General features: G+C 57.0%; 86 protein-coding genes, 1 other RNA gene and 5 pseudogenes (2 of these 92 cut by a window edge). 50 read left to right on the top strand and 42 right to left on the bottom strand.

The features are described from left to right. Window positions 1–158: the 5' portion of a type II toxin-antitoxin system RatA family toxin gene (locus tag PSH84_RS08670; RefSeq protein ID WP_122569132.1), read on the bottom strand. 286 nt of this gene lie to the left of the window's left edge; the window shows 158 of its 444 coding nt (coding positions 1–158); its start codon is at window positions 156–158; the stop codon falls past the left edge of the window. A 7-nt stretch (window positions 159–165) separates the two neighbouring features. Next, window positions 166–1,569, bottom strand: coding sequence for a sodium-dependent transporter (locus PSH84_RS08665; RefSeq protein ID WP_122569176.1), 1,404 nt, complete (start codon window positions 1,567–1,569; stop codon window positions 166–168). 117 nt (window positions 1,570–1,686) lie between these two features. On the opposite strand from PSH84_RS08665, the gene smpB reads away from it, so the two are divergent. Beyond that, window positions 1,687–2,169, top strand: coding sequence for an SsrA-binding protein SmpB (gene smpB, locus PSH84_RS08660; RefSeq protein ID WP_003197663.1), 483 nt, complete (start codon window positions 1,687–1,689; stop codon window positions 2,167–2,169). A gap of 242 nt (window positions 2,170–2,411) precedes the next feature. Here smpB and PSH84_RS08655 read toward each other — a convergent pair whose 3' ends face one another. Then, window positions 2,412–3,179 (bottom strand): FCD domain-containing protein, encoded by a 768-nt coding sequence (locus tag PSH84_RS08655; protein ID WP_122569130.1) that lies wholly within the window; start codon window positions 3,177–3,179, stop codon window positions 2,412–2,414. 262 nt (window positions 3,180–3,441) lie between these two features. Between PSH84_RS08655 and PSH84_RS08650 the strand changes: the two genes are divergently transcribed. The 13 genes and pseudogenes from PSH84_RS08650 (at window position 3,442) to PSH84_RS08590 (ending at window position 18,333) form a co-directional block, all read left to right on the top strand. Next, window positions 3,442–5,136, top strand: coding sequence for a lactate permease LctP family transporter (locus PSH84_RS08650; RefSeq protein WP_122569129.1), 1,695 nt, complete (start codon window positions 3,442–3,444; stop codon window positions 5,134–5,136). A gap of 150 nt (window positions 5,137–5,286) precedes the next feature. Further along, complete coding sequence (locus tag PSH84_RS08645) at window positions 5,287–6,111, top strand: (Fe-S)-binding protein (RefSeq protein WP_122569128.1); 825 nt, start codon at window positions 5,287–5,289, stop codon at window positions 6,109–6,111. Then, a complete protein-coding gene (locus PSH84_RS08640; protein ID WP_305482648.1) occupies window positions 6,108–7,565 on the top strand; it encodes a LutB/LldF family L-lactate oxidation iron-sulfur protein in 1,458 nt (485 codons plus the stop codon). Before PSH84_RS08645 ends, PSH84_RS08640 begins: the two co-directional genes overlap by 4 nt. After that, window positions 7,562–8,233 carry a LutC/YkgG family protein gene (locus PSH84_RS08635; protein WP_122569126.1) on the top strand — a complete coding sequence of 224 codons (672 nt, stop codon included), beginning with the start codon at window positions 7,562–7,564 and terminating at the stop codon, window positions 8,231–8,233. The genes PSH84_RS08640 and PSH84_RS08635 overlap by 4 nt, the downstream gene beginning before the upstream one ends. Further along, window positions 8,230–11,097 carry an FAD-binding and (Fe-S)-binding domain-containing protein gene (locus PSH84_RS08630; protein ID WP_305482646.1) on the top strand — a complete coding sequence of 956 codons (2,868 nt, stop codon included), beginning with the start codon at window positions 8,230–8,232 and terminating at the stop codon, window positions 11,095–11,097. The genes PSH84_RS08635 and PSH84_RS08630 overlap by 4 nt, the downstream gene beginning before the upstream one ends. 99 nt (window positions 11,098–11,196) lie before the next feature. Further along, a complete protein-coding gene (locus PSH84_RS08625) occupies window positions 11,197–11,487 on the top strand; it encodes a PA2433 domain-containing protein (RefSeq protein ID WP_122569124.1) in 291 nt (96 codons plus the stop codon). 96 nt (window positions 11,488–11,583) lie between these two features. Next, window positions 11,584–11,980: a transfer-messenger RNA gene (gene ssrA / locus PSH84_RS08620) on the top strand. Between the two features lie 183 nt (window positions 11,981–12,163). Further along, window positions 12,164–13,419, top strand: a pseudogene (locus PSH84_RS08615) (integrase domain-containing protein). Window positions 13,420–13,831: 412 nt separating this feature from the next. Further along, a complete protein-coding gene (locus PSH84_RS08610) occupies window positions 13,832–15,226 on the top strand; it encodes a YfjI family protein (RefSeq protein WP_305482644.1) in 1,395 nt (464 codons plus the stop codon). After that, entirely contained in the window at window positions 15,210–15,539 is a 330-nt protein-coding gene (locus tag PSH84_RS08605) for a hypothetical protein (RefSeq protein ID WP_305482643.1), read from the top strand. The genes PSH84_RS08610 and PSH84_RS08605 overlap by 17 nt, the downstream gene beginning before the upstream one ends. A 536-nt stretch (window positions 15,540–16,075) precedes the next feature. Next, window positions 16,076–16,321 carry a hypothetical protein gene (locus PSH84_RS08600; protein WP_305482641.1) on the top strand — a complete coding sequence of 82 codons (246 nt, stop codon included), beginning with the start codon at window positions 16,076–16,078 and terminating at the stop codon, window positions 16,319–16,321. Between the two features lie 390 nt (window positions 16,322–16,711). Further along, window positions 16,712–17,359: a DUF6088 family protein gene (locus PSH84_RS08595; protein ID WP_305482639.1), complete on the top strand. Its 648-nt coding sequence runs from the start codon at window positions 16,712–16,714 to the stop codon at window positions 17,357–17,359. Further along, window positions 17,308–18,333 (top strand): nucleotidyl transferase AbiEii/AbiGii toxin family protein, encoded by a 1,026-nt coding sequence (locus PSH84_RS08590; protein ID WP_305482637.1) that lies wholly within the window; start codon window positions 17,308–17,310, stop codon window positions 18,331–18,333. Before PSH84_RS08595 ends, PSH84_RS08590 begins: the two co-directional genes overlap by 52 nt. A gap of 214 nt (window positions 18,334–18,547) precedes the next feature. On the opposite strand, the gene PSH84_RS08585 is transcribed toward PSH84_RS08590, so the two are convergent. After that, window positions 18,548–22,291, bottom strand: coding sequence for a hypothetical protein (locus PSH84_RS08585; RefSeq protein ID WP_305482636.1), 3,744 nt, complete (start codon window positions 22,289–22,291; stop codon window positions 18,548–18,550). A 1,103-nt stretch (window positions 22,292–23,394) separates the two neighbouring features. Between PSH84_RS08585 and PSH84_RS08580 the strand changes: the two genes are divergently transcribed. Both PSH84_RS08580 and PSH84_RS08575 read left to right on the top strand, forming a co-directional pair. Further along, complete coding sequence (locus PSH84_RS08580; protein WP_305482635.1) at window positions 23,395–24,291, top strand: DUF5677 domain-containing protein; 897 nt, start codon at window positions 23,395–23,397, stop codon at window positions 24,289–24,291. A 574-nt stretch (window positions 24,292–24,865) separates the two neighbouring features. Then, window positions 24,866–25,564: a nuclease-related domain-containing protein gene (locus PSH84_RS08575; protein ID WP_305482633.1), complete on the top strand. Its 699-nt coding sequence runs from the start codon at window positions 24,866–24,868 to the stop codon at window positions 25,562–25,564. 65 nt (window positions 25,565–25,629) lie between these two features. On the opposite strand, the gene PSH84_RS08570 is transcribed toward PSH84_RS08575, so the two are convergent. Continuing rightward, a complete protein-coding gene (locus PSH84_RS08570; RefSeq protein ID WP_305482631.1) occupies window positions 25,630–25,788 on the bottom strand; it encodes a hypothetical protein in 159 nt (52 codons plus the stop codon). 91 nt (window positions 25,789–25,879) lie between these two features. Here PSH84_RS08570 and PSH84_RS08565 point away from each other — a divergent pair, with 91 nt between their 5' ends. The 8 genes from PSH84_RS08565 (at window position 25,880) to PSH84_RS08530 (ending at window position 36,213) form a co-directional block, all read left to right on the top strand. Then, complete coding sequence (locus PSH84_RS08565; RefSeq protein WP_305482630.1) at window positions 25,880–27,247, top strand: hypothetical protein; 1,368 nt, start codon at window positions 25,880–25,882, stop codon at window positions 27,245–27,247. A 171-nt stretch (window positions 27,248–27,418) separates the two neighbouring features. Then, window positions 27,419–27,973: a hypothetical protein gene (locus PSH84_RS08560; protein WP_305482629.1), complete on the top strand. Its 555-nt coding sequence runs from the start codon at window positions 27,419–27,421 to the stop codon at window positions 27,971–27,973. Beyond that, on the top strand, window positions 27,930–28,727 hold the full coding sequence (locus PSH84_RS08555) for a HEPN domain-containing protein (protein ID WP_305482627.1): 798 nt from the start codon (window positions 27,930–27,932) through the stop codon (window positions 28,725–28,727). Before PSH84_RS08560 ends, PSH84_RS08555 begins: the two co-directional genes overlap by 44 nt. A gap of 1,209 nt (window positions 28,728–29,936) precedes the next feature. Beyond that, entirely contained in the window at window positions 29,937–30,800 is an 864-nt protein-coding gene (locus tag PSH84_RS08550) for an integrase domain-containing protein (protein WP_305482626.1), read from the top strand. Window positions 30,801–31,344: 544 nt separating this feature from the next. Beyond that, entirely contained in the window at window positions 31,345–33,174 is a 1,830-nt protein-coding gene (gene mobH, locus PSH84_RS08545; protein WP_305482625.1) for a MobH family relaxase, read from the top strand. 246 nt (window positions 33,175–33,420) lie between these two features. Beyond that, window positions 33,421–33,726, top strand: coding sequence for a hypothetical protein (locus PSH84_RS08540; RefSeq protein WP_305482623.1), 306 nt, complete (start codon window positions 33,421–33,423; stop codon window positions 33,724–33,726). A 718-nt stretch (window positions 33,727–34,444) separates the two neighbouring features. Continuing rightward, window positions 34,445–35,257, top strand: coding sequence for a HEPN domain-containing protein (locus tag PSH84_RS08535; RefSeq protein WP_305482621.1), 813 nt, complete (start codon window positions 34,445–34,447; stop codon window positions 35,255–35,257). A gap of 251 nt (window positions 35,258–35,508) precedes the next feature. Beyond that, the gene (locus tag PSH84_RS08530; protein ID WP_305483161.1) at window positions 35,509–36,213 is read left to right on the top strand and encodes a hypothetical protein; all 705 of its coding nucleotides are present in this window, start codon (window positions 35,509–35,511) and stop codon (window positions 36,211–36,213) included. Window positions 36,214–36,273: 60 nt separating this feature from the next. Here PSH84_RS08530 and PSH84_RS08525 read toward each other — a convergent pair whose 3' ends face one another. The 6 genes from PSH84_RS08525 to PSH84_RS08500 form a co-directional block, all read right to left on the bottom strand. Next, window positions 36,274–36,591: a hypothetical protein gene (locus PSH84_RS08525; RefSeq protein ID WP_305482620.1), complete on the bottom strand. Its 318-nt coding sequence runs from the start codon at window positions 36,589–36,591 to the stop codon at window positions 36,274–36,276. A gap of 203 nt (window positions 36,592–36,794) precedes the next feature. After that, window positions 36,795–37,886: a DUF4238 domain-containing protein gene (locus tag PSH84_RS08520; protein WP_305482619.1), complete on the bottom strand. Its 1,092-nt coding sequence runs from the start codon at window positions 37,884–37,886 to the stop codon at window positions 36,795–36,797. Between the two features lie 293 nt (window positions 37,887–38,179). Then, window positions 38,180–39,211, bottom strand: a complete 1,032-nt coding sequence (locus tag PSH84_RS08515) for a hypothetical protein (RefSeq protein WP_305482618.1) — start codon at window positions 39,209–39,211, stop codon at window positions 38,180–38,182. A 27-nt stretch (window positions 39,212–39,238) separates the two neighbouring features. Next, a complete protein-coding gene (locus PSH84_RS08510; RefSeq protein WP_305482617.1) occupies window positions 39,239–40,108 on the bottom strand; it encodes a hypothetical protein in 870 nt (289 codons plus the stop codon). A 97-nt stretch (window positions 40,109–40,205) separates the two neighbouring features. Beyond that, on the bottom strand, window positions 40,206–41,489 hold the full coding sequence (locus PSH84_RS08505; RefSeq protein WP_305482615.1) for an SMODS domain-containing nucleotidyltransferase: 1,284 nt from the start codon (window positions 41,487–41,489) through the stop codon (window positions 40,206–40,208). Next, complete coding sequence (locus PSH84_RS08500; protein WP_305482613.1) at window positions 41,482–42,102, bottom strand: SLATT domain-containing protein; 621 nt, start codon at window positions 42,100–42,102, stop codon at window positions 41,482–41,484. Before PSH84_RS08500 ends, PSH84_RS08505 begins: the two co-directional genes overlap by 8 nt. A 258-nt stretch (window positions 42,103–42,360) precedes the next feature. Here PSH84_RS08500 and PSH84_RS08495 point away from each other — a divergent pair, with 258 nt between their 5' ends. From PSH84_RS08495 to PSH84_RS08470, 6 genes and pseudogenes are all read left to right on the top strand, one after another. Further along, the gene (locus PSH84_RS08495) at window positions 42,361–42,540 is read left to right on the top strand and encodes a hypothetical protein (protein WP_305482612.1); all 180 of its coding nucleotides are present in this window, start codon (window positions 42,361–42,363) and stop codon (window positions 42,538–42,540) included. A gap of 82 nt (window positions 42,541–42,622) precedes the next feature. After that, on the top strand, window positions 42,623–43,501 hold the full coding sequence (locus PSH84_RS08490; protein ID WP_305482610.1) for an SMODS domain-containing nucleotidyltransferase: 879 nt from the start codon (window positions 42,623–42,625) through the stop codon (window positions 43,499–43,501). Continuing rightward, a complete protein-coding gene (locus tag PSH84_RS08485) occupies window positions 43,479–44,060 on the top strand; it encodes an SLATT domain-containing protein (protein WP_305482608.1) in 582 nt (193 codons plus the stop codon). The genes PSH84_RS08490 and PSH84_RS08485 overlap by 23 nt, the downstream gene beginning before the upstream one ends. A 392-nt stretch (window positions 44,061–44,452) precedes the next feature. Then, window positions 44,453–46,069, top strand: a complete 1,617-nt coding sequence (locus PSH84_RS08480) for a VPA1262 family N-terminal domain-containing protein (protein WP_305482607.1) — start codon at window positions 44,453–44,455, stop codon at window positions 46,067–46,069. After that, window positions 46,057–47,490, top strand: coding sequence for a hypothetical protein (locus PSH84_RS08475; protein ID WP_305482605.1), 1,434 nt, complete (start codon window positions 46,057–46,059; stop codon window positions 47,488–47,490). Before PSH84_RS08480 ends, PSH84_RS08475 begins: the two co-directional genes overlap by 13 nt. Window positions 47,491–48,527: 1,037 nt before the next feature. Next, a pseudogene (locus tag PSH84_RS08470) lies at window positions 48,528–49,058 on the top strand (tyrosine-type recombinase/integrase); the annotation flags it as partial. Between the two features lie 35 nt (window positions 49,059–49,093). Here the strand turns inward: PSH84_RS08470 and PSH84_RS08465 are convergent. The 9 genes from PSH84_RS08465 to PSH84_RS08425 form a co-directional block, all read right to left on the bottom strand. Then, complete coding sequence (locus PSH84_RS08465; protein WP_053178128.1) at window positions 49,094–49,378, bottom strand: helix-turn-helix domain-containing protein; 285 nt, start codon at window positions 49,376–49,378, stop codon at window positions 49,094–49,096. Continuing rightward, window positions 49,368–49,685: a type II toxin-antitoxin system RelE/ParE family toxin gene (locus PSH84_RS08460; RefSeq protein ID WP_077506678.1), complete on the bottom strand. Its 318-nt coding sequence runs from the start codon at window positions 49,683–49,685 to the stop codon at window positions 49,368–49,370. Before PSH84_RS08460 ends, PSH84_RS08465 begins: the two co-directional genes overlap by 11 nt. A gap of 156 nt (window positions 49,686–49,841) precedes the next feature. Further along, a complete protein-coding gene (locus PSH84_RS08455) occupies window positions 49,842–50,210 on the bottom strand; it encodes a RidA family protein (RefSeq protein ID WP_122569111.1) in 369 nt (122 codons plus the stop codon). A gap of 26 nt (window positions 50,211–50,236) precedes the next feature. Next, window positions 50,237–51,469 (bottom strand): D-amino acid dehydrogenase, encoded by a 1,233-nt coding sequence (locus PSH84_RS08450; protein ID WP_305482603.1) that lies wholly within the window; start codon window positions 51,467–51,469, stop codon window positions 50,237–50,239. After that, entirely contained in the window at window positions 51,469–52,896 is a 1,428-nt protein-coding gene (locus PSH84_RS08445; protein ID WP_305482602.1) for an amidase, read from the bottom strand. The genes PSH84_RS08450 and PSH84_RS08445 overlap by 1 nt, the downstream gene beginning before the upstream one ends. Window positions 52,897–52,900: 4 nt before the next feature. Then, window positions 52,901–53,584, bottom strand: a complete 684-nt coding sequence (locus PSH84_RS08440) for an amino acid ABC transporter permease (RefSeq protein WP_122569108.1) — start codon at window positions 53,582–53,584, stop codon at window positions 52,901–52,903. Beyond that, window positions 53,581–54,237: an amino acid ABC transporter permease gene (locus PSH84_RS08435; RefSeq protein WP_122569107.1), complete on the bottom strand. Its 657-nt coding sequence runs from the start codon at window positions 54,235–54,237 to the stop codon at window positions 53,581–53,583. The genes PSH84_RS08440 and PSH84_RS08435 overlap by 4 nt, the downstream gene beginning before the upstream one ends. Beyond that, a complete protein-coding gene (locus PSH84_RS08430) occupies window positions 54,237–55,025 on the bottom strand; it encodes an amino acid ABC transporter ATP-binding protein (protein ID WP_305482599.1) in 789 nt (262 codons plus the stop codon). Before PSH84_RS08430 ends, PSH84_RS08435 begins: the two co-directional genes overlap by 1 nt. Before the next feature lie 78 nt (window positions 55,026–55,103). Next, window positions 55,104–55,973, bottom strand: a complete 870-nt coding sequence (locus PSH84_RS08425) for a substrate-binding periplasmic protein (RefSeq protein ID WP_305482597.1) — start codon at window positions 55,971–55,973, stop codon at window positions 55,104–55,106. Window positions 55,974–56,131: 158 nt separating this feature from the next. On the opposite strand from PSH84_RS08425, the gene PSH84_RS08420 reads away from it, so the two are divergent. The 3 genes from PSH84_RS08420 (at window position 56,132) to PSH84_RS08410 (ending at window position 62,516) form a co-directional block, all read left to right on the top strand. Continuing rightward, window positions 56,132–57,160 carry a GlxA family transcriptional regulator gene (locus tag PSH84_RS08420; protein WP_305482595.1) on the top strand — a complete coding sequence of 343 codons (1,029 nt, stop codon included), beginning with the start codon at window positions 56,132–56,134 and terminating at the stop codon, window positions 57,158–57,160. A 407-nt stretch (window positions 57,161–57,567) separates the two neighbouring features. Beyond that, complete coding sequence (locus PSH84_RS08415) at window positions 57,568–60,813, top strand: DUF726 domain-containing protein (protein WP_305482594.1); 3,246 nt, start codon at window positions 57,568–57,570, stop codon at window positions 60,811–60,813. After that, window positions 60,813–62,516 carry a LeoA/HP0731 family dynamin-like GTPase gene (locus PSH84_RS08410; protein ID WP_305469636.1) on the top strand — a complete coding sequence of 568 codons (1,704 nt, stop codon included), beginning with the start codon at window positions 60,813–60,815 and terminating at the stop codon, window positions 62,514–62,516. Before PSH84_RS08415 ends, PSH84_RS08410 begins: the two co-directional genes overlap by 1 nt. 121 nt (window positions 62,517–62,637) lie before the next feature. On the opposite strand, the gene leuA is transcribed toward PSH84_RS08410, so the two are convergent. Further along, window positions 62,638–64,338 (bottom strand): 2-isopropylmalate synthase, encoded by a 1,701-nt coding sequence (gene leuA, locus PSH84_RS08405; protein WP_122569101.1) that lies wholly within the window; start codon window positions 64,336–64,338, stop codon window positions 62,638–62,640. A gap of 335 nt (window positions 64,339–64,673) precedes the next feature. Continuing rightward, window positions 64,674–66,155 (bottom strand): leucine-rich repeat domain-containing protein, encoded by a 1,482-nt coding sequence (locus tag PSH84_RS08400; RefSeq protein WP_305482592.1) that lies wholly within the window; start codon window positions 66,153–66,155, stop codon window positions 64,674–64,676. A gap of 426 nt (window positions 66,156–66,581) precedes the next feature. Between PSH84_RS08400 and PSH84_RS08395 the strand changes: the two genes are divergently transcribed. After that, window positions 66,582–66,854, top strand: a complete 273-nt coding sequence (locus PSH84_RS08395; RefSeq protein WP_305469631.1) for a hypothetical protein — start codon at window positions 66,582–66,584, stop codon at window positions 66,852–66,854. Between the two features lie 67 nt (window positions 66,855–66,921). Here PSH84_RS08395 and PSH84_RS08390 read toward each other — a convergent pair whose 3' ends face one another. From PSH84_RS08390 to PSH84_RS08365, 6 genes and pseudogenes are all read right to left on the bottom strand, one after another. Beyond that, the gene (locus tag PSH84_RS08390) at window positions 66,922–67,929 is read right to left on the bottom strand and encodes a tetratricopeptide repeat protein (RefSeq protein WP_305482590.1); all 1,008 of its coding nucleotides are present in this window, start codon (window positions 67,927–67,929) and stop codon (window positions 66,922–66,924) included. A gap of 195 nt (window positions 67,930–68,124) precedes the next feature. Continuing rightward, window positions 68,125–68,568 carry a hypothetical protein gene (locus PSH84_RS08385; protein WP_305482588.1) on the bottom strand — a complete coding sequence of 148 codons (444 nt, stop codon included), beginning with the start codon at window positions 68,566–68,568 and terminating at the stop codon, window positions 68,125–68,127. A 146-nt stretch (window positions 68,569–68,714) separates the two neighbouring features. Next, window positions 68,715–69,038, bottom strand: a complete 324-nt coding sequence (locus PSH84_RS08380) for a DUF6572 domain-containing protein (RefSeq protein WP_305482587.1) — start codon at window positions 69,036–69,038, stop codon at window positions 68,715–68,717. A gap of 9 nt (window positions 69,039–69,047) precedes the next feature. Continuing rightward, complete coding sequence (locus PSH84_RS08375) at window positions 69,048–76,502, bottom strand: two-partner secretion domain-containing protein (RefSeq protein WP_305482585.1); 7,455 nt, start codon at window positions 76,500–76,502, stop codon at window positions 69,048–69,050. A gap of 24 nt (window positions 76,503–76,526) precedes the next feature. Beyond that, window positions 76,527–78,176, bottom strand: coding sequence for a ShlB/FhaC/HecB family hemolysin secretion/activation protein (locus tag PSH84_RS08370; RefSeq protein WP_439800557.1), 1,650 nt, complete (start codon window positions 78,174–78,176; stop codon window positions 76,527–76,529). A 375-nt stretch (window positions 78,177–78,551) separates the two neighbouring features. After that, window positions 78,552–79,191: pseudogene (locus PSH84_RS08365) on the bottom strand (hypothetical protein). A gap of 371 nt (window positions 79,192–79,562) precedes the next feature. Here PSH84_RS08365 and katG point away from each other — a divergent pair. Continuing rightward, complete coding sequence (gene katG, locus PSH84_RS08360) at window positions 79,563–81,827, top strand: catalase/peroxidase HPI (protein ID WP_305482581.1); 2,265 nt, start codon at window positions 79,563–79,565, stop codon at window positions 81,825–81,827. A 97-nt stretch (window positions 81,828–81,924) separates the two neighbouring features. Here katG and PSH84_RS08355 read toward each other — a convergent pair whose 3' ends face one another. Beyond that, window positions 81,925–82,785: a phosphatase PAP2 family protein gene (locus PSH84_RS08355; protein ID WP_305482580.1), complete on the bottom strand. Its 861-nt coding sequence runs from the start codon at window positions 82,783–82,785 to the stop codon at window positions 81,925–81,927. Window positions 82,786–82,809: 24 nt separating this feature from the next. Next, window positions 82,810–83,481, bottom strand: coding sequence for a lipopolysaccharide core heptose(II)-phosphate phosphatase PmrG (pmrG, locus tag PSH84_RS08350; protein WP_436278755.1), 672 nt, complete (start codon window positions 83,479–83,481; stop codon window positions 82,810–82,812). A gap of 212 nt (window positions 83,482–83,693) precedes the next feature. Between pmrG and PSH84_RS28970 the strand changes: the two are divergent. The 11 genes and pseudogenes from PSH84_RS28970 to PSH84_RS08315 all read left to right on the top strand — a co-directional run. Continuing rightward, a pseudogene (locus PSH84_RS28970) lies at window positions 83,694–84,707 on the top strand (methyl-accepting chemotaxis protein); the annotation flags it as partial. A gap of 42 nt (window positions 84,708–84,749) precedes the next feature. After that, window positions 84,750–85,613, top strand: coding sequence for a methyl-accepting chemotaxis protein (locus PSH84_RS28965; RefSeq protein WP_409557442.1), 864 nt, complete (start codon window positions 84,750–84,752; stop codon window positions 85,611–85,613). A 789-nt stretch (window positions 85,614–86,402) separates the two neighbouring features. After that, window positions 86,403–88,940, top strand: coding sequence for a Tc toxin subunit A (locus PSH84_RS08340; protein ID WP_305482579.1), 2,538 nt, complete (start codon window positions 86,403–86,405; stop codon window positions 88,938–88,940). 35 nt (window positions 88,941–88,975) lie between these two features. Then, window positions 88,976–89,533, top strand: a pseudogene (locus PSH84_RS28960) (neuraminidase-like domain-containing protein); the annotation flags it as partial. Between the two features lie 130 nt (window positions 89,534–89,663). Next, on the top strand, window positions 89,664–90,068 hold the full coding sequence (locus tag PSH84_RS28955; protein WP_439800564.1) for a neuraminidase-like domain-containing protein: 405 nt from the start codon (window positions 89,664–89,666) through the stop codon (window positions 90,066–90,068). Beyond that, a complete protein-coding gene (locus tag PSH84_RS08335; protein ID WP_439800556.1) occupies window positions 89,962–93,207 on the top strand; it encodes a Tc toxin subunit A-related protein in 3,246 nt (1,081 codons plus the stop codon). Before PSH84_RS28955 ends, PSH84_RS08335 begins: the two co-directional genes overlap by 107 nt. After that, complete coding sequence (locus PSH84_RS28950) at window positions 93,182–93,514, top strand: Tc toxin subunit A-related protein (protein ID WP_439800555.1); 333 nt, start codon at window positions 93,182–93,184, stop codon at window positions 93,512–93,514. Before PSH84_RS08335 ends, PSH84_RS28950 begins: the two co-directional genes overlap by 26 nt. Further along, window positions 93,511–97,998 (top strand): SpvB/TcaC N-terminal domain-containing protein, encoded by a 4,488-nt coding sequence (locus PSH84_RS08330; protein ID WP_305482578.1) that lies wholly within the window; start codon window positions 93,511–93,513, stop codon window positions 97,996–97,998. Before PSH84_RS28950 ends, PSH84_RS08330 begins: the two co-directional genes overlap by 4 nt. Next, complete coding sequence (locus PSH84_RS08325) at window positions 97,995–99,545, top strand: RHS repeat domain-containing protein (RefSeq protein WP_305482577.1); 1,551 nt, start codon at window positions 97,995–97,997, stop codon at window positions 99,543–99,545. Before PSH84_RS08330 ends, PSH84_RS08325 begins: the two co-directional genes overlap by 4 nt. After that, the gene (locus tag PSH84_RS08320) at window positions 99,523–99,777 is read left to right on the top strand and encodes a hypothetical protein (protein ID WP_305482575.1); all 255 of its coding nucleotides are present in this window, start codon (window positions 99,523–99,525) and stop codon (window positions 99,775–99,777) included. The genes PSH84_RS08325 and PSH84_RS08320 overlap by 23 nt, the downstream gene beginning before the upstream one ends. Then, a complete protein-coding gene (locus PSH84_RS08315) occupies window positions 99,767–100,804 on the top strand; it encodes an RHS repeat-associated core domain-containing protein (RefSeq protein WP_305482573.1) in 1,038 nt (345 codons plus the stop codon). Before PSH84_RS08320 ends, PSH84_RS08315 begins: the two co-directional genes overlap by 11 nt. 119 nt (window positions 100,805–100,923) lie before the next feature. On the opposite strand, the gene PSH84_RS08310 is transcribed toward PSH84_RS08315, so the two are convergent. The 6 genes from PSH84_RS08310 to PSH84_RS08285 all read right to left on the bottom strand — a co-directional run bounded on the left by PSH84_RS08310 (window position 100,924) and on the right by PSH84_RS08285 (window position 105,884). Further along, window positions 100,924–101,346 (bottom strand): type II toxin-antitoxin system VapC family toxin, encoded by a 423-nt coding sequence (locus PSH84_RS08310; protein ID WP_305482572.1) that lies wholly within the window; start codon window positions 101,344–101,346, stop codon window positions 100,924–100,926. Beyond that, the gene (locus PSH84_RS08305; RefSeq protein WP_305469608.1) at window positions 101,343–101,588 is read right to left on the bottom strand and encodes a FitA-like ribbon-helix-helix domain-containing protein; all 246 of its coding nucleotides are present in this window, start codon (window positions 101,586–101,588) and stop codon (window positions 101,343–101,345) included. Before PSH84_RS08305 ends, PSH84_RS08310 begins: the two co-directional genes overlap by 4 nt. Window positions 101,589–101,669: 81 nt before the next feature. Continuing rightward, window positions 101,670–102,038, bottom strand: a complete 369-nt coding sequence (locus PSH84_RS08300) for a glyoxalase superfamily protein (RefSeq protein WP_003197565.1) — start codon at window positions 102,036–102,038, stop codon at window positions 101,670–101,672. A gap of 134 nt (window positions 102,039–102,172) precedes the next feature. Then, on the bottom strand, window positions 102,173–103,645 hold the full coding sequence (locus PSH84_RS08295; protein ID WP_305482570.1) for an N-acyl-D-amino-acid deacylase family protein: 1,473 nt from the start codon (window positions 103,643–103,645) through the stop codon (window positions 102,173–102,175). A gap of 1 nt (window position 103,646) precedes the next feature. Continuing rightward, the gene (locus PSH84_RS08290) at window positions 103,647–104,507 is read right to left on the bottom strand and encodes a MurR/RpiR family transcriptional regulator (protein ID WP_122569079.1); all 861 of its coding nucleotides are present in this window, start codon (window positions 104,505–104,507) and stop codon (window positions 103,647–103,649) included. A 27-nt stretch (window positions 104,508–104,534) separates the two neighbouring features. Then, complete coding sequence (locus PSH84_RS08285; RefSeq protein ID WP_305482568.1) at window positions 104,535–105,884, bottom strand: GntT/GntP/DsdX family permease; 1,350 nt, start codon at window positions 105,882–105,884, stop codon at window positions 104,535–104,537. Between the two features lie 312 nt (window positions 105,885–106,196). On the opposite strand from PSH84_RS08285, the gene PSH84_RS08280 reads away from it, so the two are divergent. After that, window positions 106,197–107,642, top strand: a complete 1,446-nt coding sequence (locus PSH84_RS08280) for a SulP family inorganic anion transporter (RefSeq protein WP_305482566.1) — start codon at window positions 106,197–106,199, stop codon at window positions 107,640–107,642. A 154-nt stretch (window positions 107,643–107,796) separates the two neighbouring features. Here PSH84_RS08280 and PSH84_RS08275 read toward each other — a convergent pair whose 3' ends face one another. From PSH84_RS08275 to mdaB, 3 genes are all read right to left on the bottom strand, one after another. Next, a complete protein-coding gene (locus PSH84_RS08275; protein WP_305482565.1) occupies window positions 107,797–108,690 on the bottom strand; it encodes an NAD-dependent epimerase/dehydratase family protein in 894 nt (297 codons plus the stop codon). A gap of 102 nt (window positions 108,691–108,792) precedes the next feature. Continuing rightward, the gene (locus PSH84_RS08270) at window positions 108,793–109,704 is read right to left on the bottom strand and encodes a LysR family transcriptional regulator (RefSeq protein WP_122564857.1); all 912 of its coding nucleotides are present in this window, start codon (window positions 109,702–109,704) and stop codon (window positions 108,793–108,795) included. A gap of 197 nt (window positions 109,705–109,901) precedes the next feature. Further along, window positions 109,902–110,492, bottom strand: a complete 591-nt coding sequence (gene mdaB / locus PSH84_RS08265; protein ID WP_122564858.1) for an NADPH:quinone oxidoreductase MdaB — start codon at window positions 110,490–110,492, stop codon at window positions 109,902–109,904. Between the two features lie 200 nt (window positions 110,493–110,692). Here mdaB and PSH84_RS08260 point away from each other — a divergent pair, with 200 nt between their 5' ends. Next, entirely contained in the window at window positions 110,693–111,007 is a 315-nt protein-coding gene (locus PSH84_RS08260; RefSeq protein WP_122564859.1) for a putative quinol monooxygenase, read from the top strand. Here the strand turns inward: PSH84_RS08260 and PSH84_RS08255 are convergent. Then, complete coding sequence (locus tag PSH84_RS08255; RefSeq protein WP_305482564.1) at window positions 110,997–111,761, bottom strand: sulfite exporter TauE/SafE family protein; 765 nt, start codon at window positions 111,759–111,761, stop codon at window positions 110,997–110,999. The two genes, PSH84_RS08260 and PSH84_RS08255, sit on opposite strands and share 11 nt — an antisense overlap. A gap of 216 nt (window positions 111,762–111,977) precedes the next feature. Here PSH84_RS08255 and PSH84_RS08250 point away from each other — a divergent pair, with 216 nt between their 5' ends. Next, window positions 111,978–112,859 carry a LysR substrate-binding domain-containing protein gene (locus PSH84_RS08250; protein ID WP_305482563.1) on the top strand — a complete coding sequence of 294 codons (882 nt, stop codon included), beginning with the start codon at window positions 111,978–111,980 and terminating at the stop codon, window positions 112,857–112,859. A gap of 97 nt (window positions 112,860–112,956) precedes the next feature. Beyond that, the gene (locus PSH84_RS08245) at window positions 112,957–113,301 is read left to right on the top strand and encodes a cupin domain-containing protein (protein ID WP_024781087.1); all 345 of its coding nucleotides are present in this window, start codon (window positions 112,957–112,959) and stop codon (window positions 113,299–113,301) included. A gap of 207 nt (window positions 113,302–113,508) precedes the next feature. Here PSH84_RS08245 and mmsB read toward each other — a convergent pair whose 3' ends face one another. Together mmsB and PSH84_RS08235 are read right to left on the bottom strand one after the other, a co-directional pair. Continuing rightward, window positions 113,509–114,396, bottom strand: a complete 888-nt coding sequence (mmsB, locus tag PSH84_RS08240) for a 3-hydroxyisobutyrate dehydrogenase (protein ID WP_122564862.1) — start codon at window positions 114,394–114,396, stop codon at window positions 113,509–113,511. Window positions 114,397–114,406: 10 nt separating this feature from the next. Continuing rightward, window positions 114,407–115,343: the 3' portion of a CoA-acylating methylmalonate-semialdehyde dehydrogenase gene (locus tag PSH84_RS08235; protein ID WP_305482561.1), read on the bottom strand. Its footprint extends 590 nt past the window's final position; 937 of the gene's 1,527 nt are visible here — the last part of the coding sequence; its start codon lies off the right edge, out of view; it ends in the stop codon at window positions 114,407–114,409.

Here is a 115,343-nt window from a genome sequence, read left to right as displayed (position 1 = left end):
TTGAGGCTGGCGCGCATATGGGTATCAGAACTCTCCAACACCTCGGCGGATGAGCACCACGGCAAAAACTCCGGATAGCTCGCCACATCGTTGACCAGGTCATACAGCGCCTGCGCCGGATAGGGCAGCAAGGCCGAACGTTGAATGTGTGTCGTCATGTAAGCGTCACTTCCACAGCTGAGCGGCAAACACTACGAGAATGCCGATGGGCGCCACGTAGCGCATCAAGAACAGGCTCAAGGCGAACAATACAGGGTTGCGCAGCGACAGTTCATCGCGCACAGCTTCACGCCCCATGATCCATCCTGCAAACACCACGAAACACAAACCACCCAGTGGCAACATGATCCGTGACGTGAAGAAATCAATCACGCCGAAGAAGTCCAGCCCCCCGGTTGCTCCCCACTGGTAGAGATGGAACAGCCCGTCTTCGTTCACGAAAAACTTTGCCTGCTTCCATATATTGAAGGAAAACACCGTGCCCAGGCCGACAAACCAGCAGGTGAAAGCCAACCAGAAAGTCACCCAGGCACGGCTGAGGCGGGTCCTTTCGACCAGATAGGCCACCATGGGCTCCAGCAGGGAAATGGCCGAACTCCAGGCCGCGATGGCCACCAGGAGGAAAAACACCACGCCCATCACTTGGCCGAACGCCATGCTGCCAAAGGCAAATGGCAGGCTGACAAACATCAGTCCTGGTCCTTCACTGGGGTTCAGGCCAGCGGCGAACACAATCGGAAACAATGCCACACCCGCCAGCAGCGACACGAAGGTGTCCAGCAGCGCGACGCCGACAACGGTTCGGGTCAGGGAGGCGTTCTTGGGCATGTAGGCGCCGTAGATCATGATCGAACCGACCCCGACGCTCAGGGAGAAGAACGCATGCCCCATGGCCGGCAGCAGCCCGTCCAGGACTTTCTCCGGCTGGAAGTCGAACATGAAATGCACGCCTTCCATGAAATGCCCGGTAGTCATGCTGTAGCCCAGCAATACCAGGATCATCACGAACAGCAACGGCATCATGATCCGCAGGCTGCGCTCAAGCCCGGCCACGACGCCCCGGGCAATCACCACCGCCGAGAGGACCATGAAAATCGTGTGCCAGAGGGTCAGCCTCCAGGGATCGGCGATCACGTTGCCGAAGTAGGCGCCGACCTGATCGGGCGTCACGCCTTGAAAATCCCCACGCCCCATGTCGATGATGTAGTCCAGCGACCAGCCGCCGACCACGCTGTAGAACGACAGGATCAGCAACGCCGTGATCATCCCGGCGAACGCGCCCCACGACCACTTGGGCGAATGCCCTGCCGCCACTGCCAGCACCTTCAAGGCGTTGGCCGGGCTCTGCCGGGCACGACGACCAATCAGGGTTTCGGCCAGCATCACCGGCGCACCGATGAGCGCAATGCACGCCAGGAACATCAATACAAAGGCGCCGCCACCGTAGACGCCGACCATGTAGGGAAATTTCCAGATACTGCCCAACCCCACCGCCGAACCGGTTGCAGCGAATATAAAGACCCAGCGGCTAGCCCAACTGCCGTGGACAGAAACCTTGTCTGTCGACATCGTGATCACGCCCAGCGTTCGAAAAAGAGGCCGCATTGTCCGGGATTCACTCAACGTGCTCAAGCACGCAGCTTCACCGTAGCCGACACGCACGCAACTGCCTATAATGCCGCCCCTATGGCTAAACAGAAGAAACACCCCACAGGGACCATCGCGCAAAACAAAAAGGCGCGACACGATTACTTCATCGAACAACGTTTCGAGGCTGGCATGGTCCTGGCCGGCTGGGAAGTAAAGAGCTTGCGTGCCGGCAAGGCGCAACTGGTCGACAGCTATGTGCTGCTCAAGGACGGCGAAGCCTGGCTGCTGGGCAGTCATTTTACGCCGCTGACCACCGCCAGCACCCATGTGATCGCCGACCCGACGCGCTCGCGCAAACTGCTGCTGAACAAACGCGAGCTGGAAAAACTCTTCGCGTCTGTGCAGCAGAAGGGCTACACCTGCGTCTGCACGTCACTGTACTGGAGCAAGCACTTGATCAAGTGCGAAATTGCCCTGGGCAAAGGCAAGAAGGAATACGACAAGCGCGATACCGAGCGCGAACGCGACGCTGGTCGCGAGTTGCAGCGCGCGGTGCGCAACAAGGGCAAGGAAGACTGATTCTTTCGCCTTGAGGCCGCTTTCGCGAGCAAGCCCGCTCCCACCCAGATCCCGGTAATACACATATCCTGTGTTCACTGAAGATCCAATGTGGGAGCGAGCTTGCTCGCGATGGCGTCGACACATCCAAAAATTGATGTGTCAGGCAGACCGCTATCGCGAGCAAGCTCGCTCCCACCCAGATCCCGGCAATACACATATCCTGTGTTCACTGAAGATCCAATGTGGGAGCGCGGGCACGATTACATCCCCTTGCGCCGCTCCGCCCGCGCCACCCGCTGCACTTCCTGGCGTACCTCTTCCAAGACCTCCTGCACGTACAAGATATGTCGGCTGGACACTTCCCGCGCCTGCTCGGCCTGCCCTTCCATAATGGCTTGATACAACTCTCGGTGCTGGCTGATCAGCATGTCGCGGGTTTCGCTGCGCTGTTTGTACATGCCACCGATGTTGGTCACCACGTTGCGCTTGAGCAGATCGAACAGCCCGCGAATGGTGTGCAGCAACACCGCGTTATGACTGGCCTCGGCAATCGCCAGATGGAACCGCGCATCCGCTGCGCCCTCCTCGGCCCGGCTGACTTCGTCGTGCCGCGAGTAGCAATCCTGCAGCTCATCGAAAGCCGCCGTCAGTCGCTCGCGATCCACATCCGTAGCTCGTAGCGCCGCGTAGTAGGCACAGGACGCTTCCAGCGTATGGCGGAACTCCAACAAATCCCGTTGCGCCTCAGGATTGCTTTCCAGCAGTTGCAGCAGCGGATCACTGAACGTCGAGCCCAGTGACTCCACCACATAGTTGCCGCCGCCCTGGCGACTGATCAACAAACCTTTGGCCGTCAGCTTCTGGATCGCCTCACGCAACGAAGGGCGTGACACGCCGAACTGCTCGGCCAGGGTCCGCTCGGCGGGCAGCCGCTCGCCCGACTTCAGCGTGCCCTCAAGGATCATGCCTTCAAGCCGCTCGACAATATCGTCAGACAAACGGCGCTGACGAATCTGATCAAACCCCATAACTCGATTCTCCGCGATCCCGACGACTCGCCGGGCTCTCTATTCTGGCCCATCCGGGCCGCGTCCACACCCACCAAAAGCCGTTTATGCCAACGGATCAGATGCCCTCTGCACCGCTTATTCGACGAAAGTTTCAGGGCGGCAAATTGACACACGACAACCAAGGCTTTTACCCTAGCCAACAGCGATTGTAAATTGGTATTACCAATTAACCAAAGCGCTGACCAGTGCCTGACCAACAACAATTAGGGGCCCACCCACTATGCAAACCTGGCAACAGCTCTACAGCCCGCTCGGCAGCCTCGGCTTGTCCGCACTCGCGGCCGTTATTCCCATCGTGTTTTTCTTCCTGGCCCTGGCGGTGTTTCGCCTCAAGGGGCACGTGGCCGGCAGCATCACCCTGGCCCTGGCGATTGCCGTGGCGATCTTTGCGTTCCAAATGCCCGCCGACATGGCCTTTGCCGCTGCCGGTTATGGTTTTGCCTATGGCTTGTGGCCCATCGCCTGGATCATCGTCGCCGCGGTGTTTCTCTACAAACTGACGGTCAAGAGCGGCCAGTTCGAAGTGATCCGCAGCTCGGTGCTGTCGATTACCGACGACCAACGCCTGCAAGTGCTGTTGATCGGCTTTTGCTTCGGCGCATTCCTGGAAGGTGCCGCCGGTTTCGGTGCGCCGGTGGCGATCACCGCCGCGCTGCTGGTCGGCCTGGGTTTCAACCCTCTGTACGCCGCCGGCTTGTGCCTGATCGCCAACACCGCCCCGGTGGCGTTCGGCGCGTTGGGTATCCCGATCATCGTGGCCGGCCAGGTCACCGGGATCGATGCGTTCAAGATCGGCGCCATGACCGGTCGCCAGTTGCCACTGCTGTCGCTGTTCGTGCCGTTCTGGTTGGTGTTCATGATGGACGGCCTGCGCGGCGTGCGGGAAACCTGGCCAGCAGCACTGGTGGCCGGTTTGAGCTTCGCCATCACCCAGTACTTCACCTCCAACTTCATCGGCCCCGAACTGCCGGACATCACCTCGGCCCTGGCCAGCCTGATTTCCCTGACCCTGTTTTTGAAAGTCTGGCAGCCCAAGCGCAGCGCAGGTGCCCAGATTGCTGGCGCCACTTCCAGCGCAACGGTCACCGCCAGCGTCGGCGGTTTCGGTCAGCCGCGCAGCACCGTGGTTTCGCCCTACAGCCTGGGGGAAATTATCAAGGCCTGGTCGCCGTTCCTGATCCTCACTGTGCTGGTAACAATCTGGACCCTGAAACCGTTCAAGGCGATGTTCGCCGCCGGCGGCTCCATGTACGGCTGGGTGTTCAACTTCGCCATCCCGCACCTGGACCAGATGGTGATCAAGGTCGCGCCGATCGTGGTCAATCCAACAGCCATCCCGGCGGTCTTCAAGCTTGATCCGATTTCCGCTACCGGCACGGCGATTTTCTTCTCGGCCTTGATCTCGATGCTGGTGTTGAAGATCAACCTTAAAACTGGTCTTACCACTTTAAAAGAGACCTTCTACGAACTGCGCTGGCCGATTCTGTCCATCGGCATGGTGCTGGCCTTCGCCTTCGTCACCAACTACTCGGGCATGTCCTCGACCATGGCACTGGTGCTGGCCGGCACGGGCGCGGCGTTCCCATTCTTCTCGCCGTTCCTGGGTTGGCTGGGCGTGTTCCTGACCGGTTCCGATACCTCGTCCAACGCGCTGTTCAGCTCGCTGCAAGCCACCACCGCGCACCAGATCGGCGTCAACGACACCTTGCTCGTCGCGGCGAACACCAGCGGCGGCGTGACCGGCAAGATGATTTCGCCACAATCGATCGCGGTGGCCTGCGCGGCGACCGGGCTGGTGGGCAAGGAATCGGATCTGTTCCGTTTCACCCTCAAACACAGCCTATTCTTTGCAACGATTGTCGGCCTGATCACGTTGGCCCAGGCCTACTGGTTTACCGGCATGCTGGTTCATTAAGTCCTACACGCGATACTGGAAAAACCGACGCCGAACCCTGATTCGGCGTCTGCTATTCACAACCGGGTCTGCAAGGCTGCTGAAAGATTTCCTGGCTATATTCAGCAGCCTCAGCGGACGGATAACCGGGACCACCCGGAGACACGCCTGATGAGCGAGCTTTTTTACAACGCCGTACCGAACGCGACCCGAGTCGCCCCGCCCTTGCCCGAGCCTCGGCAGTACCCCAGCGAAAAACCGCCACGGGTCTACCTGTTCGGAACGTGTGTGGTGGACCTGTTCTATCCCGAAGCCGGGATGGATGCCATTCACCTGCTGGAGCGCGAAGGGATCCGGGTGGAGTACCCACAAGGGCAAAGTTGCTGCGGCCAACCGGCCTACACCTCGGGGTACACCGAGCAGGCGCGGACGGTAGCTCGGGCGCAACTGGCCCTGTTTGCCGGCGATTATCCAGTGGTGGTGCCCTCGGGCTCCTGCGCAGGCATGCTGCGCGAGCATTACGCCGACCTGTTCAAGGATGAGCCCGACACGCTCAAACAGGTCCAGGCCCTGGCGGCCCGGACCTATGAATTGGCCGAATTCCTGCTGTTTGTCTGCAAAGTGCAGCTGCAGGACAGCGGCGAGCCGGTGAAAATTGCGTTGCACACGTCCTGCTCGGCACGGCGTGAAATGAATACCCACCTGCATGGCCGCGCGTTATTGGCACAGCTACGCAATGTGGAGCGCGTCGAACACAGCCACGAAAGCGAGTGCTGTGGCTTTGGTGGGACGTTCAGCGTTCGCATGCCGGATATTTCCGGCGCGATGGTGGCCGACAAGACCCGGGCGCTGAAGGAATCCGGTGCGCACAAGATCATCAGTGCCGACTGCGGTTGCTTGATGAACATCAACGGCGCGCTGGAAAAACAGCAGGAAGCGTTACGCGGCCAGCATCTGGCGAGCTTCCTCTGGCAGCGTAGCGGAGGTGTCGCATGAGCACGCCGACGCTGATCCCGACTGTAGATGTGCAGGAAGATTTTCGCGCCCGGGCCCACAAGGCTTTGGACGACACGCAACTGCGAAACAACTTTCGCAGCGCGATGGATTCACTGATGACCAAACGGGCAACGTCTTTCAGCGATGCCCACGAAAGAGAACACCTGCGAGTGCTCGGCAATGCCGTCCGCGCCCGCGCGTTATCCAAGCTGCCCGACCTGCTCGAGCAACTTGAAACCAACCTGACCCGCAACGGTGTGAACGTACACTGGGCGGAGACGGTGGACGAAGCCAATGGCATCGTCCTCTCGATCATCCGCGCTCACGAGGCGCGGCAAGTGATCAAGGGCAAATCGATGGTCAGCGAAGAGATGGAGATGAACCATTTCCTCGAGGCTCGGGACATTGAATGTCTCGAATCCGACATGGGGGAGTACATCGTCCAGCTCGATCACGAGAAGCCTTCACACATCATTATGCCGGCGATCCACAAGAACGCCGGTCAGGTCGCGTCCTTGTTCCACGACAAACTCGGCGTGGAGTACACCAAGGACGTTGACCAACTCATTCAGATCGGTCGCAAGGTATTGCGGCAGAAATTCTTCGAGGCCGACGTCGGCGTCTCGGGCGTCAACTTCGCCGTCGCCGAAACCGGCACGCTGTTGCTGGTGGAAAACGAAGGCAACGGGCGGATGTCCACCACCGTGCCGCCAGTGCACATCGCCGTGACCGGCATCGAAAAAGTCGTGGAGAACCTGCGCGATGTCGTGCCGCTACTGTCGCTGCTGACCCGTTCGGCCCTCGGCCAGCCCATCACCACCTACGTCAACATGATCTCCGGCCCGCGCAAGGCCAACGAACTGGACGGTCCCCAGGAAGTCCACCTGGTGCTGCTGGACAACGGTCGCAGCCAGGCGTTTGCCGACAGCGAATTGCGCCAGACCCTGAACTGCATCCGCTGCGGCGCTTGTATGAATCATTGCCCGGTCTATACCCGAATCGGCGGTCATGCCTACGGCGAGGTTTACCCGGGACCTATCGGAAAAATCATCACGCCGCACATGGTCGGCCTGGCCAAAGTCCCAGACCACCCCAGCGCCTCTTCGCTGTGCGGCGCCTGCGGTGAAGTGTGCCCGGTGAAAATCCCGATCCCCGCCCTGCTGCGGCGGCTGCGCGAAGAAAACGTCAAGGCACCGGACAGCCCGAACCAAGTAATGCGCGGCCAAGGCAGCAAATATTCAGCCAAGGAACGCTTCATCTGGAATGCCTGGGCCCGGCTCAACAGTTCGCCACGGTTGTACCGGCTGTTCGGTTTCCTCGCCACGCGCCTGCGTGCCCTGACACCGAAAAACGTCGGCCCATGGACCCAGAACCACAGCGCCCCCAAACCCGCCGCCCGCTCATTGCATGACCTGGCCAGCGAACACCTGAACCAGCAGGGAGACCGCCGATGAGCGCCAAAAACAATATCCTCGCCAAGCTGCGTAAAAGCCTGACGGGCACCACGCCGGTTGCCGACAACTTCGATGTCGAACTGGTGACGCAAACCTACCGCTACGCGCCCGAGGAACGCATCCCGCAATTGCGCAAGCTGATGGAAGCGGTGCACACCGAAATCCACCTGACATCCGGCGAAGGCTGGCCGGCCCTGCTGGCGCAATTGCTGCGCGACCGTCAACTGCCGAGTTTGCTCATCGCCCCGACCACAGCGCACGGGCAAAAAATCACACAGTTCTGGGCGAACAATCCGGACCTACCAACTCTCAAGGCCTACGACCGCCCGGTAGAAGAATGGAAAGCTGAGTTGTTCAATGATACCCCCGCCAGCCTGACCGGAACCCTCGGCGCCATCGCCGCCACCGGTAGCCTGATTCTCTGGCCGACCCGGGAAGAACCACGCCTGATGAGCCTGGTACCGCCCGTGCATTTCGCCCTGCTCAAGGCCAGTGAAATCCGCGACAACTTCTATGAAGTGCAACAGGAATTCGAATGGGCCCAAGGCATGCCCACCAACGCCCTGCTGGTGTCGGGCCCGTCGAAAACCGCCGACATCGAACAAGTCCTGGCCTATGGCGCCCATGGCCCTAAGGATCTGGTGGTTTTGATTCTGGAGGACCAATGACCCTTCCGGCCCCGTTCCTGCGCGATGTACAGCAACTGATCCCGCAAAAGCGACGTTTCGACGATCCTCTGTCGACCTTGGCCTTCGGCACCGACGCCAGTTTCTATCGGCTGATTCCGAAACTGGTGGTACGGGTCGAAAGCGAAGACGAAGTGGTCGCCCTGCTACAACTGGCCCAGCGCGATCAGGTGCCCGTCACCTTCCGTGCGGCTGGCACCAGCTTGTCTGGCCAAGCCATCAGCGACTCGGTGCTGATTGTGCTGGGGGATAACTGGAACGGTCGCGAGATTCGTCAGCAAGGCACGCAGATCCGTTTACAACCCGGCGTGATCGGCGCCCAGGCCAACGCCTGGCTGGCGCCGTTCGGGCGCAAGATCGGCCCTGATCCGGCCTCGATCAACGCCTGCAAAATCGGCGGCATCGTCGCCAACAACGCCAGCGGCATGTGCTGCGGCACGGCCCAGAATACCTATCACACCCTCGCCGGTATCCGCTTGGTCCTGGCCGATGGCACGCGCCTGGATACCGAAGACGACAGCAGCGTGGCGGCTTTTCGTACAAGCCATGGCGAACTGCTGGAACGCCTGGCGACCCTGGGTCGCGAGACCCGCGCCAATAGCGAATTGGCTGCGCGAATTCGCCACAAATACCGTCTGAAAAATACCACCGGCCTGTCACTCAATGCCCTGGTGGATTTCGACGAGCCTGTGGATATCTTGAGCCATCTGTTAGTGGGCTCCGAAGGCACCCTCGGCTTCATCAGCGCGGTGACCTACAACACCGTCATCGACCATCCGAACAAGGCTTCGGCGCTGATCGTCTTCCCGGATGTGGAAACCTGCTGCAATGCGGTCACCGTGCTGAAAAGCCAGCCTGTCTCAGCGGTAGAACTGCTGGACCGCCGCAGCCTGCGCTCGGTGCAGGACAAACCGGGCATGCCGGATTTCGTACAGCATTTGTCGATCAATGCCTGCGCCTTGCTGATCGAATCCCGCGCCGCTTCTTCGTCGCTGCTACAAGAACAACTGGCCCGGATCATGGCTTCGCTGGCCGGTTTCCCGGTGGAAAAACAGGTCGATTTTACCGAAGACCCACGGGAAAACGCCCGGCTCTGGGCGATCCGCAAGGACACTTTTCCAGCGGTGGGTGCGGTACGTAAAACCGGCACCACGGTGATCATCGAAGACGTGACCTTTCCGGTGGAGCAACTGGCCATTGGCGTGAATCGTCTGATCGAGCTGTTCGACAAACATCACTACGACGAAGCGATCCTTTTCGGACACGCGCTGGAAGGCAATCTGCACTTCGTCTTCACCCAAGGCTTCAACAACCCTGAAGAAGTCGCACGCTACCAGGCCTTCATGGACGACGTGGCGCAATTGGTGGCGGTGGAATTCGGCGGCTCGCTGAAAGCCGAACACGGCACCGGACGCAACATGGCACCGTTCGTCGAGCTGGAATGGGGCAGCGATGCCTATCAATTGATGTGGCAGCTCAAGCGCCTGCTCGATCCCAACGGGATCCTCAACCCGGATGTCGTGCTCAGTGAGGATCCGCAAATCCACCTCAAGCACCTCAAACCGCTGCCGGCCGCCGATGAGATTGTGGACAAGTGCATCGAGTGCGGTTTCTGCGAGCCGGTGTGTCCGTCCAAGGACCTGACCTTGAGCCCGCGCCAGCGCATCGTGATCTGGCGGGATATCCAAGCGAAGAAACGCGCCGGCACGGACACCACCGAGCTGGAACGTGCCTACCAATACCAGGGCATCGATACCTGCGCCGCCACGGGCCTGTGTGCACAACGTTGCCCGGTAGGCATCAATACCGGCGAGCTGGTGAAAAAACTGCGCAGCCGTGACGCGACGCAGACGAAAACCGCCAACTGGATTGAAGGAAATTTCGCCACCACGCTGCAAGGCGCACGCTTTGCCCTGCACGTCGCCAACGGTGCGCGCATGCTGCTGGGCGCCCCCCGCCTGGCAAAACTGTCGGCCTCGTTGACGCGCCTGTCCAAGGGCCAGGTGCCGCAGTGGACCAACGCCATGCCCCAGCCGGAAAAGGCCATTCGTTTCAGCCCTACCGTTTCGGACGCACGTCCGAGGGTGGTGTACCTGGCGGCGTGCGTGTCGCGGGTCATGGGCCCGGCGGCGGCGGACAAGGAGCAGATGTCGCTGTACGACAAGACCCGCGGCCTGCTGGAAAAGGCCGGCTATCAGGTGGTCTTTCCAGACAATGTGGACAATCTCTGCTGCGGCCAGCCTTTTGCTTCCAAAGGCTACACCGAACAAGCCGAGCACAAGCGTCAGGAACTGATCGGTGCCTTGCTGCACGCCAGTCGCGGCGGGCTCGACCCCATCTACTGTGACACCAGCCCGTGCACGCTGCGGTTGGTCCAGGATCTGGGTGACGTGCGACTGGATCTGTACGACCCGGTGCGCTTCATCCGTACCCATTTGATGGACCGCCTCGACTTCATCCCCCAGGAGGCGCCCGTCGCGGTGCACGTCACGTGCAGTACACAGCACCTCGGCGAAAGCCAGGCGTTGATCGACCTGGCGCGCAAGTGCAGTAAACAAGTGGTGATTCCGGAAGGTATCCATTGCTGTGGTTTCGCCGGCGACAAGGGCTTTACCACCCCCGAACTCAACGCCCATTCGTTGCGAACCCTCAAGGACGCGGTCCAAGATTGCACCGAGGGCATTTCCACCAGCCGCACCTGTGAGATCGGTCTTACACAACACGGCGCAATCGACTACCACGCACTGGTGTATCTGGTAGACCGTGTCACTCGCCCCAAACCCGCCAACGGTGAGGGCCTTGCGATGGGACTCGAAGAAAAATCGAATTCCTGCGCTTCGCTGTAGTCACTTGAATAGGCCCGGCTGCACTGGGCCATCCACCACCAACTCGGCCTGGCCGCGACTGTTCAGCGGCACCGAGACCCTACGTTCAAGGAGATACACATGAAGCGCACCGCACTTGCTGGCTTGTTCATTTCCGCTGCGATGTTGGCCTCTCCGGTGTTTGCAGATAGCCAGGCAGACCTTTGCCAGATCAATCTGCAAAAAATCAAGGATGCGAAAGTCAGCACCGAGCAGATGAGCGAAAGCATGAAAACCGATATCGACGCCACCGTCGGGCAGGCCACGGCCGAACAAGCCAAAGGCACCGAGGAAGGCAGCAAGAACTGCATCTCGCTGACCACCCAAGCTCTTCAGAAACTGCAGAACAACACCAAAGGCGATCAGCAGTAATGTCGCGTCCGGCCAACCTTCGGGTTGGCCTCAGACGCGGATTGGCGTACACTGCGAATGCCTGCCGCTCCTCCAGCTTCATGGAGCGACAGGTTCGGGGCCGTTTAGGATTCGACGCCGGTTGCGAAACTCTAGGTGCATGCCGAGTTGGTAACAGAACTCGTAAATCCACTGTTGCAACTTCTATAGTTGCCAATGACGAAAACTACGGCCAGGAATACGCTATCGCTGCGTAAGCAGCCTTAGATCCTGAGCTTCTGGTACCTTCGGGTCCAGCAATCATGAGGGGATGTCTGTAAACCCAAAGTGATTGTCATATAGAACAGAATCGCCGTGCAGTACGTTGTGGACGAAGCGGCTAAAACTTACACAACTCGCCCAAAGCACCCTGCCCGTCGGGTCGCTGAGGGTTAACTTAATAGACACGGCTACGCATGTAGTACCGACAGCGGAGTACTGGCGGACGGGGGTTCAAATCCCCCCGGCTCCACCATTTCATCATCTAAAGACGTCCACGGACGTCTTTTTTTGTGCCTGAAATCCAGTAAATACGGGGGTTTCAGGGCCATTGAGCTCCACAGCGCTTCAGGCTGATCCATTTTGAAATGTATTCCAAGGCGTATTCCAAGCCCGTGACTGGTAAATTTTGGAATACACAAACAGCGTTGGAGTACCCATGGGAGCCCGAGCCACACGCCTTTCAGACCTGAAAATCAAAGCCGCCAAGCCCAAGAACAAGGACTACACATTGACCGACGGCGACGGCCTTCAGTTACGAGTCCGAACCAACGGTTCGAGGCTTTGGAATTTCAACTACATCCATCCCGTGACCAAGAAACGGATCAACATGGGACTGGGGACGTTCCCGGAACTCAGCCTGGCTCATGCGCGAAAACGCACGGTTGAGGCCAGGGAGCTGGTTGCCCAAGGACTGGACCCGAAAGAGCAACGCGATGCAGATCGCCAAGCGAAAAAAGCTGCGACAGAGCACACCTTTCAAAACGTGGCGACGGCATGGTTTGAACTGAAGAAAGATTCAGTGACAACCGCCTACGCTGAAGATATTTGGCGATCACTCACGCTTCACGTCTTCCCGGATCTACACGCGACCCCGATTTCTGAAATCAGCGCTCCTCAGGTCATCAAATTGCTTAAGCCACTTGAGACCAAAGGCAGCTTGGAAACGGTCAAGCGCCTGACCCAACGTCTCAACGAAATCATGACTTACGGGGTGAACTACGGACTCATTCATGCCAACCCCCTGAGCGGAATTCGATCGGTCTTCAAAAAGCCCAAGAAGAAAAACATGGCGGCATTGCCCCCCCGATGAGCTCAATGAACTCATGGTGGCGATTGCCAACGCCAGCATCAAAAGAACCACCCGGTGCCTCATCGAGTGGCAGCTGCACACGATGACTCGGCCATCCGAAGCTGCGACCACCCGATGGGCTGACATCGACTTCAAGAAGAAGATCTGGACGATTCCACCGGAGAATGAAGAAACGCCGCACACACATCATTCCGCTCACGGAGCAGGCCTTGGCGCTCCTGGAGGCCATCAAGCCCTACAGCGGACACAGGGAGTACGTGTTTCCCGCCGACCGCAATCCGCGCACCCATTGCAACAGCCAGACCGCCAACATGGCGCTGAAACGGATGGGGTTTGAAGGGCGACTCGTAAGCCACGGAATGCGCTCCATGGCGAGCACCATCCTGAACGAGCATGCCTGGGATGCCGAACTGATTGAGGTTGCCTTGGCTCATGTCGACAAAGATGAGGTTAGAAGCGCTTACAACCGCGCGGACTACATTGAGCGTCGACGCCCAATGATGGCCTGGTGGAGCGAGCACATTCAAAAGGCGGCCACGGGTGACTTTTCAATAGCAGCAATCCATGAAAACAGAAGCCGGAAAGTCGTCTCGATTCGTTAAGCAAAATCAACTTTATGGCGACGACGGCGACAGCGGCGACAACCCTCGTCGTCTCTGACCACGGGCGAGGCGACAAACTGGCGGCCGTCGCCACCACAAGTGTCGATCATGCTTTTCCGCCAAAGCCGTTGCGCTCGGGAAGACTTCGCAGCAACGTTTGCAGTGGCTCGCTTGGCGATCTTACAAACGGTAATAAATCTATCTAGAGCCACCGAGAACCAAGGTCTTCTACGTCAGTTGCATTCCCCGATGGCCCGGTTGATCGCCAGTTCGATCGTGGGGTACACCAGCGCCTAACGAGGAGCAGTTAGCGGCGATCCGAGTAGTTACAGAGCGCTGAAACTACGACAAATCGTCGTGCTTTCTCCTAAGTAGCGAGGAAAAAACTGACCTCATAAGGAGATAGTACTCGATGCAATTGTGCGAAAAATGCGATCCACCACCGCGCCCTCTGCTGGACTATCAGCCCCAACCATTGACCTACCCGGTCGAAGCGCTGGGTGAACTCCTGGGGGGCGCGGTAGAGCGGATGGCAGAGGTCATCGGCGCACCGAGTGCCATGGCCGCACAATCGGTGCTGGCCACCGCAGCTCTAGTGACTCAAGGCCACGTCAACGTACAACTCGATGGCCGTACCTATCCGCTGTCTCTGTATCTGCTGACGGTCGCATCATCAGGTGACCGTAAAAGTGCAGTGGATCATCAAGCTCTCTCGGCAGCGCGTAACTGGGAGCGAGAGCAGTGGTCTGTGTACACGGAAAAGCTCAACGCCTACCAATCTGCAATTCGTCTTACGGCCAAAGCCCACCGACAGGCAAAGCATGAAATCTGTGAACTATCCGACCCCGTCCAGCCCAGGCTGATCTCCACCGACCCTACCATCGAAGCACTCATAAAAAACCTCTGTTATGGGCTGCCGAGCATGGGCCTGTTCAATGACGAAGGCGGTCAATTCCTCGGTGGCAGCACCATGAGCAAAGAGAACCAGCTCAAAGCGATCACCACGCTGTCGAGAATCTGGGATGGCAGTCCCATTGACCGGACACGGTCCATGCCAGGAGAAAGCCTACGGGCCTATGATCGTCGTCTCAGCATGCATCTGATGCTGCAGCCATACCTGGCTAACCAGTTCCTCAAAGATCCGATGATCAATGGTCAAGGTGTGCTCGGTAGATTCCTCATCAGTTGGCCTGAACGTTTGATCGGTCAGCGCCTGTACAAGGCGGTAGATCTAACGCAAGACCCCAAGGTCCAACGCTACCAAACGCATATCACTGATCTGCTGAAGAAGCCGTTAGCGACCAACAAGGACGGATCGCTCAAGCTCACGACATTGGAGTTAACGGACAGCGCCCGCATGGCCTGGATTGATATTCACGACACCATAGAGTGTCAGTCTGGCGAGTTCGGCGAGTTGGCCGGCGTTCAATCCGTCGCAAGTAAAGCTGCTGCCAATGTACTGCGCATCGCCGGGGTTCTGGCGGCAATCGAAGAAGCCTGTGCCTTGAACGAAGAGCATATTCAGCGCGCTTCAACGCTAATGGATTATTACCTGGCCGAGATCCAGCGCTTGACTGAGCAAGAGCCGGTTAACACCCTACGTGAAGAAGCGGATCGTTTGTTACGCTGGCTGAAGCAGAAAGGCTGGACCCGTTTTACCATCCGAGACATCAATCGCAACGGCCCTCGCTTTGCACGCAAAAGCTGTAATCACACCGCCACGCTTCTAGTTGAGTTACTCACAGCGAACTGTGTGAAGAGCCAAGACGCCAAGACTTTCGAGGTGTGTCGTGTTCCGTCTGAATGACGCAGTACGCCGCTTTCAGTCGAAAAATCAGACGCCCCCTGTCCTGCGATGTGTCGCCACTTCCGTCGCCAAACTGTCGCAAGATGCCAACCGTGGCATCCCGCAGATTGTCGCCAGTGTCGCCGCTGTCGCCGCATCCAGCTCAAACCCTGTCGACATCAAACTGCTGATCCAGCAACTGCGCAAAGACGGAGTAGTGCTGTACCACCATGAAAATACTCTGCACATCCGACCGAGACACTGGCATCAGCTGGATCGAATCAGCGGCTACTGGAAAGCTATGCTTCTCTTCCTTCAAACGAATGAAAATTGATGATGGTCTGGATCGGTCAGCATTAGAACCATGACATTGGCTATCTCCAACTGCGGTCCAACAACACTCAAAATATCTGGTCGCCAGTGCTCACATCTTTACGGTGAACTCGGCATGAGACTCTCCGTCCTCAGACCAACAACATGCGAGAGATACTGACCGTTGAGATCTGGCGACAGAATTGGTGCACGCCTGCAGCCACATGAGCAATCACTGCTAACTGATCACAGACTGCCCCCACATCAAAATCAGAAGACGAAGGTGTCGGACGTAAACAATCCTTTGCCCAACATTCGGGAACACTCGATAGTCGGTTTTCGGATTGACGACAAATACCAGTGAATGCAATCTACAAGCTCACACTAGCCGCCAGGATCTTCGAGACGGCACTGCGGTTTCCCGCAGGATCCTTCCAATGTCGCATCGCTTCCGGAAGCGCGAACAGTCGACTTGAATGTCGACGGAAGCATGATATTCCCCCACCCAAGACGGGCCTCCCCGTCTTGGGGCAGGCCTTTATTATTTTGGAGGTCTTAATGAAAAATCGACTGGCAATGTATAAAGCCCTGAAGGCGATCAACGTGCCTGAGCAGAAAATCGAAACAGTTATCCAAGCCATGGATTCTGATATGCATTTATCTTTTGCAGGTACAACCGATCCCGACTTCGCACGATTTCGCGCAGAGCTATCCCGGTTTCGGGCGGGTCTCATTATGGATATTGGCGTGATGCTCTCCCTCGTGGTGGCGATTCTCTTCGCTGGGATTGCGTTTATCCACTAACAACTCTCTCTTCCAGCAAAATCAGAAACCACCTGTTTTAGGACAGGTGGCTTTTTGATTTTCTTAGGTACCAATCACCGGATTGCCCAAGCACTGTCTACCAGGTCGCTACACCCAACCAGATGTATACCGCGGCCAAGGGCAACCATCTGTCGACATGAGCTCCGAGCAGTTCGAACGCTCAATGCAGCAAGCACCGTTGAGCTTAGCATCCCTCATTAGCAGACCAGAACCGATCCCCAAGGGCCCATTCATACCCATCCTCAGCGCAGAACCGACAGTCTTTAAAGGAATTCAGTCAAGGTGCTAGAAATCAGGAGAAACAAGGCCTATAGTCGTATTACCTGTCAGAAACTATCCACAACTCTTCTGACATGATAGGAGTCAGCCATGTCTGTCGCAGAGTCTATCTCGAACCGAATTAAGCACATGCCTAAGGGTAAGCCCTTTGCTGGCGCAGTTTTCGCGCAGGCGGGCTCGCGCGCCTCGGTAGACAAAGCGCTGTCTCGGATGGTGCTCAATGGCTCCCTAGAGCGCGTTGCTCGCGGCGTCTACATGCGCCCTAAACAGAGCGAGTACACGGGTAAGAAGGTTCGAGCTAACCCGATTGCAGTCATGGAAGCGGTCGCCCGGGCAAGAGGCGAGACTATCCAGGTCCATGGCGTAGAAGCTGTTCGTCGACTGGGACTAAGCACTCAGATGCAGGTTCTGCCGACTTACTACACCAGTGGATCGACGCGTGAAATCAAGATCGGTAATGCGGTAGTTCGGTTGCGTCATGCGTCTCGGCAACGACTCCAGCAAGCTGGCACCCAGGTAGGGGTGGCACTGACTGCGTTGTTGTATCTTGGGAAAGAAGGACTGACTGAGCAGGCCGTAAGTAAGGTAGCCAGCTCGCTCAGCGCTGAGGAATTCAACAAGCTCATGGCCTGTAAGATGCCCGAGTGGATGCGGTCGGCGTTGGCCGGTTCCGCTAAGGAGTATGTGTGTCAAGATCGTACTTTGAACTACCCCAAGCTGGTCAACGCGAAATCCTAGATGAGGCTTTTAACGAGACTGGTCGCTCGCCAAGCGTCATCGAGAAGGACATTTGGCTGACGCTGGTACTTCAGCTTCTTTTTGCAATGCCCGGCCGAAAGGCTATGGCTTTCAAGGGAGGTACCAGCCTTTCGAAGGTTCATGGCGTGATAAAGCGCTTCTCCGAAGACGTGGACATTACAGTGGATTTCAGAGGGCTGGGCTGCGAGCACAGTGTTCCTGAGCTACTGCAGCTCTCCGGTGGAAAGCGTCGAAAGGTAAGCGACGCCCTCATTGCAGAGGTGGGCCGTTACACCCGTGAGGCCGTATTGCCCTACCTGAATGACCAGCTTCAAAATTATGGATGCGCTTCGGAATGTCAGGTTTCCGTGAGCGATGACGGCGAGTCGATCCATGTCCACTACCCAGCGATGTCGGCAGACGCAAAAGGCTATTTGCGTGATCACGTTCTGGTGGAGTTCGGCGGTCGAAACATCATCGATCCGAATGCGGTCCACTCCATTCAGCCGGACATTGCTGAGCTGTTCGAAGGCATTGTCTTCCCAAAGGCCGAAAAGGTAGTGGTTCTCTCACCGGCCAGGACCTTCTGGGAAAAGGTCACGCTGATTCATGCACAGTGCAACAAGCCCATTCCTGAAGGCAAGGACCGAATCTCACGGCATTGGTACGACCTAGCAATGCTCCTACAGCATGACGTGGGCGCAACTGCCAAGAACGACCTCGAATTGCTTGATGACGTGATAGCGCTCAAGTCGGTCTTCTACAACAGTGCCACAGCACACTATGGTCGGTGTGTCAGTGGTGAGCTGAATCTGATTCCAGACCAGGACAATTTCCCTCGACTTGAGGCCGACTATTACGCCATGGAGCGCTCAGGCATGCTGAACGGGCATGTCTACCCACTGGGACGCATCATGGAAGACCTCACCGCACTTCAAGAGCACGTCAACCACCTAGCGCTAGGCAGGGGCTAGCCATCTAGGGCTACGTGTAGCGCAAAACAAGAAAAACTTTATGACTCCGGCCTATTATTGACCTGATTGAGCAGGTAGCTGTCGGACATTTGCAGCCAGTCGGAAGCGGTGCCATGACTCATTCCTACAGGCTCATAGCGGCGCGCATCTAAACGCGGCTGAATATCTGCGAGGCAGTAGACCTGTCTCGCAAAAGAACATAACTTGCCGGCTATCATCGCTTCAGCTTATCGACTTCCGCACGAAGATCTTCCCGATCTGCCATCCTATTCCACGACTCCGATATCCTCTCAAGCATAGCGGATGTTCGGCAGAACTCCGCAGACTGTGTAGCCCAGTTTGAGTATTCCCCAGCTAGCGCTCGCTCTTGAGCGCCTCCCTCCCCCATCGACTTCATGTAAGCCCCTCGCTTGTTGAAGCATTCCACCTCAAAACCAGTTTCGATTTGCTCAGATGCGAGGTTTTCTATGACCATGCACACCTCAACCGGAGGCCAAATTGCTCCTGTATCAAATCGCGGGGAGTGCGCGAGAGTCTTCCCTATATGCTGATCGGCAATGTCGGTAATGTCTCTCTCAGCCGCCGCCGTGCGGACACCTGCAATCCAGGACTCAAGTTTCGCTAGATCAACGCCTTCTGCGCTAGCTCCAGGTAATGTCTTGAAGGAAGAAAGCAATCGGAATGAAACGCTCGCAATGTTCCTTTCGTGATCCGTCACGTCCTCCCTAGCAGGCGAGTTTTTACCTCGATAAATATGGGAGAGAATTTCTATAAAAAGAAGTGGGTTTTCGGCAATTTGCTCATAGATAACCAAGGAGCGTCGCTGGTCTTGAATTGCTGGCAGATATGCGTATTCCAATCGTGCGATAGCAAAACGTTCAACATCAGCACGCCCATCAAGCTCTTTGAAAGCTGATTCGAGATAATAAGAGAGCATCGTCCCACTTTGTTTACTTTCAGACTGCTGCAGTCCTTCGGAAAGCAAAGTGATAATTATCTCCGAAGAAAATTCGGTTAATCGCCGGTGCCCTAGGCATAGAACTTCAATACTCCGACCGACGGCACGAAATTCCTTTACGGCTCTTAGTAGATCGTCATGGGACCCTCCGTGTGGGAATATGTTGAGACGCTGCCAGTATTGATCATGAACCTCCCGCCCCTGAGACTCTACAAAATCCCAAGTCCAGTTATTAACCGGCCAACCGAGGAGCAAATAACACTTATCACCTGCGTCAGTTACTAGAGGAAATATCTTCTCCTCTATAAGTTGAGACCAAGCATCTCCATATCTCTGTGCACCCAGCGCTGAGGCATAAAGAGCTAGATCTCCAATAGGAGACTGCTGCACAGCCGCTTCAACAAGCGTGACTAAATTTGACTGGGTGATTTGCTCAATATCGATTGCTTGAGCGACTAGAATAGGAATGGCGGCCTTTTTTGTGAGTTCAAATATACCAAGCGCACCATCACGTTCCAAGATACGGGCCAAAGCCTCTTTTCTAAGGGCATCAGGCTCTAAACCCCCACTCTCATTGTACCGCCCGACATGTGGAAACCAGTCGTCAAACAGCTGCTTATCCTCGTAAATTGGATCGCCAGGGCGATGGCTATCTAGAAGGTCTTGAATTCTCTGCCGCTCCTCTTTCTCCATAGCCCAGTCACTGTCTGCATAAAAATCGTGCTTGGCAGCCATCGCCTGAAGCGCACTCCAGACTGGGTTAGCCTCATCCGATCGATGTTCGGTCAAATACGAATCAATATATGCAAGCACCGCCTCTCGATCGTCCGGCCTAAAGGCGGAGAAAGAGTTAACCAGCACTATCGCCCTTTCTTCATTATTACCAGCCAATGCAATTGCCCGGCTGACCACAGCATGCTGGGCGTCCCAGACCACTCCGAACGTAAGCTCTTCCTGGTTTACAGATGCAACATCACGAAGCTTAGGCTTTTGGGTGGGTGAGACAGTGTCGTGCGACCGCGGAAGTAGCTTGACCAAAAGCTGCCACCCTATCGCTGGAACCTTAGAAAGCACGATATCGATACAAGCAATACGCTGGCGAAGAGTCGCATGAGTGTTGGGCGACCAAGTAAGCAGAATGTCTCTCAAGCTATTAATAGGGCGATTGGCTTTGTTTGAGTCCGGTGCAGGGTCCAGCTCGGCAAGCTTTGCCAAAACGATCGCAGCTCGATTCAGCAGCTTCGGATCCCAAGCCAAAACCTCCAACGCCCAGAGGATCTGGATGTATGGACCCGATGCCGAAAACGGCCAATCATCCCTGTCGTTAAACAGACCAACGATCTCGCCCTGCTCGCCCCCGAACATAGATTCGAGGGCCGTCAAAAAAGGGCTAGGCGCAGCCTCTGCGAACAAGGCTGTCTGATCCGATAGTCCTACCAGGGCCCTATGGCTTTTCCCCCACTCAGGCAATGAGCTAACTACTTCATCAACGAATTGCTGGGCGGTTGCCTGATTCATATACAGGCCGCCAACTTGGTCCATCGTCGCGATAATCAGGAGCGTCAGCGCCAGCCCTTCTCTCAACCACTTGCTGTAGTTGGCAGGAGAGACGTAGTTAAGGCTAAACTTTTCATCGCGAGATGGCTCCTCTACAACATGGCTGAAAACCTTCAGCACCGCAGCTTTCAAACGCTGCAAGTCCTGCTCTCCAACTAAATGCCCATAGAAGCTAAAGGCGTCGACAGGGGCTCGCACTTGCCAACATCCATCAACTCGATCAAACGGTGGATCAGCCAACATGATGGTTGGAAGCAGCTTTTCTTCCAGGTCGACGTAGTTCTTCAGCCCCGAAAGATCCGCTAACACAAGTTTGTCGAGTTCCTGACTAACGGACCAGCCTCCAGCTAGAAACGCGGCCTTCATGCCCCCTGCGTCACTTACCCACTCAGGCGAGCAATAGGCTTGATTTGATATGAGTCGTTCGAGAATTGTGAGACTACGGCCACATCTGTGAGCTAATTCATATCCTTCCTCACGATCGATCCCCATCGCCATAAAGCCGTCGAGCATTCCGGTCGCTGATGATCGCTTAAGCGACGTGTGCTTTCTGGCCTGAACCCCAGTTACTGCTGATAGAGTTGGGCCTTTAGAAGCGAGGACTCCCGACATTCGATCGCCTTCGTTGGTAGTAATGAACGTCAGATTTGTGTGCTGACTTAGGAATCGCGCTGCGGCCTCAGTCTCAACAATCAGCGTTTTCACCTCCAACGCCCTTTTGACATCAGGGGGCGCCATACGAATCGCCGCAACTGCAAAAGCAACAACCTCAATGGCCGTCTCCGCGCCAAGCATGATTGCTTGAGCTGGTCCAGCGAGGTTACGAAGCAAGTCTTCGGCAATCTCGTGACGGTCTCCCAAGACAACCTTCTCGTGCAAACGAGGCTTGAAGCGCAAGCTATACATTTCCCAAAACTCGTCCGTGCTGAGCGCGCCATTCCGAGGCGCATTACCCAAGATGTTTCTGGCGTACAACGCAGCCACAGCAGGGTGTAGATCAAGCCAGTGGACCAATTCGACGGCATCTAGGTAAATGACCTTCTTCCACTTTCCCTCCTTGGTCCTATCGTTCTCCCATTTAGTGAGAAGCTTTCGTGGCGTATCCCATTTCTCCAGATTTACCAACACCAGGGTGCTTTCGGCCATCTCGGCGGGATCTGTTTTATCTGTCCGTTTGTTGTAGTCATCAGTCGCTTTTTTTGCACCCGCACCGGCCCCAAATTCCCATTTGGATTTACCAGCGGGCACAAACGCAGCGGCCTCGGCGGTCTCAAGGACACCATCCCAGCCTCTAACTTGGCCCGCATCACCTCCCGGAAATCGAAATCGGCTGGCATCGGTGATAGACGCCCTTATCAAGTCAGCTATAAGGTCAGGAAGGTGTGCACGAGCGTCAATCCTCTGAGCCCAATCAGCTAAACCCGCCTCATCGATCCACTGCATGTCGCATCCTTTTTTCACATGACAATCTGACTGAAAGCTCAATCACCGAGCACATTTAATCTGATTATGCCTCAGATGCCTGAAAGGGAACCTCCCCCTGGAAAGAAGTCAATTTACTGGTTAATCGCCCACCTGCTTCGCTATTGGCAGTTGCTGATTGGCGTTCACCATTCCACCATTTCTCAACCCTCTTCGCGGATAGTGACCATTCCGGCCAGGGCGGCTGACAGCGCCATCCGCTCCGCCCAACTTGATCGGCTGAGAAGCACGCATGCTAGCTGTGTGGTCTAGGGGAGTTGACTAAATTTGTGTCCCTCAATTGTGGAGGGCGCGCCGAGCGCTCTCACGATGGGTAGTTGCCATAATTGGGGAGAGGGTTTCGAGCCTCGAATAGCCATCCTTCAATGGCGGAGCCGAGCTGTCATCCGCAATCGGCAGCTTTCGACCTAGAGCAGTCGGTCGCGCATATTCAATTCCAGGCCGATAGCTATACTTAATTCCGAAGCGCAGTTGGTGACAGGATGTCAGCCATTCACAAGCCCATAGCAGGCGTCAAGTCATCTGCATTTCGGTATGATTTCGTGAAGCTCACCTTCTTGACGGGGAATCTGCTAATGCAACAGCTGCGTAAGGACAACCACTACGTCCCCAAGCTCTACCTGAAACAGTGGGCGCATGAAGGTCAAGTTGCTACTTACCGATTGTTGGTTCCTAGTGAAACGTACCCCTTTGGAAGAAGCAATCCCTGAAAGGAATTGCTTACCATCAATATCTTTACACTTACCTGGCGGGTCAAGACAGCCAGACTGATACGAAAGATCATCATCGACCATGCGGATCGCTACGTGTTCGCTCAAGAACCAAGTGACATACACTTGATTCGGCCCAGACTAGTTTGCCCAACGACCTTTAAAAATGAGCTGTCCGCTTGGGAGAACTGGCATCTTGAGCAGTGCCAAGCTGAAAGAGCGCTTCAGAGCTGATCAAAAGTCAGGCTGCGCTCAAAAAAACTGTTCGCCCCCCTTCATGCTTGGAACCTGAAACTCGTGGCGACGACCGAGCCAAGCAGTATGATTGTCTAAATCTTACATGGTGACCTCCGCATGCTGGAATTTTCCCTAATTACCCAAAAATACCAGCATTCCTATGTCGAGCATCATTTTAGCTCTTTGGAAGGGCTACACGCCTTTTCGACCACGTTTTTCAAAGATGTCGCAGAAATTTATGATGCGCTCACGAGGGTGCGCAACCTCCAGCGCAACCCGACAGGGTATTCGATTAACGACGCGCCTATCCTTGGACTCTTGGTCCGAATATCCAAGCTGCTCAAGGAGTGTGTGAAATACCACGAGCAGGACAATGCCGAGGTGATCGCAATTTTTGAGCGTCCCCTCATCGAGGCCACAACTCTCGCCAGCTATCTAATGCTGAACGGTGATGCAGTGATTGCTGACTACCGAAAGTGCTCTTACAAAGATCGGCTTAGACTTCTCAGAGAACTGGAGGGAGGTTCCCCGTTCTTCCACACAAAAGCTGGTAAGCGTTTGCTAGCCGCAGTCCTAGAAAAAATGGAATTTGAAGGATTAACAAAAGACGATTTTGCGGAGCAGAAAAAAAATAGATGGCGTTTACAAGGCAAAAGCTTCCGCGACATTTTCGCTGAAATAGAACACGATGATCTGTATCCTGCCACCTACGGCATGATGTCCGAATCAATTCATGGTTCTTGGAACGAGTCTATGGATTGGGGCTTGGTGCGAAATGAGGACGGCACGTTTTCAGCCTTCACTGATTACCACCCAGCCGATATAAGATTCGTTGCTCCTATTATAAGATTTACCATCAAGCCTTTCAGGCTTTGGCTCCAGCGAATCAATGCTTCAAGTAGTGATCTTCAGGACACGGTAGATTGGATTGAACGAGTTAACAACCGTCTTTTCCTCACCTTTGATAGCCTGTATAGCGGCGAATACGACGCAAAAACCAGCAAACAAATATAGTGGATGGAATCCTTCGCCGACCTGACTTTAAGGGGGATGGAGCCACCGTTTTTGGCGATTCTGTTGAAAAAGTCGGCTCTTCCAGACGGACCGCATAATGACCGCTGAAAACGCTTTTTTGCACGCTGCTACGCGAAATCTGAGCGCGGGAATCCTCTGTTCAATATAAAGATTTCAATTTCAAGCTCGTACTTTCTACGGTGGAAACCAGCGGCGACTTTTCAACAGAATCGGCCGAAAGCAGCCGCTCATGACAGTGTGCTTCCGCAAGCATACTTCGACAACACCTCGTCGTCGCAAAGCTATCAGTCGAGCGCGAACACATGCCTAATGCCGCAGCATGAGACCGACCAAAACCTCCCTAAGCCACATGGGGAGAAGCAGCTTTTATGCTTCTGGCTCACAACACCAAGCCACAGCCGGGGCAGGACTCTCAGGCTTCATGGTTGCCAAATCCAAACACCTTGGAGCTCAGCCAGGCTGCAGTAGTTCTGCCCAAAGGTGTTTGAAGATACTATGCCAACAAGACGGTAGCGTACTGAATATTTAAACTGACATAGTGTTTTTTCCATCCATGGCCAGATTCTTTCCAACACTCGATCATGCAGAACTCCGCAGCAAAGGTGAGTTCACGCTCTTTCAGGAACTAGCGGCACTTGATGATGAGTTCGTCGTCATCCACTCGCTACCTTGGCTGCGCGGCAGAACAAAGCGGGTGTACTCTCAGGAGTTGCAGGAATACCTGAGGGTCTCTTTGGAGAGAAAGCATTTGTCTGGCGAGGTGGACTTCGTGATCCTGCATGCGGAACTGGGCATGCTTTGCATCGAGACGAAATCGGGGCTGTATCAGCCTTCGGGCGTTCGATTCATTCACGAACGTGACAGATACGAAATCGATCCCCTGACTCAGGTCAAGGACAACACTTTCGTCCTCGTCGAGATGTTAAAGTCCTGGCAGATGAAGTGCCCAGTCGGTTACGCAGTGCACTTTCCAGACTTCGATCTCGAGAGTTCGCAGATTGCCAGTGCGTACGTGCCGCTCGACCGGCAGTTGCCCGACGGTATCCTAATCCTGCAAAAGCATCGTCGGGTCATGCCCTCGCGCATCTTGCAATTGATGGCGCACTGGAAGTCCGCACTAAATTATATGGCGGCCAAGACAACTTCCGCCATGAAATCGATCAATTCCTCGACTCTGTCTGGCCGCGGGAAATGCGGGAAGGGGCTCTTGGTCGTAAGATTGTTGCGGACGGCGAGTTATGGCTTCAATTAGACAAAAAGCAGGCGAATCAGGTGGCTTTGTGCGTCGACTCTGATCGGAGGCTGATCGCGGGGTTCTCAGGCAGCGGCAAGACGCTGATAGCGCGCTCTCTTGCCGAGCAGTTTACCGGCGGGGGCCTCAAAGTACTTTTCCTTCTGAAAAACCGCCAGATCACGCAGAAAGTGGCCGCTCAATTGAGCCATCTCGGCCGTGCGGTCAAGGTTCAGACCTTCCATTCCTACTGCGAGTCCTTGGGTACACGGAACAGGGACAGCAGCTTAAGCGAGCCCCAATTATGATGAGCATCACTTATCCCTGCATGGAACGGTGGATCAACAGTACGCGGTGTTGATCGTTGATGAAGCCCAGGCGCTCAACGAGGCCGATCACTTGGCGCTGCACGATCATTTCGCCAACGCACGCAAGTTCGTCTTTGCTGATGAGCTCCAAGTACTTCCCGGTATCGAGAAGGGTAGTTCCTATCGATTTCTGGAGGATACCTATCGCGAGCGATTCTTCTATCTGGCAACGGTCTATCGGAATCCCGGAGGCATTACTCAGACGATGATGGAGATGCTTCCGCCACGACATGAGGTGAACTGCCCTCGCCCGATTTCCGAGGAAGACTTGTCCAGAAGCATTAGCTGGGATGTTCCGAAGAGTCTCCAGACCATGACGGCGAATCTTTTTAAAGCCGGTGTCATGAAGGAGGATTTGGTTGTGCTCAGTCAGTTCACCCTGTCGCTTGAGAAGCTTGATGTTCCACGCTCCACGATCTCGGCGTATCGCGGCATGGAGACGCCCATTGTCATCGTCGTAGCGAGCTTTGACATGGACGACATCACATTAGCTTGCGCTCTCGGACGGGCTACCACACGCGCCTATATCATCGTCCCTATCGAACTGCTCGTGGGTCAAGGCAGCGTAAAGTCGGATTTTCTGCGCAAGGGCTTGGAGAAGATTGATCGCGCATCAGTGCTCAATCAGGATGCCCGTGCTCCGGCTCCACGATTTATCGCTAACAGAATACGGAAATACGCAGATGTAGACGGAAGACACGAAATCTTCGGCGAAGGATTCGTATACGCAAGCCGATGGAGGCGATGGGTCTATGAAGGTGGCGCTAGATGGAGCAATCGCGGAGTTCAGCTTTGGGGCTGGTGGATCTCACTATCGACAGGTCTTTCCATCGCTGGAATCGACTCAGTGCGTAATGAGCTGACAGAGGGTTATCTCAAGCCCTGCACCGAATGCAGCACGATGACACCGCATAACATGTATGGCGCATGTCTGACTTGCCTCGCCTCACCATTGGACAAGGACGCGGTATCCGAGATCGTCCTGCAAGCAGCTGAATTAGGCAAACCGCGATCAAAGGCTCGGGGGCAATCTTTAATTAAGGTGGCAGCACTGGTCGGCGACTTCCAGTTTCTGCGCTCTAATGACGGTGTATACGGCATTACTGAGCTCCCCGCCCTATTCCTCGCCACTACGATCGTCGAGTTTAGGATGCGCCGCGAGGCGGGCGTCGCCACCAAATCCCAAGTAGTGCAATGGCTGCGAGAAGTGTTGGTGGCCAGCGATTTAAATGACACCGTCGAGAGCCTTGCGGGCCGCACGATCAGTAGTCTCTGTGCGCAGAAACTCATGGTGAAGATCGAGGCCGGCAAATACCGAATGTCCGATATTCAATAGTGAACTGCCTCGTTTTTTATAGAAACACTCAAATGACTGCTTTTGGCCGCCCCTCCTGCACGAAAGATAGAAAAAGCCAAAAAGCGAACGTTTACGCTTCATCCCTGGCTACATCACCCTATGAATGGGTATCCTAAGCTAAAGATCATATTCGAATGTGGAGACCTATCGATGGATCGAGTTCAGGCTCAAGTAGCAAGACTGATGCGTTCAATTCTTTTGAAACCTGGTTGTGAAAACGATATACCGGCTGCGCAGTTTTTTGCGGGTAGACGGCAGCCATTTTCTTTCTCCGGCGGGATTGGACTTACTTGGTGGTATAGCCCAGACACTTTCAATGCCATTGACTCATTAACTTTCCTCATCATCGAAACAGAGCATGGCTTTAAAGACTGCGACACTGAAACCGTTAGCAACGTCATAACATCAACACTGCAAAAAATTTGTTTAGACTCACCACTCTTTGACGGTGACAACGTGGTTTTTTCTAGAAAGCCCAACCTGTTTGAGTGCAGAGGCCTTGTATCAGTTATTGATTTTACAAAGAGCATATTAGATGAGATTAAATTCGACCTAAAGAACATGATAGGCAAAAGGTGTACGATTTATCCTTTACCAAGATTTAACGGACCATCTCTTTGCCTGACCGAAGAGGGAGTACGTCTAATATCCTGTAGCGATGATGCAGCTTGGCAGAACTTTTCCACCAACGGATACATTTTTTGACGGCTGGACACCAAAATCCCCAGCTACGGATCACAGTAGATTCTCTTTCAACGCTGGCTATGAGTTCAGGTATATTTTACTCACTGAAGAGTATGGAACTCAGGAAGGTGCAAAATTCTCAAGCACTTTAAAAATCAGAATGTTCATAACTGTACTTTTCGCTTGCGCCTCAGAAATCTCCAAGTATCGTTATCACAAATCAATAGCTCAACCATTTACACGTTGCTTGCAATTTCCTCACAAAACCACTCCCGACCATTCTATAACACTTAGTGATTGTGGTGCTCTCTCTCCATTTTACGCATCGGAAATTACAATAAACGCCGAAATCACTAGAAAAACAGCAGATTGGTACAAATCATCACTCAGCAGATGCCCTGAAGAACATAAGCAGCGCATAAAAAAATCTGCAAACTTCTTCAATCGCGCCATGAACTCCGAAGATATAGAATCATACATTAATTATTTTATTGCGCTTGATGCATTATTTGGGCAACGCGGGTCTGTCGAGGCATCTATCATCGCCGGCATAAAAACTCTCGGACTGGATGAAAAGTCCGAAGAAAAAACATCATGGCTTTTTGACCTAAGAAATGAGCTTGTTCACGGAGGGAGTCGTTACATTGCTGAGTGGCCAAAATATCAGAGATATATAAAGCATTTCGGGAGCAAGCCGCTAGACGACTTAAAAGAACTTGCTCAGAAATCTTTATTAAGAACCCCTTCAATACTAGCGACTTCAGAGGCTAATTAATCACCCCTGAGGATTTCGGCCACAAGCTCGGTGGCCGTTAGTTAACTAGCAAGTAGATGCGAACGGACTGTCCATTCCTGAACGTTCCTGCCTTTGGCAAATGTCAGATATGGGTCGATTTTTATCGACAACGGGTCCTAGCAGCCCCATTGTGGCTGCTAGCATCATCCGCCTCAGACCTACGGCAGAAAGCTCTCGGTCAATCCAGATACCAACGTCACCGACTTGCTCCCCCATGCATGCGAGCCGCTGGCATTGGCTAATGTCATACATTGAACCTGGTAGACCAGTTGGGGGCCACCAGTCGCAACACCCTGCTGATCATTGCGCAGATCATTATACTGCGCGAGTTAGCGCTGAACCGCACACTGGATCAGCTCGACTCAACATAGTTGATAGGACTCGGGGGCGAACGACATACCATACTGCTCACATGGCATGCATGGACGACGTAGTTCCCAGTTCCGCTTTTCACGCAAGCTCCCTGCGCAGGCGTGGCATGGGGACCATGCCGCACCTGCGCAGGGAGCCGACAAGGCCGAAGGTCGCGTCAGTACCACAGGCGATGGATAAATATGCACCTGCTGCAGAACCAGTTTTTGCCCGGATGCGCGCAAGTCATGAACTCGGCCGTCACTGCAATCCGCAGTGACGGCCCAGCCAACGCCCCAACATCACGGGCGAATCCTGAACCCTAAAGAATGTGGCATACATGATGATGCCCCCTTACATTGGCCCAGCAAAAACCTAAGACGACAGGTTCGAACGTCGTCATCCCAACAGCGCAAGACTCCTGCAAGCGCTGATCCAGCAGGATGGAGTTAGCCAGGTAAGCAAGGCTCCAAAAGCATACCGACCCATACCCGATGGGGCGGAGCCACTTTTGTTCTATCGGATTTATTCCATGATGTTCCGCTACTGCATCGTCCTTGGCAGCGGTCCTTTGTACAACGCGACTGCTCCCATTTAACTATCCCACCCATTTCTTTGGAGTTCTCATCGACGCTAAAAACTCGTTCATCCCGCTCCATCTCCGTCCGGCCTTCCAGCAGGAAGAAAGACGGACGTCTCAGTCGAGACACCGGTGTTTCCTGAACACCATGCCCCTGCCCTTCGGGGATCTCGCCTAGCGAGTTGGCACCAACACTTACCAATGATTTTCAGGATTGGACAACAACACAATTCAAAGCCCGTGAGCGTAGATGGGATATGGACGATTTGACCTACACCCTGCGACAACTTTGCCGACGCAATCGCGATGGCAGTCACAACACTCAGGCCGACCGTATCCGCTCATTGGGGCTGATCGCTCGCCAACTGCGCGAGTCTGGTTTCCGGCAGATGAAAGCGCCCTCGCTCAAAGGCAAACACGTACTGGCACTGCTGGATCGCTGGCAAGGCGAAGGCCTGTCACCTGGCACCATCAAAAATCGGCTTGCGCACCTTCGATGGTGGGCTGAAAAAATCGGCAAGGCTGGCATTCTCCCCGCGGACAACACGCAACTGGGAGTGGCCGACCGGCGCTTCGTCACTTACGTCAACAAAGCCCAGGAACTGGGAACAGGCCTTGGCAAGATCACCGACGCTCATGTGCACATGAGCCTCCAGCTTCAGTCGGCGTTTGGACTACGCCGTGAGGAAGCGATCAAGTTTCAGCCCAAGTATGCGGATCAAGGAGATCACATTCTCCTCAAGGGATCATGGACGAAGGGTGGACGTGATCGCTCTGTGCCAGTCACAACTTCGCTACAGCGCGAGGTATTGAACGCGGCGCATCGTCTAGCGGGAACCGGCTCATTAATCCCGGCTCAGAAAACGTATATCCAGCAGAGAAACACTTACGACGGTCAGTGCAAGGCAGCAGGCCTGAGCCACATGCATGGGCTACGTCATCATTATGCACAAAGCCGTTACGTAGCTTTGACAGGGCGGAAGGCACCGGCGGCAGGAGGAATCTCTTCCAGGAAATTGAGCCCAATGCAGCGCTCTCAAGACCGTGTTGCTCGACAAATTATCAGCCGTGAACTTGGGCATGAGAGAACACAAATTACTGCGACATACCTTGGACGATAATCAGGGTGCTCGAACTCAATGAGTCGTGAAAGTCTGCTTCTCCATACATTCGGGGGCTAAAGCTCCAGGTACTCGTGATGCCCTAGGCTTCAACGAATGTCGCCCCGAACGATCGAGCGGCCATTTCCATGACAGTCGCCATTCTCAGAGCTGGACTCTGCGGTCTTGCTCCGCACCTCGTTAGCGCCTCGACCTAACCAAGCGTATTTCCAGCTAATACGGAGATGCGTAGTGACGCATTTAATCTTTCTGCACTGGCCGGATGCGTGTCCTATAGGCACGAGACATGGAATGCCTGCTCGGCGAGCATTCCCGGCTTCGGTCATCTGATCAACCATGCAAACGTGGATGACTGAGGGACTCCTCTGACGTAGCAAGAAGCCGCTCGCTGTCTCTAGGGACCAATCCGGCTCGCTCGCTCCGCGCTTTGCCCGCTGACAAGTCTATATCGGCGCTTCGAAGCTAAGCACTCCTCCATCACTCATGAGTGCTGCCCATATCGTTACCAAGCGAATACCTCCTCTTCTTCTCGACAGGAGCAATTATGTTCTCGCTGTTCCATCGCAAGCTTCGGCGTGCACTCGGCCCTACCGCTGCAGCCAGCCCAACATCACCCGCCGGTCTGACCACACCCCAATCTGCAAAATCACTCTTGGCCACTCCCCACAAACAAAAATTGCTGGAGCAGATCTGGCAGTGCACCGCCGTATCCCGCCCTCAATTCGATAAACTTTATCTCGACCCAATTAGACGATACGCCGAACTGGTCCAATTTCTGCCGGCCTCCGAAAGCCAGCACCATACATATTCCGGTGGGATGCTGGACCATGGCCTGGAAGTAATTACGTACGCTCTCAAAATGCGCCCATCACGCTTACTGCCCTCAGGAGCGCAACCAGAAGTTCAGATAGCTCAAGCAGAAGCGTGGAATGCCGCACTGGCATACGCCAGCCTGGGGGAAAACCTTGGCAAGATTGCGATTGATGTCCAGGTTGAATATTCGGATGGCTGCGCCTGGCACCCATGGCACGGACCGCTGACTCGACCTTACCGATTTCGATACCGAAAAGACCGCGAGCATCGACTGCGCGGGGCCGCATCCTGCCTGATGATCCAGCAGCTATTAAGCAGGGAAATCCTAGACTGGCTTTCCGCCTTCCCTGAACTGTGGGCCTCTCTAATATTCCACTGGTCTGGCCATAGCGAACATACTGGCGAACTCGGCGCCCTCATTACTCAAGCCGATCAAGCTTCCGTAGCCAAAGCTATGGGAAGTGGCCCAATTAACGCGATGTCTGTCGCAAAACATGCACTGCGACACAAACTCCTCGACAGCCTTCGCTACCTACTCGCCTCAGAGCTAAAGCTCAACCAGCCCGAAGCCTCGGATGGCTGGCTCACGCGAGAGGCTCTATGGCTGGTCAGCAAAAACGTATCAGACAAGCTTCATCACCACCTCCTCTCTCAGGGTGTTGATGGAGTGCCAGAACAAGAGATCGCTGTACTCGATGTACTGCTGGAGTACGGTATTGCCCTGCCCACGGCCGATGGGGAAGCCATCTGGAAAGTGACTGTCACGAGCGAGAGGGGTTGGTTGCAAAACTTCACTGTCCTGAAACTATTACCGGCATTGATCTGGAACGGTAGAGCGCGTCCAGTTGCTTTCACGGGCAAGGTGACAGTTGATCTACTTGAGGGCCCGTCTGCGGCAACGTTTACCAGCGATGCCCCCGCGCAGGCGACCACTGCAGCTGAGACCAATAAGCCAGCGACCATAACCATACAATCAGATCCATCACTGCCAGATACAGTATCACCCGACTCTCTCGACTCATTGAGGAATCGATTCGGCGAGCCTTCCAAGTGGCCTGAAGACTCCGAGTCCGCACCTATCACCGAATGTGCACCTTCAGCAGAAGAACCGTCCGTACCAGACAAGTATGTGAAGCCAAGCGGCGAACACTTCATGGAGTGGCTGATCAAAGGCGTGCGCACTCAGGAGATCATCATGAATGACGATCAAGCGCTGGTGCACTCCGTCGAAGACACACTCTTCTTGGTCACTCCTGGAATCTTCCAACGCTACGCGAAAGCATTTCCCCATTTCGCCTGCATCTCGAAAAGACAGGGCCAGTCTGACTGGGAATGGGTTCAAAGGCGCTTTGGGAAAATGAAACTGCACCGTATACAAGCGAACGGTCGCTGCATCTGGACATGTGAGCTCAGCGGCGCGCGCAGAACACGTTTCTTGCACGGCTATTTCTTGAAAAAGCACTATGGCTTGATAAGCGATTCGTCCCCCAACAACCCGAATCTGAAGTTGGTGACGCCAGGCAGTGAGAAGCCTCACACAACATTAGGAAACACTCGATAACCGCTTTTCGGATTGACAGCAAACGCCCCCCAGGGGCATTTTTGCTATGCATCTCGCTGATTCGCTCAGCACCAGCCGCCAGGATCTTCAAGACGGCGCTGCGGTTCTCCGCAGGATCCATCATATGACCGCATAGCTTCCGGCAGCGCGGACAGTCGACTTGAATGTCGATGGAAGCATGACTTTCCCACCCACGACGGGCCTTTCCTGTCGTGGGGAAGGCCTTTTTTGGTTTAGGAGGCCTTAATGAAAATGGAACTGGCGATGTATCAGGCACTGCGCGCAATCGACGTGCCTGAGCTCAAAGCCGAAGCTGTTATCCAAGCATTGGAATCTGACATGCTCACACTACTCGCGACGAAAAGTGATCTCACAAGTCTTGACCAGCGGTTAACTGCTGAAATCGGCAAGGCGACCGCTGAGATTGCTAATACTAATCATCGGCTGACTGTAGAGATCGCTAAATCCGATCTCAAGTTGTCCATTCGTATGGCTTCCATGCTCGCCGTGACGATCGGCATCTTGATCGCGGCGATGAAAGCCTTCTTATAGTTTTCTTAGCGATTACTGAAGCCACGAAAATCACCTGTCCTTCGACAGGTGATTTTTTTTCGCGGTTCTTGGCGGCGGGCAAGACAGCGAGCTCGACCCTCCCACAGCGGACATCACCCAGCAAATTTCCCGTCCCCCTTTCTTGCCTTTGATTGGTCGCCGCCTTTTTATGCACGTCCCATCTCTTCTGCATCCGCATCCCATGCGTTATCTACCAACTCTTTAAGAGCTTCTCCTTTCGTTGAGTAATTTTGGCTGGGCAACGTTCCCGGCCGGGAGTCAATCTGAAAACTTGCTTGCTGCATCGCGCATTCACCATGGAAGGTTGTAAAGATTTCAATTCAAGCGCTTACTTTTTTGCCGTGGAAACCATGGTCGATTTTTCAACAGAATCGGCCGATTTCTGCCTGCCGCGGGTGGCCGAAATCGACCCAAAGCAGACGTTCGTCAAACCATTAAATCGGCGAGATACAGCCTCCGATAGGAGGCTGTATCAAAAAAAGCTTTTGCCCCAATTCTCAATATGATGCCCGAGGAGGTCTCGGGATCTCAGGGCGATTCAACTCCGCATCCTTTAGTGGAAGGGCTGACTTTCTCCCAGGGCTCAGAAAATATTTAATACCTCGATACGGGTAAGCAGACGCAAGGATTTTTGACGGTTATTCCCTTCGGTCACCTAGTGCTCGAGTACTATCGGCATGTCGCAGGACTTGAGACAATGAGTCTTTTCAATTCAAGGTTCAGAAGAGAAATGGATACCTCTGGATACAGGCCTCCGACTAAGCACGCTAAAGTCAATTCCGCAATAATTCGTTGCTTAAGAGACACAGGTGATGGGGATTACGTCGCCGCTCGCCTAGCAGCTAGACATCGACTCGTTCCTCAGTTTTTGTGGTCAGCGGAGCAGGCACTAGAGAAATACCTGAAAGGCATCCTCACCCTTCACCGTGTCAGCGCTCTAACTATCGGGCACGACATATCGAAAGCCTTAACGCTAATAGAAAAAGAACTTGGGTTTGAAATTCCTCTTACTTTGCGGCAAAAGGAAGTATTTGAAGCAATCGCTGAGTGGGATTCGGATAGATATTTTCTGAATCACGTTGGCGTGATGGGCCATGAGCTGCATTATTTGGATCAGATGGTCTGGCGGATTCGCCAGTACTGCCAGCCTTTAGATGTAATGCACTATGCAGATGAGCCGTCCCGCGCCGTGCTGGAGCAGAACGTTAAAGCAATACAGGAGCGGGAACTAACTGCTCCCAGAGAAGGCGACCTAGTTGGGGGGCGTCTGGAACAGATGCTAGTGGACAAGAACGACCCTGCCAGATCGGCTCTGGTCTGGAAAAATCTAATGTTCAGCACGAGCAATCGCAAGAAGGTAAGTCGTAGAAATCATATGCACATGAGCAATGCGCCTCTGTGGCTTGACCCTGATCTGATCGATGACGTCGCTAAGCTTTTAAAAGTGCCCAAACCACTCCAAGAGGAGTACCGGCAGCTGGCGAAAAGAAGGGCACTGGGGCAAGACTAATTCAGTGATAACCAGAAACTGAATTGCTCCTTTTTCACGAACATCCGATGATCGCTTCTGGCCGTTTCTGCCTTTCGCGACAGGCAGAAATCGGCCAGAGGCAGAACATTAGATATCTGAGCCCACTAGGCACCCTCTCGATCGATCAGGCGCAGATCTAAAACACCTGTTGGCAGCCACTCGTTCGATTGATGAAAAGCCTGAGGTACAATTTTCTCTAATCCTTTTTCAGGAATGCCAGCTTGACCGACATGGCCACGGAAGACGCAAGCCCCAAACGACTCAGGACACACCTGCGCATCGAAGCCACTCTACTCATCGCTAGCATGATCGGAGCATTCACGCTCAGCGGGTACGCTTACCTTGAGAAGTATTACCTGACGATGGATGTTGCTATCGAACGATTGGGCATCGGCGCTCAGGAAATCCTTGCTTACGGAGCTGCCAGATTTGGGTCTTACATTGGGGCTTTGGCTTTTGGCATGGCTCTAGTCGGAATCGTCGCTTTTCTCTTACTTCTGCTGGAAAAAACTAGAGAAATGCCGGGCGAGTTCCAGCCACCCCCAAAATGGATTGCCCATGTTCTCAAGCGTGCGATCGAAAACCGAGGGATTGCCGTATGCGTTGGATCGATCTGCATAATCGCCGGCCTGCTGTTTTCTGCTTGGTTCTTGTTGGTGAGGTTGCCCTCAAACGATGGCCGCTCCGCAGCGCTGAAGCAGGCATCGGAATGTATTAAGCGTCGTGTGGTCTATGCAAATCTTGATCAGTACGAGGGGTGCCAGGTCGCCGAGTCGGAAGACATGCTGTATCTGCTCCAACTGCAAAGATGTGACAAGTCTGGAGTTGCGTTTCGAACATTACAGCTGCCAAAGCAGGGCCTCAAAAGCATTACGACAGAGACCCTGTTTTACCCCTATGAACGACCCGATGCTCCCGGATGCTCGAAAAGCTGACTTCAACCTGTGCTGATACAATAGTGTTCCCCAAAACGCCATCTCCAGAGACATCGCGTGTCATTCAATGGGGACGTCATTGGGATAGCTACTCAGCACCTCATAGGTCAATCCAGCCTCAAAATATGAGGCTCTCCATTTGAGAAATCCTGCATATGGCTCGCACAGCAAGCGAACGATACATCCAGCCTCACCCACTGAAATCTCTTCCACCTCGGCGATATCTCCAGGAGTCGCTTCCCGAGAGTTTAACCAATCAGAGAGCACTACCGTTGCTCGATCAATATTGATTAGCTTTATGATATTACCTTTGGAAAGTGTCATGCCGTCTTCACCTAAACTTGGGCCGGTACCTGGTTTGTTAACCTGTTTGGACATTTAAGGAAGGTCTGCTTGGCCGAAAGCGGCCAGTCGCCCAAAACTGCTGTCGACCCACTACGGACAGACAGAAACCACCCCGATGATGGCCTGGATTCGTTCTAAAGGCCCCACGATAAGGGTAGAAATGAGCATGCGCAGAGTGCGCTTATCATCATGTGCCAACTATTGCTCTTTTCGAGTTCTACCTATACGGAGAAACTTTAAAAAAAGGTTGAGCGGTTTCTATCACCGCTGCATGCATCTGCCGGGAGGTATCCTATTCCGGTGCCATTGTAGTAAGCACAGCTTTTATTCCGGCGGAGCAGGAAACTAGGCCATTGCGACGGGGTTTGAGATATCGTTTGAGCATGCATGATGCCATCACGGGCGTTTTTAAAATCTGACTTGGATACCACTCGATATTTTTTATGCTCTTGCGTCTCCTCTCCTTCAAAAATCGCAAAGTTGACGGTATGCCTTGCTGCTGGCCTGTGATGAATGAAATTATTAACAAAGCGGTGTAGTCCATCAGCATAATCCAGGCTGCCGACAAAAAGATTGGCGCGACAATTTAAGACTTGAAATTCATTGAGCGCCTCGACATCAGTGGTTTTACGTATTGTTAACCAACTGCTGTCACTCGGAACCCTATAGACATCCGGATCATAGCCTAGACAAAATATCGTTGGAGATAATGGGAGTAGTAATATCGCCCCGGCATCCCTGAGGCCGAGAGAGCCACCACGAGTTCGCTTGTCCTCCAGCTGCCACCGATTAGTTAAGACTGCGGGATCGTCAGAGGCAAGGAACGGCACGTTGGTAGCATTCTTAAGCAGACAGATTTTGAGGTCAGACACAACGTCCATGTTATCAGCAAAGGCGCCCATTGCCGTCTGTACTGCATCTTTTATACTCATGGAAAAGTCGCTGTCGAGACCAACAGGCTCGAACATATCGGCATACATCTCTGCCGCTCGCTTGCATGCACCTTCGGTTCGCAGATATTGAAACAGCCAAAAAACTTGAAGAATATACTGATGGTGCGACTGGAATTTACAGCCAGGCTGAGTGATCTCATTTATAATCGAGCCGTACCCTTGTTCCAGCGACTGGATAGCCTTCTCAAGCTTATCGTCTTGCCCATAAAAATAGTCGCGAGAGCACTGATTTTTTACCGGCGCATTAGTTATGAGCCTCTGCCTATCAAGATTGTAAACATTGATAGCAGCACCTTCACCTTTGATCGTGAACGGCTTAAGATAACAACGCGGAACAAAATGCTGATTTTTATTAGATGCAATGTTCAACTCCATGCATGGGCAAATCTCAGTCCTTTTTTCACCCGTTTCCTGCGAGACAGAAGATTCAAATTGTCAGTGATTAAACGGCTTAATTCTCTGCGGCGACGGCGTTTGGATTTATACCAACCGTTGCTTGATGATGCCAGCGCAACGGTTTTCTATGATGACGTCGAATCCGGAAATGGCATCGGTGACTCCCGACCACCACTGGGCGCGAAATCTCTTCGCGCTCAGTGGCGGCAGTGTCAATTTGGGCCTGCGGCATAGAACAGGCCTGATACCACCTGCTTCCGCCAAGATCCTCGTCAAATCTTCAGTTTAAACTGCATCAGCGGCCCATCTTTTAACCTATTCAGCACCTGGGCAGTGACCTCTTCCATTTGACGACGATCCTCTTCAATGTCTATTTCCGTACCTTGGAAAGCACTGAGAGTAGAACGTCCCAAGGCATCCTTGAGCGACTTGCAATACGAAGTAATTTTTTGCTCCCAATAGACATCCCCGTCTTTGACTTCGTCAAATTTCATTGACTTCCCTAAGCTATCAAAGGCAAACACCCCTCCCCCCAGGAAAGTGCGGATGCGATTGGTGGGATGGTGATACTCAGTTGAACGCGCTGACATAGCTTTCAGTAATGTCCCAAGGAGGTAGGACGCTCTGATGATGCGCCTGAACATATCCTCTTCTGATTTAGGTTTCCTGTAGGTTGCAGGCAGGTGCCAAACCCAAACCCCGAACATGGTACCTGCATTGAAATCTGCATCTGACTCTAACGCTCTTGCTTCATCATCGTTTTCTGGCTCGTAGTCACAATGGCCGTGGATCGCGTGAGCTAGTTCGTGAAAATAAAGCAGGAGACAGGCATCTAGTGCCAAGCCCAACGCCTCGAATCCTGCCTCTTCAGGCTGATGCACGCCCGGAAATAAACACCGAATTGAGTTTTCCCCTGGACGATACTGATTTGCCAAGCCGTAGGTGATGCTGCTCTCTTCAAGAGCACATAATTCAATAGCGGTCGATAGGGCCACTAGCAATGTTCCAGCAGCGATATCAATTCGGTAATTCCCGTCACTGCCTCCGACCATAGCTTGGAAGGTATCATTGCCACGAAATTGCCTATCTATCGTCCAGCCCTGCTTGCTTAGCCGGTGCTTTCGCAACTCCTGCATCAAGAATTCAAGCTCTGAGTCAAACTCCCTAAACATGACTTCTGACAAAGCTAATCTGCCGTCAACCAAGTCGTGCGCTTGGAAAATGGTGTTGAGGATATTGCCTTGCGGGTACGCGCGTAGGGTAAAGCCTGAAGGCTGATGAGGGTGACCATCTATTAGATGCATGTGATTGTTACCATATTTTATTTGTATTTAATCCATCAGTTTCTCATTGATTGATAAGCTAGGTGAGAAGTCAAATGAAAACCCGCCTAGCTGTCCAAGGTCTGTATGCAAATCGAAACCAAGAAGTGGACATATACGACTTGAGTCGTCTGATAAGTACATAGTGCGAGCTGCAAACTTAGTGGCCACACATATTTGAACATATCCACCAATCGTAGGAGCTGAGGAGTTCCTTATTATTTGCTGAAGCGCTACAATTGGCCCTCGCCCTTCATAATACGGCTCAGAAAAACATTTCTGATTTTTTGCCTCAATCATTGCCAGCACTTCTTCTTTTCTATCTCCTAGAACTATATAAATGCCCTCATTAATGTCTTTCTCTTCAATAGACATAGAACCTGGCGCTTCAGGTGAGTTCTTTAGTAAAAAAGCTCTATTCGATTCTTTTCGAGCGCAATAGCCAAATAACACAATTTCACATCGCGCATTCTGGGGGTGACAAAACCCCACATTTAGCAAGTATTTTACAGCGACTTTCTGCGCTAGCAATGCCACCTCCTCTAAAGTCGGCACGCGTTCGCTTAGCGGTATATTGATTATTCCTTTTTCATCGTAGTATGTAGTTTCGGACAGGTTATCCAAACACAATGTTAGGATATCTTTGACAACGGCCCCAATTAAAGTGCTTCCAGCAAAACCAAATCCAATATTCAGTATCCGCTTTGGGTTCTGCCTTACAATTGCTCCTTCGCCATCATAAATATTGACAGGTATTGCGAATAGCTTTGGAAGACTATCTGTCATTGATCCTGCTTCACTTGAAACGCGAGAGTCTGAAACAGCCCAGATCCCTGGATACCAAACGTCATTATTCAACCAGCATACGACGGAAGTCATAGATCAACCTAAAAAGCTTCTTGATTTACGGGCTATATATTGCGCTTATCTTTAAGCCTTATTCGCGCTGCCGAACGTTGAGATTTTTCCTTGAAACTCAAATCGGGACGACAATTCGACTACGAGCGACGCAGACGTTTTCTTTGACCGCAAAGCATTCCACATAATGATCGCCTTGAAAGCTCGATCGCTCGGTGATCTGATGCGACCCGCTGTCCATCCTGATATCCCCCCTAATCATATTTCGTACGATCGCTTCGGGGCCTACATTTTTCACCTTCCAGTAGATCTTATATGGAGCAGGAACGTCCGTTTCAGCTACCCAAAAGGTCAGCTCTCGCTCCTTCGGAATTCTATAGGTCATGATCCTAGACATGAGATTACGAAGCCGGTCGCCCTCATCCTTGACGCTACAGTCGATGCGCAGGCTGTATTGGATGTCGAGGTTGAATTTTTGGCCGATGAACTGTTCAGTGTTTTTGACCCGTCCCTCGGTGATCGCTTGCTGTTTCTCTTGCTCAACGTACTCAGGGAAATGCTCACCGAAGACCGTACTCCACCGCTCATGGGCAACATCGGAATCGTCCAAGGCCTCCTGCAATCGCCGTAGAGCTTTTTTGGCTTTAGGATGGAATCGGCCAGATTTGCTTACGATCGAACCGCTACCCGGCGCTCGCCACTGCTCTTTGTCCTCATCGATGTCCACCAGATACGCAAAAAAGTCTCGGGACATCTCTCCATAGGCTGAATAGGTCTCCTCGTCGTAGTCGGTTGTGCTTTTCAGAAACTGGTAACACAGAGTGTCAATGAGCATCCCTTTCATGGGCACGCCGTGATCATTTTTCCACGCACGTACCATTTTGCAGAGCCGCTTGAGATTGTAGTTTTTGTCCTGGTTAAGACGATTGATCTCATCAATTTCTGCGACCGGGTCGCAGGACTCCCAGGTGCCGCCGTCGTTGGCATCCGGGTAGGTGTAGCTCCCGTCATCGTGTTCGAAAACGGGTAAGACCTCGACCACATAATCCGTAAAATCGACCGACACTACCTGCTGCTGAGCCCGCACAGTATGGTTAGGAAACCGTTCCTTGAGTGCCAACCGGATCTCGCCAAGCAGCGACGATTGCCCGTTGTTCTCGTATTTCTGAAACCGGTTATACACTGACCATGGCAACACGAAGGCCATGTCCAGGTCACTCACGCCATGCACAGCCGTGTGGCGTCCGTACGAGCCCACTTGGCGGCAGTGCAAGGTAGTGGATTCACTGTCGTAGTATTTGCCGTTGAGCTTCTCCGTGATTTGACGATAACTCTTGGAGATCTCATCGGCATTCTTGACCGCCAAGTTCTTTCGAAACTCTTCGAAAAGCTCTTTACTCATGGGTGCAAATCCTTTGCAGGGTTACGACAAAATCGGGGTTTGAGTTGATACAAAGCATCGCGATTAGGGCTATCAAGAATGCGGCGATCACTGCGTAGAATGAGAATGGGATTTTGTCCCTGAGTAGAGAAAATTTCCTGAACTCATCGATCCACCCGACTTGTTGATCCCAGAAAAATTTTTTGTGCGCAAGCCATCCAGAGAACAGGATGTGCTTGGTCAGACACGCCTTTCTGAATGCATCTGTAATGAGATCTAGCTCATGTTGATGCGCAGACGTGAACCCAGTTGCAGACCTGCATTGAGCATGCAGCAACTTCAACCGATCAAATAGCTCGGTCAGCGTGGTACCAGCCTGAAAATACTGCCCCTTCGTTTCTGAGTAATACGTGATGTACAGGCTGCAAATCCCGACCACCGTAATAACTGCCGAGACGTGTTTGGCCGCCAGAACGTCGATGTAGAGGGAGAGGACACCGATAATCAGTGAGATCATGCCGATCCACCCTGGCGCTTTCTCTACGATGTCATAGGTGGAGAAGTGAAGCTTGGCGGTGTACCCGACGTCGTACGCCTTTTCTGCGATCATTCGCAGCGCTATCTGTTGATCCATTGTGAACCTCTAAGCGCAATCCCTATGGCTTTGCCCACCTCAGTGTCGTTGGATCACGAGGTCACCCGATCGCCTGATAAACATTTTTTGCCTTGGACGCAGCAGGTTGCAGTCGCTGCGATAGAGGGCTTGCGAACGTTATCACAATCCTAATTTGAACTGGGATGACGAGCGGTAGGAGAAAATCGAACAAGTGGCTATTTTGACCTATAGCTGCGATGCACGAGCCCCGCAATTGCTGGGAAACAGCCCTGAGCGATGGCCGCTACCGACCCAGACCTGTTGGTACCGGCAGATAAAAATGCTCAGCAGGAAATTTTCGACGCAAACGGATCATTCGGTGATTATTTAAAACACTGCGACAACGCAACAGGATTGAATGCCATGGATCGCCTTCCGACGCTGTACGCAAATCACCTCGTGCGCACGCCCCTTTAATTAGATGATGCAGTGGCCATACTAGGAGGCGTATCGGAAAACGGAAATAAAGCACGTTAGGGGAATAAAGGAGGAAGGGATTATGGGTGTTGGTGACTGGTTTCAAACATTCTGTGGAAACATCCGCATTGGCACGGAAAAACGAAGCTCCATCGGCTATCGCACGAGCCGTATAGTTGGCCAGCTGAACGCTGATCTACGTAGCCTCGACTCGAAGACGAGGTACCGGTTCTATGTCGGCTCATATGGACGCTCAACAGCCATCCCGAGCGTGAGCGACGTGGACTTGCTCTACGAGCTTCCCAGCGAGCTGTATGCCCGTTTCAATGGCCATGCAGGCAACGGTCAGTCGGCATTATTGGCACACGTGCGTGCCTCCATCATGAAAACCTACTCCATCACCGAAATCGGCGGAGACGGACAAGTCGTTGTCCTCCGGTTTAATGATGGGGTGAAGTTCGAGGTGCTGCCAGCGTTCTTGAACACCGGGGGCGGCTACACGTTCGCGGACACAAACAACGGAGGTTCTTGGCGCGCTTGCAAGCCAAAGCAGGAGTTGACGGCCTTCAGCACGCGGAATTCTTCGTGCAACGGCAACTTGGTTGCTCTGGCGCGCATGGCGCGGGCATGGCGTGATCAGAACAACGTCTCCCTGAGCGGCATGCTCATCGACACCTTGGCATATCAGTTTATCGACGGCTGGGCGTACAAGGACAAGTCCTACGTTTACTACGACTGGATGACCAGGGACTTTTTCGCCTTCCTTGCCAATCAAGATGCTAATAAGACGTATTGGACGGCGCCGGGCAGCGGCTCGTGGGTCTACGGCAGTGGCTTCCGGTACAAAGCCCGGCAGGCCGAGCTGCGCACGAAGCAAGCCATCGACAACCAGCAGCACAACTATGACTACACTGCCAAACAACTTTACAGGGGCATCTATGGCACCGACTTCCCCAGCTAGTATGACCACCGCGCTCGAAGGCCAACTACGCGAGCTGTATGGCCGCGCCGCGTATACGCACAAGACCCACCAGAAGATGGCCGACGCCTATGTCGCCCGGTACAAGAGCATCAAACTCATCGAAATCGTGCTTTCAGCGGCAACTACCACCAGCTTGCTGGTAGCCATTTTTGGCGAGAGCAAAGGAGCGACGGCGGTCGGGGCAGTCCTATCGACCATCGTGGCTGGTTGCGCTCTGTACTTCAAAGAGGCATCCCTTGGCGAGCAAGCGCAGCTGCACACTGAGGTCGGTGCGAAACTGTGGGGTGTACGAGAAGCTCTTCTCAGCCTACTGGTGGACCTGCAAGACGGTCGACCCGTGGAAGAGGTGCGCCGAGAACGCGACCGCCTAAACGCTGCTTTGGAGGACATCTACAGAGCGGCGCCGAGGACCAATGGCAAGAGCTATGCTGCCGCGCAGAAGGCCCTCAAAGATGCGGAAGAGCTTTTCTTTAGCGACGAGGAACTGAATAGGATGCTACCGAAACAACTGCGTAAAAACGCTGGCACTACGCCGTAGCGACACGTGGTCGTCAATAACGGGGGGCCACCTACCTTCCATTCAAGGGCGCGGGGTAAATCACAGGCATTGCTTCAAGCAGCCACTGACAATAAAAATCCGAACGGCTGCTTCGGATCGGTTTCAGCCGGTCACGCAAGGTGACTCCGGTAATGCCCACGGATTATTTCAAAGACCCCATCGTCGAGACTGCCTTGTTGATTACCGATTGCCTGAATCCACCTCAATGAAGTCACCCCATGTACGGTGGAGGGAAGGTAATCGTCCGCTCCGAACCCTTGCAGCTCGAAGCCCTCGATGTGAAACGTCGACCAACATCATATTGACATCATTAATTAAATGTTTATCTTTTTAAGATAGCTATCTTCTTCCTCATATTAAGGGACTAAAAAATGCCTAAAGACAAGTGGGACTCCAATGACTCGTTAAAATCATTACAAAAACTCATAGCGCCTGGAGTTCTTGGCCTGCATAACAGTTTCGAAGTAACAGAAATATTCGGATTAATTAAAGGCAAACCACCAGTCAATCTGCTCACAGTAATCGTCGCGGAACAAAAATCTTCTCTGACAGATGACAGCGAATCTTATCTTACAAATAGCCTGCTAAAAATTAAAACTTTGAAGCACTGGTCATTTGGCGTAAAACGCTATACGAAAAGTGCAGAGACCCTGATTGAAGCTCTTGTAACACTAGATACAAGTGGAGTTTGGAAAGGCTCTAGCAAAGAGTTAAAAACTGGAAATTTAACGGCAAAGCCACCTGAGTTCGCACCATCGGATTCAGCTCAAGAAATAATAATAAACAACATACTTAAAAATAACTATTGGAACGGCTCTTACTTTTTTGAATGGGCCGATTCAGAGAAAAATTCGCTATCCGAGTTCTTTGAAGCACCTCAAAGCCTTCAAGAACTGTCTGAGGAGCTAAAAGCGGCGCTACCAATCAACCTTGCGAAAATCTCAGATCGCTTAGGAAACATCATTATTCAACTACCTGTAACAGCCGTTGTTTCTTCATTTAGCGGACCCGCCGACCGATCTGAGTTCAACGTAGATGTAGAGTGGCTAGAAGGGATAACGCCTCGCCCTTTACGCCTTGTTTTATATCGAAAATACGATAAGCTCGACGCGGTATTCCGCTCCTTCGAAATAAAATCGACTTCAACAACCATATCAACACCAGATGGCCCTGGTGATTATTCAGCATACTTATGGGATGATGAGAACGAAGTTTTGATTAGTAGCACTGGAGCGATGAATTTCATAAACAACATCGACTTAGGCATTCACATAATAGAGAGTGAACCAAGAACATTCATACGCCACACGGGCGATGATATCATTACAAAAAAAGTTTCGTTAATAACTCTTCAGACTAGCCGTATTGGGAATAAGCCGAACCCTAATGAGGAGTGGGCATCAAAGCGGATGTATACCGAAGAAATCCGCAGACTGAAAGACCAGCGTCGCTTCGTTCAATATAAGCCGTTACCTGGACAAGAAACCGCAGAGAGAGATCGAGCTTTATCGGATGTTCGCTGGCTCATTAATACTCATGGAAAAGAAGCAGCATGGCTCTGGGATCCGTTCTTAGACATGAATGATGTGTTAGATACTTTGTTTCATTCAACGTTTTCATACGTAGATCTCCGCGCTATATCAGCGGGAAAAGAACCACCAGTATGCTCTTGCACCACACCAGGCCCCGACACTTTTGTTCAAAGCCAAAAACTAATATTACAAAGCGCAAATTGCAACAAACGAGGGCTTCGATTTGAGTTCAGAGCACGCGTTAATTCCAGTGGATGGCGATTCCATGACAGATTCCTTATTTTTCCAAATAAAAATCATGGCGCGCTTGCCTGGTCTTTAGGAACATCTGTTAATAGCTTGGGAAAACAGCATCATATATTGCAACGTGTAGATGATGGACAGCTCATCATGGATGCGTTTCTTGAGCTTTGGCATACATTAAACAAGGAGGAGCAACTCATATGCAAAATTTAAGGGACGATAACAAAATTTTGAACGCCATAACCGTTTGCCCGATGACCTGCAACGAGGCACCTCCAGTAAAACTATTAAACGCCATCACTCTACTAGGAAAAAAATCTCTTAACGCTCTTTTCTATGATTACGATACTCTAGAAGAACTGACTCACGAGTTTATCGAGGACTTCAACTCAATTTTTAACTACATCCTAAATCAAATAGAACCTACACCCGAGCAATTTCAAAAATGGATAGCCATGTTTGCGTGGTTTAAACGAACACTGAAAGAATGGACTCATAAAGAAGATCCTAACGATTCAATTTTGACATCTTTATTATTGGTTGCGCAGTTTTGTCAAAAAGAAGAGTCATTTTGGAAGGACTTACCGAGCGAAATAATAATTAGCGATGCGCTACTGCGATCTCTTTCAAAACTACTAGCTGGGCTGGCGATCCCGAATTATGAAACAGCTTCGCTCGAATGGCCTCAATTAAGAGATGCGGAGCGTTCCAAGGACTGGGTCGCCATGGATGCCGCGCTTAGGAGCTTGAGCTTTCCACAACCTACTATCTTCCAGATGCAAGTTACTGATATTTTGAGCACATATTCCCCAGACACACTAGAGGAAGCCATATCTAGTCAACACCAAGTTATCATAGCTTTACAGCAACAGGAACTTCTAACTCTGAACCAAAGCTTAAAAATCGGAACCAATACAAAAAACTCTTTAATTCAATTTGCAACTTTACTAAAAATTCTCTCACCAAAAGCGCAAGAATTATCATCTGAGCAATATGACGCTACCGCCTTTCTTCAGAAGTTAAGCCAAACCCCACATGAGTGGTCCTCAGCATTAGCTATGTTGGTTAGTTCTCCACGAAGATCTGCGCACCTTCATTCAACTATAGCAAAGGTTCTTGCGAATGGCAGTACATCAATACAACCAGCGTTTATTAAACATCTAAATATCATTTCTGATGGAGGTTTGCGTACTTGCGTAGAGAGACAAGCGGTGTCAGCCCTTCTTAAAGAATTTCATAAAACTGCTCCCGAGAACGTTCGTCTTTCTCTCTGGCAAGGACTACATGAGAAATGGGTCAATTGGCGATTTGGCACGAGCAACGAACGTAGATCTCTACATGAATTAAATTGGTCAACAATTGATTATGCCTGCGTCGGATATGCAGTCGAATGTATAGCCGAGACCGAACTAAAACTTACAATTCAAGAAATTGAACATAAACTCTCAACTTTGCACCATCAATGGTTCCGCTCTGTAGTGCCCTGCAAGAGCGAGTGGTTCGTATTACTATCGCAACTTAAAATTTACAAGCATGCTAGCAAAGTTAGCCTAGGTGATGACTGGATTTTTAATGATGGCGCTTGGGACTATGACACACCAAATCTTCCATATATAAAACTCAAGTGGAGATAGTTTGACAAAACAAACACGACCGTCCTCACAAAAAGTTATTACCTCAGCTGGCATCGCTCCTCCTATTGCGTCTTTTGTGCGGATATCACAGTAGAAGGCAATCCCTGCCGAAATATTATTACAAGGGAAATGCCATAGACTCACCTAGCAGATGGGTAGCTCTGCTAGGTGGATACTGCCATGTACTTATTGTAAGTGCTTTTTAAGCAATGGCCTGCCGAAAGGAAATTTTTGTAAAGCCGGTGGTGGGATGCCACCTAAGAGGAATTCGGACGACCCTAAATGCGTCTTCCTCACGGCAGAGCTAAATCGCTTGCGACACATCCGACTGCTTTTGGCCGATTTCTGCCTGTCGCGAAGGGCTGAAAACGGCCACAAGCGGTCGATAGGATTAGACTACACCTAAGTCCTGTCAGAGATTATTATTTACATGCTGATTGAATGCCAAAGGTGCGGCCAAGGTTACGTTCGAGCAATGCGGGTCCGCTCTACACGACTTTCGCTGTGGGTATGCGAAGAATGTGAAGCAACGTGGACGAGCCAGGCTGAGGTGAATGTCTGTAATTTTGAAGACTACGGAACAGTAATGGCCGGCATTGGGCGCAGAGGTTTATGGTCAGAATTGGAGCCACAGTAAAAATTTCGTCATCGCGTACTTTCTGTCAAATGCCCGCTTCTGACCGTTTTCTACCTTTGGCAAACGTCAGATACGGATCGGTTGCTACCGACAATGGGTCCTTCTAGGCGACGTACCTTGGGAGATAATGGTGCCCTCTTGCGAGCATGCCATCGTAGCCATTATTGTTACACAAACACAGCGCGCTCAGTGGTATTCCATAACGTATTCCATCAAAAAAATCTTACCCAATTTATTACTCAAAATCAGCTAGATACACGATCAGTTCAGATTACCCCGGCCTCATCATCTAAAGACGTCCACGGACGTCTTTTTTTGTGCCTGAAATTCAGTGAAACCAAGGGTTTCAGGGCCATTGGCTTCCGCAGACGAATTTTGAGTTCCGCTCGTTTTGGTATTACTGCACACCATGACCCGCCCTGCCGAGGCTGCCGGGAGGACCTGGGCAGAAATAGACTTCGACAAACGCATCTGGACCATACCAAAGGAGCGCATGAAAAAACGCCGTGCGCACCCCATTCCGCTGAGCGAGCAGACGCTCGCGCTGCTAGAGACACTCAAGCCCTACAGCGGCCACCGGGAACATGTGTTTCCGGCAGATAGAAATCCGCGTACCCACGCAAACAGCCAAACCGCTAATATGGCCTTAAAGCGTATGGGTTTCCAGGATCGGTTGGTCAGCCACGGTCTGCGATCAATGGCCAGCACCATCCTCAACGAACATGGATGGGATCCTGAGTTGATTGAAGTCGCACTCGCCCACGTTGATAAAGACGAAGTCCGAAGCGCGTACAACTGAGCTGACTACATTGAGCGCCGGCGTCCGATGATTATTTGGTGGAGTGAGTACATAAAAAAGGCCGCCACCGGCAATTTGTCGGTGACGGCGCTCCATGGAGAGAGAAGCGGGAAAATCGTTCCGATACGTTGATTGGTAACGGTTGCTATTGGCGACGCAATTCAGTGTCAGATGGCCTGAAGGTCTCGCAGTGCTTCAGGGTGCTGGCTTGCAACCCTTAATAGGGTCTGCGCCGCACCGGCAGGTCGCCGACGACCTTGCTCCCAATCCTGCAAGGTACGCAGGCTGACTCCCAGCAGCTCTGCAAATGCACTTTGAGATACACCGACTTTAGCCCTGGCCTCAGCCGCAGCCGAAAGCGTCACCTCGGTTGTGCGTGCCGCCTTGCCAGCTTTCATTTGGCGTACCGAAGCCAACAAGTCTTTCTGAAAGTTCTCCATTTCATGATCCATTACTGATCTCCTCTTTCAATTGATTCAGGAAAGCGGTCGGCAGGTTGTCGAACTTCGCCTTGGCGTAGGCTATCAGCAACCAGATGTGGCCTTCAGGAAGCGCGTTGTAGTAGATAACCCGCGTACCACCACGCTTACCCATCCCGCCACGAGACCAGCGCACCTTGCGCAACCCACCGCAGCCGGGAATCACATCGCCAGCCAACGGGTTTGCAGCCAACCAGGTGATGAACTCCTGACGCTCGTCATCACGCCATATCGATTCAGCGTAACGCTTGAAAATTTCGGTTTCGATGATCGTATACATTGCCAAAAATATACGGCATGGCCGTATAGACATGCAAGACGCGCTGGTCGGATGCTTCCACGTTTATCATCCAGGCAACCTTCCTGTGGTTCAGGCACTTAGCGATTATCGCAAGTGCCTTTTTTGTGCCTGAAAGAATGAGTCGCCCCGCCCCTCTCAAACACCAGAAGCAGATCTCACCGCTACAACCATAATCTCCACCAGCACCTCAGGCCGCGCCAGACGTGCCTGAACAGTGGCCCGTGCCGGAGCACTATCCGCTGGCAGCCAGGCGTCCCACACCGAATTCATCAGCGCGAAATCACGATCAATGTCTTTGAGCCAGATCTGCGCGCTCAAAAGCTTCCCCTTGTCGCTGCCCGCCAGCGACAACAGCGCATCGATCTTGGCCAGCACCTGCTGCGTCTGCTCTTCGATGCCAACCTGCAGATCAGTGGGCACCTGGCCGGACAGGTAGAGCAAGTCGCCGTGACTGACCATCCCGGACATCCGCGCGTTGCTCTGAAAACGTTGAATCGTTGCCATCGGTTTTACTCCATGAATTGAGAAAGCTAAGGCGCCGTGCCGTCGATCAACCGGACCAGACGCTGGGCACTACCGAACGCCAAGGTCATGCCCAGCGCACCCTGGCCGCAATTGACGTACAGGTTGTCACAACCACTGACGGCCAGAATCGGCCGCCCGGTGGGGGTCGCAGGACGCCAACCGGTCCAGGGCTGACAATCATCGGCGTTCCAGCCAAAACCGAACAATGCCTGAGTCGAGGCTTTCAGTTGTTCGATACGCTTAATAGGAATTGACGCATCCAGCCCACACAACTCGACCATCCCCGCGACGCGTAAGCGATCACCGATCCGGGCGAACACCGTTTTACGCCGCATGTCAGTCACGCTGACCGTCGGTGCATTCATCGAATCAGTGATCGGCAACGTAATGCTGTATCCCTTGAGCGGGTAGACCGGCATGCGCACACCGAACGCTGATAACAACCCCGCACTGTAAGCACCCGCCGCCAGCACGACCGCTTGCGTCCCTAAAAGACCTGGGCCTTCGATGGCGTGGTGAATCTCCAACGCGGTGATACGCCCGCGTTCACGTCGGAAAGCGGCAACCTCACTGTCAAGCAGAAAGCGCACACCCTGCTTGCTCAATAACCGCGCAAGCTCCTGACAAAGCTTGCGCCCATCGACCGCGCATTCGCTGTCGGTATGGATCGCGCCGTGAAACGCCTTCTTATAGCCCTCAAGTGCAGGTTCGATCGACAGGGCTTCGGCGGGACTCACTATTTTTTGTGGCCTGGCGCCTTGGGCGGCCTGGAACTTCACCTGCTCGCTGGCCTTGCGCAGGCTTTCAGCATCGGGGTACAGAACCAGTTTTCCGGTGCGGGCGAAATCGCATTGCACCTTTTCCTGACTGATGAAGGCGTCCAGCGCCAGCCGACTTTCATGCGCCAGTTCCAGCAACTCGACAGTGGTCTGGCGCGAAATGGACGTACGGCAGGCCGCGAGAAACTCCACACACCAGCGCCATTGTTCCACGCTCCATTGCGGCGAAAACTTCAGCGGCCCGTTGCGCGCCAACAGCATTTTCGGAATGCCCGGCAACAGAGAGGGATCAGCCAGCGGTTGCACATAGCTGTAACTCAATTGCGCTCCATTGGCCGCACTGGCCCCCATGCCGGCCTCCCCCGCACGATCGATAACGGTGACGTTATGACCGGCCTTGTGTAAAAACCAGGCACTGCTCAACCCGACGATGCCAGCGCCGACGACACAGATTTCCATTACGCCACCACCCTGTCAGACAGGTCCCAACCCACAGGCCGCCGTAGGTGCCAATCACTGACTTGCTGGTAGGCATGGGCGATCCGCAGGATCAATGGTTCAGCGAAAGCACGCCCGACGATCTGCATCGAAACCGGCATACGTTGCTCGTCGAAGCCCGTCGGCAGCGCCACTGAGCAGAGATTGAGCAGGTTGGCGAAACGCCCGAGTAAGGCCAGCGGCGTACCGTCCTCATCGACCTGATTCAACGGCACACTGCCAATGGCGTTGGTCGGAAACGCACAGGCATCGACATTGGACATGGCCTCTTCCATGGCTCGACGGGCAACGCGTCGCTGGTTGTGCAAGTTGATATAAGCCGCCGCGTCGACGGCGCGTCCGCTCAGCACCCGACGCTGCACATGAGGATCGAAGCGCAGATCATCGCGTTCGAACAGGCTGCCAAGGCTGGCGTAGCCTTCGGCACTCATGAGGCCACCGGCAACGCGCATGCACTGCTCCAGCGAAGTCGGTAGCGGTTGTTCGACCAGATGCATGCCCAGCGCGGCCAATTGCTCAAGCCCCCGGTCATAGGCTGCCAATACGCCAGGCGCGATGTGTACGCGTTCGGTCTGTGGCAATACCCAGATGCGCAGACCGACCACCGGAAGATTCAAGCCTGCCGCGGCGCTGAACACTGGCGACTTGGCCGAGACCGGATCCAGCGGGTCCGGCCCCAGCAGCGCGTCAAGCATCCACGCGGCGTCTTCGACGGTGTGCGTAATCGGCCCCACCGAATCCAGCGATGGACACAATTCAATCAAACCGTGACGGCTAATCAACCCACGCGTGGTTTTCAAACCAACCAGACCACACATGCCCGCAGGAATCCGCACCGAGCCACCGGTGTCGGTGCCCAATGCCGCGCTTGCCAACCCGCCGGCCACGGCCACCGCTGAACCACTGCTGGAACCACCTGGAGCACGATGGACGTCGCGGTCCCATGGGTTCCACGGCGTGCCCATAACGGCATTGGTGCCCCATCCTCCGAAAGCGAATTCAACAGTGTGAGTCTTGCCCATGATGATCGCCCCAGCGCGCTCCAGTCGCTGCACTGCCGTGGCGGTGAGCCGCGAGATACGCGGCTTCTGTGCCAGCGAACCACCGGTTATGGCCTTGCCGTCGATCTCGAACAAATCCTTGATCGCAACTGGAATGCCATGCAATGGCCCCAGGTTGACACCGGCAGCCCGCTGCCGATCGGCCGCGATGGCGGCACCGAGCGCGCGCTGGGGGTAGGCCTCGACATAAGCATTGAGTTGACCGTTGAAGCGCTCGATCCGCTCCAGTTGCGCGCAAACCAGGGACTCGCTCGTGAGCGCTCCGGACTCCAGCGCTTGCCGCAACTGGCCAATACTGTGGGAAGCGGTTCGATCCATGATGTTCATGTGTTCAACCTCGAATGGTTTTGCGTCCGCGAGAAAATCGTACTTCCAGCACTCGCGACAATAGAGAAAGAGGGAAAGCGATGACGAAATAGAACAGCCCCACCAGCAGGAAAATATGCATCGGCAAAAAGGATTCGGACGCGATGGCCCGGGCCGCCAGCATCAACTCATCGGTGGCGATCAAGGCGCACAGGGAGCTGTCCTTCAGAATCGACACGTAGGCATTGAGCAACGGCGGCAACATGCCGCGAATGGCTTGCGGAAAGATCACGGCGGTGAAGGCTTGCAACGGCGTCAGGCCCGTGGCGATGGCCGCCTCACGTTGGCCTCGATGCAAGGAATCCAGTCCACCGCGCAGGATTTCCGCGACGTAGGCCGAGCCCTGCAAGCCCAAACCGATGGCTCCGGCCCAGTAACCGGACAGCGTCAGCCCGAGGCTGGGCAAGGTGAAATACAGCGCCAGCAGCAACGCCAGGAGCGGCACCGCACGCATCCCCTGGATGAAGCACACCGCCAGACGCTTGAGCAATACGCTGGGGCTCTTCATCGCCCAGGCCAGTAACGCGCCCAACATCGCCGCCAGGGCGAAGCCTGTCAGGGACAACTCGGCGCTGACCCGTGCGCCGAGTAGCAGGCGAGCGATCCAGTCGCTCCAGTATTCCGGGTATTGCTGGAAAAAACTGATCATCGCGCCGCCCCCAGATGACGTTCAAGTCGGATGAAGCCCACGCCAATTGGCAGGATCATCGCCGCATAGATGCACATCACCGCCAGATAAATCAGCGAGGTCTGGAACGTGGATGTCACCAGATTGCGTGCCAGGAACATGATTTCCGGCACGGCAATGGCCGAGGCGATGGACGTGTCCTTGATCAGTTGCGTGACGTAGTTGGCATACGCCGGCAACGCAACGCGCAGGGCCTGGGGCAAGAGGATGTAGCGCAGAATTTGCATACGGTGCAGGCCGATGGCCTGCCCGGCTTCATGCTGGCCGACGTGCAGCGATTGCAAGCCAGCTCGGAAAGTATCGGCCAGCACTGCGCTGCCTACCAGGCTCAAGCCGACGATGGCCGCCAGCCACGCGGGCAAATTGATGCCCAGGTAGGACAGCCCAAAGTAGATCAGAAACAGGTGCGCCAGCGCGGGCACGTTGCGCATCCATTCGATGAAACAGGCGATCGCGCCGTGTACCAGTCGCGATCGGCTGAACGTCAGTAAAACCGCCAGCACCAGACCACCCGCACTGGCCAGCACTAAGGTGCAGAGGGCGATTTCCAGCGCATTCATTGCGCCTTTCAACAGCAAGGGCAACAGTCCGAGGAAAGCTTCCAGATTCACCATCAAGCGCTCTCCACAGCCATACGCCCAAGAAAACAGCGGGTGCGTTCGTGGCGAGGGTTGTCGATGACTTGCGCCGACGGCCCCTGTTCGACAATGCGTCCGCCGTCCATGAAGATCACCCGATCCGCCACATCGCGGGCAAACCGCACTTCGTGGGTGACCATGATCATGCTGCGGCCCTCTTCCGCCAGCTCGCGAATCACCGCCAACACTTCGCCGACCAACTCGGGGTCCAACGCCGAGGTCGGTTCGTCGAACAGAATCACTTTCGGTTGCTGAGCCAAGGCCCGGGCGATGGCGACCCGCTGCTGCTGACCACCGGACAATTGCTCGGGATAAGACTCGGCCTTGTGCCGCAGATGGACTTTCTCCAACATCGCGTCGGCCAACTCATACGCCTGTTTGCGCGGCATACCTTGGGCCTTGATGGGCCCGAGCGCGACGTTATCGCGCACGTTCAAGTGCGGCCAGAGATAGAACAACTGGAACACCATGGCGATCTCGCGGCGCTGCGCAGCCATCTCCCGGTCACTCATCAGGCGTAAACGCTTGCCGTCCCTGACCTGCCCGATCAGCTCGTTCCCCAGCCAGATCTCGCCACTGGTAGGTTTCTCCAGGTAATTGATGCAACGCAGGCAGGTGGACTTTCCAGATCCGCTCGGGCCAATCAGCGACAGGGTCTCACCGGGCTTCAACTCCAGGCTGATGCCCTTGAGCACTTCCAGATCGCCATAGTTCTTGTGTAATTCGTGCACGCGCAGCAACGCGGCGTCAGACGGGTTCGACATTTCGGCTAACCTCTTTTTGTTATAGGCGTGGCGATGAATCGGTGCATCCGCAAGAGTCCGCCCCATCGCCTCACACACTTATTTGCAGCCAGGTAGCGTCCAGTCCGCAGGGCGATCGACGCCGAGCCGCAGGTCCTTGCCTTCGGGCATGAACCAGACATCCTGAGTCAGGCCGTAGCGAGCGCCGATCTTGCGCATCTCACAGTTTTTCCAGAGCGTCTGAATCTGCGCGTTGACTGCCGTCACCAGTTCCGGACTGGCCTTGTTGAAGCCGAACACCACCTGCCCCAAGCCCGTCAGCAGTGGGAAATTCGGATCGTTGTCGACGAAGGCGTTGAAATGCAGGTGCCATTGCTCATTGCGGGAAATGGCGTATTGCATGACCGGTGGATCGCCGATCACCGCATCGATGCGTCCAGCGAGTAAATCGCGAACGGCCGCATCTGACGTGTCGTACAGGGCGACTTGCAGGCCATCGATCTTGCGCATCTCAGGGATGAACGAAAAGCCGGTGATGGTGCCGACTTTCTTGCCTTGCAGATCCTTGAGGCTGTTCCAATTGGTCTTGTCTGTCTGGGTGATGCCGTTCTTGAAGTAGTGAATAGGATCGCTCAAGGCCATGATTTTCGAGCGCTGTTCGGTCCAACCCATGGTGCCTGCCATGACATCCACTCGCTTGGACTGCACCGATGCAATCGTCCCTGACCACTCCATCAACGCCGGTTTGACTTTAAGGCCGAGTTTTTCGGAAATTTGTTGAAGAATTTCACCGTCATAGCCGACCATCCGACTATCTTGATACCCTGTTCCTGGCATATCACCACTGAAGGCGATGGTCAGGCTTCCCGGCTCTACTGTCTCCAATGCGAACACCGGTGCCGCAGCCAGCACGGACAGCAGAAAACCAGCACAAATAGCGGAAAAACGCTGAACCTTGGACGTCTTCATCGAATGCTCCTCGATAGTTTTTATTGTGGCAGCAGAACGTTTCGCATAGGCCCATCGTAGTGGGACCGGCGCTATAACTGGTTGGATGCTTTGCACGAATGATTGAATATTTGCGACATTCTGGCGGTGCAGAGAACGGGACACCTCAGGAAAGCCTCGTGGACGGGCTCGATCATGGGCAGGCGCGTCATCCACCCATGCGCCGCGGCACCGCCGAGTTGTCTATTGGCATCATGTTGTGGCCACGCTTCCCCTTGCTGTCACTGTCAGGACTGACCGATGCGTTGCGGCACGCCGCCGATACGGGCGATCAAAGCCGCCCCATCCGTTGCCAATGGAAAGTACTCGGCACGCCCGGGCAAAGAGTCATTTCCAGTAGCGGACTGGACGTGCCCATCGACAGCGAACTCGCTGACCCGGAGCGTTTCGACTACATCGTGGTGATTGGTGGATTGCTCGACTCCATCGAGGCGGTGCCGAAAACCTATCCCGCGTTCCTCCACCAGGCCGCGGCGGCACAGGTGCCGTTGATCGGCCTGTGCACCGGCAGCTTCGTGCTCGCGCGACATGGCCTGATGGAGGGGCGAACGGCGTGTGTCCACGCCTATCATGGCGATGACTGGAAGCACCGGTTTCCCACGTTGCGCTTTGTCATCAACAGAGACTTTCTGATCGACCAGGACCGGATCACCTGCGCCGGCGGTGTGTCAGTGATCGAACTGGCCCTTCATCTGATCGGCATGCATTGCGGACCGGATCGTGCGGGCAAAGTCGTGCATCAGATGACGGTGGCGAAGAACACATCCAACAGTTTCGTCGATCGACGCAAGGCGCTCGGCTACGCCAGCTCCTCCAACCGTCGGCTGCACGAAGCCGTGATGTTGATGGAAAAACACATGGCCCAACCCCTGGATATCGAGGCCATTGCGCATCTGGTCGGCACCAGCAAACGGCAATTGGAACGCCTGTTTGTCGCTGAAACCAACAACAGCCCAGCCCAGTTCTACCGCCAGGTCCGACTCCGGTTCGGCAGATGGCTACTCGTGAGTTCCGATCGCCAGATCGGCGAGATCGCCTTTGAATGTGGCTTCGCGGATGCGCCGCATTTTATTCGGCACTTTCAGAGCATGTTTGGTATGTCGCCAGGGAAGTTACGCAAGGCCCTGATGCAACAAGATGGGAAATGATGCTGCAAGTGACACTGACTATCACCCGAACCACACTCGCCCAGAGACTCGGAGTAAGAGTTATTGGAGCGTAACGCTTCTGTTACGACCCTCAACGCCGCCGCCCCAGCCCCAAAATGCGCCACGCAATTCGCCTGGAGGGCTTCGCATCCAATGCCGCTCACTTGCGTAATGACGGTTGCCAGCCGAAAGCATGGCAATTTGCCACCGAAACACGGTAAATTCGCCCTATAGGTGATGTCAGCGAACGTCACTACGACTCAGTACAAGGAAGTAGCTATGCCCGCAACCAAGGACTCTCTCCTCAGGCAACCGCCCCTATTGCACCTGTTTCTAGAGTGCCTGCACTGTACCTCTTCACAGACGCTGCTTGAAAAGCAGCATGACCGGGGATAGGGAAAACCTACATGCCCCAACCATTCCGTTTCCAGACTTCACCGTCTACCAGCCCCAACCCGACAGAAGCCAACATATTCATCCATGGCTACAGCGCCGGGCATAGCGACCAGGACCAGAAGCTCCTACTCGAGAAAATTCCCGATCAACTTAGCAACTACACCAATATCTTTGCGTTCTGGCCCTCGAATCACTACCTCCACTTCGACAAGTCGTCGCTCTGGGCGCTTGGCACGGCAGGCCTGTCCTCCGGGACAGGAAGCATTGCTGGGCCCTTCGGTTACTGGGGGCTCGCGGGCTCTTTAGCCAAGGATCGGATGAAGAACTTCACTGAAGCCCGCTCACGCGCAGAAAAAATGGGAATGGTGTTACTCGATCAGTTGCAAGAGTACCTGCGCGGCAACCACCCACAGATCGAAACCATCAACCTGATCGGCCACTCGCTTGGCGGCCGGCTGGTCATCAGCAGCCTGAGAAACTTCACGAATAAGCGGCAGCTGGCCATCAACGATGTGCTGCTGATGGCTGCCGCCGCCGAGGTAACAGCCGTCGAAGCGCGTCAGCTGCGTGGTCTGCTTCAGGGGCGACTGATCAATGCCTATTCGAAGACAGACAGGACCCTGCTGTTGAATTGGGGTGAAACCTGCCTGGGACGTAACGAGGTCGAACACTTCGAGAGCATCGAGATGAACGACTTCGGCCACACCGATTACTGGAAGCGGCTACCCGAGGTGCTGGCCGAAACACGCTTCAAAGCGTGCGCGCCCAGCTCGCCAGAGCCTGCCCAAGCACCTGCTGACGCATTCATGCCAACCCTGGCGCCCGAACAACCTGCCGAAGAACACGACATGACACTCGAACTGAACAACCCAAGTGAGGTTTACCAGCGAATCAATGACGAACTGGCACTCATCATAGGCGAACTGAGCAATCCGTCGGACGACGAAGCCTTGAACCAGGCAAGAGAAGAAGCGATTCGACGGCTCACCGAGCATCGGGCGGCACTGATCGAGCGGCTCGCCGAACTTGAGCAGAATGCAGAGTGGAATACGTTCACCATTGCCTTCTACGGCGAAACCGGCGCTGGCAAATCGACCCTTATCGAGACCTTACGCATCTTGCTCCAAGAGCCCGGCAAGAAGGCCAGCCAGCAGGCGTTCCGCAAGCTACACGACCAGTATGGGCTGAGTGAAGAAAACCTGCAGCAGCTGCAACAGAGCATCGAGCAAGCCGAAGCTCGACTTGGCGAACTGACGCAGCAGTTGAGTGCCACAATGCAACAATACGAACAACCTTACAGGGCCGCCCAGAGCGCCCTCGACCAGGCCAACGCCCGATCCTGCGAATTGACGCAACGACTTGGCGGTACGCTCCAGCAACACGAGAAGTCGCACAAAGACGCCCTTGCTGCCGTCACGCGTCTGCACACCCTTCTCGCCGAGCGTAAAAGCACCGCCTCACTCTGGCAGATGCTGTTGAACCTCTTCAGAAAAATGCCAGAGGAGGTCGAGTTGAATGATGCCACCGCCACGCTGACAGCGACCACGACGGCACGCGACAGCGCTGCGGCGACCCTGGACGCCGAGCAGCAGAAAGCCTATCAGGAACGCCTTGCTCTGGAGCAGCAACTGGGCGAAATCGCAACAGCGCGTGACGACGCCTGTGCGGCGATTGCCGCCCAACAGACGGAGGCGACCCACCATCAGCGGACGCTCGCCCAGCAGCGCCTGGAAAATGAAAGCCAGCTGGCACAATTGCTGTCGCAGCTGCAGACTCATGCCGACGGTGAAATCATCGGTGACGGCAGAACCGACTTCACCCGTAAAACACAGCGCTATGACCTCGAACTGGACGGCCAACCCTTCGCCCTGTTGGATGTACCCGGTATCGAGGGTAAGGAAGGCTTGGTACTCGACGAGATAGAACGTGCCGTCCAGACCGCTCATGCGGTGTTCTACGTCACCAACCAGCCCGCACCACCACAAACGGGCGATGGGCAGCACCAAGGCACGCTGGAAAAGATCAAGCAGCACCTGGGAGCGCAAACCGAGGTATGGACGATCTTCAACAAGAAGATCACCAGCCCCAAGCACTCGCTGGCTGATCGATCGCTGATCTCTGACGACGAAAACATCAGCCTTGCCGGGTTAGACGAGAAGATGAGCGAGCAGCTTGGCAAGCACTATCAGGAGGTGTTCCCGCTGACCGCGCTGCCTGCGTTCCTCGCTTCGACCGACCACTTCGCGCCGGGGTCGCAGAACGCCAAGCGCCGCAGCAAAGTGCTTGCGGACTTCGGTGCCGACGAATTGCTGGAAAAATCCCGCCTGCGCAACTTTCTGCAGTTGCTCGGCGGCCGGTTGCTCCATAACGGCAGGGCCAAGATCATTCGGGCCAACTTCAACAAAGCCAATGAGGCGCTCAACCAGACCACTGAAACGCTCTCAGGCGTTCAGCAGACCCTGGCCGCGCTATCGACCCAGCTCTCCCAGGAAGAGCAAAGCGCCAAGAGTCAGTTGAACAGCAGCTTCCAGGCGCTGAAAAAACGTCTGGAATCCTGCGGCGAAACCTTGATCGACGATTTCGCCAGCAACGTGCGCAACAGCGTCTACGCACGCATTGAGGACGATATCAGCAACGATGCTTTCAAAAATGCCCTAAGCGAACAGCTTGAAACCCAACAGCGGCAGCTGGGCAGGCAATTGCCTAAGGCGGTGAACGCAGAGGTCGGAAAATTCCAGAAGGCGGCCGAGGACATTCTCACGCGCTTCGAAAAACATGCCCAAGAGCTGACCGCAAGCTATGGAAAGCTTGGCAGCATGCGATTCAACGAGCATTTCAACCTCAATATAAAGATCGACAACGGCATCAACGTTGCGGGACTGCTAGGCGGCCTTGTCGGTATCGCCTTGGCGCCATTCACTGGCGGAGCCAGCCTGTGGGTTGCTGGAGCCGCAGCCCTTTCCGTGCTGGTTTCGATCGGCAAAGCGCTGTGGAGCGCGCTCAGCTCGGACTACAAAAAGTCCCAACAACGCCAAGCCACGGAGAAAAACCTGCGCAGCGCCACTGAGCAATTGCGCGACACGCTGCGCGACAGCCTGAAAAGCGCCTTGTGCGAAATGCAGGAGACTATCGACCAACTCGACCTGGCACTTGAAGCGCCTGCCAAACAGGCCACTGACCAGGTGCACACATTGACTCGTTCGACCAGTCGCCTGAAAAACCTCTCCCGCCAAATCGAAACCGCAGGAAGTCTGTAATGGAAAACACTCTCAAAACATTCAAGGCCCAACAGGCAAGCGCACTGACGCTGCTCGACAGGCTGCAAGACTTTCTCGAGCAGGGCGCGCAGGCCGGAGTGCCGCTTGACTCGAATTTGAGCAGCAAGCTGCAGAATGCCATCAACAGCGTATCCGGTGAAAAACTCAAGGTCGCGCTGATTGGCGGCTTCTCGGAAGGTAAGACTTCGATTGCGGCGGCCTGGATGGAGAAGCTGGATAGATCCAGCATGAAAATCAGCCATCAGGAATCCTCCAATGAGGTGAAAGTCTACGAAGTCGACGAAGGCTTCGTGCTGATCGACACCCCTGGGCTGTTCGGCTTCAAGGAGCAGGAAAATGCCGAAACTCAGGCCATCGAGAAGTACAAGGACATCACCAGGAAGTACGTGAGCGAATCTCACCTGGTGCTCTACGTGATGAACTCGACCAACCCCATCAAGGAAAGCCACAAGGACGACCTGACCTGGTTGTTCCGCACTCTGGATCTGCTGCCACGCACTGTTTTCGTTCTCAGTCGCTTCGATGAAGTAGCCGACGTGGAGGACGAGCAGGACTATCAGACTAACCTGCAGGTCAAGCGCGACAACGTGGCAGGACGGCTTCGCGAACAGATCGGGCTGAGCGACCAGGAAGTAGCCGAATTGTCCATCGTCGCCGTGGCCGCCAACCCCTTCGACATGGGGGTGGAGCACTGGCTGGCCAACCTCGAACAGTTCAAGGCTCTGTCGCATATCGCCACGCTGCAGACCGCCACCACAGGAAAGATCCAGCAGAACGGTGGCAGCGCCGCGCTGGCCAACGAAATGCGCGCCAGCGTAATCCGCGACGTGCTCAGCAACCAACTGCCCATTGCCATCGAGAACGATCAGAAGGTTTCCCTGGAGGTCGGCAAACTCGATGAGCTCAACGCTCGCCTGGGCAAACAGCTCGCAGTGACCGGGCAGCAAATCGAAGATGCACGCATCAGCCTGCGCGAATTCGCCACACGCTACTTCTCCGACCTGATCCTGCAAGCCAAGGGTTCCAGCCTGGAAACCTTTGCGGACTTCTTCGAACGAGAGGTCGGCGCTGAAGGCATTATCGTGTCCACCCGCCTGCAGAATGAGTTTAGCCGCCAGACTCAGTCGATCACGCTTGAGGTCGAAAAAATGCAGGTTGGCTTCGATAGCGAGGTCAACCACTTCAACATCACCGTCAAAGCCCTGGGCAAGCAAGGCATCAACCACCTGCTCAAAGGCAACCTGATCAACAACACCACGGTACTGGCCGCACGCGATGGCCTCACTACGATTGCCAAGACGGTGGGCATGGATATCGGCAAATACCTGAAGTTCCAACCGTGGGGTGCCGTGAAGTTCGCCAAAGGCGCCAACGGGGCACTGGCCATCCTCGGCGTGGCGCTCGAAGCCTGGGACAGCTGGGAGCAATACAAGCGCGAAGAGGCATTCAAAAAGGCCATCGCAGCAATGGTCGACAACTTCGAACAGCAGCGTCAGGACTTTCTCGCCCTGGTGAACTCCGCGCGCTTCAAGGAGGAGTTCTTCCCCGACTACCTGCTGCTCAACACACGTCGACAAGAACTGCAAAGCAACCTGGATGACAGCCGTGTACGTCAGCAGCGCTTCCAGGCATGGCGCGTTGAAGCGGAAACCATCGACGCTGAATTCAGAAGATTGAACTGACCCCGTTCAGGCGCCCGCAGCGTGATGCAACGGGCGCCTGGACCCGAGCAAATCCACTACCGAATATCCGGTGTCCGCGTCCTCAAACCATGGTTATTTCTTCACTGTCAATCCACACATATCAGAGCAATGCAGGACTGGAAAAACGCATCACGCTAAGCAGCCCCAGGCGTGATGCGTGATTGACGGCGCTTGTCACCGCCTTGAGGGACGCCAGTAAGCTACTGCCATCGCGGGCGGCGCCAAATAGCAGCCGGTTATTCACGCGAATCTCGACATAGGCCAGTGCTTCGGCCTGAGCCCCATCGCGAGCAGCGTGCTCATGATAATCGGCGATATCGAAGTGAACGCCACGCTGGGCAAATGCATCGACCAGCGCCGCCAGCGGACCGTTGCCCTCACCGCTGAGGTCGAACCTGGTGCCCCCCATGTCGAGCACGCCCTCCAGGTAAGTCACAGCGCCCTCGCTGACCAATTTAGGCTGCAACAACGTGTAGGGCTTGCCCTCATCCAGATAGTGCCGGCTAAAGCACGCAAGGATCATCTCGCTACTGATCTCCTGGCCCGATCCATCCGCCTCTTGCTGGACCAGGTTGCTGAACTCCATCTGCAATCGGCGCGGCATCACGATCCCATGCTGTTCAAGCAGATAAGCCACACCGCCTTTGCCGGATTGGCTATTGACGCGAATGACAGCCTCATAGCTGCGTCCCATATCCGCCGGGTCAATAGGCAGATAAGGCACTTCCCAGAAGCCATCGGGGTTAGCCTGGCGCACTGCAAACCCTTTCTTGATCGCGTCCTGATGCGACCCTGAAAAGGCCGTGAATACCAATTCGCCCGCATAAGGATGGCGAGGATGCGTGGGCAGCTGATTACAGTATTCCACCTCGCGCTGGACGTGGATGATGTCCGAGAAATCCAGCTGCGGATCGATACCGCTGGTGTAGAGGTTCATAGCCAGGGTGAGGATATCGACATTGCCGGTTCGCTCGCCGTTACCAAACAGCGTGCCCTCGACCCGTTCGGCACCGGCCAGGCAGGCCTGTTCGGCGGTGGAAACCCCGGTGCCCCGGTCATTGTGCGGATGGACGCTGATGATCACGCTGTCGCGACGGCTGAAATGCCGGCAAAACCATTCGATCTGATCGGCGAAGACATTGGCCGTGGAGACTTCGACGGTCGTCGGCAGGTTCAGGATCATCTTGTTGGAAGGCGTTGGCGCAAAGACGTCCGTCACCGCCTCGCAGACTTGCAATGCAAAATCCAACTCGGTGAAACAAAAGGTCTCGGGGGAATACTGGAAGGTCCACTGCGTCTCGGGATTGTTGTCCATGTGCTGTTTGATTTCGCGAGCGGCCTGGGTGGCAATCTCGATGCACCCGGCGCGGTCAACACCGAATACCACGTCTCGAAACACCGGGGCGGTCGCGTTGTACACATGCACGATAGCGCGGGGAACACCCTTCAATGCCTCAAACGTGCGCTCGATGAGATGACTGCGAGCCTGTGTCATGACTTGAATTGTCACGTCATCGGGAATCGCACCCGTTTCGATAAGTTCGCGCACGTAGTCAAAATCGGTCTGCGAGGCGGCTGGGAAACCTACTTCGATTTCCTTGAAACCGACCTTGACCAACAGGTCGAAGAAACGGCGCTTGCGCTCGGCATTCATCGGCTCGATCAAGGCCTGATTGCCATCGCGCATATCGACGCTGCACCAGCTAGGCGCAACGGACTGGACTTGGCCGGGCCATGTGCGGTCCGGCAGATCCACTGTGGTGAAATGTCGATATTTGCTGGAAGGATCCTTCAGCATCATGGCGTTTATCCTTTTTGATCCATAGGTGGGCAGGTTCGGCGTCTGACGCCACTGAACATTGGATCCAATAATAAACGAGCATAACTTGATGCAAATTGCGTTTTCACATCAACAGCACGGTGAAATCCACAAAAAAGTCTAATAATGTTTAATTTTTTGGTTATTTGTGCTCGACATATAAATACTAGAGCAATTTTTAGTCTTACAGGTCGTAGTCACCGCACTGCTCTGGCGTCGTAGTCGGTCATGCTCCGTGGAGAGCGCTTCGAAGGCCCGCTGCAAGCGCTTCTTGCGCCAGGGTGTTGTCCAAGCCGCTGCCTATTCCTATCAGCGCGTCAGATTCCCGGACCTGTCACGTGGGCTGGCAACCTGGCCAAGCGATCCCAACCGTCTACATCGATCCCGGCGCAGTTGGGCAACCACAGTGTTTGCAGCGGCAGTTGCTCCAACACCGGCACCACGGCCGATGTGATACGCGACTCTCCTGGATCAGCCCCAAGCGTCAGGTCCCGCAGCGGCATACGCGCAAGATGGGCCACCCCGGCGTCAGTCAGCCAAGGGCTGTCATACAAACCCAGGCGCTGCAGGGGCAAGTCCCGCAAACAAGCCAGATCGGCATCGCGCAGGTTCAGGCCGCTTATTTCAAGTTGCTCCAACGGCAATCCCAACTCGGTGAGCTTGCGCAAAACCTTACCGTCGACGCCCTGGCAAAAACTCAGATTGAGCCGCTTCAGCGGCAGGCCAGCCAGTTGTTTCAGCTCCTTCCACGTGATGTCGTTCAAGGACAGGTCCAGGGACTCCAACTGCAACCCGCGCAGATCGCTCAACGTACTGGCGCAGACACCTTGCACATCGGAGAGCCCCAATCGCTTGAGCGGAAACTCGTGCAACACATCGAGCCGCTCGATTACCTGACGTAGACACTTGAGGTCCAGCTCCGCAAGCGGCATTCCCTCCAGCACTTCAAGGTCGTCTTCGCAGATGAACGCAGAGTGCAGCGAGAGCTTTTCCAGCGGCAGACCCCGAATCGCCTGCAATACGCTCTCGCTTGCATAACAGTCATCCAGACTCAACGAGCGTAACCCCGTCAGGTCGCGAAGCCAGGAAGGATCGTCGAGGATCGCGCCGCTGCCATTGAGGGACAACTGTTCGAGGGGATGACTTGCCAAGTGCGCCATGCCACCAGACGTCAGCTCGCCCACGCGTTGCAAGGTCAGGGAGCGCAGCTTGAGGCGTGACAGTGCACGAAGGCCGTCGTCGGTCATCTCATCGCAACGGTTCAACGACAATTCCTGCAATGGGCTGTCGCTCAGTTGACGGAGAAAACTGTCATCGAAGTCCTCGCCGTAGGTTTGCAATTTCAGCCGGCGCAAGCGTTCCAGCGAGGGGAGGCAGTTGGCGTTATCGTCGCGGGAGAAATTACTGACTTCCAAGGTTTCGAGGGCATTGGCGGGTAAACGCTGCCACGTTTCCGGCCCACAAATAAACCTCGGGCTGTTGAGCACCAACCTGCGCAAGGGCAGCCCGGCCAGGGCGTCACACCACTGCGGCTCGGCGTTGTTCAGCTCCAGATGGTCTACCGGCAAGCCACGCAGCTGCGACAGCAAAGGCCCGGGGCGATTTGTATGGGCCGTGGTGTTCAGTTGAGCCACCACCACCTTAGCCGCCGGATCGCACAGGCCCGCCGCGACGCGCAAACCTTCCAGTGATGCCTCCCCGGTATCGAGCAGATCGCGATAGAGCGAAGCACGCGTGGTGGTGTCATCGGGGTTGGCGGCGAGCTGGGTGATCAGAGCGTTGCGGTTGGGGGTTGGCACGGTCTAGGAGTCTGCGAAAGGGATTGAAGGGGATATGATCGTTAGGGAAGCATAAAAAGGAGTCTTACTGAAGAGGCTGTCAGGGCTAGCCCTGTGGCGAGGGAGCTTGCTCCCGCTGGGCTGCGAAGCGGCCCCACGATTTTGCGGTCGCTGCGCAACCGAGCGGGAGCAAGCTCCCTCGCCACAGTTCTCTCTCTAGCATGACGATGTGCCGAATGGACGGCTGGTTCGAGCCCGTTGATAGCTGTAAACCAAATGTAGGGAAATGCAGCCGCTGAAAAGCCAAAGCTCCTACATGAAGCTCGGAAAGCGGTGTCTTGTAGCGCTTGAGCGGGGCGGCCTATAGTTCCTCGTCGCCCTAACGGCGACTCGGGTTTGGCGACCCGGCAACGAGGTAGCTCCTTTCAACTGAATGAGGTCCTACCGATGAACCGATACATGCCCATCACTGGCATCGACTGCGTCCCCGCTACCCTGCTGATCGACACCGAAGCCCCGCTTGATGCCCTCTTCGAAACTGCCGATTACCGCATCCGCACCGTGACCCAACTGCTGGAAAATATCGCGTTCCGCTCGGAGATCAGTTCCGACACGCTGGTGCTTTCCGATTTTTGCAAAATGCTGACGATAGCGCTGCGCGATGGGTGTGATGTGATGGATGTGATTGGCAGACGATTGCGGGCGCAGTCGGTTGAATAAATGAAAGCGGGCGACCTTTGGGTCGCACGTTTCGCTTATATGCTCGGCCAAGAATGATGTCTTGCGTTTACTGCACCGAAGCCGTCTTGAAGTGACTGACCGAGCCGTTAGCCCCGTTCGCCCTCGGGGACAGGACGACCGGTGCCACGAAGTCGAACGTTTCCTGACCCGCTGGAACCATGTAGGGATCTTTCATGGTCAGGAGGTGCAACGCAGACACCACGGCGGTATCAAGCCCTGGATCGCCACAACTCTTGGCCAAGTAAACCTTAGGTTTTTGGCTCCCTGCCGAGAACCGAAAAAGCACATTGACCGTCCATGTCTGACCGGCGTAATTGAGCTGCCTGAGTTCATATGAGCGCCACAACTCGAAACGCACAATGCGTAGAAGCCCCTCAGTCCATACTCGATTATATTTGTGCACCCGTTCAGCATCGAGTTCCAACCCTCTGGCCAACAGCGGTCGCATTGCCTTCCAAGCGGGGTCGCCATATTTTTGGGTAGCATCGAGGTACAGATTCAAAGCACCCGACACATCCTGTGCACCGCCCTTGCCCTGTTCCATCAGCCCACCCAACCCCACCGCACCACCTATGCCCGCGCGGCGGTAATAATCGCGGGCTTTCACCGAGTCGACCGGCTCATCAATCCCGTCCCGCGCCATGCGTCCGAGTTCCACATAGGCGTATGGATCGACTGGCGCCGCTTGCAGGTAGAGCGCCCGAGCCCTGGCACTGTTCCGACTCACGCCGTTGCCGCTCTCGTAGAACGTACCGAGTGCATGCTGGCAAGTTGGATTACCACCTTCGCTGGCGGCCATGACGAGTTGCAAGTCGGCCGGTGATACAGTTCGACTACGGGTCGCGTCGCGACACGCCTTGCCTTGGCTGCCATCCAGCGCGTCGTCGAAGGTGCCAAGCGGCACAAAGGGATTGCCCAACTCTGCGAGGTAACGCTCCCTCGGCGTGGTGCGGGACTCCTTGATGTACTCGACGGTGCTCTTCCCCACGTCTTTCATGCTCTGGCAACCGCCAAGGGCGATCATCAGACCGATCAATATGATATTTCTGGGCATGCTCTACCTGTGTCCGTATGCGTAACAAAAATGGGGACAACAAAAATGGGGACAGATTTATTTATAAACCGAGCAAAACCAACAAGTCCGCTCTCTCTGCGTTTAGAAAATAAATCTGTTCCTTTTTTGCTTGAGTTGCCTGATTTGGGGCTGCTGCGCAGCCGAGCGGGGATAAATCCACTCGCCACAATGAAATTATTGGACCGCCTGCCCGGCTGATTCAGAAGGCGTCATTGTGACAGTCGGCTCTATAACTTTCGCGGAACGCCCTGTATCGACATCACGAACTTCGTAATACCACCATTTCATAGAAGAAATGCCATACAGTCCATAGGTACGGCCACCGACCAAATCCACGGTCATTTCAATTGGACGTGAGTATTCGGTTCCAATAGCGTACTTAACGGAAAGTTTATGCCTTCCTGCGCCGAGTCGATACTCGGTTTGGCGGGCTAGCCAATATAGCGACGTATCGTCATCGATCTTGTCTATCGACAAATGCTTGTCGAACTGCCGAATTGTCGCGACTTCGTCCCAGGGTTTTCCTTCTGCGCTTTTATGTTCGTAATGAATGCAGCCCGTCAGTGTGAAGCAGAACAGAATCATCGCTACAAAGCGTAAAACAACATCGTGTCGCATCAATGGCCCTCCAAGGCACGTTTTTATCTCTGACTCAGAGAGAAAAGGGACAGATTTATTTGCAAACCAAGCAAAGCAAATCAAAGCAAATAAGTCTGCTCCCTCTGTACGTCGCAAAAAAACTCCCCTTTTCGGTGCTTGTATCGTCAATTCATTTTAGAAATCTGAAAAGAAAATCTTATTCCCGCCTGCTCCACAATAGGACCGACCCTATCTAAAAAATTCTTCCCCCTTACATCCGGAGGGTACTTAAAGACGAAATTTATAGAAACCTGACGACCTTTCGCGTCAGGATAAACCGCTACCAGATCTCCCGCCTCAACAAAGCCAATATACAAATTGATTTTTTCTTGGAGTAGCAATAAATGTTCATTGCTCCACTCCAAATGATCACTGATAGTTAAAACAACTCCTCCCGTTTCTTTATCAACACCAATGGCATCGACAACATCAGCTTGTTCAATTGACATACACCCTCCTTAGGGCCTTACCACATTCACTGTCGTAGGTGGAATCTGGGTACCTCCTGGGAACCCAGGTTTCCCTTTACCTACTACAACTGCTCCCGACTCTTTAATTTCAGGAAAAGCTATTTTTTGGTTTTTGGTTAGAGGGGCGGATGGCGAAGCTTTACACTCTGTGCAAACAATATTTCCATCCGCATCCTTACCCATTAAATCAACTCTGGTTCTTGTGCCGCTTTGAGTTTTAACGGTCACCTGCTGTACAACTCCAGTTTGAGTTTCTTGAAGCTTGTCCATCGTTTTTGCTTCAAACGCCTCTCCAGCAGCCTTATTTTTAGCTAACTGGCTGACTGTACCATTTGAGGAACTTACACCCGCCGAGGCACCTGCTCCTTTTGCACCATCACTCCCCACAACCCCAACCTTAACCCCGGTTGTACCACCCTTACCCCCAGCCGTCGACGAGAACAGCCCCCGGTCCTGGCTCAATCCATCCGCAGCAAGCTCCGTCAGAAAGGCAGCACCATCGCCTTTATCGGTACGCGTCTTCTCGATGATGCCGGTATTGATGGCCCGCTCGTTACTTCGAGTAATTTCCCAAAGCGCTGCCGAACGATCGAGCCCGGCGCTTCTGCCGTCATGCAGCAATTTCTCATTGGCTGGAATCTCATCCACCAACTGCTTCGTCACTTGCAAACAGCTCGCCGGGTTATTCCGGCAGTACTGTCCGAACTCTTTGTTCCGAGTCGTATCAAGGTTGTTGTAATAGTCCCTGACGGATTGGCAATCCGCCGGGGAGGCGCACGTATTGAGCTTCTGTTCTCTTTCGACCAGTTCGGCATGGAACAGGTAGTTAAAGGCAGTCGCTTTCTCGGCGATCTTCGAGCCTGTATTCAGATCTCCATCGACCGCAGCTGCCGCCAATAAACCTGTTAGCTGCGACAGCATCAGCTGCAGATCTTTGTTTTCACCCGCCACCTTGGCCATGCCAGGGATCAGCGCTTCGTTCAAACCGGCAGCGACCGCGCCGGTCTTGAAATCACTTCCTGTCAGCTCAGCCAGCAAACCACCCATGATCGCGTGGGCAACAATTTTCTGTGGGCCGCCATCGGGGAACTTGATGGTATCGCCCACCCAGTTGAAGCCAGTCGCCATCGCGACATTGCCGGCCTCTCCCAGCAGGGCTGCATTGAAGTTGCTGCCGAAGCTGCCACCACCGATAGCGGTGGAGATACTGCTGGAGATCACCGCTCGCCCAGTGGTGCGGATTGCCGTGTCAGTCGCGTTACTCCAACGGAAGATATCCTTGGAGGAATTACTGGCGCTCGATGCCGAACCCGCTGAACCCGCTGAACCCGCCGACGGCTCGACGCCTTGCGTGGTAGTGCTGGCGCTGTCGGCACTGGTAAACCATTCTTTGTCCGCGTATTGGAATGCATAGGCGGTAAAACCGGCAATGGCCGCACTTTTCAGGCTATCGGCGCTGACTGTTTCCTTCAGGGCAAGTCCCAGGTTGCCTTTGTTCTCAATGGTGCTGGTGACCGCCGTGGTGCTCAGGCTGGTGGCGACCGCAAGATTGGTGCCCGACAGCCCGAAACCTGCCGGCCCCATGATGAACGACATCAAAATCGCGATGGCGATCTTGGCCCCGGCTCCCAGACCGGAGTTGTCATACTTGAAGCTGTCGTGGATTTCCTTCACCTGGCGCCAGTCAATGTCGCCACGCGCCTGGGCCTCTTTCATCCAGGCCAGGTCTGGTTCAGCCTTCACCATTGCATCGATGGTTTGACTGACGCTCTGCTGATCCACTTGTTTGACATCGATGCGCAGCCCATCGACGGCCTTGATCACCAACTTTCCTTGGGCAACCAGAGCGCTCTGGCGCAAGGTTTCGTCAGTCCGCCCCTCGCCTTTCATCTTGTACCAGGCCAGGTCGCTTTTGCTCTTGGTATGGCTCTCGTCGTGGAAGTCCTTGACCCCTTCGAAGGTGATGCGTCCGCCGCTGTCAATGATCAGGTCGTTGCCGCTTTGCAGCTTCGCCACTTGATAGCTCTGATCGCCGCCGCTGACCAACATCGAGTCGCCCCCGGTGCTGATCTCGCTTCCGATATGGGTGAGTTGCGTCACCTCATCGCGCCGCGCGGCTTTACTGCCCCAACTGCCCTTTTTCTTCATGTCATACAGCGAGTAATCACGATTCTGCTCAGCCAGCAGACTCAACTGCTTACCCGCCACCAAGTAGGCCTCGTTACCCGCCGCAATCTTGCTCGCGACCATCAACAGATCATTGTGCGCAGCAACCCTTACATCCCCCCCGGCATCGAGGGTGGTCGCCTGCTGCGAGACATGGTCTTCTTCTTTGTTGATCTTCTTGCCGCTGCGCTTGTAGCGGTATTCGCTGGAGTCCTCGTTCGCCGCCGAGATCAGGGCGACATCGTTACCGCTCAGGTTGATATCGCCTTTGGCTTTGAGATGGCTGGCGACTACGGTCAGGTTGTTGCCGGCGGTGACGTTCAGGTTGCCGCCCGCCTTGACTTCACTGGCGTGCTGAACGGTCTGGCTCTGCTCCCAGAAGTGGCGCTTATCCTGGCGCATCGAGCCGCTTTCTTCGCGAGCCGCGGAGATGACGACGTCTTTGCCCGCCCTCAGGTCTGCGTTGTTGCCCGCGGTGATCGCGCCGCCCACGTTGAGCAGATCGCCCGCAGCATGCATGGTGAGGTTGTTGCCGGCCTCGATGCGCGCGGCATTGTCGACAACGGCGGTTTTCGAACTGAAGCCCTGGCCGCTGTTCTCGAGGGTGGTGATGGTCCGGTCGTTGCGGATATCGCCGGTCAAGGTCGAGAGCTCGACGTCCTTGCCCTTGAGGATGCCGCCTTGCATGTTGACCAGGTCTTTGCCCGCGACCAACTTGAGCCGCTCGCCAGCCTCGGCCAGGCGCGTGTTGATCAGGTTGTTCCCGGCTGCCGCCGAGAGGTTCTCGCTGGCACGCAGCGTCCCGGCGTTCTTCAGGTCGGTGCCCGCAATCAGGGTGAGGTTCTTGCCCTGGATCAACGCGCCATCGGCCATCAGCCGGTTGTTGGCCTGTGCCAGGTAAAGCACCGGCACCAGGACATGTTGGCCACTGACGACCTGGTCTTCCATCCAGACGATGTCGTGGGTCAGCGCGGCGACTTGTTGCGAAGTCAGGGTCACGCCAAGGGCTAGGTTCAGTTGTTCCTTGCTGGCGATGGCATTGTTCATCAGGTACTTGAACATGCCTTCGTCGCTGGTCTGTCCGGCAATGAAACGCTGCCCAGTGCGGGCCAGCACCGCCTGTTGGATCAGGCGTTGTTCGTACAAACCATCGCCCAGGCGCTTCCAGCTGGTATCGGGGTCATAACCCAGGTTATCCAGCAAGTAGTCCGAGCTCATGAACTGCCTGAGGTCGGTCAGCGCGGGGTTGGTTTCAATCAGGTATTTGGGGCCGGTGATGACCCGGCTGGCGTCCGAACCCTGGACAGTGGCCCGGCTCTGGTCGCGGCTGTCTTGCGCTGCGGCCGCGCTGTCGACGACACGGAACAAGCCATTCTCGCCAGTCGGCAAGGTGAACCCGGGCATGGTGGTCGGGTTGACTTGTTGTTGGGCCAGATCAGGTGGCAACTGCGGGTTGAGCACCACGACCGCTGGCTGTGCGGCGTTGGCCACATCGGTGGCCGCTGACTTCGCTGCACCCGCCAGCGGCGCCTGGAACTGCACGATGCTGCTGTTCTCCAGGCGTTGCGTAGCCTGGATGCTGATGTTGCCGCCTGATTGAACGACCGCCGGTGCCAGCGACTCCCCCGGCGTCACGATCGTGATATCACCCACCTGACGGAAGTTGTTGAGCGCATCGACGGGCACTTGTTTCGGGTTGGCCTGGGCGTTGTAGGGGACGATGACCCTGTCGCGAAAACGCTCGTCGGTTCCATCAGTGACACGCCCCGTATTCCAGGTCCGCGTTCTGACACTGGTGCCGGAAGCAGCGCCAACGTTGGCGAAGTTGTCCGCTGTAATCAACAGGTCGGCGGCCGAGGCCATCACGCTGTATTGGTTGGTCACCGCAGAGCCATCAACGGTCAGCTTCGCCCCACTCATCAGCGTGGCACTGGCCGAGTCTTCAAGCACTGCGCTTTGGTAGGTTTCCCTGGCCACATAGTCGACGTTGTGGTGGTCACCACTGCAGTCATAACACTTGACACTGATGGAACCCGACACCAGCTCATCAGTGGTGGAAAAGACGTCCTTGCGATTGATCAGCGTGTCGCTGCGCAGCGACATGTCCTTTGCCGACTCTAAGGTGCCGGAGATGTTCTCCAGCAGCACGCTGCGAGCGACGCCATCTCGTGCCGCGACATTCAGTGCCCCCAGGCTGTAGACGTCCGCGCGATAGTTGGTGAAGCGATTGAAACGCAGGGCCATGTCCGCGCCGCTGAAGATCAGGCCGCGATCGTTACGGGCCTCGTTGGCAACCAGTTCGACGCTGTCGGCGCCACCCAGCGTGCCCGTATTGACCAGGCTCGTGGCGGCCAGGGAGAACTTGCCGCCGCCGGTGATCCGTCCGGCATTGTTCAACGCACCCAGACTGCTGACGGTGGTAGCGCCACCGCCAGCCAGGCGCGAGCCGCTGGAGAGATCGAGGCTGGCGGCGCTCAAATCGAATTTATTGAGGCTGCTGACGCGGCTGTTTTCAGTGCCGACATAAGCGCCAGTCAGCTTCAGATCCAAATCAACGTCGCTGCTGATGGTGCCCGCGTTGTTCCAGTTGCCGCCCGTGGCCAGCAGGCTTTGCACCGCGACCAACTTGCCGCTGCTGGTCTGATTGAGCTGGCCCACCTTCAGGTTCAGGACATTGGCTTGGATATTCGAGCTGTTATCCCAACGTGCGGCGTCGACGGCCAGGGTGCCTGAGGTCATCAGGCTGCCGCCGATGTTGCTGAACCTGGCGAGGTCCACACCCAAAGCACCGGCGCCCACATGACGAACAGTGCCGCCAGCATTCTTGAAGCCTGCCATCTGCAAGGACAGGTCCTGGGTAGCCGCTTCAATGACGCCGCCCTGGTTGTCCAGCAGTTGATCAACCGTTAGCGTCGCGGTCCCCAGCTTGCCCACCGAGCGCAACTTGCCGCCCTGGTTATCAACCGACGCAGCACGGATCAGCAGGCCGTTGGAACCTTCCACCAGACCGCGCTGGTTGTTCAGCGTCCCGGTCAAACCGAAATCAATGGCGTTTGCCGCTGCGCGCCCGTCGCGGTTGTCCAAGTCCTGCGCGAGTACTGTCAGTGTCTGTTTGGCGAGCACTGCGCCATCGCGGTTTTCGAGCGTGGTCGTGGTGAGCTCAACGGCCCCGGACAAGGCCGAGACCTGCCCACCATTGTTGCGCAGCGCCTGTTTCGCATCGAGATCGACGGACTGCGCCTGGATCAACCCGGCCTCGTCGGCGGAGGTGAGCGACTCGCCGTTATCCAACACCGTGTCCAGCGTGGCTTTCAGCCAACCACCGACACTGGCCAGGACACCCCCACGGTTATCGAGACTGCTCGCCTCGACATCCACGTTCCCAGCCTGGGTGATGGTGCTGCCATCCTGGTTGACGAAATCACCAGTGATATCGACCTTCAGGTCACCTTGGCTGAGCAAGCTGCCTCTGGTGTTATCGAGACCTGCGCCGCTGATCGTCAGCCCCTGCTCGGTGCTGATGATCGCCTCGCCGTTATTGAGCAGTTGCTGGTGAGCGGTCAGGCTCATCGCCTTGACCGAGGCGATGTAGCCGTTGTCGCTGTTGTTGATGCGGTCTGCGGTCAGGGTCAGTTTCCCCTGACTGACCAACTTTCCGTCCTGTTGGTTGAAGCTTTTCAGCGTGGCGACGAGATCGCCCTGGCTGGTGATTTGTCCGCCGCTGTTTTCAGCGCTACCGCCCCCAAGGGTCAGCGCGGCGTCGGACGCAATCTTGCCGCCGCGGTTATCCAGGGTCTTCGCTTCGAGCTTCAAAAGGTTGTTGCTGCTGATAACGCCTGCGCTGTTCTTTAGCGTCTCGGCGACCAGGGTCTGCACGCCGTCGCTGGCGATGATCCCTTTATCACGGTTATCCAACGCCCCAGTGGCCAGCGCTTGAATGCTGCCTTGACTGACCAGCGTGCCGGCGCGGTTGTCGATGTCCTTGCTGTCGAGCGTCAGGGTTTTGCCGGCGGAAAAAGTGCCGCCGCGATTGTCGAGGGTCTGCGTGGTCGTGGCTTTCAGGTCGCGACTGGCGATCACGTTCTTCCCACGATTGTCGATATTCGCCGCAGTCAGCACGACATCGCCAATCTGGTTGCGGGTGTTATCAACGTTGACGCCTGCTTCGATGATGCCGAGGTTGTTGAGCTGGCCGTCGGTGGTCAGCGTGACCTTCTCGCGCGCCGCGATGGCGCGCTGGTTGTTGAGAGCGCCCTTGGTCGTCGCCTGAACATGGCTGCCGGCATAGATCGTCCCTTGGGCGTCCAGGCTTTGAGCCTTGATCTCGACGGCGCCTGCTGCCGTGGTTTGTGCCAGGCTCAAATGACCATTGGCATCCAGCTGAATATCCCCCCCACTGGCAACCATCTTGCCGTCCAGCTTCACCCCAACCCCAGCTTCAGTCCCCACCAGCTTGATGGCGCCGGCGTACATGCCGCCCAGCGCCGAGGAGTCGATGGCCAGTTCAGGCTTGGCGCTGCCGTCATCGGCGCGGGCGGTGGCGTCGAGGGTATTGGCGTTAACGTCGTTGCGCCCGGCGACGATGGTCAGGTTCTTGGCCTGGATCTCGGCATTGATCTTGGCGCTGCGGGTGATGATTTCGAAGCGGTCGACGTTGTTGGCGTTGAGGCCGGCGCCTTCAATCGCGACGCTGCCCTGATCCACTTGATAGCGGTTCACCTGGCCGTTTTCGATGATCGGTTTGCCGGTGGTCAGGGTCGCCTTGGGCGTGTTGATAAACCCGCAGCCATTGCAGGTGATGCCATAAGGGTTGGCGACGATGACATGAGCCGACTGCCCCGCCACTTCGGTGTAGCCGCGCAACTGGCTGGGGTTGCCGCCGTTGACTTCGTTAAGGATGACCTTGGCGGCCGTACCCTTGAGATTCGGGTTACCGAGGATGATCCCGCCCAGTTGCGTGGACTGGGCGGCATTGGTGGCGTTGTTGAGGATCACGCCGTTGCTGCCGACGTTGTAGTCCTTGAACTGGTTATGGGACAGACCGCTGCCGTTGGGCTTGGCGATGTTGACCACGGGTACGCCGTTGCCCGCCTGACCAAGGCTGGTGCCCGGCGCGCTGACCACGATGCCGCCCGCCTGGGCCCACAGCGGCTGCCAGAACATGACGTTGATCAACAGGAATGCCAGGCCGCGCTTGGGCATGCCCCAGAAGGCGTCGCGGGTTTTCAGGGTGGCAGAAGGCTGGCGGGCCAGGAAGGCGTATTGGCGGTCGTCCATGATCAGGTCTCGTTGCAGCAGAAATTAGATGGATACATCCAAGCGGAAGTAGATCGGCGCTTCGCGCTCGGTCAGGGCATCCGGGCGTTCCAGGGAGTGGGCGAAGGTGACGCTGGCGCTCAGGTGCTCGCCGCGGGCGAACAACTCCAGCGAGTTGCTCGACATGCGCCCGTGCTCGCTACCGTTGTAGCGATTGCCGCGAATCACGCCCTGGTCATAACCGAGGCTGGTGCCGTACTCGGCGAACACTGGGCGCAGCCACTCCAGTGTCACCGGGCGGCTCCAGCGCAGGTCGTTGCGCCAGTAGCCGCCGCTGTCGCCAGACAGCGTCTGGTCTTTGTAGCCGCGAATCGACGACAGGCCGCCCAGGCTCATGCGCTGCGGGGCGAACAACGCATCCTCGCTGCGCTGGCCGGTCATCAGGCTGCTGAAGCTGAAGGACTCGCCCCACATCTGGAACGGTTGCAGGTAGCTGAGGGTCGCGGTGTATTTGCGGTAGCGGGCATTCGGCAGGCCGGGGCCAGGGTCGTGATCGCCCTGGGCATCAAGGGCCCCGATACCGTTTTGCAGGCCCAAGTCGAGGTTGACGAAGGCATTGCCGATCCGCCGGCCATGGTTGATGCCGAACTGCGCCTCGCTGATGCGATTGCTGCTTTCAGCGAGCTTGTTGTCTGCGATGAAGTTGTTGGTGCGCAGGTACGCCAGGCCCGTATTGAGGGAGGTCTTGCTCATGGCATCGCGATGGACCACCCGTTCCAGGCGCACCTGATGGTTCTGGCTGTCGCCGCTCTGCTTGAAATTGAAACCGTTGGCCTGGCCCAGCGCCCGGTACTCGCTTTCGCTGTAGGTGTAGCTCAGGTTCCACCAGCCAAACGGCAGGTTGTAATAGAGCATGCCGTTGCGCGAGGTTTTCTGGTGATCGCTGACGGCATCGTGGCCGCCGCGCAAGGCCAGTTGGTCGGCCAAGCCCAAGGGGCTGTCCCAATCCAGGGAGGCGCCCCATTGCTGCTCGCCAGTGCTTTTCTGCCCATCGTTATGCCGTGACAGGCCGGCGCGCCAGGGTTTCTGCGGGGTGTTATTGACCCGCACTTCGCTGCCACCGATGTTCTGCCCGGGTGTCAGCTCCATTTGCGCCCGGTTGGACGGCAATCGGTTCAGTTGATCGACCATCTGCTCCATCTCCCGCAGGTTGAGCAGATCGCCGGTTTTGCCGGGAAACGTCATCGCCAACTCACGATCCGACAACTTGCTGTTCTCGGCACCTTTCAGGCCTTCCAGCCGCCCCTCGACGACCAGCACTTGCAGGTGACCGCTGGACAGGTCCTGTTGCGGCAAATAGGCGCGACTGGTGACCAGGCCTTTTTCCAGGTAGTGGTCGGTGATGACCTTGAGCAACTGATTAAGCTGCGGCACGCCCAGGCATTGGTTGAGGAAGGGCTTGAGCAGGCGCTGGCGCTCGCTTTCGGACAGGGCGTCGGCGCCCTTGAGCTCGATGGTCTTGATCGGGAAACAACGGGTATCGACAGGTGCAGTGGGCTGGGCCGGTTTCGCTTCTTTGCCGGGCAGGTCCTTGAGTTCTTCAAGGCGCCGACGCTGCTCTTCGAGCAGACGGTCCTGGCGCTCACGGATCAGGTCCGTATCGCCTGGGGTTGGCGCAGCGACGGCAATGTTCATCGCTAGAAAACACAGCGACGCGACGACTAGCCTCGTCCCTAAGGCAAATACGGACATGTTCGATCCCTCGATACAGAAATGACAGCAGGCATACACAGCAATGCGCGGATACCAGACCCGGCAGATCGCCTTCGGTTCAAGGGAGCGGAGATTTTCTACGTAAAAAAGAGACATGTCTCACAGACAGCGTCGACAAACACGATGAAAAGGCATCGCTGGAAGGTCCGAGCAGGTCAGCAACGCAGCTCACTTAGGCAGTCGGAAATCCGTGGCGAGGGAGCTTGCTCCCGCTCGGTTGCGCAGCGACCGCAAAATCGTAGGGCCGCTTCGCAGCCCAGCGGGAGCAAGCTCCCTCGCCACGGGTTCATCGTTTTCTTAGATAAGTGGCCCTGCGAGCAGGCCGGCGCCTTCGCGGCTTCCCGCTCGCGAATCAAGGCTTCCAACTCTATTGCCAAGCCAAGTGGGCGACTCCCCGGTGATCTCGCACAACAGCGCCGTCACGAGGTTGCCTTCGACCTTGCCGTGCGCTTGCAGAAGGTCCGCCACCGCGCACACAGCAGGCCAGTAACGATGCATCAACCGGCTGCAACGCGCGATGGCCTGGGATTTGGGCGTCGAGCAGCTTGCGCGGTGGCAGCAAGCTGATCAATTCGTACCCCCGATCCAGGTCTCCCCGGCCGCTGCCTCTGATCAGCCGGTCGGACCTGCGGTGCCGGTAGACCGCTTCGGCCACTGGCCCCGCGAAGCAATGGAGCAAGTCACGCTCAATGGCATCGATCATCGAAGGCAGGTATTCAGCGATTCCCGGGGCGTCGAAGGCCGGGCGCGAGACAAGGTAGTCCGCTTCGACCAACCCTTCTGCGTATTGCGGGTTACCGCGCAGGTCGAACAGAGGCCCCGCGCAGGCTTCGACCTTGGTACGCACGGTGATGCGTTTTATCGGTTGGCCGTTCCACCAGAACGCCAGGGCATGCCCCGCTTCGTGGAAGGCCGTGCTGCGCGGGCATTTGTTCATGATGGGGTCCGTCACGGCAGGTGCCGTTCATATCATCTGCCTCGCCGCTTGGCCTCGATAAAAGATTATCCCTATCGAGCGTTAATACTGCGCCTATTAGCTATCTGGCAAAGGGGGACTAGCCTGAATTCAGGCTGGTGCAATCCGGCCCGTGAAACCTGACAAGAGATAGGAAGCGTTCAGAACCGTACTGGGCTTGCCGTGGGCCACCGTACTGGCAATCAGACCGCCGTCGCGCGTTGCCGTGTGGCCATACACGATCAGTTGAGCGAACTGTGAGCCCTGCGCCCTGTGTCATTTATTTCGCCTGTCGCTATTCGAAGCCCCGCCGGGCTGGATAGCTGGATGAATACGACCGAAGGTAGCTTCTCATGGCAAACGAATCGAAATGCCCGTTCAATCACGCCGCGGGTGGTGGCACGACGAACCGCGACTGGTGGCCGAACCAGCTGAATCTGAAGATCCTGCACCAGCACTCCTCGCTGTCCGACCCCATGGGCGAGGATTTCAACTATGCGCAAGCGTTCAAGCGCCTGGACTTCCAGGCCTTGAAACAAGACCTGAACGCGCTGATGACCGACTCGCAAGACTGGTGGCCGGCGGATTTCGGCCACTACGGGCCGCTCTTTGTCCGCATGGCCTGGCACAGTGCAGGCACCTACCGCACCGGTGACGGACGCGGTGGCGCGGGTTCCGGCCAGCAGCGGTTTGCACCGCTCAACAGCTGGCCCGACAACGTCAGCCTCGACAAGGCGCGTCGGCTGCTGTGGCCGATCAAGCAGAAGTATGGCCGCAACATTTCCTGGGCCGACCTGATCGTCCTCACCGGTAACGTTGCGCTGGAGTCCATGGGCTTCAAGACCTTCGGTTTTTCCGGTGGTCGCGCCGACGTCTGGGAGCCGGATGAAGACGTCTACTGGGGTTCCGAAAACAAATGGCTGGGGGGCGATGTTCGCTACGGCAAGCCCGACAAAGCCGCCATGCAGGAGCCCGGCGAAGGCCAATTGGTGGCCGAACCTGGCAACGAAGAAAGCCGCACTGACGAGGGACGCAACCTGGAGAACCCGCTGGCCGCCGTGCAGATGGGGCTGATCTACGTCAACCCGGAAGGCCCCGAGGGCCAGCCGGACCCGGTCGCCGCCGGGCTGGACATCCGCGAAACCTTCGCCCGCATGGCGATGAACGACGAAGAAACCGTGGCACTGATTGCCGGTGGCCACGCCTTCGGCAAAACCCACGGCGCCGGGCCTGCGGACAATGTCGGTGCCGAGCCCGAAGCCGCTGGCCTGGAGCTGCAAGGCCTGGGCTGGAAGAGCACCTTCGGCACCGGCAAGGGCGCCGACACCATCACCAGTGGCCTGGAGGTCACCTGGACCACCACGCCCACCCGCTGGAGCAACAACTACCTGGAGAACCTGTTCGGCTTCGAGTGGGAACTGACCAAGAGCCCGGCCGGCGCGCACCAATGGACGCCGAAAAACGGCGCAGGCGCGGGCATCATCCCCGATGCCCATGACCCGGCCAAACGGCGCAATCCAACGATGCTGACCACCGACCTGGCGCTGCGCTTCGACCCGATCTACGAGAAAATCTCGCGGCGTTTCCTGGAGAACCCGGAGCAATTGTCCGACGCCTTTGCCCGCGCCTGGTTCAAGCTGATCCATCGCGACATGGGCCCGCTCTCACGCTACCTCGGCCCGGAGCTGCCCAACGAAGAACTGCTGTGGCAAGACCCTATCCCGGCGGTCGACCATCCGCTGGTCAACGACAGCGACGTCGCCGCCCTCAAAGGCACGTTGCAGGCCTCGGGCCTTACGGTTTCACAGCTGGTGTCGACGGCGTGGGCCGCGGCTTCCACTTTCCGTGGTTCCGACAAACGCGGCGGTGCCAACGGTGGCCGCCTGCGCCTGGCCCCGCAGAAGGATTGGCCGGCCAACCAGCCCGAGCAACTGGCCCAGGTGCTGGCGACCCTCGACAAGGTTCGGAACGAGTTCAACGCCGCCCAAGCCGATGGCAAGAAAATCTCCCTGGCGGACCTGATCGTGCTGGCCGGCAGCGCCGGCATTGAACAGGCCGCGAAAAATGCCGGGCTCAGCGTGACGGTACCCTTCGCACCAGGACGCATGGACGCCAGCCAGGAGCAGACGGACGTCGAGTCGTTCGGTTTCCTCGAGCCCATCGCCGATGGTTTTCGCAACTACCTCAAGGGCCGATACCGCGTGTCCGCCGAGGCGCTGCTGATCGACAAGGCCCAACTGCTGACCCTCAGCGCCCCGCAAATGACGGCACTGCTCGGTGGTCTGCGGGTACTGGACATCAACGTCGGCCACACTGCGCACGGTGTCTTTACCCAACGGCCCGGGACATTGAGTAACGACTTTTTCGTCAACCTGCTCGACATGGGCGTGGAATGGAAAGCCCTTTCCGACACCCAGGAAACCTTCGAAGCCCGCGACCGCAAGACCGGCCAGGTCAAATGGACCGGCACTCGCGTTGACCTGGTCTTCGGCTCCAACGCGCAACTACGGGCCCTGGCCGAAGTCTATGCCAGCCCGGATGCGCAGGAGCAGTTCGTCAAGGACTTCATCGCGGCGTGGGTCAAGGTGATGAACCTGGATCGGTTTGATCTCAGGTGAGAAGAACCCGCGAGCATGAGGTCGTGCAAGGAGCCGGCCTCATGAACTTTTCTTCACCCCACGCCCCCGCGTGATTGGGTAAAGTCCCCTCGCTCATTCAAGAAACTAAGGTTTTAGCCCGCGCTCCCAGCGGGCTTTTTTTTGCCTGGCGTTCAGACTGACGAAGTGCGCTGCCCAACACAGGCTGTTCCAAAGCCGCTCGCCCATAAAACAGCAACGCCATCAGCCAACAGCTCAACCAGACGAAAATCCCCGCCCAGAACGTGTGGGACATGTAGTGCCAGCCCTGCAGGACCCGCGTCGTCCCGTAGACAAACCCCAAGGCCAGCGCCCCATACATCAACGCTTTCGAATGACGCCAGCGGTAGCGGCGGGCGACGAAATACAGCGCCAGCATGGTGAAGCCGCCGGACGCATGACCGCCGGGCCAGCAGCGACCGTCACCGGCAACCTTCAGTAGATCGAAATTCTGGAACCATTCCTTGTGCTCGATCTTGCCGGCGTATTGGGTGGTTTCCACCGGGCAATACACGCTGGTGTGGCCCTTGAGGTAATGGATCACCCCGGTGCTGAGGGAAAAGGCGAAAACCACGTAGAGGAAATCACGACGGTGCTTGTGGGCAAACCGTAGCGGCTTGCTCAGTCGGGCTTTATCCAGCAGGCGAAGCAGTCCAGGGCGTTTTTCCGGTTTGAAGATCGGCCAGAAAAACGACAACAGCGCCCCGATAATGGCCACCTCGCCGGTCCAGTTCGGGATGATCCTCGCCCACTTGTGGGTGATTTGCTCGAACAGACGAACGTGCTCCAACGGAAAGACCTGGTGCAACGGGTCGTAAAAAAGATCGCTGATGGCGATGTCGATGCGGGTCATGTCGAACAGCAAGAACACCACGGCAGCACAGACCAGCGGAATTCCGAGGTTGAGCCCGTAGAAACGGGCGCGAGCAGACGTCAGCATGAGCGGTCCTAATCGTGAGGAAAATTACTGAAACATCACCGAGCGCCAGTCAGAGGCTTCGATAAAACCGAGCAACCGTGGCGCTTGTGGTTGGGCGGTGGAAACGAACAACGAAGCGCCATAGCCAAACGCCGAGGTCGGACGCTGGAGCGCGGTTTCCATGGCCTGCATACATTCGCTATGGGTGACCAGAATCAAGTTGCGCCCCGCCACCTTGTGGGCCAGGGCATTGCGCAGCAGGTCATGTCGGCAATTGAACAGCCAATCGTCACCAGTGCTCACCTTGCTGAACATGTACCCCGCCGTCTGGGTCGCACGCACCAGCGGGCTGTTGTAGAGGTCGACGTTGTCCAGGCCCAGTTGTTCGAAACGGGCACCGAGGCCCACCGCAACGGCACGGGCGCGGTCGGTGATGCCTTCGCGATCATTCAAGCACGCGGCCTTGGAGTGATCGCAGCGCTCGACATGGCGCACCAGCACGATCATCTCGCCCTTGGCCCAGCCAGCGGCCAAGGCACGGGCGCCGGCGACGTTGCCATGGGCCAGGTCCGGCACCGCCGTCGGGCTGAGCAGCCAGAGGGTCAACGGGATCACCAGCAGCGCTGAAGCCAGCACGACCACGGCGTTTTGATAACGGGCAAATCGGCGCGTATCGATCGAGCGCGTCAGGCCGAAAAGGCTCAGTCTCAGTTCCACATCAAGCCGCCCCGACGGCATCCACCCAGTCATTCGATGGCGCGACAGTAGAGAGGCCGACGTAGGTAGGCAGTGAAACCGATGTGAAAAAAAGCTTCAGATCCATGGCTCACCGCCGATACCCCCCTGTTACATGCTCTTGCTGGCTCTTAACAACAACAATCTTCCAGCGTACCGACGATTAAGCAGCACAACGTTCCTGGAGGAATTTGATGAACAGCTGGTTTGGCAACATTAGCGTCAACATGAAATTGGGCCTGGGCTTCGGCCTGGTGCTGGTACTGACCTGCCTGCTGGCCCTGACCAGTTGGACCAGCCTGGGTGGGCTGATCGACCGCAGCAACTGGATGAGCGACATTACCCAGCTCAACGCCAGCCTGACCAAACTGCGCGTCACGCGCCTGCAATACATGCTGACCAACGGTGACGAGACCGCCGCACAAAACGTGCAGACCACCCTCGATGGTTTCGTGGCGCAACAGAACGCCCTGCTCAGCAGCTTCAAGAGCCCGGCCAACGTCAAGCTGCTCAAGGAGCAGAGCGCGGTCATCAGTGCCTATCAAGTGTCCTTGAACAAAATGCGCAGCGCCTACCGCACGGGCAACAGCGCCCGCGATGTCATGGGCACGAACGCCGAGATCGCCTACAAACTGATCGAGGCTCTCGACGCCGATGTGCGGCAAATGGCCCTCAGCGATGAGCGTTTCGCCCAGTTCCAGGTCATCACCCAGGCCAAGCAGGCCTTCATGCTGGCCCGCTATGAAGTGCGCGGCTACACCGCCAACAGCAACGCCGACACCGAGCGCAAGGCCATCGACCAACTGGACGCCGCCATCGCTGCGCTCAAACCGCTGAATGAACATTTCTCCAGCACCCGCCAGGATGAACTGCGCCAGCTGGAAAATGCCCTGGCCCAATACCGCAGCGCCGTGCAGGCCTTCAAAGTGGCCACCGCCGATGTGGTCCAGGCCCGCAAGGAAATGACCGACCAGGGCGCAACCATCGTGGCCTTGAGCGAACAGCTGTACCAGATCCAACTCGACCGCCGCGACGCTGAAAGCGCCCAGGCACGCACCTTGCAACTGGTCAGCACCCTGTTGGCGCTGCTGGTCGGCGTCATCGCGGCCGTGATCATCACTCGCCAGATCACCGGCCCGCTGCGCGAAACCCTGGCCGTGGTCGAACGCATTGCCGGTGGCGACCTGTCGCAGAACGTCATCGTCACCCGCCGTGACGAACTGGGCGTGCTGCAACAAGGCATCGCCCGCATGGGCGTGACCCTGCGTGACCTGATCAGCGGCATCCGCGATGGCGTGACTCAGATCGCCAGCGCCGCCGAAGAACTGTCCGCCGTGACCGAGCAAACCAGCGCCGGGGTCAACAGCCAGAAAGTCGAGACCGATCAGGTCGCGACCGCCATGCACGAGATGACCGCCACCGTTCAGGAGGTCGCGCGCAACGCCGAAGAAGCCTCCCAGGCCGCGGCCGCCGCCGACGGCGAAGCCCGTGCCGGCGACAAGGTGGTCAGCGAAGCCATTGCCCAGATCGAGCGCCTGGCCAGCGAAGTGGTGCGCTCCACCGACGCCATGACCGTGCTGCAACAGGAAAGCGACAAGATCGGCAGCGTCATGGACGTGATCAAAGCCGTGGCCGAGCAGACCAACCTGCTGGCGCTCAACGCCGCGATCGAGGCGGCACGGGCCGGTGAAGCCGGGCGTGGTTTCGCCGTGGTGGCCGACGAAGTCCGTGGCCTGGCCCAGCGCACGCAGAAATCCACCGAAGAAATCGAAGGCCTGGTGGCTGGCCTGCAGAATGGTACCCAGCAAGTGGCCGCCGTGATGAACAACAGCCGCAACCTTACCGACAGCAGCGTGGCCCTGACCCGCAAGGCCGGCGCGTCACTGGAAAACATCACCCGCACGGTGTCGAACATCCAGTCGATGAACCAGCAGATCGCGGCCGCCGCCGAGCAGCAAAGCGCCGTGGCCGAGGAGATCAGCCGCAGCATCATCAACGTGCGCGACGTGTCCGAACAGACCGCCGCTGCCAGCGAAGAAACCGCCGCCTCCAGCGTCGAACTGGCGCGGCTGGGGAATCAGTTGCAGATGATGGTCAGCCACTTCCGCGTCTAACACCCGACCCGATTTTGCATGACCCACTGTGGGAGCGAGCTTGCTCGCGATGACGGCGGCACATCCAACATCGATGCCCGCAGACCCACCGCGATCGCGAGCAAGCTCGCTCCCACCCCGGGTCTGCTGTGTCCCGCAACTCCGCGCCAGGCACAAACCACTGTGGGAGCGAGCTTGCTCGCGATGACGGCGGCACATCCAACATCAATGCCAGCAGACCCACCGCTATCGCGAGCAAGCTCGCTCCCACCCCGGGTCTGCTGTGTCCCGCAACTCCGCGCCAGGCACAAACCACTGTGGGAGCGAGCTTGCTCGCGATGACGGCGGCACATCCAACATCAATGCCAGCAGACCCACCGCTATCGCGAGCAAGCTCGCTCCCACCCCGGGTCTGCTGTGTCCCGCAACTCCGCGCCAGGCACAAACCACTGTGGGAGCGGGCTTGCTCGCGAAGGCGGCAGCCCATCCAACATCGATGCCAGCAGACCCACCGCTATCGCGAGCAAGCTCGCTCACACCCTGGGTCTGCTGTGTCCTGCAACTCCGCGCCAGGCACAACCACTGTGGGAGCGAGCTTGCTCGCGAAGGCGGTGGGTCAGTCAACTTCAATGCTGGCTGATCCGACGCCTTCGCGAGCAAGCCCGCTCCCACAGGATTTGCATCGACGCCACCCACGAATCGCTCTTTCGTACAAATCCCCCTCCCCCTGTCCTACCGCCTTTCTTTGCCCGCTCCTGTACGGTTTTCGCTTGAACAAGCACATTCCGTTCGCACAGGAGATGGCAACACATGGACGTAAGCAACGACTCGCTGCTGCACAGGCTCGTTGGCTCCTCAGACGGTAAGGACGCCACAAAAGCCGATCTGAAAACCGCCCTGCAACGCATGGGCGTGACGTCGGTATTCGACATCGCGCGCATGAGCAAGGCGCAGTTCACCCAGGCACTCGCCAGGCATACCGACGCGGACGGTGAGCAGGCCTACGACAACGCTTTGAGCCATGCCCGGCAAATCAGCCGCCTGTATCAGGAGCATCGCGTATCGTCCGGCGCCAACAAGCCACGCAGCAAGCGCAGCCTGGCGATAGGCTCAACGCCAGAGCCCACCGGCTATCAGGCGCTGTTCGAAGAAAATTGGGAGCAGTTCTGCAACGAGGGTGATATCGCGGCAATCGACTCGCCCGTGGCGTATCTGCGGGCGTTGTATCTGTTTGCCGGGGAGCTGGAAAACCGGTCGTCCCACGCCGGTAGAATCACCTTGGCGCAACGGCGCCCGGACCTCAAGGCACTGATGCTCGATCGACAGAGTGCCTTCCTGACCCGTCCGATGCTCGACATCATCAACGACACCCTGCGCAATAATATCGAGTCGCACCTGGCCGAAACCGGCGATAACAGGAGCGTTCACCAGATACTCGCCAGCGCACACTACCCTTTCTCGCTGCCCTACGACCTGCACCATCACCAATGTGTCCTCGGGCTGGGCACGGGCAAGCCGACGCTGGGCGAACTGAATTATCGGGTTAGCCTGAACCTGCCTTTTTCAAAGGACCGGGATCTTTACGGGGGAGTAGTCGTCAATTCTGCAGAAGCGCAAAAACTGCTGTCCGGGTTGAGCCCCGCACAACAGGCGCTGCTCATCGCACCGACCGCCTCGCAGGCCAACCTCAGCACACTGAAAACAAACTACGGCACTGAGAACCTCCTACGCTTGGATGAGCTTGAGTTCTTCAAGGAGCGCACCGGGCTCACGACGGAACAGGTAGAGGAGCTACTGGCGCAAGGCAAATGCAGGCCGCGAACGTCAATCAACAGCCCCCTTTCCACCCGGACACATTACGGCGCCAGCTACATCAATGGCGGCGGGGCTATCCCTGCCCTGGCGATCGAGACCCAAGCGCAGCAGAGGGTCTTCACCAACAACTCTCCTGAACGTTTCGACCGTTTGCAACGCATGATCCGCCTGCATCGCTGGACCGGTATTCCCGTTGCCGAACTGGACACGTTGATCTTCAATGCCCAACGCTCGGAAAGGGTCGAAACGCTTAGCGCCAACACCTTGCGCACGCTGGGCGTCTATCGGTACCTGAACCGGCGCCATGGCATCGCCGCTGAAGAATTCGCTGCGTTCCTGCACGACATGCCCACCCACGCTTGCGCAGATCGGGTGTCGCTATTCGATCAGGTGTTCAATCGCACCCAACTGCTCAAAAGCCCTGTGTGGGACGCCCCCAAGCGGAGCCTGACCGCCAGGGACGAGCAGACCTTCAGTTACCTCAGCGCCGGCCTTGGCCTTCCCGTTGCGCCAGATTCGCTGTTGCTGCTGGTGGAACAGGCCAGTCGATACTCATCACAGGAATATGATTTGCCCACGGTTTCGGCCCTGTATCGCCAGGCCCGTATCGCCCGGATGTTCGGGCTCTCCCCTCTTGAATGCACCGAGTTGGCCCGGTTACTCGGCGGGGAGGATTTCTGCAAGGCATTGGTGAAAGGGGAGCTGAAAACCGTCGACTCCACAGAGTCGGACATTCTTGATGTCCTGATGGCCATGGATTGGGCCGTTGACTGGCTCAGGCAAAACAATCGGGACGTGTTGCAATGGTGTCGCCTGTTCAACGTCAGCAACAATGACTGGCCGCTGAATCAAAACCTGGAAAAACGCTTGGCGAAATTCCAGGCAGACACCAACGCCTCCCAAGATCATCCGCATCAGGTGGAGCTCCTGCTGCATGACATGGCGGACCTGCCAGCCGAATACGTCCCTGGCGTATTACAAATGGCCGGTACCGACGCAAGGGCGATCGTCACGGCCATCCAGCACGCCCCGGGTGCAATGCCCCCGTTGCTGGCGACGGTGCTGCGCACGGCCGAGGCTTGCCAGCGCTTGCACCTGAGCAGCAGCACGCTGAAGGTCCTGATGGAAAACCCGACATGGCTGGCCCCGCGCCTATCCGCCACCCTGACGCCCCACACACTGTATCTGCTCGAATGCTTCAGTCATTGCGCCCGTCATCAGGCCCAGTCGGAAGACAACCTGTTGCATTACCTGCAGGTGGCCAACCAGGAACAGTCGGAAAAAGCAACCAATGGCCTGCTGGCCAAGCTGTTGAATTGGAGCGTCGAAGAGGTGAGTTCCCTGACGGCGTCACTGGACACAAGACGCGCAGACTCAATGGAAGCAGTGGATTGGATCATGCGCTGTCAGGCGTGCTGCCAGCAAACGGGACTGTCGGCAAACCTGCTGATCAAGGCGATCAAACTGGAAACCGCCAGCTCTGCATCGGCTTGGAAAATAGTCGGTGAAGCGCTGATCGCCGCCTGCCATTGACGGCTGCCCCCATTTCAAATTCAAGGATTGAATACATGACCGATGCCATAAAAAAGCAGCTCGATGAACGCCTGCGCGACGCACTGTTGGCGCTCTACTTGAACGACGTCGCCCCCGCCAATGCCACGCCCCTCAAGAACGCCCATGACCTCTATGAGTACTGGCTGCTCGATGTGCTGGTCAGCCAGGATGTGCCCACCACACCGGTCGCCTGTGCGATTGCCAGTCTGCAGCAATACATCAACCGTATCCTGATGAACCTGGAGCCCGGCTACGACCCGGAGGATTTCACCGCCGAACACCGGCAGACGTGGCGCAACGAAATGCATCAGTACCCCACCTGGGCCGCCCACCAAAAGCTGCTTTATTTCCCCGCGACTTACCTGGACCCGGTGCTGAGGGCCAACAGCAGCGATAACTTCCAGCAACTGGAAAACACCCTCTCCCAGAACCGGATTCAACCCGACGCGGTGCAATCGGCGGTCCTGGCCTACCTGGCCCGATTCGAAGAAGTGGCCAACCTGACGATTCTCAACGGCTATATCGATGGCGAGGACTTTGCCAACAGCACCTACTACCTCATCGCTAAATCCCGCACCGAAAACACTTACTTCTGGCGCTCGCTGAACATGGCGCAACGTCCGCTGGACAGTACCTTACCGCCCCCCTCCAAGCAGGATCAGCCGGATCCATACGCCTGGGTCGGACTGGGAAAAAGCCGATGTGCCCATCCCCGAAAGCGCGGTCGAACACTCGATTCGTCCCGTCTGGTTCAACAATCGCCTGTTCGTTGTCTGGGCAGAATGCATCCATCAGGATCAGTCGGCCTCCAGCGCGCCTTCGAAGGCCGACGCCATGGCACCCCGTGTGAATCATCCGCTACTGCGCTTGAGCTATTGCTTCAAAAAACAGGATGGCATGTGGAGTACGCCACGAGTGGGCCTGCAAGGGTATTGCGAGGACAAAAACGCTTGCCAGCCAGAGCCTGGAGGCGATCAGGCCGTTGATAGGTTCCGTTGCGATGCAGCACCGCAAGGGCTCGCAAGACTCACTGTATCTGGCCTTATGTGCACGAAAGCCCAGAGCCGGCTCGGCGTCCGCGCCGGCCAGTGCCTTCAGTTTTATTAGAACAACCTACATCGACAAAAATCTTTCCCATGAGCCTGACCGTTCAACGACGATCAAACAGGCGGAAGACGAAAAACCAAAAGAACTGGAACACGCTCTCCTTGATACGACGCTCATCGAACCTTACACCCAGCGTTTTCAAAGCAGATTGGCGTTCCAGGAAATTGAGGGTTCTCCAATTCCACGCCCCAAAAAGATCATCAATACACTTTCGAATTTCGATGATTATCTGGCTGGGACTGTTCTCAAACCCATCGACTCGCCACACACGCTAGTCGTTCATGCCGACGATACGTTTCTCCCCCCTGCCGTGAGTGAAATTCGCATCTCGTTTTCAGGTCGACTTAAGCTGGTTCTGCCACCGCTCGACGAAACCCTGCCCTCCTCTTCCTATCTAAAACTGCGCGACGAGTCCGAAATTTTCTATCTGGATGTCGCAGATCCCGCCGGTCTAGTTTTCCAGTACTCCATCGATAACCTGAACAACGTGATCCGGGACAGTCAGGATTCACCTGGTTTCACGACGTCAGCCACGGCAAGTCTGGCTGGAAAACTGATCTCAGTGGCGGCAGTACGCCACTTGATCAACACCTACAATGAGCGCGACTCCAGCACCTCTCGTGGAAAGGTTACTTTGGCGCTTCAGACCCCTTTCCAACGCAGCGGGTCCCGGACTGCCTTTTTCTACAAAGAAGCATTGCTCTATCGAAAATATGTAATTTTTCGCCAACCCGCCGCAATAGAAGACAACTCGTTAACCTATGACAAACTGGAGGCTGTAGCCGAGTCTTCCTTGGTAAAACAGTTGCCCAGTCGCTATGAGTACCTCTTGCGGGTTGAAGACAATGAGGACGGCGAGGCTTTGTTGTATGGCGTCGCGCTGGTCAACCCTGACAGACCGTATCAAACAATTTCCTTCGCGCTCAAAGCGATCAAACTGAGCCTGGCACCTACGGTCCTCCAACCACCGAAGATCACCGCCGCACCGACCCCCAACCTGGGCACGACCCAATTCATCGACTTCGCCCATTCCACCATCAAGCACAGCGACGGCAAAAGCCAAGAACGCCAACCCATCAGGCTGAACACCGTATTCGCCGCCGAACTGATCCGGCGCACCGAAAACAGCCTGGATGAATTGTTTGACTGGACCACTCAACACCTGCCGGAACCTGCCCTGCCCGGTGATCCAAGCAACCGGATGGACTTTCATGGCCCCTACGGCCGTTACTTCACCGAACTGTTTCTCTACGTGCCCTGGCTGGTCGCCCATCGCTTGAACGCCGAGCAGCGCTACGAGGAAGCAGAACACTGGCTGCGCTATGTCTTCGACCCGGGCCGCAGGAAAGCCGAATGCTGGCGAAGCGTCCCGCTGCTCGACGGTGACACGCTGTCGTATTCCCACCAGGCGCCCCATGACCCCCATCAGATTGCCCGCAGTCATCCCGTGCACTTTCGCAAGGCGCTGTACTTCCTGTACCTCGACATCCTGACCAACCGAGGCGACGCCGCGTACCGCGCGCTGACGCCTGACAGCCTCAGCGAAGCCAAGCTTTGGTACGTCCGGACCCTGGACTTGCTAGGGCCACGCCCGGTCGTTCAACCGGCCGATCACTGGACGGCTGTCAGCCTTCACGGCGTGAGCACCACCAACAATGACGACCTGCGCCGCTTTGAAAACCGGCTGCCCCTGCCCACCGTCAGCTCGCCGTCGCTTGCGCAGGAAGGCCGATCGCAAGCGGCCCTGACGGCAATCGATAACCCGTATCTGCGCGTGCCGTTCAATCCGCAATTGCTCAAGTGCTGGGACGTCGTCGAAAGTCGCCTGCACAACCTGCGGCATAACCTCGATATCGCCGGAAAGCCGCTGCATTTGCCTGTCTTCGCTGCGCCGCTGGACCCTCGCGCCTTGACCAGCGCCAGTGTCCCGAACACCCCGGCCGGCGCCACGGCCCACTTGTCGGCGGTTCAAATCCCCCACTATCGCTTCACCGTCATGCACAGCCAGGCTCAGAACGCCGTCGAAAGCATCATTCAGTTCGGTGCCACGTTGCTGTCACTGATCGAGCGCAAGGAACAGGCGCAGTTGCAGGAGCTGCAACAACAGCAAGCCTGGGACCTGGCGAAAATCGCGCTGGACCTGCAACGTCAGGCCTTGAACATCGACCGTCAGAACCGCCAGGCGCTGCTGGCCAGCCAGGCCACTGTTCAAAACCGCATCACCCATTACAAAAAACTGCTGGACGATGATCTTAGTCATGCCGAAACAGAGGTCAGTTATTTATACGTGGCCAGCGGCACCGCGGAGGCCGGAGCAATGGCCTTTCAAGTCGCGGCAGCGGGGCTGATGATGGCTCCGAACGTTGCGGGGTTCTGCATAGGCGGCAGCCGTTGGGAGGGGCCGGCGCTCGCAGCCTCTGCGGCCGCCCATAGCGCCGCGATCATAAGCCGCACGGTAGCGGCCCAACTGGACCGTCAGGCCGCATTCGATCGCCGCCGGGACGAATGGCATCACGCATGGGATCAGGCACAACTCGAACTGGCCCAGATCGACGCACAGCTGGCGCAGTTCACCGAACAGGAAACCGCCACTCGCCTGCAACTGCGCCTGGCCGAATCCACCCTGAGCCAAGCCAAGGCCAATTACGACTTTCTCAGCAAGCGCTTCACCAAGGCACAGCTGTACCAATGGCTGAACAGCCAATTTGCCGCGCTCTATCGCCAGGCCTACGACGCCACACTGGCGCTGTGCCTGGCGGCCGAAGCCTGTTGGCAGTATGAAGTCGCCAACTTCGACACGCGCTTCATCCAACCCGGCGCCTGGCATGCGACCTATCGTGGGCTGGGCGCCGGCGAGCTGCTGAAGATGAACCTGTTGAAGATGCACGCCGAATACCTGCGGCGCCACGAGCGGGAGCTGGAGATACGCAAAACAGTGTCGCTGCGTGAGCTCAAGCGCCAAATCCCGACCAGCATCAACAAAGAGTGGCCGCACATCCACGCCGACTTGAAGAAAGGCACCTACGAATTCGAACTGACCCAGCAATTGTTCGAAGACGACTATAAAGGATCAGCAGCACTACCTGCGACGGATCAAGACCATCAGCGTATCTTTGCCGGCGGTCATCGGCCCTTATGAAAACATTCGAGCCACACTGACCCAGACCGCCAGCAAGGTATTTCTCTCGCCCGGTGACGGTGGCAGAACCTTGGAGAGCCGACGCGCCAACCAGCAGATTGCTCTGTCGACGGGCGTCGACGACAACGGCCTGTTCACGCTGAATTTCAACGATGACCGCTACCTGCCGTTCGAATACACCGGCGCCATTTCCAAGTGGCAACTGACCTTCCCGAACCCCGAAGCACAAAAAGACCTGCTTGACTCACTGACCGACGTCATCGTCCATGTGAGCTATACGGCCAGGGTCGGCGGAGGTGCGCAATGACCGAGCAACCGCTCTTGCCCGTCACCGCGCCGTCATTAACCAAGGGCGGTGGCGCCATTCAAAGTATCGGCAAAGGCTGGGCCGCCATCGGTGCCCACGGTACGGCGTCCTACGAAATTGCCCTGCCGATTTCACCGGGGCGCGGCTTTGCTCCGCCCTTGTCCCTGAACTATGCCAACTCCCTCGGCAACGGTGTGTTCGGCATCGGTTGGGGGTTGTCGCTGCCCAGCGTGGCGCGCCGCACCAGCAAGGGCGTGCCGGCCTATACCGAGGCTGACGAAATCATCGGTCCCAGCGGGGTGGTCTGGTTGCCCGAGCGTGATCGGCAAGGCGTCATCGCCGCAACCCGCATCGATCAATACAACGATCTGGACCTGGAAACGACCTACAACGTCACGCGGTATTTTCCTCGAATCGAAAGCAGCTTCGACCGCATCGAACATTGGTCCCCTCCCGACGACAAACCGGGCTTCTGGCTGGTGCACGGTGCCGATGGCAGCCTGCACCTGTTCGGAAAGAACCCCGCCTCCCGCCGAGCTGATCCTCTGGACAAAAACCGTGTCGGCGAATGGCTGCTGGAAGAAAGCCTGAACGCTTACGGCGAACACATCCTCTACCAGTACAAGGCCGACACAACGGCCCAGCGCTATTTGAGCCAAGTGAGCTATGGCAATTTCAAGGCCGATCCGCACTTGTACTCATGGAAAACAGACCGGCTCGCCTCTGTGCAATGGCACTTCGAATTGGTCTTCGACTATGGCGAACGGACAACGGCCTACGAACAGAAACCGCCGTACGAAGGTCAGCAGTGGGCAACCCGCAGCGATGGTTTTTCCAGCTTCGCCTACGGTTTTGAACTGCGCACCGAACGCCTGTGCCGCCAGGTCCTGATGTTTCACCGTTTTCCCGAGGAACTGGGAGCAGCCCCCGTCCTGGTGCGCCGCCTGTTGCTCGATTATCGCCAGGCATCCCTGGGTTATCACCAACTGAGCGCCGCCCATGATCAAGCTTTTGGCGACTCGGCTACCGTCGATAGCCGGCCGCCCATCGAATTCAGCTACAGCGAATTCAAACTCCGGTTGGAGCCCCACGCCTGGCAACGTTTTGCAGACATGCCGGGGCTCGACGATGGTCAACGTTATCAACTGGTGGACTTGTACGGTGAGGGCCTGCCGGGCGTGCTCTATCAAGGTGACGGGGGTTGGCATTATCGCGAACCCGTGCGGGCCAAGGCCAAAGGCGACAACGTGGCTTACGCGCCGTGGCGAACACTGCCCGCCATCCCGGTTGCCGACCTTACAAAACCGGTGCGCCAGTCATTGAGCGACCTCACCGGAGACGGCCGCTTGGACTGGCTCGTGGCCCAACCGGGGCTGAGCGGTTTTTTCTCCCTTGGCGCCGATCGAAGCTGGTCGGATTTCGCCACATTCAACGCGTTTCCGGCAGAATTTTTCAGCCCACACGGGCAATTGGCCGACCTGTCGGGAGAAGGGCTTACTGACCTGGTATTGATCGGCCCGCGCAGCGTTCGCCTGTATATCAACCAGCGAGAGCACGGTTTTGCCACCCCACTGCAAGTCGCCCGCGACGAGCATGAAGATACCCTGGCGGTGTTCAGCGCCAAGCCCGGCGAACTGGTGGCGTTCAGCGATGTGCTGGGCAGCGGCCAGCAACACTTGGTGCGCATTCGTCACAACGAAGTGCGGTGCTGGCCAAACCTGGGCCACGGGCGGTTTGGCAAGGGCATCGTGTTGGACTTTCCCGGGCTGGCCTACGAAACCTTCGATGCCTCGCGCATCCGCCTGGCGGATCTGGATGGCTCCGGCGCCGTCGATCTGATCTATCTGCAAGCCGACCAGGCACTGATCTTCATGAACCGTTGCGGCCAGCGTTTTCGCCCCGCGATCGCCCTGCCCTGGCCCCCCGGGCTGCGTTACGACAATTTATGCCAGGTGAGCGTCGCCGACCTGCAAGGGCTCGGCTGCTCCAGCCTGATCCTGAGCGTGCCGCACATCACACCGCAACACTGGCGCTACGATTTCGTCGAGGCGAAACCGTATCTGCTCACCGGCACCCACAACAACATGGGCGCCAGCGAAACCATCCGCTACCGCAGCTCGGCGCAGGAATGGCTGGATGAAAAAGCCGCCCATAACAAGGCTGGCACGCCTGCGATCTGTCATGTCCCCATGGCGCTGCATCTGGTTTCGAACCAGACCCGGGTGGATGACATCACCGGCAATCGATTAACCCGCAAGTTTGCCTATCGCCAAGGCTACTACGACGGTGCCGAGCGCGAGTTTCGCGGCTTCGGCCTGTTGCTGGAAACCGACAATGAAACCACCCCCGACGATGCCGATTCCCAGGGTTTCACGATGCCTAGCCTGAAGAAGACCTGGTTTCACACCGGGCAAACGGTGGACATGCCCCGTATCGGCTACAACCACGACGACCCGCAAGCCGTGGCGCTGGGCAAGGCACTGCTTTGCCAATACCAAGAGGAGACCGGGCGCGACATCCCCGTGTCCGTGCCAACCGCAGCCACCCACATTGAAATGGCCCGCGCGTTGAGTGGGCAGGTGCTGCGAAGCGAGACATTCGGGGTCGATAGGCGCCGGAAAACCCGGACCCTGTACTCGGTCCAGGAACACCGCTATCGCGTACGCCTGCTGCAAGTGTCCGACGGTAATCAGTCCTACGCCCGGATGCTACCGCTGCCGCTGGAGTCCATCACGTATCAATACGAAGGCACCGCCGATGACCCGCAGTGCCAGCACACCTTGAACCTGCAACACGACCTGTACGGCGCCCTCGTTCACCGCCTGGACATCCATTACGCCCGCAGGAAAACCGCCGACGATACGCCACCGTTCAGCGACGTTGACTCACAACGATGGTGGCGCGATGCACATGATCCGGCGCAGCAGTTTTATTACCTGAACGAAACCCGGGCCGAGTTCATCCACCTGCAAACGCCCCAAGGGTGGCGATTGGGCCTGCCTTATCGCCAGCGCACCCAGGCGTTGCGCTGCCCCAAGGCTCCCGAAGCCGACGGGCTGGCGCCGCAAGAGATAACGTGCGAAACCCTCAGCGAACGTGCGGAGCAAACGACCTGGACGGACCAGAGCGTGCTCACCGGCCTGACCGTGCAACGCTACAAAGGCGCTTCGAGCGCAGCCACCCTGGCGGATGGCGTCGCAGACTTCCAGGCCCTGACCGACCATCTGGAAACCGCCGAGCTGGACGAAACCGCCCTCAAGGCCTTCCGGCTGCTGCCCCAGGAAACGCGCCCCAAGGGAAAAATGCTCGAACGCAATCACTATCACCGCATGGCCGATTTTCTTCCCGAGAGCAGCCGCCCCGTACGACTCTGGTCCGTCAAAAGCGGCTTCGCCACTTATGCCCCACGGGACGGGTTCTACAAAATTCGCACCCTACAACCGAGCGAAAGCCACGGCGTAATCGAGATCAGCCACGACCTTCATCACTGTGTGATCACCCGGTTCCAACAGCCTGATGGCTGTGCCACCGCGGCGACCTACGATTACCGCTCGCTCCAGCCCCGACGCATCACCGACCCCAACGGCAATGTGCAGGAAGGCCTGTTCGATGCTTTTGGCCAAGTATTGGCCACCTCTTTTTATGGCGACGAGCAACATACGCGCAGGGGTTTCAAACCGCTCGCGCAGTTCAAACAGCCAGCATTCAACAGCCCGACAGCGGCCATCAGCCAAAGCCGGGACGCGTTGCAGGACGCGGCCACGGCGCTTTATTACGCGCCCTTCAGCTGGATGGGTTGCGTATCGAAGGCAGCCCTGGCGGACACCGACTGGCTGGCGCGCTGCGTGAGCAATGGCGACCTGCTCCCCACCGGGCATATCTGCGCGTCGGCTCGAGTCCGGCTAGCGGAGCTTCAGACACTCTCGGCCGATGACCTCAAGCTGAAGAACGAACTCGAGGCCGCGCCGCGTGAGCCCGTGCACATCGCCACACTGGTCGCCGACCGCGACCCCGATGACGACCAAAAACAAATCCGCATCGCCGTCACCTGCTTCGATGGCTTCGGGCGAACTCTGCAAAGCAAGCAACTCGTCGAACCGGGCCTGGCTTACGTCGTCGATGCAAAGGGTGATCTGACGTTGACGGATGGAGCGCCCAAGGAGCAGGTCGCCGCAAGGCGCTGGCGGGTCAGCGAACGGGTGGAATACAACAGCAAGGGTTTGGCGGTGCGCATCTACCGTCCTTATTTCGCCGATCAGCATCGCCGTATCAACGATGTGTCCTTGCGGCAATTCGGCCATTACGACCGGCAGTTCTACGACGCCCTCGGGCGCCCCACCCTCACGCGTCTGGCCCGGCAAGCCGGCCTCTGCTACATGCGTCGCCACACCCGCCATCCCTGGTACAGCGTGGACGAGGACGAAAATGACACGCTGCAAGAAGTCATGTCCGAACACGCCGCCACGGCCGGAGGTGGCGCATGAACCCACGCCTTCATCACAAGACCCCCTCGATCAACGCCGTCGACGGCCGAGGCCTGCCCGTGCGGCAAATCGCTTACTACCGGCGCGACGCCCAGGAACCCGTCCAGGCGCGCATTGCCCAGCAAGACTACGATGTGGCGGGACGACAAGTGGCGCAGCGCGACCCTCGGCTGTTCGCCAAGGCGACGGGCGGGGCGAACCTACAGACGGTCTACAGTTTGTCCGGCAAGACGCTGTTGCTCGACAGCATCGATGCCGGCTGGCGCCTGTACCTGCCTGGCGATGCCGGTCAGGTATTGCACTGCTGGGATCAGCGAGGCACCTATTGGCGGACCACCTACGACACGCAACTGCGCATGACCGCCGTCCATGAGCAAGGGGCAGGCGACGTGCCACGCAGGGTCGAATGCCTGCACTACGGCGACAGTTCGCCGGAATCCGCAGTGCACAACCGGTGCGGCGCGCTGATCCGCCACGACGACAGCGCCGGCACTCTGCTGGTCCATGACTATGGGCTTTGCGCCAAGCCTCTGAGCCAGACCCGGCATCTGCTGGCCGCCACCGAACGACCCGACTGGCCAGCGCAAGAGAAAGACCGCGACCGCTTGCTGGAACCGGGCGACGGCTACACCACGAGCTGGCGCTACGATGCCCTCGCCGAGCTTATCCAGCAGACCGATGCCGCCCAGCACCAGCAGCGCTACTCGTTCGATGTCGCAGGTCAGCTCAAGTCCATGGGCCTGCAGATAAGAAACACGGCGACCGAAAAAGTCATCGTGAGCGATCTCGTCTACAACGCGTCCGGCCAGATCGAGTCCCAGACGGCCGGCAACGGTGTCGTCAGTCGCGCCGTGTACGATCCGGCCAACGGTAGATTGACCGCCCTGCGCACATCGCGGTCGGCCAAGACCTTGCAGGATCTGCACTACACCTGCGACCCGGTGGGTAACGTGACGCACATTGAGGACAAGGCCCAACCGGTGCAGTTCGGCAGCAACCAACGGGTCGAAGCGTCCAGCACATTCACCTACGACAGCCTTTATCAATTGATCAGCGCGACGGGCCGCGAGGCTGCCGGATTGACCAGCCCCCCGGACCTTCCAGCCCTCGGCAAACTACCCATCGACCCCGGCCAGTTGTTCAATTTCACCGAACACTACGAATACGATGCTGGCGGCAACCTGATCGAACTGCGTCATCGTCGCGACGGCAATCACTACACCCGGACATTGGACGTGGCCGCCGTGAGCAATCGCTTGCGCGCCTGGAACAAAGGCCACTCGACGCCCGACCAAACAGTGGACTTCGATGCCAACGGCAACCAGCAGGCGCTAGCCCCGGGCCAGGCGCTGACCTGGAACCTGCGTAATCAGCTCGACAGCGTGGTGTTGGTACGGCGTGAAAACGCGTCCGATGACATCGAGCGCTATCGCTACGACAGCAGCGGCCAACGCGTGCGCAAGCTCCAGACCACTCAGGGCGCAACGCGGGTGCACACTCGGGAGGTCCGCTATCTGCCAGGCCTTGAAATTCGCACCGCGAGATAACGAACGCCTGGAAGTCATTACCCTGCAAGCGGGGCGCTGCACTGTACGTTATCTGCACTGGACGCAAGGCCGACCGTCCGCCATCGCGGCCAATCCATTGCGCTACAGCTTCAGCGACCACCTGGGCTCAAGCGCACTGGAACTGGACGATCAGGGCGACCTGATCAGCCAGGAAAGCTACCTGCCTTATGGGGCCACCGCGTGGGCGGTCGCGTTCGGTCGTGGAGGCTGACTACCGAACCCTTCGCTACTCCGGCAAGGAACGTGATGCCAGCGGCTTGTATTATTACGGGCAGCGCTATTACGCACCGTGGTTGCAGCGCTGGATCAGCCCCGACCCGGCGGGAACGATCGATGGGTTGAACCTGTATGGCATGGTGGGGAACAACCCCCTCAGGTTCGTCGACCACCAGGGCTGGGTGAAGGACGATGTCATCCAATGGATGAGCGCTGATGGCCACGCCCGTTCCCAGGCGATGCTGCAGGAGCCTGCGAAAGAACCGGCCAACAGACGTGCCAGGGCTCATCGAGAAGCCCCTTCCGAGCCCGGCGCCAGCCCCAACTTCAGCAAAACCCAACGCAAGGGACTGGTCGTTCACTCCTATGGTGTAGTCCTGGATCGCAAGGGGGACAACGATGTGGGCCTCAACGAGTACTACAATCTCACTGGCCCCAAATCCGGTCCGAAGAATTACCGCGGCGTGGACAAGAATTATGACGGCTCCGCCAAAAGCGAGAGGTTCTACCTGACTTTCGGCAGCTACAAAATCGGCAATACCGCTGAATACCTGGCCGACCTGGCCGAACGATACAGCGCTACGAAAGCCAGTGAGACCCATCAACTCGACATAGATCCTGATGTGTTGAAGCTCGAACCGACGCTGAGCAGGACGGTCGAGACCCTGTACGAACTCCAGCAACCCACCCAGCACCTCATCGCCACGCACATCGAGAAATCCAACAGCATCATTCCCGTGCATGCCGGAGGACCTGGGGCTCATGGCGAAGTCCGCCTACTCAACTCAATCGTGGCGCTTTATCCGGGTCAAGCTGAAAGGGTGCTGTCGGATACGCATCTGTTCACTGAAAAACTGGCCGGCGTGGACCAACCGGAGCCTTTCATCGCCTGCTTCAACTGCAGCGGCATTATCCCCGAAGAAGTCAACATCCCGACTGGTCGCAACCCTCGAGACTATGGGTCGTACAACCGTCACATCTCGGAAATAAATCGAGCTCTGCGTTCTGGTAGTACGTCTTGACCGGGCGTCTTGATCCAGAACTTGATCGGTTCATATTGGGTATATGAACCGAGCATTGACGGCCATGCCCTGGGTTCCAGGGTATGGCCTGAAACGCGTGAACGGTCAGATAAAACCCATTATTCGGACTGCCAGGGATTGATTACCTCGATCCCGGAGAACTCAAAATCCCGAACATTTCGAGTCGCGATCGAAGTGCCATGGGCTCGGCAAATAGCGGCAATCTGCGCGTCGGCCATCGACACCGCCCGCCCCCTTGCTTCGCAGTTCGCCACGAGCGTCGCGTACTCAACGGCGGCATGAGCGTCAAACGGAAATATTCGCCCGACGAAGTCTTCTTCGAACATCGCCATCGCATGGGCTTCAAGTTTTTGTTTGCGCTTACCGGATGGGAGTCGAGCAATGCCATGGAGAATTTCTGCCACGGTCACCGCAGTAATCGCAAGATCCATCGCGGGTAGCATGTCGACCCAAGCCAACACTCTAACATCGGGCTCAGACCGCATAAACTCTGACAGAACATGGGTATCGAGCACGATCATTCGGAAAGATCCACCGCCTTCGCCTTCTCCTGTCGCGAAGGCAAATCGAGCTCAACCCCACCGCTTGCGCTGAACCTGTTACGAATCCGGCTGCCAAGCCCTCCTGCTTGATTAACAGAGGCCAATGCCTTCCCCAAGATCAACCGGGCCTCTTCTTCCATCGAATGCCCATTATGGGCAGCGGCTATCCGCAGTTGTTCTTTGATCTGGTCGTCAAGGTTTCGAATCGTGATGCTGGCCATGATGCCCCCTGCAATCAATGAAATCATTGATTGAGGCTAACACACCTTGCGTTAGCAGGATCCAGGGAGATGCCCAACGGCTCACACGTTAATCGCATTGGTAAACACCAACCGATTCCCGAACGGATCACTGATCGCCATGTCCTGGCTACCCCAGGGCATGGCCTGGATCTGTGGGTGGGCGTAACGGTATTGCTTGGCGAGCAATTGCTGCTGGAAGGCTTCCAGCTCATCGGTCTCGATCCTCAACGCCGAGCCCGGCGTGCAATCGCCATGGTGCTCGGACAGGTGCAGCACGCAGTCGCCGCGGGAGACTTGCAGGTACAGCGGAAAATCGTCACCGAAGCGATGTTGCCAGTCGACGGTAAAGCCCAGAAAGTCGACGTAGAACGCCAACGCCTTGGCTTCATCGAAGATCCGCAGGATCGGGGTGGTTTTACCGAAGCTCATGGGTTGCTCCCTGGCTGAAAAGACCCAGTGTAGATGGGTTGACTCCAATGCTTCGGCTTTAAACCCGGCTTCTTTAGTGTCGCAGTGCCATTATTGTGACGCCAATTAATCCAATATCAGCCGCAAACGCGCCATCAAACGCTATTCGATGGCCTGAATCCCTGGCGCAGATCGCCCTCGCGCGCCAGGAACCGCCCTTCCCGGCGCCCGTTTGCCTGCCCTTCGCGATAGCTCAAGACACCATTGACCCACACGCCATCAATCCCTTCGGCAGCCCGTTGAGGTTCGTTGAAATCGGCCACGTCGCGGATGGTGTGTGGATTGAACAACACCAGGTCCGCCCAATGGCCTTCACGGATTTCCCCCCGCTGCTTGAGGCCAAAGCGCGCTGCCGACAGGCCGGTCATTTTGTATACGGCGGTGTGCAACGGAAAAAGCCCGACGTCACGACTGAAATGTCCCAGTACCCGTGGGAAAGCGCCCCACAAGCGTGGATGGGGAAACGGGTCTTCGGGCAAACCGTCGGAGCCGACCATGGACAACGGATGGGCGAGGATCCGTCGTACGTCGCCCTCATCCATACCGTAGTACACCGCGCCAGCCGGTTGCAGGCGTTGCGCCGCGTCCAACAGCGACACCTCCCATTCGCGGGCGATGTCGGTCAGGTCACGTCCGCCCATTGACGGGTGCGGTGTCGACCAGGTGATGGTGATGCGATGGGCATCGGTCACCTGCTTGAGATCCAGGGTCGAGGAGCTGGCCGCATAGGGATAGCAATCACAGCCGACCGGATGGGTCTGCGCCGCGCGCTCCAACGCCGCGAGCACCTGCGGACTACGCCCCCAATTACCGGCGCCTGCACATTTGAGGTGGGAAATGATCACCGGACTTTGCGCGTGTCGACCGATCTGGAACGCCTCGTCCATGGCCTCGAGCACCGGTTCGAATTCGCTGCGCAGGTGAGTGGTGTAGACGGCGCCGAATGCGCTCAACTCTTCGGTCAGTTGCATGACTTCGTCGGTGGAGGCTGAAAACGCGTTGGCGTAGGCCAGGCCGGTGGACAAACCCAGCGCACCGGCCTCCAGGCTTTCGCGCAATTGCCGGCGCATGGCAGCGATTTCTCCCACCGAGGCGGTGCGTAACAAATCGTCCATGTGATTGCTGCGCAACGCCGTGTGCCCGACCAGTGCGGCCACGTTGACCGAAGGCAGAGCCGCTTCTACCGCCCCACGATAATCGGCAAAGCGTGGGTAGACGAACGCCTGGGCGGTGCCGAGCAGGTTCATCGGGTCCGGCGGATCGCCCCGCAGGCTCACCGGCGAAGCGCTGATGCCGCAGTTGCCGACGATCACCGTGGTCACGCCTTGGCTGAGCTTGGGCAGCATCTGCGGTTGGCGAATGACCACCGTGTCGTCGTGGGTGTGCACATCGATGAAGCCTGGCGCCAGCACGCAGCCAGCGGCGTCGATGTCTTCCACGGCCCGGGCATCGCCTAGCTCGCCGATGCGCTCGATGCGACCCGCGCGAATGCCAACGTCGGCGTGGTAGCCGGGGGTGTTGCGGCCATCGATGACCAGCGCATTGCGGATAAGCGTGTCGTACAGCATGTCAGTCTCCCAGCGGCAAGTGATCGTCGCCGCCGCGGTAATCGTCCAAGGCGAGTTTGACCCGCCGCAGGCGCTCTTGATTGTCTTCGGGATGGGCCAGCGCCAGCTCGGTGGCGAGTACATCGATGGCCAACAGCATGCCGTAGCGTGCCGCCGTGGGTTTGTAGATGAACGAGGTTTCGGCGCCTTGCAGGGGCAGCACGCAGTCGGCCAGTTGGGCCAGTGGCGAGTCGGCACGAGTGATAGCCAGGATCGCCGCCCCGTAGCTGCGGGCCAATTCAACGGCGCTCAACAGCTCCGGTGTGATACCGGTCAGTGAACAGGCGATGACCAGATGCTGGTCGCTCAGCGAAGTGGCGGTGATGCGCATCATCACCGGGTCGCGGCAGGCGGCGATCGGGTAGCCGAAGCGCACCAGCCGTACTTGCAACTCCTCGCCGCACAGCGCTGACCAGCCACCGAGGCCGAACGCATGGATCATTCGGGCCTTGCCGATCATCCGCACGGCATCGCCGAACCGCGACTCTTCGAACGCCGACAGATGCTGGCGCAGGGTCGCCTCGATATCGCCGACGATCTGTCCATAAAACGCCGATTGCTCCGGCGCGCCGGCCGGGTCGAGGAAACGGCTGCCGACACCGCTGGCCTGGGCCAGTTGCAGGCGCAAGTCCCGCAGGTCGCGACAGCCGACGGTACGGGCGAAGCGCGACAGCGTGGCACTGCTGACTTCCGCCCGCTGGGCCAGTTCATCGAGGCTGGCGGAGGCGGCAAAGCCGACGTCTTCGAGCATCAGGCGAGCGATTCTTCCTTCGCCGGCGCTGAAGGAATCCTGGCGGGAGCGGATCTGGTAGAGGATGTCCATGACGACTCCTGTTGGGGTGCGTTGCGCTCACAGCAAGCGCGAAAGCCCGAGGGTCAAGGCGAACGCGACCACGGAAATCAGCGTTTCGAGCACGGTCCAGGTCTTGAAGGTTTGCGTGACGGTCATATTGAAGTATTCCTTGATCAGCCAGAAGCCGCCGTCGTTAACGTGGGAAAAGATAACCGACCCGGCACCGGTCGCTAGCACCAGCAGTTCGGCGTGGGGATAACCCAGGCCAATCGCCACGGGCGCGACGATGCCCGAGGCCGTGGTCATCGCCACCGTGGCCGACCCCGTGGCAACACGCATCAGTGCGGCGAACAGCCAGCCCATGACCAGCGGCGACAGCTGGAATTCCTGGGCCAGGCCGACAATCTGTTGCGTGACCCCGGCGTCCACCAGGATCCGGTTCAAACCGCCACCGGCGCCTACCAGCAAGGTGATGCTGGCAGTCGGTGCCAGGCATTCGTTGGTGAACTTGAGGATCGACTCGCGATTGAAACCCTGGGCCAGGCCGAGAGTCCAGAAGCTGAGGATGGTCGCCAGCAGCAGGGCGATCACCGAGTTACCAATGAACAGCAGGAACTGGTTGAAACCGCTACCCGGCGTGGAGATCAGGTTGGCCCAGCCGCCGATAAGCATCAGGATCACCGGCAGCAGAATGGTTCCCAGAGTCACGCCGAAGCCCGGCAGGTTGGCGCGTGGCTCACGGTCGAGGAATTGTCGTTCCAACGGATTCTCGGCCGGTAGCTGGATGCGTGGCACGATGAATTTGGCGTACAGCGGGCCGGCGATGATCGCGGTGGGAATGCCGATCAGGATCGCGTACAGCAAGGTCTGCCCCACCGAGGCCTGGAACGCCTGCACCGCCAGCATCGCCGCCGGGTGCGGCGGCACCAGTGCATGGACCACCGAAAGCCCGGCGACCATTGGCAGCCCCACCATCAGGATCGACACCCCCACACGCCGGGCGATGGTGAAGGCAATGGGCACCAACAGCACGAAGCCGACTTCGAAGAACAATGGCAAGCCCACCAGGAAGGCAATGCACACCATCGCCCAGTGGGCGTTACGCTCGCCGAAGCGTTCGATCAGTGTCTGGGCCATTCGCTCCGCCCCGCCGGACTCGGCCATCATCTTGCCGAGCATCGTGCCCAAGGCCACCACCAGCGCAATGTGGCCCAGCGTCTTGCCGACACCCGCCTCGTACGCCCCGACCACGCCCGAGGGCGGCATCCCGGCCAGCAGCGCCAGGCCAATGGAGACCAGGGTAATCACGATGAATGGATTGAGCCGATAACGGGCGATCAGAACGATCAGCGCGATGATGGCGATGGCCGCGTAGACCAATAGCCAATAACCGAAAGCAGGTGCCATGCGTTACTCCTCGGATGGGGTCACGTCGATGTGTTGTGAAACTCATAAATCATTTCGACGAAGAATCTTCAAACCCACTGAAAGTAATTTTCGCGCACAGGTAACACTTGTCGCTGACGGACATCGCGAAGCAGCGGCTATGAAAATTCACCCCCGGACTTTCATCCCGCAATTGACCTCCTGTGGCGAGGGGATTTATCCCCTCGCCACAATGGCTGGCCGCGCAGCCCTCAATTCCGTACCATCGCCCCCTGTTTTTTTTGCACCACTCCCCGGCAGTCGACGCTCCACCGGCGCCCAGTCAGGTAAATCATGAAATCAGCACGTCTTCGCGCCGACACCCTCGCCGGCCTCACCACCTCTTTCGCCTTGCTCCCGGAGTGCATCGCCTTCGCCCTGGTGGCCCACCTCAATCCGCTGATGGGGCTGTACGGCGCGTTCATCCTCTGCACGCTGACCGCATTGTTCGGCGGTCGGCCCGGGATGGTGTCAGGCGCGGCGGGGTCGATGGCCGTGGTGATCGTCGCGCTGGTGGTGCAGCACGGTGTGCAGTACCTGTTGGCGACCGTGCTGCTGGGCGGACTGATCATGATGGCGTTCGGGTTGTTGCGACTGGGCAAGCTGGTGCGCATGGTGCCGCACCCAGTGATGCTCGGCTTCGTCAACGGCCTGGCGATCGTCATTGCCCTGGCCCAGTTGGAACACTTCAAGAATGGCGAGGCCTGGCTGAGCGGCCCGCCGCTGTACCTGATGGCCGGCCTGGTGGCATTGACCATGGCCATCGTCTACCTGCTGCCGCGCCTGACCCGCAGCGTGCCGCCGGCCTTGGTGGCCATCCTCGGTGTGGGCCTGGCGGTCGAGCTGCTCGGCCTGCCGACCCGAACGCTGGGCGACATGGCCCACATCGCCGGCGGCTTGCCGACCTTTGCCCTGCCGGACATTCCCTGGAACCTGGAGACCTTGCAGATCATCGCACCCTACGCGGTGATCATGGCGATGGTCGGTTTGCTGGAAACCTTGCTGACCTTGAACCTGACGGATGAAATCACCGAGAGCCGCGGTTATCCGGACCGTGAATGCGTGGCGTTGGGCGCGGCCAACATGGCTTCCGGGCTGCTGGGCGGCATGGGCGGTTGCGCCATGATCGGCCAGACGATGATCAACCTCAGCTCGGGCGGACGCGGACGGTTATCGGGCGTCGTGGCCGGGGTGATGGTGTTGCTGTTCGTGTTGTTCCTGTCGCCGCTGATCGAGCGCATCCCGCTGGCGGCGCTGGTGGGCGTGATGTTCGTGGTGTCCCAGCAGACCTTCGCCTGGGCATCGTTGCGGGTGGTCAACAAAGTGCCGGCCAACGATGTGCTGGTCATCATCGCGGTGACGGTGATCACGGTGTTTACCGACCTGGCTGTCGCCGTGCTCTGCGGGATCATCATCGCGGCGCTCAACTTCGCCTGGCAACAGGCCCGGGAGCTGTACGCCGACACCCACCAAGAAGCCGACGGCAGCAAGCTCTATCGCCTGCACGGCACGCTATTCTTCGCCTCGTCGACGCCGTTTCTCAACCAGTTCGACCCGGCCAACGACCCGGCCCTGGTGACCCTCGACTGCCGTCACTTGCGCTTCGTCGACTACTCGGCCGTCGCCGCGCTCAAGACCCTGCGTGAGCGCTACAGCAAGGCCGGCAAGCACCTGCGGGTGTTTCACCTGTCCGAGCGTTGCAAACAAATGCTCAAGCGCGCGGGTGTGCAGCACGACTGAAGCAACACCAAACAAAAACCTGTGGGAGCGAGCTTGCTCGCGATAGCGGTGGGTCAGCCAACTTCACTACTGACTGACCCGGCGCCATCGCGAGCAAGCTCGCTCCCACAGGTCCTATGTTTTTACTGATGGATATCCTCAGCTTGGAGGGTACTCACACCATCTCATCAAGAATCCACTCCACCACCGACGTCCGCTTCGGCGTCCACCCCAGCAACTCACGGGCGTTCTTGCCTCGCACACGGCTGTTGGAACCCAGGCCATAGTTGGCCATTTCGTAACCCCATTCGGCCTCGGCTTCGGCCAGTGGCCAATCTTGCGGCTCGCCCAGTTTCAGCGCACCGGCCATGGCCGTGGTCATGTCGATGAACGAGGCCTCGCCGCTTTCGACGAAATAGAACGTGCCGGGTACGTTGCGGGTCAGGGCCAATTTGTACAGCTCGACCACGTCTTCGATGTGCACGTTGGACCAGATGTTCTGCCCCGGCCCCACATGCCGCACCACGCCACTCTTGCGCGCCTGCTTGAGCAGACGTGGCAGCTGCACACTGTCACGCTTGACCCCCAGGCTGTGACCGTAGATCAAGGTGTTGCAGATCACCGCCGAGTTCACGCCTTGCCGGGCGGCATCCAGGACCAGATTGTCGATGGCGACACGGGCCGCTTTGTCGGCAGTGGGTGGCGGCAGATGGCCTTCCTGGTAGATGACATCGCTGTGACGACCACCGGAAGCATCGCCGACGATGCTCGAACCGCTGGTGTGCAACAGCACCTTGTTCGAGCCTTTAAGGCCTTCGATCAAGGCTTCGACCGCACCACGATGATCGCTGCTGGCGGCATTGATCACAGCATCGGCGACACGGGCCTGTTCGGTGAGCAACGCGCTGTCTTCGAGGGTGCCAATGACCGGCTCGATGCCCAGCACAGTGAGTTCGCTCGCCTGTTCGGCGCTGCGCACCAGACCGCGAACTTGATGCCCGGCGCGTGCCAGGCCGGTGGCAATGGAACCGCCGATAAAACCGGCAGCGCCGGTGATGAATACGTTCATGAATAACTCCTTGGCAACATCAGTGATGGGACGAGTATCGAGGACGGGTCCTTGCCGAAACAGTCCACATTGCCCAAATCACTCTTGCCTTGAAGTCACGAATCAGCCTTTGAAATCCCGCGAGGCGTAGTCGGCGAGCTTGCCCTGGATGAAGTCCAGGAAGCACTGGATCCGCAGGGCCAGTTGCGAGTTGCGGTAGTACACCGCGTTGATTGGCTGGCGATAACCGCTGTTGGCGTCGGCCAGCAGTACCTTCAGTCGACCGGTATGGATGTCTTCGCGGGTCATGAAATCCGACAGGCAGGCAATGCCCTGCCCTTGCAGCGCCAAGTGACGCACGGTCTCGCCGCTGGACGCGCTGATGGCGGGCTGGATCGGCCAGCGGTCGCCATGTTGGTGGCGCAGCGGCCACTGGTTGAGGCCGTCGTTCTGGGCAAACCCCAGCAGCGCATGCTCCGCCAGCTCGGCGACGCTTGCGGGTGTACCGTGCCGCTTCAAATAGGCCGGGCTGGCCAGGATGTGCAACGGGCTGCAACCCAGGGAACGGGCGTGAAGCGTCGAGTCGCTGAGGGTGCCGATGCGGATGGCGATGTCGGTGCTTTGCTCCAGCAAGTCGATGATCAGGTCGTTGCTGTTGAGTTCGAGCTGGATGTCTGGGTAAAGCCGGCGAAATTCTTCGATGTGCGGGACGATGGCGTGCAGCATGAACGGCGAGGCCGCGTTGATCCGCAAGCGTCCTGCGGGATTCTTCTGGCGGGACGACAGGCGCTCCTCCAGCTCATCCATCTGGTCGAGAATGCCTTTGGCCTGTTCGAAGAAATACTTGCCCTCCTCGGTCAGGTCCATGCGCCGCGTGGTGCGGTTGATCAGCGTGGTGTCGAGCTTGGCCTCCAGCCGCGACAACGTGCGACTGACCGCCGACGGCGTCTGCCCGACCTGCTCGGCAGCGGCGGAGATCGATCCGCACTCGATCACGCAGACGAAAATCTGCAACTCGTCGGATCTGGCTTTCACGTATCCCCCTGTCGATTGATCACTCTTGTGGTGAGGGGATTTATCCCCACCCCCAAGTGGGAGCAAAGCTTGCTCGCGATCAAAACGCTGCGGTCTTTCGGGAACCGAGGCGTCTGTTTCGCGAGCAAGCTTTGCTCCCACAGCACAGGTTTACCACCCGCCACAGGATAGTATCGGGATGTGAGGTAAAAGACAGGTCACGCCTTCAGGCCGAACACCTCGATCAAATGCCGCTCATACCGCGCCACATCCTCTTCGATGTTCGGGCGCTTCATCACGTCCACGCACAGGAAGGTCGGCAAACCGGTCATGCCGAGGAACTGATTGGCCTTGTGGAACGGGAAGTACACCGCGTCCACGCCCTTGGCTTCGAAGAAGTCGGTCGGGTCGTCAAAGGCTTGCTGCGGGGCGTTCCAGGTCAGGGACAACATGTATTGCTTGCCCTGGATCAGGCCGCCGCTGCCGTACTTCTGCGAGGCATCGGAACGGGTCCGACCGTCGCTGGCATAGAGGCTGCCGTGGCCTTCGGTGAAGACTTCGTCGATGTATTTCTTCACGGTCCACGGCGCGCCCATCCACCAACCGGGCATCTGGTAAATGATCACATCGGCCCAGAGGAACTTGGCAACTTCCTCCTTGAGGTCGTAGCCGCCGTCGATGAAGGTGGTTTTCACGTCAAAACCGCCACGGTCCAGCACGCTGAGCGCCGTGTCGTGGAGGGTGGCGTTGTAGCGGCCGTCGGAGTGGGCGAATTGTTTGCCGCCGTTGAGCAACAGGACTTTTTTCATGGGGAGCCTCATCGGGTTCCACAGCGTGGGCCGTTGGCTGACCGCAGCATGGAAGGTTGAAAATGATGGCGGCAGAGTACCGATGAGCCTCGCGTGGAATAAGCACCGTAACGGCAAAATTGTTTTGACCAAAACGCACGAATCGACGCTCGATTATTGCCGTAAGCTCCGACACCTCTTTTATTTCAGGAGCCATCTCGATGAGCGAACTGCACGGTTTCATCCTGCACGCCAAGACCCGCCCGGAAAAAGCCGAGGCCTTCGAAGCGCTGTTCCGCGCCTATGTCGAGCCAAGCCGCGCCGAGCCCGGCTGCATCGAATATCACATGCTGCGGGACCAGCAGGATCCAACGCTGTTTATCTTTTATGAGATCTGGGCCTCCCAGGCGCACCTGGACGTGCACTCGAATCTGCCGCATATGCGGCAATTCTTCGAGCAACGCATGGACTATCTGGAGCGCGACTTCGACATCCGCCGCGTCGATATGCTCAGCCCGTCCTCGGCTAACCGCTGATCAGCAGATGGCCGCCAAGCATGCCGAGGCCGATGAAAAATACCCGTTTGAACAACACGGCGCTGATCCGCTGGCGCAACCATTGCCCCAGCCACATCCCCAGCAGCGCCGGTGCCAGCGCCAGCAACGAAGCGCTCAATTCGCCCCCACCCAGCTCGCCGCGCCATAACAGGCCGGCGGCCAGGGCCAGGGTAGAAACGGTGAATGACAGGCCCAGGGCCTGCACCAGTTCATCCTTGCTCAAACCCAGCGCTTGCAGATAGGGCACCGCCGGAATGACGAACACACCGGTGGCGGACGTGATGAGGCCGGTCAACAGCCCACAAAGCGGAGCGATCCACGGCTCGGCATCGGGACCGACCCGCAACGTTGGCAGCAACAGCCCGCTCAGCGCATACAGCAACAACGCTCCGCCCAAGGCCCGCACCACCCAAGCCCCGCCCGTCATGCCGAGCCACAGCGTACCGAGCCCGGTGCCAATGAAAATCGCCAACAGCAACGGCCACAGGCGTCGGATCAGCGCTTGAAGATGGCCGCCGAACGCCAATTGCCAGAGATTGGTCAGGGTTGCCGGGATGATGAGCAGCGCCGCAGCCTGCGCCGGCGCCATAGCCAGCCCGAGTAGCCCCATGGAGATGGTCGGCAGCCCTAGGCCGATTACGCCCTTGATGGTGCCGGCCAGCAGGAAGGTGCCGATGACCAGCATAGACAGGGCCAAGCCGAGGTTCTGATAGAAAGCGATGAGTGTGTTCATGGGGGTATCGTGCGCCCCGGGGCTTGGCTTGAAAATCTGCCATATACTGAGGATGCCTCTCTTGTAGCAAGAGGCTAATAATTTTGTTGGTTCTACCGCCGCCTTCGCGAGCAAGCCCGCTCCCACATTTGAAATGCAATCCCCCTGTGGGAGCGGGCTTGCTCGCGAAGGCGCCAGATCAGCCACCACAGAACCCGGCACAGGATCATATCGCCCATGCACTTCGACCTCACCGACCTGCGCCTCTACCTGAACATCCTCGACACCGGCAACATCACCGCCGGCGCAGCCCGCAGCCATTTGTCCCTGGCCGCGGCCAGTGCGCGGGTCCGGGCCATGGAAGCCTCCCTGGGTATCGACCTGCTTGAACGCGGCCGGCGCGGCGTATCACCCACGCCGCCCGGCAGGGCCCTGGCCGAGCACGCCCGGACCCTGTTGCAACAGGCCGAACGCCTGCAACAGGACCTGGCCGAATACGCCAAGGGCGTCAAAGGCCGGGTGCGATTGTTGTGCAACACCAGCGCCATGACCGAATACCTGCCCGAACTGCTGGCCGGCTTCCTCAAGGCCCATCCCAACCTCGACATCGACTTGCAGGAATTGCCCAGCTCACGGATCACCCATGCGCTGCGCCAGGGCGCGGCGGACCTGGGGATCGTTTCCGACGCGGTGGACACCAATGGCCTTCAGGCCTGGCCGTTTCGCGACGATCCGCTGGTATTGATCCTACCGACCGGACATCCCCTGGCTGACGGTCGAACCGTGCGTTTCAGCGAGACCCTCAGCCACGACTACGTCGGTCTGAACGCTTCCAGCGCCCTGGCGATTCATCTGGAAGAACAGGCCCTGCACATCGGCTCACGCATGCAAATCCGCATTCGCGCCGATGGCTTCGACGGCATGATTCGCATGGTCGCCCATGGCGCAGGCATCGCCATCGTGCCGAAGGCGGCCATCGACCGACGCCCGCCCGAGACTTCGTATCACTGCGTCCCGTTGCAAGAGGCCTGGACTCACCGGGCGCTGCTGCTGTGCGCCCGCACCTTCGACGGTTTGCCGGCCTACGCCACGGCCCTGGCTCGGCATCTGGCCGATTGATGCGCGCTTCTGGATAGCCCGATGTCGACCACAGGCATCTACCCGCCTATGCCACGGGTTAGGGTGCCTGTTCTCTTCCGCCCCTTTCGGAGTTCACATGACCGCACCCATCACCGTCCTGCGCGACACCCATCCGCTGCCCGTACTCGATGCCTGCAAATGGGAAAAACTCGAAGGCGACCCGCACACCGTCAACCTCAACGCCTACACCAGCGAAGACGGCAGCAAGATCATGGGCACCTGGATCTGCACACCCGGCAAATGGTATGTGGAATACGTGAAGTGGGAGTACTGCCATTTCCAGGAAGGCTACTGCATCATCACCCCAGAGGGCATGGAACCGATCCATCTGCGCGCCGGTGATATCTTCGTCATCGAGCCAGGCATGAAAGGCACGTGGGAAGTGGTCGAGACCGTGCGCAAATATTTCGTCTTTGCCTGAAACAAAAAACCGAGAGACCACCCGACATGGTCTCTCGGAAAACAACCTGGATTGCACAACCTCTGTAGCGAGGAAGTCATCTGTGGGAGCAAGGCTTGCCCGCGATGCAGGCACCTCGTTCCCTTAGAGACAGCATCGCCTGTAATCGCGGGCAAGCCTTGCTCCCACAATTCCCCTCGCCATAAAAGCTCGTCGATATCGTCGCTCTTACTGCGGCTTGCGATAGCTGTTAACAATTGCCGAAAAGTCCTTGCCGCCCTCGCCCCGCTGGCTCATCGCCTGGTACAACTGCTGCGCCACCGCCCCCAGCACCACCGGCTGATGGGCTTGCCGCGCGGCTTCGGTCGCCAGGCCCAGGTCCTTGAGCATCAGGTCGGCGCCAAAGCCACCCGTGTAGCCACGGGACGCCGGCGCCGTTTCGATCACGCCCGGCCACGGGTTGTAGGTGTCCGAACTCCAGCAACGGCCCGTCGAGCTGTTGATGATCCCGGCCAGCACCTGGGTGTCGATCCCCAAGGCATCGCCCAGCGCCATGGCCTCGCTGACGCCCACCATGGAAATCCCCAGCAGCAGGTTGTTGCAGATCTTGGCGATCTGCCCGGTGCCGACCTCCCCGCAATGCACGATGTTACGGCCCATTTGCGCCAACACCGGTTGCAAGGTGGCGAACAGCTCGGGCGTGGCGCCGACCATGAAGGTCAACGTGCCCGCCGCCGCGCCGCCGGTGCCGCCCGAAACGGGCGCATCGGCCATCGCCACCCCTTGTTTCGCAGCGGCAGCCGCCACGTCGCGAGCGGTTTGTGGATCGATGGTGCTGCAATCCACAGCCGGCGTACCGGCGGCGATGCCGGCCAGCACACCGTCTTCACCCAGCCAGACGCTACGCACATGGGCGGCGGCCGGCAGCATGGTGATCACCAGTGCCGCGCCCTGGGCCGCGTCGCGAGGCGAGGCGCTGATTGTGCCGCCCAATGCCGCCAGCTCGGCCAGCACCGTCTGGTTCAAGTCGAACAGGTTCAGCGAATGGCCGGCCTTGAGCAGGTTGCGCGCCATGGGGGCGCCCATGTTGCCCAGGCCGATAAATGCGATGTTCATGTCCGGCTCCTTAACGCAAATTGATGGTGGTGTTCACACCGTCATTGACGCTGTCATCATCGAACCAGCGCGCGGTCACGGTCTTGGTCTGAGTGTAGAACTGCACCACTTGTTTGCCGTACGGACCGAGGTCGCCGAGTTTCGAACCGCGGGAACCGGTGAAGCTGAAGAACGGCACCGGCACCGGGATCGGGATATTGATGCCCACCTGGCCAACGTCGATTTCGCTCTGGAATTTGCGCGCCGCCGCACCGCTCTGGGTGAACAGGCCGGTGCCGTTACCGAATGGATTGGCGTTGACCAGGGCAATCGCTTGATCCAGGGTGTCGACCTCCAGCACCACTAGCACCGGGCCGAAGATTTCTTCGGTGTAGATGCGCATGTCGGTGGTCACGCCGGAAAACAGGGTCGGGCCGACGAAGTTACCCTGCTCGAAGCCTGGCACGCTGATGTCTCGGCCATCGAGTTCCAGCTTCGCCCCTGCCTTCACGCCACTCTCGATCAATTCGAGGATGCGTGCCTTGGCCCGCTTGGAAATCACCGGGCCGACGTCCGTGCCCGGCTCGCTGCCGGCGTTGACCTTGAGCTTCTGCGCCAAGGCCTTGAGCTCTGGCAACCATTGTTTGGCCGCGCCCACCATCACCACCACGGAGGTGGCCATGCAACGCTGGCCCGCCGCGCCGAAACCGGCACCGACCAAGGCGTTGAGGGTCTGCTCACGATTGGCATCGGGCAGCACCACCGCGTGGTTCTTGGCGCCCATCATCGACTGCACGCGCTTGCCATGGCGACCCGCCAGGTCATACACATGGGTACCGACCGCCGTCGAGCCGACGAAGGAGACCGCCTTGATGTCCTGGTGGGTGCAGAGCGCATCCACCACATCCTTGCCGCCGTGCACCACGTTGAGCACACCCGCCGGTACGCCAGCCTCGATCGCCAACTCC

Source organism: Pseudomonas beijingensis, assembly GCF_030687295.1.
In the GTDB taxonomy this organism is placed as follows: domain Bacteria; phylum Pseudomonadota; class Gammaproteobacteria; order Pseudomonadales; family Pseudomonadaceae; genus Aquipseudomonas; species Aquipseudomonas beijingensis.
This window is presented reverse-complemented; position numbering and strand designations above follow the sequence as displayed.

Coding starts and splice junctions, on each gene's coding strand:
- PSH84_RS08475 (WP_305482605.1), top strand. CDS start 46,057: ATGCAAAATTTAAGGGACGATAACAAAATTTTGAACGCCATAACCGTT.
- PSH84_RS08560 (WP_305482629.1), top strand. CDS start 27,419: ATGGATCGAGTTCAGGCTCAAGTAGCAAGACTGATGCGTTCAATTCTT.
- PSH84_RS08325 (WP_305482577.1), top strand. CDS start 97,995: ATGAACCCACGCCTTCATCACAAGACCCCCTCGATCAACGCCGTCGAC.
- PSH84_RS08440 (WP_122569108.1), bottom strand. CDS start 53,584: ATGATCAGTTTTTTCCAGCAATACCCGGAATACTGGAGCGACTGGATC.
- PSH84_RS08645 (WP_122569128.1), top strand. CDS start 5,287: ATGAGCGAGCTTTTTTACAACGCCGTACCGAACGCGACCCGAGTCGCC.
- PSH84_RS08450 (WP_305482603.1), bottom strand. CDS start 51,469: ATGGAAATCTGTGTCGTCGGCGCTGGCATCGTCGGGTTGAGCAGTGCC.
- PSH84_RS08585 (WP_305482636.1), bottom strand. CDS start 22,291: ATGCAGTGGATCGATGAGGCGGGTTTAGCTGATTGGGCTCAGAGGATT.
- PSH84_RS08460 (WP_077506678.1), bottom strand. CDS start 49,685: ATGTATACGATCATCGAAACCGAAATTTTCAAGCGTTACGCTGAATCG.
- PSH84_RS08530 (WP_305483161.1), top strand. CDS start 35,509: ATGGCCACGGAAGACGCAAGCCCCAAACGACTCAGGACACACCTGCGC.
- PSH84_RS08480 (WP_305482607.1), top strand. CDS start 44,453: ATGCCTAAAGACAAGTGGGACTCCAATGACTCGTTAAAATCATTACAA.
- PSH84_RS08425 (WP_305482597.1), bottom strand. CDS start 55,973: ATGAAGACGTCCAAGGTTCAGCGTTTTTCCGCTATTTGTGCTGGTTTT.
- PSH84_RS08455 (WP_122569111.1), bottom strand. CDS start 50,210: ATGGCAACGATTCAACGTTTTCAGAGCAACGCGCGGATGTCCGGGATG.
- PSH84_RS08640 (WP_305482648.1), top strand. CDS start 6,108: ATGAGCACGCCGACGCTGATCCCGACTGTAGATGTGCAGGAAGATTTT.
- PSH84_RS08570 (WP_305482631.1), bottom strand. CDS start 25,788: ATGGAAGGTCTGAACCTTGACCGCACGGCCGAGATGGCTCAATTGAGC.
- PSH84_RS08300 (WP_003197565.1), bottom strand. CDS start 102,038: ATGAGCTTCGGTAAAACCACCCCGATCCTGCGGATCTTCGATGAAGCC.
- PSH84_RS08500 (WP_305482613.1), bottom strand. CDS start 42,102: ATGGATCAACAGATAGCGCTGCGAATGATCGCAGAAAAGGCGTACGAC.
- leuA (WP_122569101.1), bottom strand. CDS start 64,338: ATGATGCTGAAGGATCCTTCCAGCAAATATCGACATTTCACCACAGTG.
- PSH84_RS08330 (WP_305482578.1), top strand. CDS start 93,511: ATGACCGAGCAACCGCTCTTGCCCGTCACCGCGCCGTCATTAACCAAG.
- PSH84_RS08435 (WP_122569107.1), bottom strand. CDS start 54,237: ATGGTGAATCTGGAAGCTTTCCTCGGACTGTTGCCCTTGCTGTTGAAA.
- PSH84_RS08555 (WP_305482627.1), top strand. CDS start 27,930: ATGCAGCTTGGCAGAACTTTTCCACCAACGGATACATTTTTTGACGGC.
- PSH84_RS08385 (WP_305482588.1), bottom strand. CDS start 68,568: ATGCGACACGATGTTGTTTTACGCTTTGTAGCGATGATTCTGTTCTGC.
- PSH84_RS08495 (WP_305482612.1), top strand. CDS start 42,361: ATGGCCGCTACCGACCCAGACCTGTTGGTACCGGCAGATAAAAATGCT.
- PSH84_RS08280 (WP_305482566.1), top strand. CDS start 106,197: ATGAAATCAGCACGTCTTCGCGCCGACACCCTCGCCGGCCTCACCACC.
- PSH84_RS08515 (WP_305482618.1), bottom strand. CDS start 39,211: ATGCATCTAATAGATGGTCACCCTCATCAGCCTTCAGGCTTTACCCTA.
- PSH84_RS08415 (WP_305482594.1), top strand. CDS start 57,568: ATGCCCCAACCATTCCGTTTCCAGACTTCACCGTCTACCAGCCCCAAC.
- mmsB (WP_122564862.1), bottom strand. CDS start 114,396: ATGAACATCGCATTTATCGGCCTGGGCAACATGGGCGCCCCCATGGCG.
- PSH84_RS08275 (WP_305482565.1), bottom strand. CDS start 108,690: ATGAACGTATTCATCACCGGCGCTGCCGGTTTTATCGGCGGTTCCATT.
- PSH84_RS08395 (WP_305469631.1), top strand. CDS start 66,582: ATGAACCGATACATGCCCATCACTGGCATCGACTGCGTCCCCGCTACC.
- PSH84_RS08250 (WP_305482563.1), top strand. CDS start 111,978: ATGCACTTCGACCTCACCGACCTGCGCCTCTACCTGAACATCCTCGAC.
- PSH84_RS08650 (WP_122569129.1), top strand. CDS start 3,442: ATGCAAACCTGGCAACAGCTCTACAGCCCGCTCGGCAGCCTCGGCTTG.
- PSH84_RS08375 (WP_305482585.1), bottom strand. CDS start 76,502: ATGGACGACCGCCAATACGCCTTCCTGGCCCGCCAGCCTTCTGCCACC.
- PSH84_RS08255 (WP_305482564.1), bottom strand. CDS start 111,761: ATGAACACACTCATCGCTTTCTATCAGAACCTCGGCTTGGCCCTGTCT.
- PSH84_RS08630 (WP_305482646.1), top strand. CDS start 8,230: ATGACCCTTCCGGCCCCGTTCCTGCGCGATGTACAGCAACTGATCCCG.
- PSH84_RS08595 (WP_305482639.1), top strand. CDS start 16,712: ATGTCTGTCGCAGAGTCTATCTCGAACCGAATTAAGCACATGCCTAAG.
- PSH84_RS08305 (WP_305469608.1), bottom strand. CDS start 101,588: ATGGCCAGCATCACGATTCGAAACCTTGACGACCAGATCAAAGAACAA.
- mobH (WP_305482625.1), top strand. CDS start 31,345: ATGTTCTCGCTGTTCCATCGCAAGCTTCGGCGTGCACTCGGCCCTACC.
- PSH84_RS08520 (WP_305482619.1), bottom strand. CDS start 37,886: ATGGAGTTGAACATTGCATCTAATAAAAATCAGCATTTTGTTCCGCGT.
- PSH84_RS28965 (WP_409557442.1), top strand. CDS start 84,750: ATGGGCGTGACCCTGCGTGACCTGATCAGCGGCATCCGCGATGGCGTG.
- PSH84_RS08465 (WP_053178128.1), bottom strand. CDS start 49,378: ATGGATCATGAAATGGAGAACTTTCAGAAAGACTTGTTGGCTTCGGTA.
- PSH84_RS08625 (WP_122569124.1), top strand. CDS start 11,197: ATGAAGCGCACCGCACTTGCTGGCTTGTTCATTTCCGCTGCGATGTTG.
- PSH84_RS08525 (WP_305482620.1), bottom strand. CDS start 36,591: ATGTCCAAACAGGTTAACAAACCAGGTACCGGCCCAAGTTTAGGTGAA.
- PSH84_RS08370 (WP_439800557.1), bottom strand. CDS start 78,176: ATGAACATTGCCGTCGCTGCGCCAACCCCAGGCGATACGGACCTGATC.
- PSH84_RS08540 (WP_305482623.1), top strand. CDS start 33,421: ATGAAAATGGAACTGGCGATGTATCAGGCACTGCGCGCAATCGACGTG.
- PSH84_RS08335 (WP_439800556.1), top strand. CDS start 89,962: ATGCAGCACCGCAAGGGCTCGCAAGACTCACTGTATCTGGCCTTATGT.
- PSH84_RS08380 (WP_305482587.1), bottom strand. CDS start 69,038: ATGTCAATTGAACAAGCTGATGTTGTCGATGCCATTGGTGTTGATAAA.
- PSH84_RS08310 (WP_305482572.1), bottom strand. CDS start 101,346: ATGATCGTGCTCGATACCCATGTTCTGTCAGAGTTTATGCGGTCTGAG.
- PSH84_RS08245 (WP_024781087.1), top strand. CDS start 112,957: ATGACCGCACCCATCACCGTCCTGCGCGACACCCATCCGCTGCCCGTA.
- PSH84_RS08575 (WP_305482633.1), top strand. CDS start 24,866: ATGGCCAGATTCTTTCCAACACTCGATCATGCAGAACTCCGCAGCAAA.
- PSH84_RS08295 (WP_305482570.1), bottom strand. CDS start 103,645: ATGCTGTACGACACGCTTATCCGCAATGCGCTGGTCATCGATGGCCGC.
- PSH84_RS08505 (WP_305482615.1), bottom strand. CDS start 41,489: ATGAGTAAAGAGCTTTTCGAAGAGTTTCGAAAGAACTTGGCGGTCAAG.
- PSH84_RS08430 (WP_305482599.1), bottom strand. CDS start 55,025: ATGTCGAACCCGTCTGACGCCGCGTTGCTGCGCGTGCACGAATTACAC.
- PSH84_RS08655 (WP_122569130.1), bottom strand. CDS start 3,179: ATGGGGTTTGATCAGATTCGTCAGCGCCGTTTGTCTGACGATATTGTC.
- PSH84_RS08610 (WP_305482644.1), top strand. CDS start 13,832: ATGCAATTGTGCGAAAAATGCGATCCACCACCGCGCCCTCTGCTGGAC.
- PSH84_RS08580 (WP_305482635.1), top strand. CDS start 23,395: ATGCTGGAATTTTCCCTAATTACCCAAAAATACCAGCATTCCTATGTC.
- PSH84_RS08510 (WP_305482617.1), bottom strand. CDS start 40,108: ATGACTTCCGTCGTATGCTGGTTGAATAATGACGTTTGGTATCCAGGG.
- PSH84_RS08260 (WP_122564859.1), top strand. CDS start 110,693: ATGAGCGAACTGCACGGTTTCATCCTGCACGCCAAGACCCGCCCGGAA.
- PSH84_RS08535 (WP_305482621.1), top strand. CDS start 34,445: ATGAGTCTTTTCAATTCAAGGTTCAGAAGAGAAATGGATACCTCTGGA.
- PSH84_RS08490 (WP_305482610.1), top strand. CDS start 42,623: ATGGGTGTTGGTGACTGGTTTCAAACATTCTGTGGAAACATCCGCATT.
- smpB (WP_003197663.1), top strand. CDS start 1,687: ATGGCTAAACAGAAGAAACACCCCACAGGGACCATCGCGCAAAACAAA.
- PSH84_RS08550 (WP_305482626.1), top strand. CDS start 29,937: ATGGACGATTTGACCTACACCCTGCGACAACTTTGCCGACGCAATCGC.
- PSH84_RS08340 (WP_305482579.1), top strand. CDS start 86,403: ATGGACGTAAGCAACGACTCGCTGCTGCACAGGCTCGTTGGCTCCTCA.
- PSH84_RS08290 (WP_122569079.1), bottom strand. CDS start 104,507: ATGGACATCCTCTACCAGATCCGCTCCCGCCAGGATTCCTTCAGCGCC.
- PSH84_RS08285 (WP_305482568.1), bottom strand. CDS start 105,884: ATGGCACCTGCTTTCGGTTATTGGCTATTGGTCTACGCGGCCATCGCC.
- PSH84_RS08390 (WP_305482590.1), bottom strand. CDS start 67,929: ATGCCCAGAAATATCATATTGATCGGTCTGATGATCGCCCTTGGCGGT.
- PSH84_RS08410 (WP_305469636.1), top strand. CDS start 60,813: ATGGAAAACACTCTCAAAACATTCAAGGCCCAACAGGCAAGCGCACTG.
- katG (WP_305482581.1), top strand. CDS start 79,563: ATGGCAAACGAATCGAAATGCCCGTTCAATCACGCCGCGGGTGGTGGC.
- PSH84_RS08635 (WP_122569126.1), top strand. CDS start 7,562: ATGAGCGCCAAAAACAATATCCTCGCCAAGCTGCGTAAAAGCCTGACG.
- PSH84_RS08445 (WP_305482602.1), bottom strand. CDS start 52,896: ATGAACATCATGGATCGAACCGCTTCCCACAGTATTGGCCAGTTGCGG.
- PSH84_RS08485 (WP_305482608.1), top strand. CDS start 43,479: ATGGCACCGACTTCCCCAGCTAGTATGACCACCGCGCTCGAAGGCCAA.
- PSH84_RS08600 (WP_305482641.1), top strand. CDS start 16,076: ATGAAAAATCGACTGGCAATGTATAAAGCCCTGAAGGCGATCAACGTG.
- PSH84_RS08665 (WP_122569176.1), bottom strand. CDS start 1,569: ATGTCGACAGACAAGGTTTCTGTCCACGGCAGTTGGGCTAGCCGCTGG.
- PSH84_RS08355 (WP_305482580.1), bottom strand. CDS start 82,785: ATGCTGACGTCTGCTCGCGCCCGTTTCTACGGGCTCAACCTCGGAATT.
- mdaB (WP_122564858.1), bottom strand. CDS start 110,492: ATGAAAAAAGTCCTGTTGCTCAACGGCGGCAAACAATTCGCCCACTCC.